The sequence below is a fragment of the Streptomyces sp. NPDC033177 genome (assembly GCF_055577715.1).
The window spans coordinates 86,514-174,790 of the sequence record NZ_JBVIPS010000008.1 but is presented as its reverse complement, the minus strand read 5'-3'; the positions used below and the strand labels follow the sequence as shown (position 1 = coordinate 174,790).

Annotated in this window: 83 protein-coding genes and 4 tRNA genes (1 of these 87 only partly in view); 37 read left to right on the top strand and 50 right to left on the bottom strand. The window is 70.5% G+C overall.

Annotated features, from left to right (window positions below):
- Window positions 1-117: 117 nt before the first annotated feature.
- The 9 genes from ACZ5U5_RS27110 to ACZ5U5_RS27070 all read right to left on the bottom strand — a co-directional run bounded on the left by ACZ5U5_RS27110 (window position 118) and on the right by ACZ5U5_RS27070 (window position 10,095).
- Entirely contained in the window at window positions 118-945 is an 828-nt protein-coding gene (locus ACZ5U5_RS27110) for an HAD family hydrolase (protein ID WP_469026448.1), read from the bottom strand.
- Complete coding sequence (gene serS / locus ACZ5U5_RS27105) at window positions 942-2,231, bottom strand: serine--tRNA ligase (protein ID WP_469026445.1); 1,290 nt, start codon at window positions 2,229-2,231, stop codon at window positions 942-944. Before serS ends, ACZ5U5_RS27110 begins: the two co-directional genes overlap by 4 nt.
- 582 nt (window positions 2,232-2,813) lie before the next feature.
- Window positions 2,814-3,749 carry a prephenate dehydratase gene (pheA, locus tag ACZ5U5_RS27100; protein ID WP_453449170.1) on the bottom strand — a complete coding sequence of 312 codons (936 nt, stop codon included), beginning with the start codon at window positions 3,747-3,749 and terminating at the stop codon, window positions 2,814-2,816.
- Between the two features lie 113 nt (window positions 3,750-3,862).
- On the bottom strand, window positions 3,863-5,095 hold the full coding sequence (gene efeB / locus ACZ5U5_RS27095) for an iron uptake transporter deferrochelatase/peroxidase subunit (RefSeq protein ID WP_469026443.1): 1,233 nt from the start codon (window positions 5,093-5,095) through the stop codon (window positions 3,863-3,865).
- 11 nt (window positions 5,096-5,106) lie between these two features.
- A complete protein-coding gene (locus ACZ5U5_RS27090; protein ID WP_469026440.1) occupies window positions 5,107-7,119 on the bottom strand; it encodes a copper resistance CopC/CopD family protein in 2,013 nt (670 codons plus the stop codon).
- A 14-nt stretch (window positions 7,120-7,133) separates the two neighbouring features.
- Window positions 7,134-7,622: a copper chaperone PCu(A)C gene (locus ACZ5U5_RS27085; RefSeq protein WP_469026438.1), complete on the bottom strand. Its 489-nt coding sequence runs from the start codon at window positions 7,620-7,622 to the stop codon at window positions 7,134-7,136.
- Entirely contained in the window at window positions 7,619-8,269 is a 651-nt protein-coding gene (locus ACZ5U5_RS27080) for an SCO family protein (protein WP_469026435.1), read from the bottom strand. Before ACZ5U5_RS27080 ends, ACZ5U5_RS27085 begins: the two co-directional genes overlap by 4 nt.
- An 80-nt stretch (window positions 8,270-8,349) precedes the next feature.
- On the bottom strand, window positions 8,350-9,108 hold the full coding sequence (locus ACZ5U5_RS27075; RefSeq protein WP_469026432.1) for a YcnI family copper-binding membrane protein: 759 nt from the start codon (window positions 9,106-9,108) through the stop codon (window positions 8,350-8,352).
- Window positions 9,109-9,273: 165 nt separating this feature from the next.
- On the bottom strand, window positions 9,274-10,095 hold the full coding sequence (locus ACZ5U5_RS27070) for a hypothetical protein (RefSeq protein ID WP_469026430.1): 822 nt from the start codon (window positions 10,093-10,095) through the stop codon (window positions 9,274-9,276).
- A gap of 269 nt (window positions 10,096-10,364) precedes the next feature.
- Here ACZ5U5_RS27070 and ACZ5U5_RS27065 point away from each other — a divergent pair, with 269 nt between their 5' ends.
- Complete coding sequence (locus tag ACZ5U5_RS27065) at window positions 10,365-10,811, top strand: ATP-binding protein (protein WP_363210263.1); 447 nt, start codon at window positions 10,365-10,367, stop codon at window positions 10,809-10,811.
- A gap of 37 nt (window positions 10,812-10,848) precedes the next feature.
- On the opposite strand, the gene pdxR is transcribed toward ACZ5U5_RS27065, so the two are convergent.
- Entirely contained in the window at window positions 10,849-12,324 is a 1,476-nt protein-coding gene (pdxR, locus tag ACZ5U5_RS27060; RefSeq protein WP_469026428.1) for a MocR-like pyridoxine biosynthesis transcription factor PdxR, read from the bottom strand.
- Between the two features lie 47 nt (window positions 12,325-12,371).
- Between pdxR and ACZ5U5_RS27055 the strand changes: the two genes are divergently transcribed.
- Window positions 12,372-12,893, top strand: a complete 522-nt coding sequence (locus tag ACZ5U5_RS27055; protein WP_469026425.1) for a carboxymuconolactone decarboxylase family protein — start codon at window positions 12,372-12,374, stop codon at window positions 12,891-12,893.
- 74 nt (window positions 12,894-12,967) lie between these two features.
- Here ACZ5U5_RS27055 and ACZ5U5_RS27050 read toward each other — a convergent pair whose 3' ends face one another.
- Together ACZ5U5_RS27050 and ACZ5U5_RS27045 are read right to left on the bottom strand one after the other, a co-directional pair.
- Entirely contained in the window at window positions 12,968-14,473 is a 1,506-nt protein-coding gene (locus ACZ5U5_RS27050) for an aminopeptidase P family protein (RefSeq protein ID WP_469026423.1), read from the bottom strand.
- Between the two features lie 99 nt (window positions 14,474-14,572).
- Window positions 14,573-16,006 (bottom strand): PP2C family protein-serine/threonine phosphatase, encoded by a 1,434-nt coding sequence (locus tag ACZ5U5_RS27045; RefSeq protein WP_469026420.1) that lies wholly within the window; start codon window positions 16,004-16,006, stop codon window positions 14,573-14,575.
- Between the two features lie 538 nt (window positions 16,007-16,544).
- Between ACZ5U5_RS27045 and ACZ5U5_RS27040 the strand changes: the two genes are divergently transcribed.
- Both ACZ5U5_RS27040 and ACZ5U5_RS27035 read left to right on the top strand, forming a co-directional pair.
- The gene (locus ACZ5U5_RS27040; protein ID WP_469026418.1) at window positions 16,545-17,222 is read left to right on the top strand and encodes a bifunctional DNA primase/polymerase; all 678 of its coding nucleotides are present in this window, start codon (window positions 16,545-16,547) and stop codon (window positions 17,220-17,222) included.
- 57 nt (window positions 17,223-17,279) lie between these two features.
- On the top strand, window positions 17,280-17,894 hold the full coding sequence (locus ACZ5U5_RS27035) for a hypothetical protein (protein ID WP_469026416.1): 615 nt from the start codon (window positions 17,280-17,282) through the stop codon (window positions 17,892-17,894).
- A gap of 205 nt (window positions 17,895-18,099) precedes the next feature.
- On the opposite strand, the gene ACZ5U5_RS27030 is transcribed toward ACZ5U5_RS27035, so the two are convergent.
- From ACZ5U5_RS27030 to ACZ5U5_RS27020, 3 genes are all read right to left on the bottom strand, one after another.
- Window positions 18,100-19,065: a DUF5926 family protein gene (locus tag ACZ5U5_RS27030; protein WP_469026414.1), complete on the bottom strand. Its 966-nt coding sequence runs from the start codon at window positions 19,063-19,065 to the stop codon at window positions 18,100-18,102.
- A 180-nt stretch (window positions 19,066-19,245) separates the two neighbouring features.
- On the bottom strand, window positions 19,246-19,866 hold the full coding sequence (locus ACZ5U5_RS27025) for an ATP-binding protein (RefSeq protein WP_469026412.1): 621 nt from the start codon (window positions 19,864-19,866) through the stop codon (window positions 19,246-19,248).
- Between the two features lie 62 nt (window positions 19,867-19,928).
- A complete protein-coding gene (locus tag ACZ5U5_RS27020) occupies window positions 19,929-20,741 on the bottom strand; it encodes a glycerophosphodiester phosphodiesterase (RefSeq protein ID WP_469026410.1) in 813 nt (270 codons plus the stop codon).
- 184 nt (window positions 20,742-20,925) lie between these two features.
- On the opposite strand from ACZ5U5_RS27020, the gene ACZ5U5_RS27015 reads away from it, so the two are divergent.
- The 4 genes from ACZ5U5_RS27015 (at window position 20,926) to ACZ5U5_RS27000 (ending at window position 23,895) form a co-directional block, all read left to right on the top strand.
- A complete protein-coding gene (locus tag ACZ5U5_RS27015) occupies window positions 20,926-22,383 on the top strand; it encodes a S1C family serine protease (RefSeq protein ID WP_469026407.1) in 1,458 nt (485 codons plus the stop codon).
- Between the two features lie 42 nt (window positions 22,384-22,425).
- A tRNA-Ser gene (locus ACZ5U5_RS27010) sits at window positions 22,426-22,510 on the top strand.
- Window positions 22,511-22,718: 208 nt separating this feature from the next.
- Window positions 22,719-22,952: a hypothetical protein gene (locus tag ACZ5U5_RS27005; RefSeq protein WP_469026405.1), complete on the top strand. Its 234-nt coding sequence runs from the start codon at window positions 22,719-22,721 to the stop codon at window positions 22,950-22,952.
- Window positions 22,953-23,166: 214 nt separating this feature from the next.
- Entirely contained in the window at window positions 23,167-23,895 is a 729-nt protein-coding gene (locus ACZ5U5_RS27000) for a sensor domain-containing protein (RefSeq protein ID WP_469026403.1), read from the top strand.
- Window positions 23,896-24,003: 108 nt separating this feature from the next.
- Here the strand turns inward: ACZ5U5_RS27000 and ACZ5U5_RS26995 are convergent, their stop codons facing one another.
- Window positions 24,004-24,876, bottom strand: a complete 873-nt coding sequence (locus ACZ5U5_RS26995) for a bifunctional DNA primase/polymerase (RefSeq protein WP_469026401.1) — start codon at window positions 24,874-24,876, stop codon at window positions 24,004-24,006.
- Between the two features lie 372 nt (window positions 24,877-25,248).
- Between ACZ5U5_RS26995 and ACZ5U5_RS26990 the strand changes: the two genes are divergently transcribed.
- The 9 genes from ACZ5U5_RS26990 to ACZ5U5_RS26950 all read left to right on the top strand — a co-directional run bounded on the left by ACZ5U5_RS26990 (window position 25,249) and on the right by ACZ5U5_RS26950 (window position 34,284).
- Window positions 25,249-25,560 carry a hypothetical protein gene (locus ACZ5U5_RS26990; RefSeq protein WP_363210232.1) on the top strand — a complete coding sequence of 104 codons (312 nt, stop codon included), beginning with the start codon at window positions 25,249-25,251 and terminating at the stop codon, window positions 25,558-25,560.
- A gap of 252 nt (window positions 25,561-25,812) precedes the next feature.
- Complete coding sequence (locus tag ACZ5U5_RS26985) at window positions 25,813-27,015, top strand: acyl-CoA dehydrogenase family protein (RefSeq protein WP_469026399.1); 1,203 nt, start codon at window positions 25,813-25,815, stop codon at window positions 27,013-27,015.
- On the top strand, window positions 27,012-27,920 hold the full coding sequence (locus ACZ5U5_RS26980) for a bifunctional MaoC family dehydratase N-terminal/OB-fold nucleic acid binding domain-containing protein (RefSeq protein ID WP_469026397.1): 909 nt from the start codon (window positions 27,012-27,014) through the stop codon (window positions 27,918-27,920). The genes ACZ5U5_RS26985 and ACZ5U5_RS26980 overlap by 4 nt, the downstream gene beginning before the upstream one ends.
- Before the next feature lies 1 nt (window position 27,921).
- Window positions 27,922-29,061, top strand: coding sequence for an acyl-CoA dehydrogenase family protein (locus ACZ5U5_RS26975; protein ID WP_469026395.1), 1,140 nt, complete (start codon window positions 27,922-27,924; stop codon window positions 29,059-29,061).
- Window positions 29,062-29,174: 113 nt separating this feature from the next.
- Entirely contained in the window at window positions 29,175-29,588 is a 414-nt protein-coding gene (locus ACZ5U5_RS26970) for a MaoC/PaaZ C-terminal domain-containing protein (RefSeq protein ID WP_469027095.1), read from the top strand.
- The gene (locus ACZ5U5_RS26965; RefSeq protein ID WP_469026393.1) at window positions 29,585-30,751 is read left to right on the top strand and encodes a lipid-transfer protein; all 1,167 of its coding nucleotides are present in this window, start codon (window positions 29,585-29,587) and stop codon (window positions 30,749-30,751) included. Before ACZ5U5_RS26970 ends, ACZ5U5_RS26965 begins: the two co-directional genes overlap by 4 nt.
- A 52-nt stretch (window positions 30,752-30,803) precedes the next feature.
- Complete coding sequence (locus ACZ5U5_RS26960) at window positions 30,804-31,709, top strand: DUF1906 domain-containing protein (protein WP_469026391.1); 906 nt, start codon at window positions 30,804-30,806, stop codon at window positions 31,707-31,709.
- Between the two features lie 182 nt (window positions 31,710-31,891).
- Window positions 31,892-32,455 (top strand): SigE family RNA polymerase sigma factor, encoded by a 564-nt coding sequence (locus tag ACZ5U5_RS26955; protein ID WP_469026388.1) that lies wholly within the window; start codon window positions 31,892-31,894, stop codon window positions 32,453-32,455.
- A gap of 179 nt (window positions 32,456-32,634) precedes the next feature.
- A complete protein-coding gene (locus ACZ5U5_RS26950; protein ID WP_469026386.1) occupies window positions 32,635-34,284 on the top strand; it encodes a long-chain fatty acid--CoA ligase in 1,650 nt (549 codons plus the stop codon).
- 61 nt (window positions 34,285-34,345) lie between these two features.
- Here the strand turns inward: ACZ5U5_RS26950 and ACZ5U5_RS26945 are convergent, their stop codons facing one another.
- Entirely contained in the window at window positions 34,346-38,752 is a 4,407-nt protein-coding gene (locus ACZ5U5_RS26945) for a hybrid sensor histidine kinase/response regulator (protein WP_469026384.1), read from the bottom strand.
- 246 nt (window positions 38,753-38,998) lie between these two features.
- A complete protein-coding gene (locus ACZ5U5_RS26940) occupies window positions 38,999-39,484 on the bottom strand; it encodes an SSI family serine proteinase inhibitor (RefSeq protein WP_469026383.1) in 486 nt (161 codons plus the stop codon).
- 215 nt (window positions 39,485-39,699) lie between these two features.
- Between ACZ5U5_RS26940 and ACZ5U5_RS26935 the strand changes: the two genes are divergently transcribed.
- A tRNA-Ser gene (locus ACZ5U5_RS26935) sits at window positions 39,700-39,790 on the top strand.
- Between the two features lie 191 nt (window positions 39,791-39,981).
- Window positions 39,982-40,054: transfer RNA gene (locus ACZ5U5_RS26930), tRNA-Arg, on the top strand.
- A gap of 53 nt (window positions 40,055-40,107) precedes the next feature.
- On the opposite strand, the gene ACZ5U5_RS26925 is transcribed toward ACZ5U5_RS26930, so the two are convergent.
- Complete coding sequence (locus ACZ5U5_RS26925; protein ID WP_469026381.1) at window positions 40,108-41,322, bottom strand: NAD(P)/FAD-dependent oxidoreductase; 1,215 nt, start codon at window positions 41,320-41,322, stop codon at window positions 40,108-40,110.
- Window positions 41,323-41,441: 119 nt separating this feature from the next.
- The gene (gene sigJ / locus ACZ5U5_RS26920; RefSeq protein ID WP_469026378.1) at window positions 41,442-42,386 is read right to left on the bottom strand and encodes an RNA polymerase sigma factor SigJ; all 945 of its coding nucleotides are present in this window, start codon (window positions 42,384-42,386) and stop codon (window positions 41,442-41,444) included.
- A gap of 129 nt (window positions 42,387-42,515) precedes the next feature.
- Between sigJ and ACZ5U5_RS26915 the strand changes: the two genes are divergently transcribed.
- Window positions 42,516-43,373: a DUF2797 domain-containing protein gene (locus tag ACZ5U5_RS26915; protein ID WP_469026376.1), complete on the top strand. Its 858-nt coding sequence runs from the start codon at window positions 42,516-42,518 to the stop codon at window positions 43,371-43,373.
- Window positions 43,374-43,490: 117 nt separating this feature from the next.
- Entirely contained in the window at window positions 43,491-43,835 is a 345-nt protein-coding gene (locus ACZ5U5_RS26910) for an antibiotic biosynthesis monooxygenase family protein (RefSeq protein WP_469026374.1), read from the top strand.
- Between the two features lie 95 nt (window positions 43,836-43,930).
- Here ACZ5U5_RS26910 and ACZ5U5_RS26905 read toward each other — a convergent pair whose 3' ends face one another.
- Both ACZ5U5_RS26905 and ACZ5U5_RS26900 read right to left on the bottom strand, forming a co-directional pair.
- Window positions 43,931-44,215 carry a hypothetical protein gene (locus tag ACZ5U5_RS26905; RefSeq protein WP_469026372.1) on the bottom strand — a complete coding sequence of 95 codons (285 nt, stop codon included), beginning with the start codon at window positions 44,213-44,215 and terminating at the stop codon, window positions 43,931-43,933.
- Window positions 44,215-44,520: a hypothetical protein gene (locus ACZ5U5_RS26900; protein WP_469026370.1), complete on the bottom strand. Its 306-nt coding sequence runs from the start codon at window positions 44,518-44,520 to the stop codon at window positions 44,215-44,217. Before ACZ5U5_RS26900 ends, ACZ5U5_RS26905 begins: the two co-directional genes overlap by 1 nt.
- 152 nt (window positions 44,521-44,672) lie before the next feature.
- On the opposite strand from ACZ5U5_RS26900, the gene ACZ5U5_RS26895 reads away from it, so the two are divergent.
- The 8 genes from ACZ5U5_RS26895 (at window position 44,673) to ACZ5U5_RS26860 (ending at window position 54,552) form a co-directional block, all read left to right on the top strand.
- The gene (locus ACZ5U5_RS26895) at window positions 44,673-44,924 is read left to right on the top strand and encodes a GntR family transcriptional regulator (RefSeq protein WP_469026365.1); all 252 of its coding nucleotides are present in this window, start codon (window positions 44,673-44,675) and stop codon (window positions 44,922-44,924) included.
- Window positions 44,925-45,006: 82 nt separating this feature from the next.
- Window positions 45,007-45,609: a GntR family transcriptional regulator gene (locus ACZ5U5_RS26890; protein ID WP_469026362.1), complete on the top strand. Its 603-nt coding sequence runs from the start codon at window positions 45,007-45,009 to the stop codon at window positions 45,607-45,609.
- 479 nt (window positions 45,610-46,088) lie between these two features.
- Window positions 46,089-46,850 (top strand): response regulator transcription factor, encoded by a 762-nt coding sequence (locus ACZ5U5_RS26885; protein WP_469026359.1) that lies wholly within the window; start codon window positions 46,089-46,091, stop codon window positions 46,848-46,850.
- Between the two features lie 29 nt (window positions 46,851-46,879).
- Window positions 46,880-48,466 carry a sensor histidine kinase gene (locus ACZ5U5_RS26880; protein WP_469027092.1) on the top strand — a complete coding sequence of 529 codons (1,587 nt, stop codon included), beginning with the start codon at window positions 46,880-46,882 and terminating at the stop codon, window positions 48,464-48,466.
- A 26-nt stretch (window positions 48,467-48,492) separates the two neighbouring features.
- The gene (locus ACZ5U5_RS26875; protein ID WP_469026357.1) at window positions 48,493-49,827 is read left to right on the top strand and encodes a bifunctional glycosyltransferase family 2/GtrA family protein; all 1,335 of its coding nucleotides are present in this window, start codon (window positions 48,493-48,495) and stop codon (window positions 49,825-49,827) included.
- Window positions 49,824-51,989, top strand: a complete 2,166-nt coding sequence (locus tag ACZ5U5_RS26870; RefSeq protein ID WP_469026355.1) for an ArnT family glycosyltransferase — start codon at window positions 49,824-49,826, stop codon at window positions 51,987-51,989. The genes ACZ5U5_RS26875 and ACZ5U5_RS26870 overlap by 4 nt, the downstream gene beginning before the upstream one ends.
- A gap of 166 nt (window positions 51,990-52,155) precedes the next feature.
- On the top strand, window positions 52,156-53,673 hold the full coding sequence (locus ACZ5U5_RS26865; RefSeq protein WP_469026352.1) for an MFS transporter: 1,518 nt from the start codon (window positions 52,156-52,158) through the stop codon (window positions 53,671-53,673).
- Between the two features lie 96 nt (window positions 53,674-53,769).
- Window positions 53,770-54,552, top strand: a complete 783-nt coding sequence (locus tag ACZ5U5_RS26860; RefSeq protein WP_469026350.1) for a TetR/AcrR family transcriptional regulator — start codon at window positions 53,770-53,772, stop codon at window positions 54,550-54,552.
- On the opposite strand, the gene ACZ5U5_RS26855 is transcribed toward ACZ5U5_RS26860, so the two are convergent.
- From ACZ5U5_RS26855 to ACZ5U5_RS26840, 4 genes are all read right to left on the bottom strand, one after another.
- Window positions 54,549-55,010, bottom strand: coding sequence for a PPOX class F420-dependent oxidoreductase (locus ACZ5U5_RS26855; RefSeq protein ID WP_469026348.1), 462 nt, complete (start codon window positions 55,008-55,010; stop codon window positions 54,549-54,551). The two genes, ACZ5U5_RS26860 and ACZ5U5_RS26855, sit on opposite strands and share 4 nt — an antisense overlap.
- 35 nt (window positions 55,011-55,045) lie before the next feature.
- Window positions 55,046-55,864, bottom strand: coding sequence for a YceI family protein (locus tag ACZ5U5_RS26850; RefSeq protein WP_469026345.1), 819 nt, complete (start codon window positions 55,862-55,864; stop codon window positions 55,046-55,048).
- 176 nt (window positions 55,865-56,040) lie between these two features.
- A complete protein-coding gene (locus ACZ5U5_RS26845) occupies window positions 56,041-58,488 on the bottom strand; it encodes an MFS transporter (RefSeq protein ID WP_469027090.1) in 2,448 nt (815 codons plus the stop codon).
- Between the two features lie 92 nt (window positions 58,489-58,580).
- Entirely contained in the window at window positions 58,581-59,060 is a 480-nt protein-coding gene (locus ACZ5U5_RS26840) for a MarR family winged helix-turn-helix transcriptional regulator (RefSeq protein ID WP_469026342.1), read from the bottom strand.
- A 172-nt stretch (window positions 59,061-59,232) separates the two neighbouring features.
- On the opposite strand from ACZ5U5_RS26840, the gene ACZ5U5_RS26835 reads away from it, so the two are divergent.
- Window positions 59,233-59,436, top strand: a complete 204-nt coding sequence (locus tag ACZ5U5_RS26835; protein ID WP_363210201.1) for a hypothetical protein — start codon at window positions 59,233-59,235, stop codon at window positions 59,434-59,436.
- Between the two features lie 80 nt (window positions 59,437-59,516).
- On the opposite strand, the gene ACZ5U5_RS26830 is transcribed toward ACZ5U5_RS26835, so the two are convergent.
- From ACZ5U5_RS26830 to ACZ5U5_RS26790, 9 genes are all read right to left on the bottom strand, one after another.
- Entirely contained in the window at window positions 59,517-60,302 is a 786-nt protein-coding gene (locus ACZ5U5_RS26830) for a hypothetical protein (protein ID WP_469026340.1), read from the bottom strand.
- A 90-nt stretch (window positions 60,303-60,392) separates the two neighbouring features.
- Window positions 60,393-61,268, bottom strand: a complete 876-nt coding sequence (locus ACZ5U5_RS26825) for an RNA polymerase sigma factor SigF (RefSeq protein ID WP_469026337.1) — start codon at window positions 61,266-61,268, stop codon at window positions 60,393-60,395.
- 244 nt (window positions 61,269-61,512) lie between these two features.
- Complete coding sequence (locus tag ACZ5U5_RS26820) at window positions 61,513-62,436, bottom strand: RNA polymerase sigma factor SigF (RefSeq protein ID WP_469026335.1); 924 nt, start codon at window positions 62,434-62,436, stop codon at window positions 61,513-61,515.
- Between the two features lie 236 nt (window positions 62,437-62,672).
- Window positions 62,673-62,966, bottom strand: a complete 294-nt coding sequence (locus tag ACZ5U5_RS26815; RefSeq protein ID WP_469026333.1) for a Dabb family protein — start codon at window positions 62,964-62,966, stop codon at window positions 62,673-62,675.
- Between the two features lie 52 nt (window positions 62,967-63,018).
- On the bottom strand, window positions 63,019-63,198 hold the full coding sequence (locus ACZ5U5_RS26810) for a hypothetical protein (RefSeq protein ID WP_351167438.1): 180 nt from the start codon (window positions 63,196-63,198) through the stop codon (window positions 63,019-63,021).
- A gap of 405 nt (window positions 63,199-63,603) precedes the next feature.
- Window positions 63,604-63,688 (bottom strand) — tRNA-Ser (locus ACZ5U5_RS26805).
- 57 nt (window positions 63,689-63,745) lie between these two features.
- Window positions 63,746-64,177: a tRNA adenosine(34) deaminase TadA gene (gene tadA / locus ACZ5U5_RS26800; RefSeq protein ID WP_469027087.1), complete on the bottom strand. Its 432-nt coding sequence runs from the start codon at window positions 64,175-64,177 to the stop codon at window positions 63,746-63,748.
- Window positions 64,178-64,287: 110 nt separating this feature from the next.
- Window positions 64,288-64,857: a tRNA adenosine deaminase-associated protein gene (locus ACZ5U5_RS26795; protein ID WP_469026330.1), complete on the bottom strand. Its 570-nt coding sequence runs from the start codon at window positions 64,855-64,857 to the stop codon at window positions 64,288-64,290.
- A gap of 205 nt (window positions 64,858-65,062) precedes the next feature.
- Entirely contained in the window at window positions 65,063-65,248 is a 186-nt protein-coding gene (locus ACZ5U5_RS26790) for a hypothetical protein (protein WP_363210195.1), read from the bottom strand.
- 141 nt (window positions 65,249-65,389) lie between these two features.
- Here ACZ5U5_RS26790 and upp point away from each other — a divergent pair, with 141 nt between their 5' ends.
- Window positions 65,390-66,025: a uracil phosphoribosyltransferase gene (gene upp, locus ACZ5U5_RS26785; protein ID WP_363210194.1), complete on the top strand. Its 636-nt coding sequence runs from the start codon at window positions 65,390-65,392 to the stop codon at window positions 66,023-66,025.
- Window positions 66,026-66,053: 28 nt separating this feature from the next.
- Here upp and ACZ5U5_RS26780 read toward each other — a convergent pair whose 3' ends face one another.
- Together ACZ5U5_RS26780 and ACZ5U5_RS26775 are read right to left on the bottom strand one after the other, a co-directional pair.
- A complete protein-coding gene (locus ACZ5U5_RS26780; protein ID WP_469026327.1) occupies window positions 66,054-66,701 on the bottom strand; it encodes a LytR C-terminal domain-containing protein in 648 nt (215 codons plus the stop codon).
- A 182-nt stretch (window positions 66,702-66,883) separates the two neighbouring features.
- Window positions 66,884-67,180: a type II toxin-antitoxin system VapB family antitoxin gene (locus tag ACZ5U5_RS26775; protein WP_003955420.1), complete on the bottom strand. Its 297-nt coding sequence runs from the start codon at window positions 67,178-67,180 to the stop codon at window positions 66,884-66,886.
- 279 nt (window positions 67,181-67,459) lie between these two features.
- On the opposite strand from ACZ5U5_RS26775, the gene ACZ5U5_RS26770 reads away from it, so the two are divergent.
- Window positions 67,460-69,007 carry a helicase HerA-like domain-containing protein gene (locus ACZ5U5_RS26770; protein WP_469027085.1) on the top strand — a complete coding sequence of 516 codons (1,548 nt, stop codon included), beginning with the start codon at window positions 67,460-67,462 and terminating at the stop codon, window positions 69,005-69,007.
- 53 nt (window positions 69,008-69,060) lie between these two features.
- On the opposite strand, the gene ACZ5U5_RS26765 is transcribed toward ACZ5U5_RS26770, so the two are convergent.
- Together ACZ5U5_RS26765 and ACZ5U5_RS26760 are read right to left on the bottom strand one after the other, a co-directional pair.
- On the bottom strand, window positions 69,061-69,240 hold the full coding sequence (locus ACZ5U5_RS26765) for a hypothetical protein (protein WP_469026325.1): 180 nt from the start codon (window positions 69,238-69,240) through the stop codon (window positions 69,061-69,063).
- Window positions 69,241-69,918: 678 nt separating this feature from the next.
- The gene (locus ACZ5U5_RS26760) at window positions 69,919-70,500 is read right to left on the bottom strand and encodes an HhH-GPD-type base excision DNA repair protein (RefSeq protein WP_469026322.1); all 582 of its coding nucleotides are present in this window, start codon (window positions 70,498-70,500) and stop codon (window positions 69,919-69,921) included.
- A gap of 191 nt (window positions 70,501-70,691) precedes the next feature.
- On the opposite strand from ACZ5U5_RS26760, the gene ACZ5U5_RS26755 reads away from it, so the two are divergent.
- The gene (locus tag ACZ5U5_RS26755) at window positions 70,692-72,293 is read left to right on the top strand and encodes an ABC-F family ATP-binding cassette domain-containing protein (protein WP_469026320.1); all 1,602 of its coding nucleotides are present in this window, start codon (window positions 70,692-70,694) and stop codon (window positions 72,291-72,293) included.
- A gap of 138 nt (window positions 72,294-72,431) precedes the next feature.
- Here the strand turns inward: ACZ5U5_RS26755 and ACZ5U5_RS26750 are convergent, their stop codons facing one another.
- Window positions 72,432-73,361: a LysR family transcriptional regulator gene (locus tag ACZ5U5_RS26750; RefSeq protein ID WP_469026318.1), complete on the bottom strand. Its 930-nt coding sequence runs from the start codon at window positions 73,359-73,361 to the stop codon at window positions 72,432-72,434.
- 154 nt (window positions 73,362-73,515) lie between these two features.
- Here ACZ5U5_RS26750 and ACZ5U5_RS26745 point away from each other — a divergent pair, with 154 nt between their 5' ends.
- Both ACZ5U5_RS26745 and ACZ5U5_RS26740 read left to right on the top strand, forming a co-directional pair.
- Window positions 73,516-74,001, top strand: coding sequence for a cupin domain-containing protein (locus ACZ5U5_RS26745; RefSeq protein ID WP_469026315.1), 486 nt, complete (start codon window positions 73,516-73,518; stop codon window positions 73,999-74,001).
- An 8-nt stretch (window positions 74,002-74,009) separates the two neighbouring features.
- Entirely contained in the window at window positions 74,010-77,270 is a 3,261-nt protein-coding gene (locus tag ACZ5U5_RS26740; protein WP_469026314.1) for an AfsR/SARP family transcriptional regulator, read from the top strand.
- Window positions 77,271-77,321: 51 nt separating this feature from the next.
- Here ACZ5U5_RS26740 and ACZ5U5_RS26735 read toward each other — a convergent pair whose 3' ends face one another.
- Complete coding sequence (locus tag ACZ5U5_RS26735) at window positions 77,322-78,146, bottom strand: ABC transporter permease (RefSeq protein WP_469026312.1); 825 nt, start codon at window positions 78,144-78,146, stop codon at window positions 77,322-77,324.
- Window positions 78,147-78,234: 88 nt separating this feature from the next.
- On the bottom strand, window positions 78,235-79,191 hold the full coding sequence (locus ACZ5U5_RS26730) for an ATP-binding cassette domain-containing protein (protein WP_469026309.1): 957 nt from the start codon (window positions 79,189-79,191) through the stop codon (window positions 78,235-78,237).
- Between the two features lie 355 nt (window positions 79,192-79,546).
- On the opposite strand from ACZ5U5_RS26730, the gene ACZ5U5_RS26725 reads away from it, so the two are divergent.
- Together ACZ5U5_RS26725 and ACZ5U5_RS26720 are read left to right on the top strand one after the other, a co-directional pair.
- Window positions 79,547-80,926, top strand: coding sequence for an FAD-binding oxidoreductase (locus ACZ5U5_RS26725; protein WP_469026307.1), 1,380 nt, complete (start codon window positions 79,547-79,549; stop codon window positions 80,924-80,926).
- 53 nt (window positions 80,927-80,979) lie between these two features.
- Window positions 80,980-81,270 (top strand): hypothetical protein, encoded by a 291-nt coding sequence (locus tag ACZ5U5_RS26720; RefSeq protein ID WP_469026304.1) that lies wholly within the window; start codon window positions 80,980-80,982, stop codon window positions 81,268-81,270.
- A 336-nt stretch (window positions 81,271-81,606) separates the two neighbouring features.
- Here the strand turns inward: ACZ5U5_RS26720 and ACZ5U5_RS26715 are convergent, their stop codons facing one another.
- From ACZ5U5_RS26715 to ACZ5U5_RS26680, 8 genes are all read right to left on the bottom strand, one after another.
- A complete protein-coding gene (locus tag ACZ5U5_RS26715) occupies window positions 81,607-82,656 on the bottom strand; it encodes an ATP-dependent nuclease (RefSeq protein ID WP_469026302.1) in 1,050 nt (349 codons plus the stop codon).
- A complete protein-coding gene (locus ACZ5U5_RS26710; protein WP_469026299.1) occupies window positions 82,572-82,892 on the bottom strand; it encodes a hypothetical protein in 321 nt (106 codons plus the stop codon). Before ACZ5U5_RS26710 ends, ACZ5U5_RS26715 begins: the two co-directional genes overlap by 85 nt.
- A 210-nt stretch (window positions 82,893-83,102) precedes the next feature.
- Window positions 83,103-83,948, bottom strand: a complete 846-nt coding sequence (locus ACZ5U5_RS26705; protein ID WP_469026297.1) for a helix-turn-helix domain-containing protein — start codon at window positions 83,946-83,948, stop codon at window positions 83,103-83,105.
- Between the two features lie 27 nt (window positions 83,949-83,975).
- On the bottom strand, window positions 83,976-84,488 hold the full coding sequence (locus ACZ5U5_RS26700; protein ID WP_469026295.1) for a DUF6879 family protein: 513 nt from the start codon (window positions 84,486-84,488) through the stop codon (window positions 83,976-83,978).
- A complete protein-coding gene (locus ACZ5U5_RS26695; RefSeq protein ID WP_067022411.1) occupies window positions 84,466-84,696 on the bottom strand; it encodes a hypothetical protein in 231 nt (76 codons plus the stop codon). Before ACZ5U5_RS26695 ends, ACZ5U5_RS26700 begins: the two co-directional genes overlap by 23 nt.
- 411 nt (window positions 84,697-85,107) lie before the next feature.
- Window positions 85,108-86,211 (bottom strand): hypothetical protein, encoded by a 1,104-nt coding sequence (locus tag ACZ5U5_RS26690; RefSeq protein ID WP_469026292.1) that lies wholly within the window; start codon window positions 86,209-86,211, stop codon window positions 85,108-85,110.
- 81 nt (window positions 86,212-86,292) lie between these two features.
- Window positions 86,293-87,012: a hypothetical protein gene (locus ACZ5U5_RS26685; RefSeq protein ID WP_469026290.1), complete on the bottom strand. Its 720-nt coding sequence runs from the start codon at window positions 87,010-87,012 to the stop codon at window positions 86,293-86,295.
- Between the two features lie 463 nt (window positions 87,013-87,475).
- A protein-coding gene (locus ACZ5U5_RS26680; RefSeq protein WP_469026287.1) for a helix-turn-helix domain-containing protein crosses the window boundary here: on the bottom strand, window positions 87,476-88,277 show its 3' end. 1,907 nt of this gene lie beyond the right edge of the window; the window shows 802 of its 2,709 coding nt (coding positions 1,908-2,709); the start codon falls outside the window, past its right edge; its stop codon occupies window positions 87,476-87,478.

Below are 88,277 nucleotides of genomic sequence, written 5' to 3'. Positions count from 1 at the left end.
CCGCTGCGCTCCACCCTTGACACCCTCCCCTCCCCCCCCCCCCCGCCCCCCCCCCCCCCCCCCACCTCCCCCCCCCCCCCCCCCCCCCCCCCCCCCCCCACTGCGTGGTGCTCAGAACTACTGGCCGAGAAGCTTCTCCAGGACCACCGCGATGCCGTCGTCCTCGTTCGACGTCGTCACCTCGTCGGCAACCGTCTTGAGCTCCTCATGGGCGTTGGCCATCGCCACGCCATGGGCGGCCCAGCCGAACATCGGTATGTCGTTGGGCATGTCCCCGAAAGCGATCGTGTCCGCGGCCTTCGCGCCGAGGCGGCGTGCCGCGAGGGACAGGCCCGTCGCCTTGGAGAGGCCGAGGGGAAGCAGCTCGACGATGCCCTCGCCGGCCATCGTCACGCCGACCAGGCCACCCGCCACCTGACGCGCCATCGAGGCCAGCTCGTCGTCGCTCAGGCCCGGGTGCTGGACGTACACCTTGTTCAGCGGAGCGGCCCACAGCTCGGCGACATCCGTGAACGGCACGGCGGGCAGCGGGCCGTCCTGCACCGCGTACCCAGGGCCGACGATCACTTCGCCGTCGAGGCCGTCACGGCTGGCGGCAAGCGCCAGCGGACCGATCTCCGCCTCTATCTTGGCGAGGGCGATACCGGCGAGCTGCCGGTCGAGCGTGACGGACGTGAGCAGCCGGTGCTCGCCCGCGTGGTAGACCTGCGCCCCCTGCCCGCACACCGCCAGGCCGTCATAGCCCAAGTCGTCGAGGATGTGCCGGGTCCAGGGCACGGCACGGCCGGTGACGATGATGTGCGCGGCGCCCGCCGCGGTGGCCGCGGTGAGCGCGTCGCGCGTACGCGCCGAGACCGTGTCGTCGGAGCGCAGGAGCGTTCCGTCGAGGTCGGTCGCGACGAGCTTGTACGGGAAGGACGGCGTGGCGGGAGCAGGGTGGCTCACTTGTTGATGGGCTCCAAGATCTCTCGTCCCCCCAGGTACGGACGCAGTACCTCGGGCACCCACACGGAGCCGTCGGCCTGCTGGTGGTTCTCCAGAAGGGCGACGATCGTGCGCGGAACGGCGCAGAGCGTGCCGTTCAGCGTCGCGAGCGGCTGCATGACCTTCTTGCCGTCGCTGTTGTCCCGCATACGGATCGACAGGCGGCGGGCCTGGAATCCGTCGCAGTTCGACGCGGAGGTCAGCTCGCGGTACTTGCCCTGCGTCGGGATCCACGCCTCGCAGTCGAACTTGCGCGAGGCCGAGGCGCCCAGGTCACCCGTGGCCACGTCGATCACCTGGAAGGGCAGGCCGAGGCCCGTCAGCCAGTGCTTCTCCCACTCCAGGAGCCGCTGGTGCTCGTTCTCCGCGTCCGCCGGGTCGACGTACGAGAACATCTCGACCTTGTCGAACTGGTGCACGCGGAAGATGCCGCGGGTGTCCTTGCCGTACGTACCGGCCTCACGGCGGAAGCAGGGCGAGAAGCCCGCGTACCGCAGGGGCAGCTTGTCGGCGTCGATGATCTCGTCCATGTGGTAACCGGCGAGCGCGACCTCGGAGGTGCCGACCAGGTAGTAGTCGTCCTTCTCCAGGTGGTAGACGTTCTCGGCGGCCTGGCCGAGGAAGCCCGTGCCCTCCATGGCGCGCGGGCGGACCAGCGCGGGCGTCAGCATCGGGATGAACCCGGCTTCCGTCGCCTGCGCGATCGCCGCGTTCACCAGGGCCAGTTCGAGCAGGGCGCCGACACCGGTCAGGTAGTAGAAGCGCGAGCCGGAGACCTTCGCGCCGCGCTCGACGTCGATGGCGCCGAGCGCCTCGCCGAGTTCCAGGTGGTCCTTGGGCGTGAAGCCCTCGGCCGCGAAGTCGCGCGGGGTGCCGATCGTGTCGAGGACGACGAAGTCCTCCTCGCCGCCGACCGGGACGTCCGGGTGGACCAGGTTGCCCAGCTGGCCAAGGAGGCGCTTGGTCTCCTCGTCGGCCTCGTCCTGTGCGGCGTTGGCCGTCTTGACGGCGGCGGAGAGTTCGCCGGCCTTCCTCAGGAGGTCGGCCTTCTCGTCACCCGAGGCCTTGGGGATGAGCTTGCCGAGCGCCTTCTGCTCGGAACGGAGCTCGTCGAAGCGGAGCCCGGACGACCTGCGCCGCTCGTCGGCGGAGAGCAGGGCATCGACAAGTGCGACGTCCTCTCCACGGGCGCGCTGGGAGGCGCGAACACGGTCGGGGTCCTCACGGAGCAGGCGAAGGTCAATCACCCCACCAGGCTACCGTCGAGCGGTTCCGGCTCTCGACTCGATATTCCCCTGCGATGCGTTATGACCGATTTGCCGGAATGGGAATTCCCGACGCGGTCCACCTCGCGATCTACCCCGTGAGCATCGGGCTCAGGGTCAATGAAATGGGCCCCATTCCCCGAAATGGGGCAGAGGGGACTCGCTGCCTTGACCCGATCTCCTTGCGGGAGACGGGACTTGGGGCCTCGTTGTCCACAGGAATATCCCCTGCCGAAAAGTTATCCACAGGCTGTGCGAAAGATCTGTGGATGCCGGAAGAGATCGTTCCGAAAGCCGCATGCGCGACGAAGGATTCCCGTCCCAAACCACCCTCACACCCACTTTCGAGTGGAAATGGTTCGCTCCAAAGAGTTGATCAATGGAAAAGAGTGGACGAGGGGTGACGTGCGCGACTGTGGACGGACTTGTGGGTTGTAGGCCGATTTGTCGACCATGTCACGCTTCGTTGTCGACTTGTCCCCAGGTCGAGAACGGGCCCTGTGGATAACTTTGTGGACAACGTAAATCAGCAGGTAAGACCGCCCGCCCGACCCGACGGTCGGCTCAGAACCGGCCGTCCTGGCACTGGGTCAGCCAGTCCGACGCCGCGAGGAACTCGCCGTCGGTGGTCCCCGGCCGCGGCGGCCGCAGATCGGCGGGCGACACTCCCGCACGCGGGTACGAACCGAGGAAGCGCACCTGGGGGCAGATCCGCTTGAGGCCCATCAGGGCCTCGCCCACGCGGCGGTCCGTGATGTGGCCCTCGGCGTCCACGGAGAAGCAGTAGTTGCCGATGCGCTGGCCGGTGGGCCGCGACTCGATCCGCATCAGGTTGACGCCGCGTACGGCGAACTCCTGGAGCAGTTCGAGCAGGGCGCCGGGATGGTCGTCGCCGAGCCAGATGACCACCGAGGTTTTGTCCGCGCCGGTCGGCGCCGCGGGGCGGGCCGGACGGCCCACCAGGACGAAGCGGGTCTCGGCGGTCGCCGCGTCGTGGATCTCGCTGACCAGCGGCTCAAGGCCGTACGTCGCCGCCGCGAACTCGCCCGCGAAGGCCGCGTCGAAGCGTCCCTCCTGGACCAGGCGCGCGCCGTCCGCGTTCGAGGCCGCCGACTCCCACAGGGCGTCCGGCAGGTTCGCGGCCAGCCAGTTGCGGACCTGCGGCTGGGCCACCGGGTGGCCGGTCACCGTCTTGATGTCCTTGAGCTGCGTGCCCGGCCGGACGAGCAGCGCGAAGGCGATCGGCAGGACGACCTCGCGGTAGATCATCAGGGGCGCGCCTTTGGCGAGCTCGTCGACGGTGGTCGTGACCCCGCCCTCGACGGAGTTCTCGATCGGCACCAGCGCGGCTGCCGCGTCGCCGCTCCGGACCGCGTCCAGCGCGGCCGGCACGGACACCATCGGGACGAGCTCCCTGGTGGCCGCTTCCGGGAGCGTACGGAGGGCGGCCTCGGTGAAGGTGCCCTCGGGACCGAGATAGGTGTAGCGCATCGCCGACATACCGTCACCCTAATGGCCTGCCCGTGGCACGGCTCACGCGTCTCACCAAGCGGCGCCCGCCTCACACACGCGCCTCACACACGTCCCGCCTCACACACGTACGCCACCCGGGGCTACCCCTCCAGCAGCCGCTGCCCCACGTACTCGCCCTTCGCTGCCCCGCCCGGCACGGCGAACAGCCCGCTCGCCTCGTGCCGGATGAACTCCGACAGCGCGTCCCCGCGGTCGAGCTTGCGCTGCACCGGCACGAAGCCGCGGAGCGGGTCGGCCTGCCAGCAGACGAAGAGCAGGCCCGCGTCCGGCTCCGCGTCCTTGTCGAAGCCATCGTGGTACGAGAACGGGCGGCGCAGCATCGCGGAGCCGCCGTTCTGGTCGGGCCGGGTGATGCGGGCGTGGGCGTTGAGGGCGATGACGTACTCGCCGTCCGCGCCCGCCTTCTCCAGCTTCGGCTCGGTGGTCTCCGTGCCGCCGGTCAGCGGTGAGCCGTCCGACTTGTGACGCCCGATGACCGCCTCCTGGTCCTTGACGCCGAGCTTCTCCCAGTCGTCGAGGAGCATCCGGATGCGGCGTACGACGACGTACGAGCCGCCGGCCATCCAGGACGGGTCCCCCGTGGCGGGCACGTAGATCCGCCGGTCGAAGTCGTCCTCGGACGGCTTCGGGTTGTTCGTGCCGTCGATCTGGCCCATCAGGTTGCGGGTGGTCATCGGCTGCGCGGTCGCGCCGGGCGAGCGGTTGAAGCCGTTCATCTGCCAGCGCACTCGCGCCGCGTCGCCCGCTTCCTTCTGGAGTGCGCGCAGCGCGTGAAAGGCGACGAGCGGGTCGTTCGCGCCGATCTGCACCCACAGGTCGCCGTCGCTGCGCGCCTTGTCGAGATGGTCGGAGGAGAAGTCCGGCAGCGGGTCGAGCGCAGACGGGCGCTGCTTCTCCAGGCCGGTGCGTCCGAAGAAGCTGTGCCCGAAGCCGAAGGTGACGGTCAGCGACGACGGGCCGGCGTCCCGGGCGACATCCGTGTCCTCGCCCGCGGGAGCCTTGCCCGCCATCAACCGCTCGGCCGTTGCCGACCAGCGGCGCAGCAGCGCGGCCGCTTCCTTGCGGCCCGCTCCCGCCTTCAGGTCGAAGGCGATCAGGTGCCCACGGGACTGGACGGGCGTGGTGATGCCGGGCTGATGTTTCCCGTGAAACATGACCGTGTCCGCGCCAAGGGACGCCAGCGACGCCGCCTTGCCGGGGGTGTCCGAGGGAGCCGCGGCATACCCGGCCGCACCGCCCGCCGCGCCGAGCGCGAGACCGGTGGCGCCGGCGGTGCCGAGCAGCCGCCGCCTCGAAATCCCGTTGTCCGCCATGGTGGTTCCGTTCAGCCGATCTGCGCGTTCTTGTTCACGGTCACTTGGTCGATGTCGGAGGTGCGCACCGTCACCGCGACCTTCCAGTTGCCCGCCATCGGGATCTGGACCCCGCTGGAGCTCCAGTGTCCGGTGGCGATGTGGTCCGGGACGACGGGCAGCGGCCCGACATCCTTCGACTTGAGAGTGAACGACACCTTCACCTCGGGGATGTCGAAGGCGCTGCCGTTCGGCCGCTTCACGAAGATGTGCATCTCGTTGCTGCCGGTGCGGCCGGGGTCCAGGTCGAGCTGCAAGGTGCCCTTGCCGTCCTCGGAGCCCGTGTCGAAGGGGATCTTGAGGGTGAGCGGGCCCGACCGCTGGGCGGCCGCGGCCGTTTTCGAAGCCGCCGCTTCCTCCTCCGTGCGCGCCGGCTCGGTCGAGGTGAGGACCGTGGTGACGGCGAGCAGGACGACGGCGACGCCCGCCTCGGCGAGCACGGAGCGCCGCAGTCCTGACCGGTTCGGGTCGGCGTCGCGGATCCGCTTCTCGCGGGCGGTGGTCATGGCGGCCTGCTGGCGGGCGAGCTGGGCGGAACGCTTGGAGTCCTTGCCGTCCTTGGACCCCATGGGCCCCTTGGAGTCCTTGGAGTCCGTGCCGGTGCTTCCGGCAGGCACCGTCACCGGCTTCTTCTCCACACGCTTGGCCGCTGTGCGCTTCTCGGCGTGCTTCTCGACGACGGTCGTCGCGGCGGCCTCCGGAGCCATGTCGCCCGCCTGGCCGGCGATGCGCGCCGTCCAGCGCCGGGAGATCCAGGCGATGCCGACGAGGACGACCACCAGGCCGACCTTGATGAGGAGCAGCTGTCCGTACCACGTACCGGTGAGCGCCGACCATGAGCCGACCTGACGCCAGGACTGGTAGAGCCCGGTCGCGGCCAGGGCGACGACGCTGCAGAACGCCACGCGCGAGAAGCGCCGCACCGCCCCGGCCTCGACCGACGGCGCGAAGTAGAGGGCGACGACGAGCGCCGCGAGCCCGCCGAGCCAGGCGGCGACGGCGAGCAGGTGCACGACGTCCACGGGCATCGCGACACCGGCCTGGATGCCGGTCGAGGCGTGCTCGGCCATGGCCCAGGTCGCGCCGAGCCCCACGGCGACGACGCCTCCGCCGATCGCGAGCCCGAAGGTGAGGTCCTTGCGCTCCTTGGGGTCGGTCCGCTTCTCGTACGCGCCGAAGAGCACCGCGATGAACAGCGCGGCGGCGGCGAGCAGCAGCAGCCGTGAGACCAGCGCGGCGCCCGTCTTCGTCTGCAGAACGTCGCCGAGCTTGGCCATGTCGAAGGCGTCGGCGATCTTCCCGGACCCGGTGTAGGGAGCGCGGAGCAGCAGCATCACGAGGGTGGACGCGGTGAGCGTGACCCAGCCGGACACCACGAGGCGCTGCACGGGGCGTACGCCGGCGCCGCGCGGCCAGCAGCCGAGCACGAAGGCGGCCCCGCCGACGACGAGGATGAAACCGGCGTACGAGAGGTAGCGCGTGAAGTCGTAGAGCCCGCCCACGAACCCGCCGCCCGCCTCCTGGTCCGGCAGCGCGACCTTCGTGTCGGAGGGCGCGCCCACGGAGAAGGTGTACGCCCCGGAGATGGGGTGGCTGTCGGCGGAGACGACTTGGTAGGCCACGGTGAAGGTGCCGTCGGGCAACCCCTTGTGCAGCTTCACGCCGTACGTGTTCGAGCCGAGGTCACTGGTCTTGCCGGTGTCGACGCGCTTGCCGGCCGGGTCGAGCACCCTTACGGAGCCGTCGGACATGGCGACCTTCTCCGAGAAGGTCAGCGACACGCTGGTTGGCGCTTGGTCGACCACCGCCCCCTGCTTGGGGTCGCTGCCCGTCAGCGCGGCATGGGCGGACGCGGGCGCCGCCGTGGCCAGCAGGGCGCCGAGGAAGACGGCGACGACGAGCAGGAGCCGTCCGACGCCGGGGGGTATCCCGAGGCGGGCGGTTGCCCCGTGGCGAGCTCCACGGCGGAGAGCGATGGTCTGCATCAGCGATCAGTCCCTCAGTGCGACGTGTGCTTGCCGGGCTTGGGGTTGTACGTGGCGGCCTTCACCGGAACCTCAACGTCGATGGGGTCCGACTTCGCGAAGTGCAGCGTCACGGCGACCTTGTCGCCCTCCTTCGGCTTCTGCTTGAGCTCCTCGAACATGAGGTGGTTGCCGCCCCGCGTGAAGTCGAGCTCGCCGTTCGCGGGCACGTCGAACGACTTCTGCTCCTTCATCGCGTTGCCCTTGGTGCTGTGCAGCGTGACCTTCTTCGCGATCCCGCTGGTGACCGAGGTGAGCTTGTCGGCGCCGCCCTTGTTCGTGACGGTGAAGAACCCGGAGGCCATGGTGTCCATGGCGGGCTCGGGCATGAAGGCACCGGCGACCTTGAGCTCGGGCTTTTCGGCGGTCTTGTCGGCCTTGCCCGCGGACGCCTCCGAGCAGCCCGCGAGGGCGAGCCCCGCGGTCAGGGCCAGGGCGCCGCCGGTGAGGATGCGGCGGTTCACGGGGTCGCTCCCTGGACGATCTTGGGGAGGTCCTTCGTGTAGTCGTCCACGGTGGTGTCCTCGCCGTACAGCACGTACCCGGCGTCGGTCTTCGGCGAGAACGCGATGACCTGCGTGCCGTGCATCGAGACGACCTTGCCCTTCTCCTTCTTGGAGGGCTCGATGCTGATTCCGAGGGTGCGGGCGCTGCCCTGGATGGTGTCGAAGTCACCGGTCAGACCGATGAAGTCGGTGTCCTGGGCCTTGAGCCACTTGCCGAGGGCCGCGGGGGTGTCGCGCTCGGGGTCGGTGGTGACGAAGACGACCTGGAGCTTGTCCTGTTCGGCCTTGGGCAGCGCCTTCTTGGCGACGGCGATGTTGCTCATCGTCAGGGGGCAGACGTCCGGGCAGTTGGTGTAACCGAAGTAGATGAGCGTCGGCTTGCCCTTGGTCTGCGCGCGCAGGTCGTACTTCTTGCCGTGCGTGTCCGTGAGGACGAGGTCCGGCTTCTCGAAGGGCTTGTCGAGGATGGTCGCGGCCTTGTCGCCGTTGGACTCGACGGAGACGTCCGCGACGGGCTTCTTGCCGTCGTCACCGCCACCGCAGGCGGACAGGGTGAGGGTGGCCGCGGCCAGCATGGCGGCGGCGAGCAGCTTCTTCTTGCGCATACGAAAATGTCCCAGATGTGAGGGGGGCCCGGGCGCACCGGGGGCAGGCGAAACGCCCCCGGTGCGGCCCGAAGGGTGGCTCAGCTGTTGGTGCGTCGACGTCCGGCGAGCACGCCGAACGCCACGCCGGCGGCGCCGACGACGATGCCGACGATGCCGAGGACCCGGGCGGTGGAATCGCTGCTGTCGGCCGAGGCGGTCTCGCTCTCGTCGCCGGACTTCGCGTCTTCCTCGGCGTCATCGTCGTGCGAGGCGGCGGCGCCGTGGCCGTCCTCGGACGCGGCGGTCAGCGCGAGGGCCGGCGCCGGGTGCTCCGGCTCCTCCTGGCCCTTCTGCTGCGGCTCGATCCAGCGGACGACTTCCTTGTTGTCGTACGTCTGGACGGCCTTGAAGACGAGCTCGTCGGCGTCCTCGGGGAGCGCGCCGAGGGACAGCGGGAACTTCTGGAAGGAGCCGGGCTGGACGCCCTTGCCGTCGGCGGTCCAAGTGACCTTGGAGACGGCCTCGTCGATCTTCTCGCCGTGCATCTCGAGCGGCTTGTCGAGCTTTGCCTTGGTGACCTTCGCGGTCCAGCCGGGGACGGGCTGAGTCATGACGGAGGCGAGCGGGTGGTCCTTGGGGAAGGACACCTCGAGCTTGGTGGTCGAGGCGTCGTCCATCTCGTTCGGCACCTTGAAGTTGACCGTGGCGTAGCCGCCCTTGGCGGCCTCGCCCTCGGCCGAGACGCTGACGTGCGCGAGGGCGGGGACGGAGAGCAGCAGGACGGCGGAGGCGGCGACGCCACCGACGACGGAGACGCGGGAGGCCTTGACGGTGGACAGCGCAGACAGAACAGACATGGCAGAAACACTCCACTTTCAGCGGTGATGACCAGCACCGCCGATCAGGTCGGCAGCGGTGATCAGGGGAGAGTGCGCGCGGCGGCGAACCGAGCGGGCACGCGCGCGTGGACGCCGCCGGCCGTGAGGCACCTCTCCGTAGTGCTGCGGTAGGAGTGCGTCGCGTCAGGCAGCGAGTGCGAGTGCGGCGGTGGCCGGCGGCCCTCGCCTGATCACCGTGTGCTGGAGCGCGGTGGTGTGCGGCTTCGACGGTCCCAGGAAAGCCGTGCGGGGCGCGCGGAGACCGGCGCCGGGAGCCCCGGGCAGCCCGGCGCGGAGGGCGCGTACGAGACCGAGTGCCGCGCGCAGAGAACGGACGAGCGCCCCCTCGGCGACTCCATACGCCCCGTATGCCGAGAGCCGCACAAGGCGGAGCAGCGCGATGTCGCCGCGGCGCAGCAGCCAGCCGGCGGCGACGGCGGCGAGTACGTGTCCCAGGAGCATCGGAAGCGACGGGAGCAGCGACATGGAGCCCATCGCGGTGTCCGCCGTGGAGGCCGGAGCGCTGTGGTGCGGGGGATGGCCCGCGGCCCCGGCGCCCGGTTCCATGCCGGCCGTCGTCAGGATCCGGTGGGCCTGGGCGGGGCTGAGGGTGGCTGCTCCGGCCCCGCACACCAGACGCGCGGCCCGCTCCACCATGGAGGGCTCGGCGGACGCCACCGCCGTACCGCCGTGCTGGCCGACACCGAAGAGCGCATGCAGTCCCACCTGCCCGGCAGCGAGTACGGCGGCGATGCCCGGCAGTGAGCGCTCACGTCCGGCGAGCAGTGCCGCCACGGCGAAAACGGCGACGAATCCGACGCCCAGCGTCCACAGCGGGACGGCGGCGCAGGAAGCGAGCACATGGCCCCCGGCGGACAGCACGACGCAGAGCACGGCGAACACCGCGGCTCTCAGCAGCCGGAGGTCGACTCCGGCGCGCGCTTCGCGCTGGTGGGGGGCAGTCATGGCCGGAACATCATTGCACTGGGCCCAACCGCCGCATACGGCAGGTCCGCAAGCTCCCAAGGATGCCGATGAGTGGCGATCGATGCCCATCGGCACCGAATGGGTGGCTTTGGAGGGGCGCGAAAGAGGCTTGTGAGAGGCGTGTCTACACCGTCCGCGGCCATCCGCGCGTCGGCCGTATGGGCGGCATCACGTTAACTGCGCGCTTATACACGGGCGCTTGCGGCAATACGTATCGGTATGTCGAGCCGCGGCCAGGAGGCTGGAGCATGAGCATGTGGTGGTCTCTCCATTTGCGGCGCGAAGCTGCGAGCGTCCCGCTGGCCCGCCGGTTGCTGATGGGCACGATGGAGACCGCGGGGGTGGATCCTGACGTCTCGTACGACCTGTCGGTGGCTCTCAGCGAGGCCTGTGCCAACGCGGTGGAGCACGGCGGCGACGCGGTGCCCCCCGAGGGGGCGGCCGGTGCCTATCGGGTGACGGCGTACCTGGACGGCGAGAAGTGCCACATCGAAGTGGCCGACTCGGGCCCGGGATTCGTCCCCGTCGCGCAGCCCGCATCGGACACCGCCGAGCACGGGCGCGGTCTGTACCTCATCCAGGAGCTCGCCGACCACGTGCACTTCGGCAACAAGCCGGGCGGCAGGGGCGGCACGGTGATCAGTTTCGACAAGATCCTCAAGTGGCGCGAGGACACGCCGCTCGTCACGGCCTGAGGAGCGGCCCCGGTCGAACCGGGGGCCACCCGACGGCTCAGCCGGGCGGCAGTGCCCTGCACAGGGCCTCCAGGGCTGCTCCGTAGGCATGCTCCGGCGGAGTGGAATAGCCGACGACCAGGCCGTCGGGCGCGGGCATCGTGGCCTCCGGGTGACGGAAGTCGGCGAGGCCCTCCAGGGCCAGGCCCTGCCAGGAGGCCGCCTTCGCCGTGGACTGTTCGGTGCCGGGCGGCAGCCGCAGGACGGCGTGCAGGCCCGCGGCGACTCCGGTCGGGCTGATGTGCGGGGCGTGCGTGGCCAGGGCGGCGACGAGCTGGTCGCGGCGCCGGCGGTAGCGCTGGCGCATCCGGCGGACGTGCCGGTCGTAGTGACCCGACTCGATCAGCTCGGCCAGCGTGAGCTGGTCGATCACACTCGCCCACGCCTCTCGTTCGCCCTTCGCCGCGAGCACTCCGTCGATGAGGTGTTCGGGCAGAACAAGCCACCCGATGCGCACCCCCGGAGAGAGGCTCTTGCTGACCGAGCCCATGTAGACGACGCGTTCGGGGTCCAGGCCCTGCACGGCACCCACCGGCTCCCGGTCGTAGCGGAACTCGCCGTCGTAGTCGTCCTCCAGGACGAGGCCGTCGCGGGTGCGCGCCCAGTCGATCACCGCCGCGCGGCGGGTCGGATGCAGGGGGCCGCCGGTCGGGAACTGGTGTGCGGGCGTGAGCAGTACGCCCCGGACTCGCTGACCATCCGTCAACTCCTCGACCCGGGCGCCCTTTTCGTCCAGGCCCAGCGGAACCGTGCGTACGCCCGCGGTGGCGAGGATCGACTGATGGAAGCCGAGGCCGTACGACTCGACGGCGATGGGGTATCCCCTGCTCGGGCGAAGCCGAGAGCTTGGGGAAGGCCCCTGCAGCATCCCGCCTCCCCCGCTCCCGAACAGCAGCCGCAGGGCGTGCGCGAACCCGGAGCACACCACGATTCGCTCCGGGTCGGTACGCACCCCGCGGGCGCGCCCCAGATAACCGGCGAGCGCCCGGCGCAGCTCGACGCGCCCCTGTGGGTCACCCGGCCCGAAGGCCTCGTTCGGCGCGGAGTTGAGGGCGCGCCGGGCCGCGGCGAGCCAGGCGGCGCGCGGGAAGGAGGCGGCGTCGGGCTGGCCCTGGCGCAGGTCGTACGTGGGTGGGGCGGGCGTCGCGGGCCGGGTGGGCGCCCGCTTGGGGACGCGGGTGCGGGTGGGCGGCGCCGCCCGCTCGGCCACCCGGGTGCCGGATCCCTGCCGTGCGGTCAGCCAGCCCTCGGCGACCAGCTCGGCGTAGGCGTCGGCGACGGTGTTGCGGGCGATGCCCAGATCGGCGGCGAGGGAGCGGTATGGCGGAAGCGGCGTCCCCGGAGCGAGCCGCCCCTCGCGCACGGCGTCCCGCAGCGCGCGGATGAGGACGGCCCGGCGGCCACCCGCCCCGGAGAGCTCCAGGTGCAGGTCACTCCCGATGCGCTCCGCCAGATTGACCCACGATTCCGCCATGAAAATGCACCCTATCCGAGGTCTATCCCACCCGTAGATTCATGGTCATGACGAACACGCAGATCGCCCCGCACACCGCCACGCAGACCGCCGCCGGGACCACCGTGCAGACCTCGGCCGCCGTTCCCCGCCTCAACTTCGCCAAGGTCGCCCCCAAGGCATTCAAGGCCGTGATCGGACTCGACGCCGCCGCCCGCGAGGGCCTCGACCCGGCCCTGGTCGAGCTGATCCAGATCCGCGCCTCGCTGCTCAACGGCTGCGCGTACTGCCTTCACATGCACACCTCCGACGCGCGCAAGGCGGGCGAGGACGAGGCACGGCTGCACATGGTGAGCGTGTGGCGCGAAGCCAGGAACTTCTTCACGGAGAAGGAGCAGGCGGCCCTCGACCTGACCGACGCCGTCACGCTCGTCCACCAGGGCGGTGTCCCGGACGACGTCTACGCCCGCGCGGCGGCGCATTTCGACGAGTCGGAGCTCGGCCACGTCCTGGCCCTGATCTTCACCATCAACACCTGGAACCGCATCGCCCTGAGCACCGCCAAGGTGGCGGGCGAGGACGAGCGCTAGACCCTGCCCCGAGACACGAAACCGGGCCCCTTCTTAAAGAAGAGGCCCGGTTCCGAAGGGGACGGAGGAGGCTGTCAGCCCTTGAGCTCGGCCATCCACGCCTCGACGTCATCGGCACGCCGCGGCAGCGCGGCCGACAGGTTCTTGTTGCCGTCGGCCGTCACGAGGATGTCGTCCTCGATCCGCACGCCGATGCCGCGGTACTCCTCGGGCACCGTCAGGTCGTCCGCCTGGAAGTACAGACCGGGCTCGACGGTCAGGCACATGCCGGGCTCCAGGACACCGTCGGCGTACGTCTCCCGGCGCGCGGCCGCGCAGTCGTGGACGTCCATGCCGAGCATGTGACCGGTGCCGTGCAGGGTCCAGCGGCGCTGGAGACCCAGCTCCAGGACGCGCTCGACCGGGCCCTCGACCAGGCCCCACTCCACGAGCTTCTCGGCGAGCACACGCTGCGCCGCATCGTGGAAGTCACGGAACTTGCCGCCCGGCTGCACCGCCGCGATACCGGCCTCCTGGGCCTCGTACACGGCGTCGTAGATCTTCCGCTGCAGCGCGTCGAAGCGGCCGTTGATCGGCAGCGTCCGCGTCACGTCGGCGGTGTAGTACGTGTGCGTCTCCACACCGGCGTCGAGCAGCAGCAGCTCCCCGGAGCGCACGGCGCCGTCGTTGCGCACCCAGTGGAGCGTCGTGGCGTGCGGGCCCGCCGCGCAGATCGAGCCGTAGCCGATGTCGTTGCCGTCGACGCGGGCGCGCAGGAAGAACGTGCCCTCGATGTAGCGCTCGCTGGTCGCCTCGGCCTTGTCCAGGACGCGCACGACGTCCTCGAAGCCGCGGGCGGTCGAATCGCACGCCTTCTGCAGCTCGCCGACTTCAAACTCGTCCTTGACCAGACGGGCCTCGGAGAGGAAGACGCGCAGCTCCTCGTCGCGCTCTGCGGTGACCTTGTCGGTCAGCGCGGCCTCGATGCCCGCGTCGTGTCCACGGACGACGCGGACGGGGCCGGTCGCCTCACGCAGCTGCCCGGGGAGCTCGCGCACGTCCGACGCCGGGATGCCGTACAGCGTCTCGGCCTCGGTGAGGGAGTGCCTGCGGCCGACCCACAGCTCGCCCTGGCCGTCCAGCCAGAACTCGCCGTTCTCGCGGTTGGAGCGCGGCAGCAGGTAGATCGTCGCCTCGTGGCCGCTCGTGCCGTCCGCGAAGTCCGTCGGCTCCAGGACGAGGACGCCGTCCTCCGTCTGGTTGCCGGTCAGGTAGGCGTACTCGACGGAGGCGCGGAAGGCGTACTCCGTGTCGTTCGAGCGGGTCTTGAGGTTGCCCGCGGGGATCACGAGGCGCTCGCCCGGGAAACGCGCGGAGAGCGCGGCACGGCGGGCGGCGGTGTGCGCGGCCTGGGCGATCGGCTGCAGGTCGTGCAGCTCCGTGTCGGCCCATCCGGACTTCATGTTCTCGGCGAGCTCGTCGGAGACGCCCGGGTACAGGCCGTTCTTGCGCTGCTTGATCGGCTCTTCCTCGGACTCGATCTCCAGGTCTTCCGGGTTCTCCGGGTTCTCCGGGTTCTCCGGAATGAGCTCCTCCGACACGATCTGCCTCCTATGTACGACACTGGGCCCCCTCCATCGTACGGGCGTACGGAAGGGGGCCCAGAGCCGGAAGGCCCATTACATGCCGTATCGCGGGGGTCACTCGAAACGGGCCGCGAGGAGAACAACGTCCTCGTCGCTCTCGGCCCTGTCGAGCCCGTCGGGCAGCACCGTCCGCAGGATGTGATCCACGAGCGCGTCCGGGTCGTCACGCACCTGCTTGGGCACGCTCGCCGCCGCCGCGTGCAGCCGCGCGAAGGCCCGGTCCATCGGGTCGCCGGTGCGGTGCAGGAGGCCGTCCGTGTAGAGCAGCACCGTTTCTCCCGGTGTCGTCTGGAACTCCACGCTCGGCGCCTCCCAGCAGGCGAGCATCCCCAGGGGCGCCGAGAGCGAGGTCTCCACGAACTCCGTGCGCCGCTCGCCGATCACCAGGGGCGGGCTGTGGCCGGCTCCCGCGAGGACGATCTTGCGCAGCGCCGGTTCGCAGTAGGCGAAGAGGGCCGTCGCGGACCGCGCGGGCTCGGTGAGCCGCAGCAGCAGCTCCAGATCGGAGAGTACGGCGACGGGGTCCTCGCCCTCCATCACGGCGTACGCCCGCAAGGAGGCCCGCAGGCGCCCCATCGCGGCCACGGCGCTCGGCCCGGACCCGGTGACGGACCCGACCGCGAGGCCGAGCGCGGCGTCGGGCAGCGGCAGCGCGTCGAACCAGTCGCCGCCGCCGGGCGCGGAGGTGCGGTGCCGGGCGGCGAGCCGCACCCCGGCGACCCGCGGCAGGCGCGAGGGCAGCAGTTCCTCGCGCAAGGTGGCCTCCGTGGTGCGGGCGCGGTCCAGTTCGATCAGCCGCGCCACGTGCTCGGCGGCCTGGCGTGCGTAGAGCCCGACGAGGTGGCGTTGGCGCTCGCCCGGCTCGGCGGGCTCGTCGTACAGCCAGACGGCGGCGCCGATCCGGCCCGCCGTCCCGGTGGACAGGGGAAGCGCGTAGCTCGCGCCGTAGCCGAGCCGGACGGCGACCTCGCGGTGACGGGGGTCCAGGCTGCCGTCGGCGAGCAGATCGGCGTCGACGATCTCGGTCTCGGCGGCCGGGGGCGCGGGCGGCGCGTCGAGAAGCCGTCCGAAGGCTGTGGCGGCGCGGGGAACCGTCTCGATGTGGCCGAGGTCGGCACGGGCGAGGCCGAGGCCGACGGTGGTGTCGGGGCCGAGTCCGTCGGCCGGCTCGAGGACGAGCAGACCGCGGCGCGCGCCGACGAGGGCGGCTCCGGCGCGCAGCAATTCGTGCAGGGCTTCGTCGAGGGTGGCCGTGCGGGCCAGGCGCTCGGTGAGCTCCTGCAGGGTGGTCAGATCCGAGATCCAGCCCGCGAGCCGGTCCTGGATCAGGAGCGTCGGTGCGGCTTGGGCCTGTGGGGCGGGCGCGACAGTGTGGGCTGGTGGCGGAACAGTGGAATCGATTCCGGCCACTTTCGGGAGGTGCGGAGCGTTCATGGCTGACGGCTTTCCGGCCGGTGCGTATTGCTCAATAGCATCGCAAACCCCCATGTCATTCTGCGCCGCTAGCAATGTTCTCCACATCTACACGCACTGGTTAGGGGATGTCCAGCATTGTCCAGCTGGGATTCCTGGTGTCCATGGGAATTCTGTGACGTTTCGCGATCTTGAGAACTTGGCTCAAAAGTGCCTGAGGCGACGGCATATTGCGATCGACTGGGATTGTTCAACAAGGGGTACTCCCAAGCCCTCAGGCATGGGAGGCGCGTCACAGCGGCCGTGATGGGTACGTACTCGGTGATGACCAGGGGCAGTTGAGATCAGCCCGGAACCTGGCGACGGACCCGGGCGTCTTAACTCACGACGACCGCGCCCCATCCTCCCGTGGGGGAGGCGGCGAAGAAGTACGCGGGACAGCAATCGCCAGGCACCGCCACCCCACGCCACGCTAACGCTCGGCCCTAACGGGTTCCCCATGCCGCAGGCTGGGGTGTGATGCGCCAGTTCTACGCACAGCGAAGTGATCCACACATGGTGTGATGTGGCCCGCCGTGTTCCTCGGCGTGTAAACGGAAAGGAACGAGCGCTCATGCGCGAGATCCTCGGAAGGCGAAGCAGGCTCCTGGCCAGGCTCACCGGCAGGAAGTCCGACCAGAGTCCCGGTTTGATCGGTGCGGCCCTGACCACTGCCACGGCATGGAAGTGGCCCGTGGTCCCCGGCGTCGGACTCGACCGGCGAGACGGCACCCGCTGCGCCTGCCCCGACCCCGACTGCACGGTGCCGGGAGCCCATCCCCTCGACCCCGGCCTGCTGGCCGCGACGACCGACGAGCGCATGGTGCGCTGGTGGTGGACGAACCGCCCGGACGCGCCCATCGTGCTCGCCACCGGGGTGGGCGCCCCCTGCGCCGTCAGCCTGCCGGCCGTCGCGGGAGCGCGGGCCCTGACCGCGCTCGACGAGATGGGCATCAGGCTCGGCCCGGTCGTCGCGACCCCCGCCCGCCTCTTCGTCCTCGTCGCGCCTTACTCCATGGAGCAGTTGGGCGACCTCCTGTACGCGAAGGACTACGTACCGGGCTCGCTGCGCTTCCACGGAGAGGGCGGATATCTCGCGCTGCCGCCCTCCGAGACGGGGCAGGGGGCGGTGCGCTGGGAGCGGGCTCCGCTGCCCGGCTCGGCGGCGCCGTGGGTGCCCGATGTCGAGGCCGTGGTGGACGCGGTGGTCGACGCGCTCACTCGTACGGGTGTGAGCGCGCCCGAGTTGTAGGGGAAATGGGCGCGCGGGGAGCCGGACGCCCGCCAAACGTCGTTACTGTCAGGCCTCATGAACCCCCGCCTGATCGCGCTCATGGGCGTCGTGGCCATTACGGTTCTCCTGCCGCTCGCCGGTGCGTCCGCGGGGCCCTTGGGCGACGGAGACGCCGAAGCCAGGCCGACGGAGCGGCCGGCGGACGCGGCACCGGGGGCGGCGCCGGATCCCGACGCGAAACAGCCCTCTACGGAGAAGCCGACTTCGCAACGCTCCACTACGGAGGGCGTGACTTCGGGCAACCGCTCCGCGGACGACTCCTCGCTTCTCACAGGGCTCGGCCTCGACAGCGCCGCGCAGTGCGGCCCCGAAGTCACCTCTCCCAAGGGCATCGAAGCCCAGACGTGCGTCCTGACCCAGGGGCGCGACACCTGGGGCCGCACGTACTACCGCAACACGACCGGTGATGAGCTGAGCGCCGTACTGAGCGTTATGGCGCCGGGTGGGCGCACCGTGCAGATGCATTGCGCGGTCGGCGCGGCGGACGAGCCGGGGGCGTGCGAGACACCGCGGGAGCGTACGACGGGGAATTCAGCGGCGTATTCGGCGGTGGTGGAGTTCGCTGACGGGAGTGGCGGACCCTTGCTCCTGCGCTCCGGAAGCAACTCCGCGCGGCCGAAGGCCAGTTGAGTCAGCAGGTCAGACCGGGCAGTGGGCCGGACATGAAAGCGCCCGGTTGCTGGCGACGGGGGATGCACCAGCAACCGGGCTACCTGAACGGTAACAAGAGATCTGCTCTGGGCAAATTCGATCTCGGATATCCGGACAGGGATTTACCTGCGACGACAGGGAGTTGTGACAGGAGTCACCCCTGCCCTTCCGACTGACTGGTGGGTCAGCTCAGCGTCACCTGGCGGTTGGTGAGACCGCCGCGCGCCCGGCGCTCCTCCGGCGTGAGCGGGGCCTCGCTGTCCAGCGCGGTCGCGAGCCGCTCGGCGAACTCCGCCGCGGGCTTCTCGATGTCCTCGGCGCCCATTCCGGTCGGCAGGTCCCACACCGGGACCGTCAGACCGTGCGCCCGGAAGGATCCGACCAGACGGGTGCCCTCGCCGAGACTCGACGTGCCCGCCGCGTGCAGCCGGGCGAGCGCGTCGAGCAGCTTCTCCTCGGGGTGCGGCATGACCCAGCGCAGGTGGTTCTTCTCCGGGGTCTCGCACCAGTACGCGCAGTCCACGCCGGAGAGACGCACGGTCGGGATGGCGGCGGCGTTCGCCCGCTCCAGGGACGCGGACACCTCGGTGGAGGCGTTCTCCGAGTCCGGGACCCAGAACTCGAAGCCCGTGTGCACGATCGGCTCGAATGTGCCGTCGGGGTCGAGAAGGTCCTGCAGGCGCGGCCCGTCGGCGGGGGCGCGGCGGGCCTGGACCGGCGAGCCGGGCTCGGCGGTCAGGGCGCGCTGAAGGGTGTCGGCGAGGTCGCGGCTGATGTCACCGGACGCGGTGTCGTTCTGCAGGCCGAGCAGGACCGAGCCGTCATCGCGGCGCAGCGCGGGCCAGGCCATCGGCAGGACGGTCGCCAGGGAGACGGAGGGCACGCCGTCCGGCAGCCCGTCCTTGAGGGGCAGTTCGACGGTCGCCGCCGGGACGAGCTCGCGCAGCGCCACCCAGTCGCCCTCGCCGGGCAGGCCTTCGAAGGGGCGGTGCACCAGCTCGGTCACCGCGTGCGCGGCGGCCCGGCCGTGACAGGCCTTGTAACGGCGGCCCGAACCGCAGGGGCAGGGTTCGCGGGCACCGACGACAGGGACCTGCCCGTCCGTCAGCTGCGGCTGCTTGCCCTTGGTCTGAGGGCGCTTCTTGGCCATCTTGGGTGTCTCCCGGATGCGGCTTTCCAGCGTGGCTCTTCGTACGTCTTGGGCGTACGGGCGCGAGCCTAGCCGCTCACCGTCGAGGCATCGGGTTTCAGCCTCGGTCGGAGGGAGCCGTCATCGGGTGCCGTCCCTCGGGAGCCTTCAGTCGAAGCCGGCTGACGCCGGCGCTCGAAGTCACCGCTCGCGGTCGTCGAAGGGGTCCGCGAACGCGAGGTCGGGTATCGCCGAACCCGCGGGGGCCGCGACGCGCGTAGCGAAGTCCTCGTGGCAGTGCCCGGCTTGTACGACGACCCACACCGTGACCTCGCCGTGGATGTCGTCACGCACGCCCCACGTCTCGGCGAGGGCCGTGATGATGTTGAGCCCGCGCCCGCCGTGCGCGGTGACCGAAGGTGTGGCCGGAACGGGGCGGGTCGGGCCACCGCCGTCCGTCACCTCGACCGTCAGCCTGCCTGTCGCGTCCACGCTCCAGGCGGCCCGGACATCACCGTCGCCCACCATTCCCTCGCCCAGCGGCCTGCCGTGCCGGCAGGCGTTGCTGAGCAATTCCGAAAGGATCAGTACGGCATCGTCGACGACCGATTCCGGCACCCCGTTCCCGCGCAGTTGATCGCGCATCCGGTGCCTTGCTTCTCCCACGCCCGCCGGGCCATGGGGTACGGCCATGCTCGACGACGCGGGCACCTCCCGTGCCACCACCAACGCCACCCCCGAGACCTCCTTCGCCCCACGCCACGGTGTGAATGCCCCAATGGACTGGACCGGAAACCGGCCAATCCTTGTGCGGTGACGCACTCGTAACGATCGAATACGGACCGAACGCGCCGGTGCACACCCCGTGACCGACGGGATCGGGGTTAGCGGCGGCCCAACTGGGACAGCACCTGCTTGGGGCGATTGGTGATGATGGCGTCGACGCCGAGTTCGACGCAGAGCTCCACGTCCTCGGGTTCGTTCACGGTCCACACGTGCACCTGGTGCCCCGCACGCTTGAGTTTGGCGACGTAGGCCGGGTGATTGCGGACGATCCGCATGCCGGGACCGGCGATCCGGACGCCCGCGGGAAGGCGGCCGTCGCGGTGGCGCGGCGACACGAACTGCATCAGGTAGACCGTCGGCAGGGTGGGGGACGCGGCCCGCACGCGCTGCAGGGAGCGCGCGGAGAAGCTCATGACGCGTACGGGAGAGGGGCCGTCGGCGGGTGGGGAATCCAAACCGAAGCGCTTCAGTAGAAGAAGCAGCTTTTCCTCGACCTGACCCCGCCAGCGGGTGGGGTGCTTGGTCTCGATGGCCAGCTGGACATCGCGCCCCGACGCGTTGCTTTCGGCCACGAGCTCGAGGAGCCGCTCCAGGGTGAGGACGGCGGTGTCCTCCCAGTCGGGGAGTTCGTCGGCCTCACTGTGGTTGTTCTTCCAGGAGCCGAAGTCGAGGGTGGCGAGATCGGCGAGCTCCAGGGCCGAGACGGCTCCCCGGCCGTTCGAGGTCCGGTTCACGCGGCGGTCGTGGACGCAGACGAGGTGCCCGTCCGCAGTGAGGCGTACATCGCATTCGAGAGCGTCGGCCCCGTCGTCGACCGCCTTCTTGTAGGCGGCCAGCGTGTGCTCGGGGGCGTCTTCGGATGCTCCGCGGTGGGCGACGACCTGGATCTGTTGCTGTCGTGCGAGGGTCACCGCGTCATGGTGCCATCACGGGGTACTCGAAGGCTTGCCCAAGGTGTCGCACACAGAGCCGGATCCACAGGATCGGCTTATGGTGCCCTGACAGCCCATGGGAAAAGCTGACTGCAGACAGATGCACAGTTGGGCACAGCCAGGCCGTGACCGTGAACGACAGCGTGGACCGAGGAGAAGAGCTGTGAGCACCGAGAACGAGGGCAACGAGGTACCCCCGGCCCCGTCAGCGCCCCCCGCGCCGGTGGCGTCTCCCGCTGCTTCCGCCGACCCCATGACGCACGCTGCCGGAGCACCCGACCCCGTGGCGCCGCCCGCCGCCCCCGGCCAGGAACCGTCGGCGCATCACGCTTCCGCGCACGCCGGTACCACCGGAGGCGCGCCCTCGCACGCCTCCGGTGCCGGAGCGTGGCCGCCTCCGCCGCCGCCCGCCGTTCCCTCGTACGCCCAGGGTGGAGGGTCCGGCTCCGGATGGGGCGCGTCGTACGCGGCGCAGCACCCGGACGAGCCCAAGCCCGCGGGCCGGCGCGGTGGCCTGATCGCCGCGGTGCTCGTGGCCGCACTCGTAGCGGGCGGCGTCGGCGGCGGCATCGGCTTCTGGGCGGCCGACCGGAACGACAACAGCACGGGCTCGACCACGGTGTCCGCGTCGAACACGCCGGCCGACCTCAAGCGTGACCCCGGCACAGTCGCCGACATCGCGGGCAAGGCGCTGCCCAGCGTCGTCACCATCGATGCCCAGGGTGGCAACGGCGAGGGCGGCACGGGCACCGGCTTCGTCTACGACAAGCAGGGCCACATCCTGACGAACAACCACGTCGTGGCCTCCGCGGCCGACGGCGGAAAGGTCGCGGCCACGTTCTCGGACGGCAAGAAGTACGACGCCGAGGTGGTCGGCCGCGCCGAGGGCTATGACGTGGCGGTCCTCAAGCTCAAGAGCCCGCCGTCGAACCTGAAGCCGCTCCCCCTCGGCAACTCCGACAAGGTGGCGGTCGGCGACTCGACGATCGCCATCGGCGCCCCCTTCGGCCTCTCGAACACGGTCACGACCGGCATCGTCAGCGCCAAGGACCGCCCGGTGACCTCCAGCGACGGCGCGAGCAGCAAGAGCTCGTACATGAGCGCCCTGCAGACCGACGCGTCCATCAACCCCGGCAACTCCGGCGGTCCGCTGCTCGACGCGGGCGGCGCGGTCATCGGCATCAACTCCGCGATCAAGCCCGCGGAGAGCGGCGGCGGCCTCGGCGGAGGCGGCCAGTCCGGCTCCATCGGCCTGGGCTTCGCGATCCCGGTCAACCAGGCCAAGTACGTCGCACAGCAGCTGATCAAGAACGGCCAGGCCGTCTACCCCGTGATCGGCGCCTCGGTCGCCCTGCAGGAGAACACGGGCGGCGCCACGATCTCCCGGGAGGGCGCGAGCGGTACGCAGGCGGTCACCCCGAACGGCCCCGCGGACAAGGCGGGCCTCAAGCCCGGTGACGTCATCACGAAGCTGGACGGCTCGGTGATCGACAGCGGCCCGACCCTGATCGGCCAGATCTGGACCCACAAGCCGGGCGACACCGTCGAGATCACGTACAAGCGCGACGGCAAGGAGCACAAGGTCGACGTGATCCTGGGCGAGCGCAAGGGCGAGAGCTGACCCGCTACTCTTGTCCCCGCACCGCCCTGAACGGCGGTGCGGGGTGGGTTGCCCGAGCGGCCTAAGGGAACGGTCTTGAAAACCGTCGTGGCGAGAGTCACCGTGGGTTCAAATCCCACACCCACCGCACTTCTTGAGAGCCCCTGACCAGCGGAAACGGTCGGGGGCTCTTGCCTTTCCGGGTGGGGTGCGGCCGCTTGTGGGTGCGTAGGTCACCTTGGATGAACCTGGTACTCCACGTGGCCGCTGTGCGGCGAGCCTGGGAGAAGGCGCGGGTCGATTGATGTGTCGTTTCGCTGCAGAGGATCACTGGATCACCCCAAAAGGAGATAACCGTGTTGCAGCGCATCGCATCCGCCCTCGCCGTGGCCACCGTCGCCGGATTCCTGGCCGCCGGCACCGCCGTCGCCGCGGACGGTCCGACCGGCACCCTCGACGAGGGCCGCTACGCAGGGCAGTCGTTCACCAACATGGGCGGCCCCTACGGCATCACCACCGCCGGTCAGACGGAGGGCGGGCACCGCGACGGGACCGCCCTCAACGGCGTCTTCGACGGGTTCAACGACTGACGGATTCTCCGTCCGGTCAGGGGGTGCCTCTCTCGCTGAGAGGCGCCCCCTCCTTGTGCTCCGGACGCTGCGGCTTCGTCCGGGGCACAAGGAGGGGGTGGTGCCAGCGACACCCCGGAGAGGCCAGGTCACCGTATGTCCCGGGCCGCTCGGATCCGCGAACGTGGACGACGTCAGCACGGCACGTCCCCACCGCGAAGATTCGAGGCCCGTCATGAGCACCAGCGCACTGCCGTACCCAGCCGCTCCCGCCGCTTCTGGTGCCCCTTCCGCTGAGCGCGCCCCGAAGGCCCCGGGCTTCTGGCGGGCGCCGTTCGCCGCCTCGACGTACCGGGAGATCGGCTACACGGTGGCGTCGCTGCCCATCGCCATCGTGGGCTTCACCTTCGCCGTGACGATGTTCTCGCTCGGCGTGGGCCTGTTCGTCACCGTGCTCGGGCTGCCGGTCCTCGCGGCCGCGCTGGCCGGGGCGCGGGGGCTCGGGGCGGCCGAACGGGGGCGGGCCCGGGGGCTGCTGGGGCTCGATGTCGCCGGGCCGGTTGCCGTGCAGACGCCGCGGGGCGCGGGTGCGTGGGCCGGGATGCGGGCGCGGCTCATGGACGGTGCGGGCTGGCGGGCGCTGCTCTTCCAGGTCGTGATGTTCCCCTCGCGCGTGGTGTCCTTCGTCCTCAGCGTGACGTTCCTGGTCACCGGCTGGGTGGTCGCGCTCCTTCCGGCGTACTCCTGGGTGTTCCCGCGGTACGTCGACTGGCCCGGCTACCGGGTGTTCGACTACACCTCCGGTGGTGAGCACCACGCGTACTACCTGGAGTCGCCGGTGCAGATCGCCGGGGCGTCCCTGGTGGGCCTCGTCATCGTCTTCCTCACCCCGAAGCTCGTCCGCGCCCTGACGAACATCGACCGCGCAGCGGTGCGTTCGATGCTCGGGCAGCGTCAGCGGTAGGGGAGCCGGGGAACGGGGTAAGGGGCGCCCGCTATTGCGGGCGTCCCTTACCGCTTCTCTTATCGCGTCTCTGATCGCGCCCCTTGCCGCGTCACGCTTGGCCCGCCGTCACGCGTGCCCCGTCAGCCGTTCGGCCGACGCGATCGTCGAGCGGGCCTCGCGCTCCGTGAGACCCACCTGGAGCGCGGCGGCGATGAGTTCGCCGGCCAGGGGTTCTCCGATGCCGTTCTCGTAGGCGCGGCAGGCGGCCCAGAACAGGCGGGTGTTGCGCTGGCCCTCGTGCGCGGCGAGGACGAACTGGACCAAGCCCTGACCCTGTTGGGCGGGGGCCGGCACCTGCGGGAGCGTGGGGTGGTAGGCGCGGGCCGGGGGTGTGAGCAGGCGGAGCAGCGCGGGAGGGCAGCTCGCCGGAGGGAGGTGGGCGGTGCCGGCCACGGTGCTGTAGACGCCGTGTTCGGTGCGCGAGCCGGGGCCGACGAGATAACCCCCTGCGCCCCTGATGTCGATGCCGGGGGCCAGGCGCCCCGCGGAGTTGGGGACGACGGCCTCGGGCGGCCCCGCCAGCCAGATGTGACGGCCTCCGCTGGGGGTCGCCACGACCACCGTGGCCGGGATCGTGAAGAGGTGGCGCAGCGTCAGTTCCCGCAGGGCCGCGGGAGCGTCCGTACCGGACTTGGTGTCCAGGTCGATGCCGATCAGATGGTGCGGGGGCAGCCCGCACGCGATGCCGTAGCCGGTGGCCCAGGGGGCGGCGGCGAAGAGTTCGCGGATGCGCAGGGGGTCGGTCGACGCGTCGTACACGCCGTGTCCGGGGCGGCCGCATTCGCCGTGACAGGGGGTCGTCTCGGGTTGCTCGTGATGGGGGGAGCGGAGCGCCGGCAGTTTGGTGCGGGAGAGCGGGATGACGGCGAGGCCGCGCTCGGCGGCGGACAGTGCGTGGGCGAGTACGAGTGCTGTGGCATGGCGGTCGATGGTGGCCATGACTTCATTTTCGTACAAGCGTTCGAAGAAAGGAAGAGGGGTGGGCGCGGCGCGCGGACGAAACGCGGGTGTGCCCGTCGATCTTCTGACTGTGGCGGAACGCTTCACCCCGTGCGGTGCCTGGGTTTGAGTCCGCCTATCGGGGCTGAACAGGGGCTTTGGGAGAACCAAGCATGTTTATCGACTTGTACTCACGCTTGCGGGGGAATTGGGGCTTCCGGGGTGGTTCGCCGGGGATTCGGTGGGCAACTCTGGACTCGCGACGTCGTGCAGAACCCCCAGAGCGGTCGGCCAACTGCTTTGGAACAAGACGCACTTCAGGTGCTCCCCGGCACATCGCCGGTGGGTGCCCCCGTAACGGAGGAAACTGACATGGCAAGCATCCGTACCGCCCGCGTCATCGCTGCAGCCGCGGCCCTGCCCCTGGCTGCCGCACTCTTCACGGGTGTCGCGACGGCCGACAACGGCTCCTTCGCGAACGACGGATCGAATGCGGGCGTGGCGACTGTCAACGGCAGCGGCGTCGGCGGCAACAACAGCGGCAACTCGTCCACGTCGCAGCAGCAGGCCGTCGGCTCAGGCGCCTCGAACCAGAACAACACCGCCCAGGTGAACGGCTCGGCGTTCACGGCGATCGACCAGTCGAACGAGAACATCGCCGTCAACTTCACCCACCTCTGGTGAGGTGACGGCGCCCCGGGGTAGCGCCCCGGGGTCTGCTGGATGGGGTGTGTGGCGTTCTGCGCGGCGGTGCATCTGCACCGCCGCGCAGTCGTGTCCGGGGGCGCCCGTGACGCGGGGTCTCCCGCGCCCCGGGTCTACCGCGCCCCGGGGCTCCCGTATCCGGGGTGATCTCTTGACAGTACGACGGCATCTGACGGACAGTCAGAAACCCTTGTCGGTGTGACGCCCTTACGCGAAGGAGAGGCCGCCGCCGTGCACCTCACCCCCACCGAACGCCAACAGCGGTTGCGCGCCGAACTGCGCTCCTACTTCCGCGACCTGATGCCGGGAGGGCCGCCCGAAGGGGGTGATGTGGAGGGGCAGCGCCGACTGCTGCGGCGCATCGGGGCCGACGGCATGCTCGGCCTCGGCTGGCCGGTGGAGTACGGCGGGCAGGGGCGCGGGCCCGACGAACAGTTCGTCTTCTTCGACGAGGCCTACCGTGCGGGCGCGCCTGTCTCGATGGTCACCCTGAACACCGTCGGGCCGACCCTCATGAAGTACGGCACCGACGAGCAGAAGGCCGCGTTCCTGCCGCGCATCCTCAGCGGTGACCTCGTCTTCGCGATCGGGTACAGCGAGCCGTCGGCGGGTACGGACCTGGCCTCGCTGCGGACACGGGCGGTGCGCGAGGCCGAGGGGCCCACTGGCACGCCCGGGGGCACATGGGTCGTCGACGGGCAGAAGATCTTCACGTCGAACGCCCAGAACGCCGACTGGATCTGGCTCGCCTGCCGCACCGACCCGGAAGCCCCCAAGCACCAGGGCATCTCGATCATCCTCGTCCCGACCGACGCGCCCGGGTTCTCGTGGACGCCGATCGAGACGGTGGGCGGCCTGACGACCACGGCGACGTATTACGACGGAATCCGCGTGCCCGCCACCAACCTCGTCGGCGAGGAGAACGGCGGCTGGGGGCTCATCACCAACCAGCTCAACCACGAGCGGGTGGCGCTCGCGGCGATCGGCATGCAGGCCGAGGATTTCTACGCCGCGGCCCTCGCCTTCGCCCGCACACCCGATCCGGTGACGGGTGAGCGCCGGATTGACGCCCCGTGGGTCCGGTCCAGGCTGGCCGAAGCGCAGGCCCGACTGTCGGCAACGCGCCTGCTCAACTGGCGTTTGGTGGGCGATGTCGGGGCGGGCGCGCTGGCGCCGGGAGACGCGAGCGGCGTGAAATTCGTGGGAACCGAATCGGCGGTGGAGGTGTACCGAATATGCCAGGAAGTCACGGGCGAGGCGGGTCTGGTCCGGCGCGGTTCACCCGGCTGCCTGACGCTCGGGGCGTCGGCCGAGGGGGAGTTGGAACGGATGAACAGGGCGGCACAGATCAATACGTTCGGGGGCGGGGTGAGCGAGGTGCAGCGGGAGATCGTGGCGACGATGCGCCTCGGGATGCGGAGGGGGCGGCGGTGACCGATCTTTCGTACGAGACGCTGAAGGTCTTCGAGGGGCGGGCGGCCGCCACGTCGGGCGAGGGCAAGGACCCGGTCAACGAACCGATGATCCGCCACTGGTGCGAGGCCATGGGCGACACGAACCCGGCGTACGTGGGGACGGATCCGATCGCGCCGCCGACGATGCTCCAGGCCTGGACGATGGGCGGACTCTCCGGGCACCAAGGGCGTTCGGCCGCGTACGACGAGTTGTTCGCGCTCCTGGACGGCGCGGGGTACTCCTCCGTCGTCGCGACGGACTGCGAGCAGGAGTATCTGCGGCCGCTGCGGCCGGGGGACGAGATCACCTTCGACGCGGTCATCGAGTCGGTGTCGGAACGCAAGACGACCAAGCTGGGCACGGGCCATTTCGTCACGACCCGGATGGACGTCAGAGCGGGCGGTGAGCCGGCGGGAATCCACCGTTTCCGGATCCTCAAGTACGCACCCGCGCGGCAGAAACCCCGGGGCAAGCGCCCCCGCCCGGTGATCAACCGGGACAACACGGGGTTCTGGGAAGGCGTGGCCCGGCATCAGCTCCTGATCCAGCGCTGCGGCGGCTGCCGGGCACTGCGCTTCCCCTGGCTGCCGGGCTGCAACGCCTGTGGGTCTCTCGTATGGGACACGGTCGAGGCGAGCGGCGAGGGCACGGTCTACTCGTACGTCGTCATGCACCACCCGCCCTTCCCCGCCTTCGATCCCCCGTACGCCGTCGGGCTCATCGACCTGGCGGAGGGCGTGCGCATGGTCAGCAATGTGGTGGGGGTGCCCAGCGACAAGGTGCGGATCGGGCAGCCGGTCCGGCTCGAATTCCGGCGGGTGGACGCGGAATTGGAGCTCCCGGTGTTCCGGGCCGTCGAGAGCATGGCGGGGGGCGAGGTCTGAAATGGACTTCACACCCACGGAGGAGCAGGCCGCGGCACGGGACCTCGCCGCAGAGGTCTTCGGCGACCTGGCCACGCCCGAGCGGCTCACGGCGGCGGGGCCGGAGTCGGACGCCGAGCTGTGGAAGGCACTGTGCGCGGCAGGGCTGCCGGGTGCGGTGGAGGACGTCGGGCTGCTCGGACTCGTGCTGCTGCTCGAGGAGCAGGGGAGGACGACGGCCCAGGCCCCCTTCGCGGCGAGCTGTGTCTATGGGCTGCTCGCGGTGGCCGCGCACGGCACGGAGGAGCAGCGGGGGCGACTGCTGCCGGGACTGCGGGACGGTACGGCGGTGGCGACGGGGGCATTCCCGGCGCGGGGCGGCGTGGTGGCCGTCGCGGAGGGGGCGCCGCCCGGCGGGTCGTCCGGAGCTACCGAAGGGCCGGCTGAGGCGCCCGCCGGAACGCTGACCGGCGTGGTGCCCTGGGTGCCGTGGCTGCGGGATGCCACGGAGGTCCTGGTGGCGGTGCGTGAACCGGAGGAGCGAGGCGGCCACAGCCTGTGGAGGGTGCGGGTGGCCGACGCGGAGACCGAGCCCGTGGAACTGACCGCGCCGTGGGCGGCGGGGCGGTTGACCCTGGACGGGGCACCCGGGGAGCGGATCGGAGGGGTCGGGGCGTACGAGGACGTCCTGGCGAGCGCGCGGACCGCCTTCGCGGGACTGCAGGCCGGTGTGTGCGCGGGGTCGCTGGCTCGCGCGGTCGCGCACACGAACGAACGGGAGCAGTTCGGGCGGCCACTCGCGGCCAAGCAGGGGGTCCAACTCCGGGCGGCCGACGCCCATATGGACACCGAGGCGATACGGGTCACGGCGTACGAGGCCGCGTGGCGGCGCGACGCGGGCCTGGCGTACGGCACCCATGCGCTGACCGCCGCGTGGTGGGCGTCGGAGGGCGGAAAGCGGGTCGTGCACGCGGGTCAGCATCTGCACGGCGGCACGGGCGCCGACCTCGACCATCCCGTACACCGGCACTTCCTGTGGGGGCGGCAGCTGGACGCGTACCTGGGGTGCGGCAGCGAACTCCTGTCAGAGATGGGCGATTTGATCGCACAGGACGCTCGGGACGGCCAGGGCCCTCAGGCCCCGCGCGAGGGGGCGGCGTGACGGTGACGACAGGCAGGCAGGAAGAGGTGCGACATGACGGGGGCCGGGACGACATGACGGGGCGGGACGACTTGACCGGGAGACAGCAAGCCGCAGCGGGCGGAGGGGACGTCGTGCGGGTCGGGGACGAGCTGCCGGAGCTCACCATCCCGGTCACCCGGACGTTGATCGTGTCCGGTGCGATCGCCTCGCGGGACTACCAGGACGTTCACCACGACGCCGTGGCGGCACAGGAGAGGGGCTCCCCCGACATCTTCATGAACATCCTGACCACGAACGGCCTGGTGGGCCGGTACATCACCGACCACTTTTCCGGGGCGATCCTCCGCAGGGTGGCGATACGGCTTGGAGCGCCCAACTACCCCGGGGACACCATGGTGCTGACCGGCTCCGTGGAGCAGGTCGACGGCGACACGGCCACGGTGAGGGTGGTCGGCGCCAACGGCGTGGGCAAGCACGTCTCCGGCACGGTCACCGTCACCGTGCCGGACGGGGTGCGACGCGGGGCGGCAGGGGGCGCGGCATGAGCGTACGTACGCGCGACCTCCTCGGGGGGAAGGCCGCGGTGGTCGGGATAGGGGCCACCGAGTTCTCCAAGGACTCGGGGCGCAGTGAGCTCAGGCTCGCCGTGGAGGCGGTGGGCCTGGCGCTCGCCGACGCCGGGCTGAGCCCCGCCGACGTGGACGGCATGGTCACGTTCACCATGGACACGAACCCGGAGATCACCGTCGCGCAGGCGGCCGGGATCGGGGAGCTGTCGTTCTTCTCGCGCGTCCACTACGGCGGCGGTGCAGCCTGCGCGACCGTGCAGCAGGCGGCGCTGGCGGTGGCGACCGGGGTGGCCGAAGTCGTCGTCTGCTACCGCGCGTTCAACGAGCGCTCGGGCCGCCGCTTCGGTTCGGGCGTGCAGCACCGGGAGCCGTCGGCGGAGGGCGCGGCGCTCGGCTGGTCCCTGCCGTTCGGGTTGCTGACCCCCGCCTCCTGGGTGGCGATGGCGGCCCAGCGCTATCTGCACACCTACGGCCTCACCCCCGACGCGTTCGGCCATGTGGCGGTCACCGACCGGAAGTACGCGGCGACCAACCCGGCGGCCTATTTCCACGGGAAGCCGATCACGCTCGCCGAGCACGCCGCATCGCGCTGGATCGTCGAGCCGCTGAGGCTCCTGGACTGCTGCCAGGAGACCGACGGCGGGCAGGCCATCGTCGTGACGAGCGTGGAGCGGGCCCGCGATCTGCCGAAGCCACCGGCGGTGATCACGGCGGCGGCCCAGGGGGCGGGCCGGGCGCAGGAGCAGATGACGAGTTTCTACCGCGACGACCTGAGCGGACTGCCGGAAATGAGCGTGGTGGCACGGCAGTTGTGGCGCAGCTCGGGGCTCGCGCCCGGGGACATCGACGTGGGCATTCTCTACGACCACTTCACTCCGTTCGTGCTGATGCAGCTGGAGGAGTTCGGTTTCTGCGGGCCGGGCGAGGCGGCGGACTTCGTGGCCGAGGGGACCCTGCCGATCAACACGCACGGAGGGCAGCTGGGGGAGGCGTATCTGCACGGGATGAACGGCATTGCGGAGGCGGTCCGGCAGGTGCGCGGCACGTCCGTGAACCAGATACCGGGCGCGGCGCGCACGCTGGTCACCGCGGGCACCGGTGTCCCCACATCAGGGTTGATTCTGGCGGCGGACGGCTGAACGCGGCGCGTGTCCCGGCCACGGCGGAGGCTCTGGGCCCTTCACTCGGCGTATGAGCTGCAGAAAGCTGATGATGGGACTTGTCCTCTCCGCGACCCTCACCGCGACCCTCGCCGCCGCCCTCCCGGCTCCGGCTGCCCCAGCCGCACCGGGTGCACCAGCCGCGCCACCAGCACCACCAGCCCTCTCCGCACCACCAGCCCCGGCTGCACCGGGTGCCTCGGCGGGGTGGCCGGCCGCGGTGGCGACCTTCCGTGGCCGGGCCTTCGACACCTGCCTCGCTCCCTCCGCCGACACGATGCGCCGCTGGAAGACCTCCAACTACGGAGCGGTCGGCATCTACTACGCGGGCCGAGGCCGGGCCTGCAAGCGCCAGCCGAACCTGACCCGCGGCTGGATGCGCACGGTGCGGGCGCAGGGGTGGAAGGTGCTGCCGGTGTACGTCGGTTCGCAGTCGCCCTGCGTCACGGCGAAGCACAAGAAGAACGTACGCATGGGGAGGTACCCCGTGCGGCAGGGGACACAGGAGGGACGTGACGCGGTACGAAAGGCGAAGGCACTCGGGATGCGGCGGCTGAGCCCGCTCTACCTGGACATGGAGTCGTACACCTACCGGCAGAAGGCGTGCGCGCACGGCACCCTGGCGTTCGTGCGGGCCTGGAACCGGGAGGTGCGCAGGTTCGGGTACGTTCCCGGCTTCTACAGCAGTGCGGGTTCCGGCGTACGGCACATGGAGATGGCGCGGCGGGCAGGGGTGCGGGATCTGCCGTCGGTGATGTGGTTCGCGCGCTGGCACAAGCGGCCGCACCTGTACCGCGAGCCGGCCCTGCGGCGCACCGCGTGGCACCCTGAGCGGCGCATCCACCAGTACGCGGGCAACGTGAAGGAACGGCACGGCGGGCGCACGCTCAAGATCGACCGGAATCTCGTGCACGCGCCGGTGGCCCGCGTCGGCTAGTCCCTGGGCGGGCGCGAGCGGGCCTTGAGCGCGGCCCTCTCAGGGATGAACCCTCAGGGGTGTGCCCCACCTCCTCCACCTTCAGGAGGTGGGGTTACCACCCCGCGTACAACCTGAGGCGGACATGGCTTAGGGACCTGCGGCCGATCCGCTGAAGTAGGGGGCGCTTCTAGCGTGGAGCCATGACCGTATCCATGGTGCCCATGTGCACCAGCGCATCGAAGGCCGCGACGCGGACAGCGAGTCCTTCGGCGTATCCGTCGTTCGCGTCGTACGTCCGGGCACGTCAGACCGTGTTGCTGCGCACCGCGCGCTCGCTGACCGCTAATCCCAGCGATGCCGAGGATCTGCTGCAGACCGCCCTCACCAAGACCTATGTCGCGTGGGACCGGATCGAGGACCACCGGGCGCTCGACGGGTATGTGCGCCGGGCCCTTCTGAACACCCGGACCTCGCAGTGGCGCAAGCGCAAGGTCGACGAGTTCGCGTGTGACGAGCTGCCCGAGCCCGAGGTGACGCCGGTCGCGGACCCGGCCGAGCAGCAGGTGCTCAGGGACGCGATGTGGCGCGCGATCATGAAGTTGCCCGCGCGGCAGCGGGCGATGGTCGTCCTGCGGTACTACGAGGATCTCAGCGAGGCCCAGACCGCCGAGGTGCTCGGGGTGTCCATCGGCACCGTCAAGAGCGCGGTGTCGCGTGCGCTCGGCAAGCTGCGCGAGGACCCGGAGCTCACGCCGGTCCGGTGATCGCCCGGTGACCAGCGCAGCTCTGCTCGACCTGCTGCCCGACCGGCTGCCGGACCTTTCTTCTCCCGACCTAGTGACATACCGTGCGGTATGCGGCAAGAATCTGGCGAGCCCTACTGCCAGGTAGGTCATCCGGGAGCCGCCCCGGATGAATGCCGCGCGCCCATCGGGAGGACGCCGTGCTGAGCACGATGCAGGACGTACCACTGACCGTCACCCGCATCCTCCGGCACGGGACGACCGTGCACGGGTCGTCGCAGGTCACCACGTGGACCGGTGAGTCCACCCCGCAGCGCCGCAGCTTCCGCGAGATCGGTGAACGATCGGCCCAGCTGGCGCATGCGCTGCGCGAGGACCTCGGGGTCGACGGCGACGAGCGTGTCGCCACCTTCATGTGGAACAACGCGGAGCACGTCGAGGCCTACTTCGCGGTCCCCTGTATGGGCGCCGTACTGCACACCCTCAATCTCCGGCTGCCCGCCGACCAGCTGACCTGGATCGTGAATCACGCGGCCGACCGCGTCATCATCGTCAACGGCTCCCTCATCCCGCTGCTCGCGCCCCTCCTCCCGCAGCTGCCGACCGTCGAGCACCTGGTGGTCTCGGGCCCCGGTGACCGCTCGCCGCTGGCCGGAATCCAGGCGCAGGTGCACGAGTACGAGGACCTGATCGCCGCCAAGCCCACGACATACGACTGGCCCGAGCTGGACGAACGTACGGCCGCAGCCATGTGCTACACCTCCGGCACCACCGGAGACCCCAAGGGCGTCGTCTACTCCCACCGTTCCATCTACCTGCACTCCATGCAGGTCAACATGAGCGAGTCCATGGGCCTGACGGATGCGGACACGTCCCTCGTCGTCGTCCCGCAGTTCCACGTCAACGCCTGGGGCCTGCCGCACGCGACCCTGATGACCGGCGTCAACATGCTGATGCCGGACCGTTTTCTGCAGCCCGCCCCGCTCGCCGAGATGATCGAGACCGAGCGGCCCACACACGCGGCCGCCGTCCCCACCATCTGGCAGGGCCTGCTCGCCGAACTCTCCGCGAAGCCGCGTGACGTCAGCTCGCTGGGCCAGGTCACCATCGGCGGCTCGGCCTGCCCGCCCTCGCTGATGGAGGCCTTCGACAAGCTGGGCATGCGGGTCTGCCACGCCTGGGGCATGACGGAGACCTCCCCGCTCGGCACGGTCGCCCGCCCGCCGGCCAAGGCCCTCGGCACCGACGACGAGTTCGCCTACCGCCTCACCCAGGGCCGTTTCCCCACCGGCGTCGAGGCCCGCCTGGTCGGCCCCGGCGGCGAGCACCTGCCGTGGGACGGCGAGTCCGCGGGCGAGCTCGAGGTGCGCGGGCCGTGGATCGCGGGCGCGTACTACGGCGGCGCGGGCGGCGAGGAGCTCAAGCCCGAGGACAAGTTCAGCGCGGACGGCTGGCTCAAGACCGGCGACGTCGGCGTGATCAGCGCGGACGGCTTCCTGACGCTCACCGACCGCGCGAAGGACGTCATCAAGTCGGGCGGCGAATGGATCTCCAGCGTCGAACTGGAGAACGCGATCATGGCCCACCCGGACGTCGCGGAGGCGGCGGTCGTCGCCGTCCCCGACGACAAGTGGGGCGAACGCCCGCTCGCCACGGTCGTGTTGAAGGAGGGCGCGAACCTCGAGTACGCCGCCCTGCGCGACTTCCTCGCGGGCACCATCGCCAAGTGGCAGCTGCCCGAGCGCTGGGCGATCGTGCCGGCCGTGCCCAAGACGAGCGTCGGCAAGTTCGACAAGAAGGTGCTGCGCAAGCAGTACGCGGCCGGGGAACTGGACGTCACGAAGCTCTGACGGCAGACGGGTTGCGCCGCTCCCCTGCGGAGGGAGCGGCGCAACGCGCATGTCCGGAGGGCTAGTTCGTGCCGATCTTCGCAAGCAGGTCCACGATGCGGCCCTGCACCTCGGTGCTCGTCGACCGCTCAGCCAGGAACAGCACCGTCTCCCCCGCCGCGAGCCGCGGCAGCTCCGTCGCGTCGACGGCGGCGGTGTAGACGACGAGCGGAGTGCGGTTCAACTGGCCGTTCGCCCGCAGCCAGTCGATGATCCCGGCCCTGCGGCGACGCACCTGCATCAGGTCCATCACCACCAGGTTCGGCCGCATCTGCGCCGCGAGCGTCACCGCGTCCGCGTCGCTCTCGGCCCGCGCGACCTGCATGCCACGCCGTTCGAGCGTCGCGGTCAGGGCGAGCGCGATCTCCTCGTGCTCCTCGATCAGCAGCACGCGCGGCGGGTGCTGCTCGCTGTCGCGGGGCGCGAGGGCCTTCAGGAGTACGGCGGGGTCGGCGCCGTACGCCGCCTCGCGCGTCGCCTGGCCGAGGCCCGCCGTGACGAGCACGGGAACCTCGGCGGCCACGGCGGCGGTGCGCAGCGACTGCAGGGCCGTACGCGTGATCGGTCCGGTCAGCGGGTCCACGAACAGGGCCGCGGGGAACGCGGCGATCTGGGCGTCGACCTCCTCGCGGGAGTTCACGATGACGGGACGGTAGCCGCGGTCGCTCAGCGCCTGCTGGGTGGTGACGTCGGGCGCGGGCCAGACGAGCAGGCGGCGCGGATTGTCCAGCGGCTCGGGCGGCAGTTCGTCGTCCATGGGCTGCGGCTGGGGCCGGTTGGCGACCTCGACCGCGCCGCCGGGACCGTCCAACGGCTCGGGGCCCTCGTCGGCGTCCTCGTCCGGAGCGCCGATCGCGTACGCCCGTCCTGTGCCCTCGCTGGAAGAGGCGATACGGGACTGGGGGTGAGCCTGCGCCTGGGGGTGCGGGCGCGCCGCGGCCTCGGGGCGGTCATCGCCCGCGGGGGCGGGGGGAGTGGACAGCCTGCGCCGCCGCCCCGAACCTCCTACGGAGCCGCCGAGGGATCCGCCCTGAGAGCCGCCCTGGGTTCCGCCGAGGGATCCGCCTTGGGTCCCGCCGAGGGTGTGGGACTGGCCCGGGGCGGCGGGGGCCGCGGGCTGCGCGGGCGCCTGCTCCGGGAGCGGCCCGGCGGTGGGCGGCTGCGGGGCCGACGAAGCGGGTTGCGGGGCTTGAGGGGCCTGCGGGGGCTGCTGGGCCGGGGGAGCCTGCGGGGGCTGCGGTGCCGGGGGAGCCTGCGGGGGCTGCGGGGCTGTCACCGGAGCACTCGGCGCACCCTGAGTACCCGGAGCACCCGAAGCTGCCGGAGCACCCCCGGCACCCTGAGCACCCGGAGCTGCCGGAGCCTGCCCCCGCCCCTGCAACCCGAGACGGCGCTGCTGCTGCTCCGCGATCTGCTGGCCGAAGGGCACGCCCTGCCCGAGCGTGCGCACGCTGATCGCGCGCCCCTGCGTCGAGTTGGGGTCGCCGGGCGCGGACTCGGCAGGCAGCGGCTGCGCGGCCCGCCCGCCCTGGGTCCCGCGCTCGGGCGGGAGTGCGACGCCCCTGCCGGGCGTGTGGACGCCCCGCGCCGGAGTGCCTTCGGCGTACGTCGTGGGCTGCGAGGGAACACCGGCGGGCGGCGTACCCTGCGCGCTCCCCGCAGGCCCGGAGGCCGCGGGTGCGGCGGGAGCAACAGGCGCCCCCTGCGCGGCGGAACCGGCGGCGGCCGACGCCGCCCCCTGCTCCAGCTCCTGACTCTGCCCCTGCGCCGGACGCGACCGGCGGCGGCCCGTCGGGGCGTCCGCGGGGTGCGGCTGCGGCGGGGTGTGGTCGTCGGCCGGGTGGTGCAGGGCCGCTTCGTGCTGCCCCGTGTCGTCCTGGTCCGCGGAGGCCGGCGGCAACGCGAAGACGCGCCCGCTGGGAGCCTCTTCGGCGGCGGCCCGCTCCTTGGCGGCGGCCAGCGCACGGCGACGCCGGCCCGTCGGACGGGGCGAACCCTCACCCGAGTCACCGGCGACCGCCACAGCCGTCCCGGCCCCGGAAACACCGCTCCCCGAAGCACCGCTCCCGGAAGCATCGCCCGAAGGCAGAGCGGGCGGCAACGCCAGCTGGTCGTCGTTCCGTCGAGCCCGCTGCCCGGAAGCGGCAGGAGCCACCCCGCCCGCGGGAACCGGCACGCCCTGCGGCGGCACCGTCTGCCCCAGAGCCGCGGACCCGGCAGCATGCTCGGCGGCAGTCACCACGGAGCCCACGGAACCCACGGAGCCCCCGGCCTCCGTGGCGCTGGGCCGCCCACGCCGCCGCCCGGTACCACCGGAAGCCTGTACCTGCCCAGAAGCCTGTGACTGTGAAGAATCCTCGACCCGCGCGGCCGCCTCCGGAGCAACCGACGCCGCGGCCTCGGCGACCTGAGCCGCCGCGGCCTGCGCCGCATCGGCCTCCGCCGCGCGCCGCCCACGCCGTCGCCCCGTACCGCTGGGTGAGGTCCCGACGGGAGCGTCCTCGGTACCGGCAGCACCCCCCGAAGTCCCGCCGTCGGAAGCCGAACTCTCCAGGAACGAGTCGACCGAGGGACCGGCAGCACGCCGGGCCCGTCGCCGCCCGCCACCCGTGGCGGGCGAAGCCTGCGCGGGCACCACGACCGAAGAGCCGACAGGACCGTCCGCGCCACCCGCACCCGCAACCGCAACCGCAGGTGCAGGCGCAACCGCCCCGCCCCCCGCACCGATCGGCACTTCAAGTACGTACGCGTTGCCGCTCATCCCCGGCACCTCGTGCGTCTGCAGCACGCCGCCGTGCGCCCGCACGATGCCCCGGACGATCGGTTCGTGCACCGGGTCTCCCCCGGCGTACGGCCCCCGCACCTCGATGCGGACGACCTCGCCGCGCTGGGCCGCGGCCACGACCACCGTCGAGTCCACGTACCCGCCGGGGGCCACGGCCGAAGGGGCCGCACCGGCCCGCGCGTTGCCCGTGGCGTCGATGCCCGCCACGTCGGCGACCAGGTGGGCGAGCGCCGTGGCGAGCCGCCCCGGGTCCACCTCGACCTCGATCGGCGGCGCGTGCACCGCGAACTGCGCGCGTCCGGGCCCGATCAGCTCGACCGCGCCCTCCACGCCGCTCGCGACGACGGCGTCGAGCATGACCTTCGCGCGCGACAGCTCGTCCGCGCCCGAGTCGAGCAACTGGAAGCCGAGGACATTGTCGACAAGGGTGGTGATGCGCGCGTATCCGGCCGAGAGGTGATGAAGCACCTGATTCGCCTCGGGCCACAACTGCCCTGCGTCGTCCGCTGCGAGAGCCGACAGCTCGCGCCGCAGCTCGTCGAGCGGGCCACGCAACGACGAACCGAGCACGGCGAGCAACTGCTCGTGCCGCGCGGCCAGGGCGTCGTACCGCGTCTTCTCGCGCTCGGCGAGTTCCTCGAACCGGTCCTTCTCGCGCTCGGCGAGCGCCGCGTACCGCTCCTGCTCGGCGGCGATCTCCTCGGCGCGCTGCTCGGCGGCGGCTGCCAGCTCGGCGGCGTGCCGCTCGGTCGCCGCCCGCAGTTCCTCGGTGCGCCGCTCGGTCGCGGCCTGCATCTCCTGCGCGTGCGCCGCGAGGGCGGCCTCGTGCTCCTCGGCCAGCGCGTCGTAGGGCCGCCGGTCGGTGAACGTCATGACCGCGCCGACGAGCTGATCGCCGTCCCGCACGGGGGCTGTCGTCAGGTCGACGGCGACCCGGTCGCCGCTCTTGGACCACAACACCTGCCCGCGCACCCGGTGCTTGCGCCCGGAACGGAGCGTGTCGGCGAGAGGGGACTCCTCGTACGGGAAAGGCTCGCCGTCGGCGCGTGAGTGGAGCACCAGGTGGTGCAGTTCCTGCCCGCCGAGGTCGCTGGCCCTGAAGCCCAGTATCTGCGCGGCGGCCGGATTGACGAGGACGACCCGTCCGTCGGTGTCCGTGCCGACGACGCCTTCGGCCGCGGCGCGCAGGATCATCTCGGTCTGCCGCTGGGAACGCGCGAGTTCGGCCTCGGTGTCCACGGCGCCCGAAAGGTCCCGTACGACGAGCATGAGCAACTCATCACCGGTGTAGCCGTAATTGTCGTACGCGTCCCGGATGTCCTCGAGGTTCGAGCTGGTGACCTCGACGGGGAACTCGCTGCCGTCCGTGCGGCGCGCGACCATCCGCGTGGGCTTGGTGCGCCCGCGCTCGTCGATGGATTCGGGCCTGCGCATCGATCCTGGAATGAGCCGGGAGTCGAACTCCGGCAACAGATCGAGGAGCCCACGTCCCACGAGGGCGGTGCCCGGTGCCTCGAACGCCTCCAGCGCGATCGCGTTCGCGTTCACGACGGTCCCGTTCGCGTTCACGAGGACCAGCGCGTCCGGGAGCGCGTCGAGTATGGCTGCGAGGCGAGCAGCGCCTCGGGATGGCCTGCTGCTCACGACGACGCTTCCTCCCTGGTTACTGCTGCTTGCCGACTCGCCCAGGCCATCTTGCCCCGTGGCCCGTGGCGTGTCACGGGAGGGAGTCTACGGGGAGTGGTTGTGCGCGCGACGCCGGATGAGAGGGAGGTCGCACGCAGAAGATGTGTGGCTTCCGTACCGCCTGGTCACGACGAGGTCCCGACGGGGCGGATTTCGCGGTGGCCGGGAACCGATTCAGAAGTGGCCGGAACGGATCGGCCGGACTCAGGCTCCGGTCTCGGGCAGCACCGGGACGAGCCGGTTCCACCGGGAGATCTCGCATCCGTTGCTGCGGTTGTACGTCGCGTCGACGGGCCGCCCGTTCCACGTTCCGGTGATGTGCGCGGTGGCGGGACCGCCGTACTGCATGGTGCAGTTCGAGTCGGCCGGCGTGGGCGCGAAGGTGTCGGTGCCCCAGGTGCCCTCGTCGAGCTTCGCGCACGCGTCCTGCGCCTGCGGGTGCGTGCCGCCCGCCGGGTGGCACTCCAGCTCGAACTTCCCGTCCCGGCCGTTCCCGGTGTCGGTGACCTCCACCGTGAGCCGGTTGGGGGTCGACTCCGTCACCGGCGTCGGCAGGGGCAGCGGTCCCATGTCGGCGTGGGCGACGACGGGCGTGACGGACAGCGCGGCGACGGAAGCGGCGGCGGTGAGGACGAGACGGCGCAGCATGACGGGGCTCCACTGGGTGCGGGGTACCGGGTACGCGGACACGTACGGGCTCTACCGCGTCTAACGCCGTTGACGCCGTGACGTTGCGGGCACGGAGTCGTCGGCGCGGAGTCGTGGGCACGGAGTCGTGGGCACGGAAAAGACGCTTTGCCCTGCGGGCCGCCCGACTAGTACCTTGGAAGCCGCGATTGGTGACACGCCGCCCGGCTGTGTCATCATCTGCAACGCACCCCCGCGCTCGCGCCGGAGTGCAAGCTGGAGGCGTCGCCTAGTCCGGTCTATGGCGCCGCACTGCTAATGCGGTTTGGGACTTACATCCCATCGAGGGTTCAAATCCCTCCGCCTCCGCTGCGAGATCCGAAGCCCCGGTCCTGATGGACCGGGGCTTCGGCGCTTCCTGCCCATGAGGAACGTTTCCGCAGGTCGCAAGCGGTGCGGCTAACGGATTTCACATGGCGGCGGCGGTCATGTAATGTTCTTCCTGTCGCCGCGAACGGGCCGAAAGGCCGGGAAGCGAAGACAGAAAAAAGAAAAAACAGGCACTCGTAGCTTAACGGATAGAGCATCTGACTACGGATCAGAAGGTTGCAGGTTCGAATCCTGCCGAGTGCACACAGTTGAAAGGCCCCCGGTTCGCCGGGGGCCTTTCGCGTCGCGTTGTCCGGTCAGGCTGCCGTGGCTTCGGCGGGGGTCTCGGCGGGGGTGGTCGGGCGGGTCTCGTGCTGGGTCACGGGGCGGCGGCGGGCCGGCATGCCGAGCAGCGGGTTGGCGACGCCCCAGGCCGCGCCCTTGCAGACCAGTTCCTTGTAGAGGGCGGCGAAGCGTCCCGTGAGGGCCGCGTTGACCGAGCGGTCGTCGGCGGTGACGTACTGGATCAGGCCCTCCTTGCGGCCCAGCGAGATGCACTGGTTGAAGTAGCGCATCGGCGTCTTCGGGACCTTTCCGCCGGTCAGGCGGGCCGCGATGGCGTCGGCGGCCTGCCACGCCATGGGAGTGCCGGTGGCGCACGACATCCGCAGCGGCTTGTCGCCGGGGCCCATCGCCATGGCCGCGTCGCCGACGGCGTACACGTCCGGGTGCGAGACCGAGCGCATGCTCCGGTCCACCACGATCTGGCCGGTGTCGTTGACCTCCAGGGCCGTGGCCTCCGCGATCGGGTGCACCGCGAAGCCGGTGGTCCACACGGTGACCGCGGCCGGGATGACCTCTCCGCCGGCCGTGGTGACCCGGTCGGCCTCCACGCCGGTGACGGCGGCCTGCTCGTACGCGGTGATGCCGAGCCCGGCGAAGACCTTGCGCACATGTGCGCGGCCCTTGGGCGAGAGCCAGTCGCCGAGCCCGCCGCGGGCGGCGAGGGCGACGTCGAGGTCCGGGCGGGCCTCGGCGATCTCGGTTGCCGCCTCCAGACCGGTGAGGCCGCCGCCCACCACGAGCACGCTCTCTCCGGCGCCGAGACCGGCCAGGCGTTCGCGCAGCCGGAGTGCTCCGGAGCGGCTCGCGATCTCGTGGGCGTGCTCGGCGGTGCCGGGGACGCCCTGGGCATTCCAGCCGCTGCCGATGGCGTACACGAGGGTGTCGTACGTGAGTTCAGCGGTGCCCTGTGCGTCGCTGACGGAGACGGCCTTGCGGTCGACGTCGACGGCGGTGACCTTCGCGAGCCTCAGTTCGACGCCGGTGTCCGCGAACATCTCGCTGAAGGGGCGGGGCCTGAGGTCCTGGCCGACCGTCAGCTGGTGCATCCGGACGCGCTCGACGAAGTCGGGCTCCGGGTTCACGAGGGTGATGGCGACGTCCTCGCGGCGCAGCCGCCTGGCGATGCGTCCGGCGGCGATGGCTCCGGTGTATCCGGCTCCGATGACGACGATGCGGTGCTGCTGCATTTTCCTGCTCCTGTCATCAGCTCTTCAGCTCTTCAGCGGGTTCGGCTCTTGAACCGGGCAGCCCCGCGATTCCTGACAGGTGTGTGTTGTGAAGCAGGTCACATGGTGTGGTCAGTGGATCAGAACGCCTTGAGCAACGGCTCCCCGTGGTCCGTCGCCGCCCACTGCTGGGTCGCGCGTTCGAGCTTGTCGGGGTTGACCTGGTTGCGGAACGCGACGATGCCGTCCGCGGTGATCTCCAGGCACATGACGCCGATGACCCGGCCCTCGACGGCCACCACCAGGGCGGGGCCGCCGTTCGCCGTCGCGGCCCAGACGTCGGGCGAGCCACCGACGATGGTGCGCTTGGCCTCGCTGGGCTTGAACAGGCCCCGCATGAACTTCGCGACCGCGATGGCGCCCTCGAACGCCTTGGCCCGCGCGGGGACCTTGCCGCCGCCGTCGCCGATGGAGATGGCGTCCTGCGTGAGCAGCCGTACGAGCGGCTCGGTCCGGCCGCTGGTGGCCGCCGCGAGGAACTCCTCGACGATGCGCTGCGCGGTGGCCTCGTCGATCTCGGTGCGGGCCTTGCCGGCCGCGACGTGCTTCTTGGCGCGGTGGAAGATCTGCTGGCCGGCGGACTCGGTGATGTCGAGGATCTCCGCGATCTCCCGGTGCGAGTAGCCGAAGGCCTCGCGCAGCACGTACACCACGCGCTCGTTGGGCGAGAGGCGCTCCATGAGGGCGAGGACCGCGTACGAGACGGACTCGCGCTGCTCGGCGGTGTCGGCGGGGCCGAGCATGGGGTCGCCGGCGAGCAGGGGCTCGGGCAGCCACTGGCCCACGTAGGTCTCGCGGCGGGCGCGGGCCGAGGTGAGCTGGTTGAGGCACAGGTTGGTGAGGACCTTCGTCAGCCAGGCCTCGGGGACCTCGACGTGGTCGACGTCGGCGGCCTGCCAGCGCAGGAAGGTGTCCTGCACGGCGTCCTCGGCGTCGCTCGCCGATCCGAGGAGGCGGTAGGCGATGGCCTCGAGGCGGGGCCTCGCTGCCTCGAACCGGTCGACGTCGTTCATGGTCAGGGCCATGTCCCGGATCCTAGCCCGCACGCTGCTTTCGGGGTGATCGTTGCCGCGGGGTCGTTCCGGCGGCTCTGTGGCGCCGGTCGGCTCGGGTGGCTCGGGTGCCTCGGGTCCGGGCTGCGCGAGACTGGCCGTATGGAGTGGCGTATCGCGGGGTTGAGCTGGGCGGATGGGGAGCGGCCCGCCCTCGTGTGGGACCGGGGGGACGTCAGCCCGCTGGTCGTGGGGCGGCGGGTCGGGTTCCGGGCCGTCGGGCGGCGGGAGTGCGTGGGAGCGCGGGGCAATCCCTGTCCGGTGGCCGCAGCCGTGCAGGTACGGGCCACGCAGGCCCGGTGCGCCGACTGCGCGCGGCTGGACCGCGCGCACTCGGTGGCCGCCGACACCATCGCCGACGATCCGCGGACCTACCGCGTCTACCTCGCGTGGTTCGGTTCGGGGCTGGTCAAGGTGGGGATCACCCGCGAGGAACGAGGGCCCGCCCGGCTTCTCGAACAGGGCGCCGTGGCCTTCGCCTGGCTGGGCCGCGGCCCCCTGATGGCCGCGCGCCGGGCCGAGGAGCTGTTGCGGGTGGCACTCGGAGTGCCGGACCGGATCTCGTACGCCAGGAAGCGGGCCGTGAGGGCGGGCCTGCCGGGGGCGGAGGAGCGGCGCCGCGAACTGGAGGCGCTGCACGGCTACGCCCTCGCGCTCGAAGGCTGGCCGGAGTCGCTGGAGCGGGTGCGGGCGTCCGTCGTGGACCACGGCGAGGCGTTCGGGGTGGAGCGTCTCGCGGGCGACGCGGGCTCCGCCGTGACGGAACTCGGCGACGGCGGGGTGGTACTTGGGAACCTCGTCGCGGTGGCGGGTCCCGATGTCTACCTCGACGACGGCGGCCGGCTGATCGTCCTGGACAGCCGACTCCTGCGGGGCTGGCGACTGGAGGGGGCGGGGGAGGCGGCACGTACGAGTGTGCCGGTGCGGGAGATCCCGGTGGTCCAGGGAGGACTTTTCTGACCCTCCTCGGGACCGCAGACCTTCTCGGCTGACCGAATGGTCAAGTCTCTCTGCCCGTACGGCAATGACGGCGAGGGAGGGGTGGACAGGCTGGTGGGGGCGGTTGAGGGTGTGGGCATGAGTGAGCAACCCCTCAGACCTGTCCAGAACTTTGAACCCCCTTACTACGCCGTCGTGTTCACCTCCCTCAGGACCGACGTCGACGACGGTTACGACGAGACCGGCGACCGCTTGGACGAGCTCGTCGCCTCCGTGCCCGGTTTCCTGGGGATGGACGTCGCGCGGACGCCCGGCGGGCTCGGTATCACCGTCGGGTACTTCCGGGATGTGGACGCGATCAAGCAGTGGCGCGGCGACGCCGAGCACCGTACGGCCCAGAAGCGGGGGCGCGCCGAGTGGTACGAGCGGTACGTCGTGCATGTTGCCAAGGTTGAGCGGAGCTACGGGTTCGAGCGGGGGTAGGGGGCGCGCTTCCTGTCGTCCGGTGCAGGAAAATCCCGCTTGCGGGCTGCGCAGCGCCCCCGTACGCGGGATTTTCCTGCAACTCCCCCCCCCGCTCAGCGCAGCCTGTGACCCCGGCTCTCCGCCACCCGCAACGCGTCCTGCAACGCCTCCGTCAACCGTTGCGCGAGATAGCGGAGTTCGCCCTCCGGAGCGTCCACGAGCATGCCTCGCGCGTAGGTCAGCAACTCGCCTCCCATGCCGAGCTGTACGGACTCCATGGCGTCGGCGACTCGCGAAACGGGGCCCGTTGCGTCGCCGATCAGGTAGCAGGGCTTTCCCTCGGGGCCGGACCAGGGCAGCAGGCGGGCGGGGGTGATGAGGTCGTCGTCGTCCGTCATCAGGCCACCTCCACGCCGTGGATCCAGTACGGGCCGGGCGTGTCCAACCCCAGCGTGGCCAGGACCAGTTCACGGCGCCAGCTGTGCTGTTCGTGGGCGGTCAGGTACGGGCGTACGAGGCGGGTCGACTCCCCGGTCAAGGGGAGCAGGGCGTCCAGGCCGTAGCGGCTGCGGGGTGTGGAGAGTTCGGGCCCCAGGTGCGTCGGTCGTGCGGGGGCGGGTGCCGTGGGCTCGGGGTGGGGGATCAGGAGGAGTCTCACCCAAGCGGTGAGGTGGCGGATGAAGTGGCGGATAAGGTCGGGCATGTCGTCAGCTCCGATGTAGCTGGTGGCCGTGCCCCCGGGCGGTTGCCTCCGTCGTGGGGGTCTTTCTGCACTCGGATCTACTGCGGTCTACCGAGGTCTACGGGACTCTACTCCGGTCGCACGGTCTACCGCAGTGTTTTAGCGTCCACTGCATGAGTTCGGAACTCGATCGAACACGTCCCGTCTGGCGCCAGGTGGCTGCATCTATCGCGTCCCGCATTGCCGACGGCACCTACCCGGTAGGCGCCAGGGTGCCGTCCGTTGTGGAGCTGTCCGCCGAGTTCGGTATCGCGGCTTCGACGGCGCAGAAGGCTTTGGCGCACCTCAAGGCGGAAGGGCTCGTCCGAGCTGAGGTCGGCCTCGGCTCGTTCGTGGCCGAGCGGCCCGAAGAGCCTGGGCCGTAGCCCGGAACCCCCGGCGATTGCCGGGGGCGCGGGGAGGGGGGTTCAGGAGGAGCCTCACTCAGGCGGTGAGGTGGCGGATGAAGTGGCGGACAAGGTCCGGCATGTCATCAGCTCCTTGCTATGGCTGATGGCCACGCCCCTGGACGGTTGCGCCCGTCGGCATGCCCATCATGGTGTGGTGATGGAATTCGCCCCAGACAAGGCTCGCTGGCCTCAAGTGGCCGAGGTGATCCAACGCCGGATTGAGGACGGCACGTATCCCCCTCGCAGCCGTGTGCCGTCCGTCGTCCAACTCATCGCCGAGTTCGGCATCGCCCATGCGACCGCGCACACAGTGCTCACGGGCCTACGCGCTAAAGGGCTGACCTACACCGAGCCGGGTCTCGGCTCTTTCGTCTCCCCTGCTTCTCGGTCAGAAGGACTCGCTGAGAGCGAGGACACCCAGCCTGCCTGGCGCCAGGTCGCCGCAGCCATCACCGCGCGTATTACCGACGGCAGCTATCCCGTGGCGACGCGAGTGCCGTCCACATTGGAACTGGCCGCCGAGTTCGAGATCGCGACATCCACGGCTCAGAAGTTGCTTGCCCACCTCAAGAACGAGGGGCTCGTGCGCGCGGAGGTCGGTCTCGGTTCGTTCGTGGCCGAGCGTCCCGAGCGCCCCGAGAGCCTGGGCAGTAGCCAGTAGCCAGGGCGCCTTAGCCCAGAGCATGGGCCGGTAGCCGGTAGCCGGTAGCCGGTAGCCGGTAGCCGGTAGCCGGTAGCCCGTAGCCGGTGCAGGTGGCTCGGGGCCTGGGAGCCCGGGGCCTGGGAGCCCGGGACCTGGCCGGTAGCTCTGGGCCGTAGCCGTAGCCGTAGCCGTAGCCGTAGCCGTAGCCGTAGCCCGAGCCCGAGCCCGAGCCCGAGCCCGAGCCCGAGCCCGAGCCCGAGCCCGAGCCCGAGCCTGGGCCGTAGCCCGGGCTGTACCCCCAGAGCATGGGCCGGTAGCGGGTAGCGGGTAGCGGGTAGCGGGTGGCGGTGGCGGTGGCCCGGGATCCGGTGGCCCCGGACCTGACCCGTAGCCGGGCAGTAACCCGCAGCCGGGCAAGTAACCCGTAGCCCCCTTTCTCAGGGAATTCACAGCTTCCCGCAAGACCCCTCTCAGGGCCGCCCCGCAGGCTCTGTGCCATGACTACGACCTCGCCCCAGGGGCGTACCGAACTGCTCAGGGCGGACGGGAGCCCCGTCCGCGTGCTCGTCGTCGATGACGAGGTGTCGTTGACCGAGCTGCTCTCCATGGCCCTGCGCTACGAGGGCTGGCAGATCCGCAGCGCGGGGGACGGCGCCGGTGCGGTACGCGCCGCGCGGTCCTTCCGGCCCGATGCCGTCGTGCTCGACATGATGCTGCCCGACATGGACGGCCTCGCCGTCCTCGGGCGGCTGCGGCGTGAACTGCCCGACGTGCCCGTGCTGTTCCTGACCGCCAAGGACGCCGTCGAGGACCGCATCGCCGGACTCACCGCCGGGGGCGACGACTACGTCACCAAGCCGTTCAGCCTGGAGGAGGTTGTGGCCCGGCTGCGCGGGCTCATTCGCCGCGCCGGGGCCGCCGATCGGCGCAGTGAGTCCGTCCTCGCCGTCGGAGATCTGACCCTCGACGAGGACAGTCACGAAGTGACGCGGGGCGGCGACTCCATCCACCTCACCGCCACCGAGTTCGAGCTGCTGCGGTTTCTCATGCGCAACCCCCGCCGCGTGCTCAGCAAGGCGCAGATCCTCGACCGCGTGTGGAACTACGACTTCGGGGGTCAGGCCAACGTCGTCGAGCTCTACATCTCGTATCTCAGGAGAAAGATCGACGCCGGGCGTGAGCCGATGATCCACACGCGGCGCGGTGCGGGGTACCTGATCAAGGCCGCGCCCGCGACCGAGGTGGCCGCCGCCTCATGAAGCGATGAAGCGATGAAGCGGTGAAAGCGATGAAGCGGCGGCCGCAGCCGCGGTCCCTGCGGACGCGGCTCGTCGTCTCGGCCGTCGCGCTGATCGCCGTCGTCTGCGCGGTGATCGGCACGGTGACCACCATCGCGCTGCACTCGCACCTGTACGAGCAACTGGACGGATCACTCGGCGCCGTGGCCATGCGCGCGTCGGGGCCGGTGCCCAAGCCGGGGGAGGACGGTCCCGGTGGCGGTCTGTCCGATGATTCGGGCGATCCGTTGCGGTTCGTGTCCAGGGGGCCGCAGGAGGTGGGCACGATTGGTGCCGTCGTCGAGGACGACGGAGCTGTCGGCCAGGCCCTGGTCAGCAAGGACAGCGACAGCGGCGACGTGGCCCCGCAGACCGAGCAGCTCGACGCGGGGCAGTCGGACGCGCTCGGCTCGGTCCCGCGTGACGAGCGCGCGCACAACGTCGACATCCCGGGTCTTGGCGAGTACCGCGTCGAGTACACGAGCGGTCCGCACGGCGACTTCCTCGTCGGCGTCCCCACCACCAAGGTGCAGAACACCCTCAATACGTTGATCATCGTCGAGGTCAGCGTCACCGCCGCGGGCCTGGTCGCCGCCTCGCTGGCCGGCGCAGCCATGGTCGGCGTCGCGCTCCGACCGTTGCGCAGGGTCGCCGCGACCGCGACCCGGGTTTCCGAACTCCCGCTGCACAGCGGCGAGGTGACGCTGTACGAGCGCGTCCCTGACGCGGCGCCGAACACGGAGGTCGGGCAGGTGGGCGCCGCGCTCAACCGCATGCTCGACCATGTGCACTCCGCGCTGCACGCACGCCAGGAGAGCGAGACGCGGGTACGTCAGTTCGTCGCGGACGCCAGCCATGAGCTGCGTACGCCGCTGGCGTCCATTCGTGGTTATGCCGAACTGACGCGCAGGGGGCGGGAGTCCACAGGGCCTGATACCCGGCACGCGCTCGGGCGGATCGAGTCCGAGGCCCAGCGGATGACGGGGCTCGTGGAGGATCTGCTGTTGCTCGCCCGTCTCGACGAGGGGCGGGACGGGATGCGTTCGGGGGACGGCGGCGGGCCCGGAGCGCGACTGCCGCTCTCGTATCAGAGCACTGATCTCTCGCCGCTGGTCGTGGACACCGTGAGTGACGCGCGCGCCGCAGGTCCCGAGCACCTCTGGGCCCTGGAGCTGCCGGACGAGCCCGCGCTCGTCCTCGCCGACCCGGCCCGCCTCCAGCAGGTCGTCGTCAACCTCCTCGCCAACGCGCGTACGCACACGCCACCGGGCACCAAGGTCACCGCACGCGTACGTCGGGCCGGCCCAGGCGTCTGCCTGGAGGTCGAGGACAACGGCCCCGGCATCGCCCCCGCCCTCCTCCCCCACGTCTTCGAACGCTTCGCCCGCGGCGACGCCTCGCGCTCGCGCAACGCCGGGTCCACCGGGCTCGGCCTCGCCCTCGTGCAGGCCATCGTCGCGGCGCACGGCGGCGGCGTGACGGTCGACAGCGTGCCGGGGCGGACGGTCTTCACGGTGGCGCTGCCCGCATTGTCCGAGCAGGTCAGTGGCCCCGAGTGGCACTCACAGGCGGGGCACAGGCTCACCACACAGACCTGACAGAGCAGTTGGCGAATGTCGGTGGCATGCAAACCGACTCTGCTTCGGGCGGTGCTTTCTCGGTCCCTCTGCCGGCCCGGGCCCACCTCCCCGCCGCCTGGCGCGATGTGCCCGTCCTGGACATCGTGATCCCCGTCTACAACGAGGAGAAGGATCTGGGGCCGTGCGTGCTGCGCCTGCACGATCACCTCGTACGCACCTTCCCCTACCCCTTCCGCATCACCATCGCGGACAACGCCTCGTCGGACCGCACCCCCGAGGTGGCGGCGCGGCTCGCCGCGTCGAGCGAAGAGGTCCGATACACGAGGCTTGAGCAGAAGGGGCGCGGGCGGGCCCTGCGCGCCGTGTGGTCCGCATCGGACGCCCCCGTCCTCGCGTACATGGACGTGGACCTTTCGACCGACCTGAACGCGCTGCTCCCGCTGGTGGCGCCGCTGATCTCCGGGCACTCCGACCTGGCGATCGGCTCCCGGCTCGCGCGCAGTTCGCGCGTGGTGCGCGGCCCGAAGCGGGAGTTCATCTCGCGCTCGTACAACCTCATCCTGCGCGGCTCCTTGCAGGCCCGGTTCTCCGACGCCCAGTGCGGGTTCAAGGCGATCAGGGGTGACGTGGCGGGGGTGCTGCTTCCGCTCGTCGAGGACACCGGGTGGTTCTTCGACACGGAGATGCTGGTGCTCGCCGAGCGCGCAGGCCTGCGCATCCACGAGGTGCCGGTCGACTGGGTCGACGACCCGAACTCCACGGTCCACCTGGTCAGGACGGCCACGGACGACCTCAAGGGGGTGTGGCGGGTCGGGCGCGCCCTCGCGGTCGGCGCGCTCCCGCTCGACCGCCTCGCGCGCCCCTTCGGGGACGACCCGCGCGACCGGCAGCTGGCCGGTGTGCCGGGCGGCCTGGCCCGTCAGCTGGTCGGTTTCTGTGTGGTCGGCGCGCTCTCCACACTCTTCTACCTGCTCCTGTACTCCGGCTTCCGTACGTTCTCGGGCTCGCAGGTGGCCAACGCGCTCGCCCTGCTCGTCTCGGCCGTCGCCAACACGGCTGCCAACCGGCGCCTGACCTTCGGGGTGCGCGGCCGTGACCGGGCGATGCGCCATCAGGCACAGGGGCTTGTGGTGTTCGGGATCGGCCTCGCCCTGACCAGCGGCTCGCTGGCCGCACTCGGCGCGGCCTCCGGCGACCCGTCCCACTCCACGGAACTGGCCGTGCTGATAGCCGCCAACCTCGCGGCGACGGTGCTGCGGTTCCTGCTCCTTCGGGCCTGGGTCTTCCCGGAGCGCCGCTTGGATCCGCCACTGCCCTCGCCCGACGCCTCGTCCTCGTACGAGCTCACCTCCGCACACGACCCGAGGAACCCACGATGACGACAACCTCCCAAGCGCCCGCGTCGCTGCATGCGGCGACGCATGGGCGAGCGCACCGGGGCCCTCGCACCCTGCCCACGCGGCTCTGGCACGGCCGCCCCGACGACCCCCGCTGGGCACGCCCCGCCTTCCTGGGCCTGCTGCTCGCGACCGCGGTCCTCTACTTCTGGAACCTCAGCGCGTCCGGCTACGCCAACTCCTTCTACTCCGCGGCCGTCCAGGCCGGCAGCCAGAGCTGGAAGGCGATGTTCTTCGGCTCGCTCGACGCGGGCAACGCGATCACCGTCGACAAGCCCCCGGCCGCGCTCTGGCCGATGGCCCTCTCCGTACGTCTCTTCGGCCTCAACTCGTGGGCGGTGCTCGCCCCGCAGGTGTTGATGGGTGTCGCCACGGTCGGTGTCCTGTACGCCGCCGTACGTCGCCGCTTCAGCCCGGTGGCCGGGCTGATCGCGGGCGCGGTGCTCGCGCTGACGCCCGTCGCCGCGCTGATGTTCCGGTTCAACAACCCGGACGCGCTGCTCGCGCTCCTGATGACCGTCACCGTGTACTGCGTGCTGCGCGCCCTGGAGCACGGCCGCACCAAGTGGCTGGTCTGGGCGGGCGTCGCGGTCGGTCTCGCCTTCCTGGCCAAGACGCTGCAGGCGTTCCTCATCCTGCCGCCGCTCGCCGTCCTGTACGCGGTGTGCGCCCCCGTGCGGCTGCGCAAGCGCTTCGGCCAGCTCGCCCTCTCCGGGCTCGCGATGATCGTCGCGGGCGGTTGGTGGGTCGCGATCGTGGAGCTTTGGCCCGCGTCGTCGCGCCCGTACATCGGCGGCTCGCAGAACAACTCCTTCCTTGAACTGACCTTCGGCTACAACGGCCTCGGCCGCATCAACGGAGAGGAGACCGGCAGCGTCGGTGGAGGCGGCAGACCGGGCGGCGGTGGAGGCGGCGGCCAGTGGGGCGAGACCGGGCTCGGGCGGATGTTCAACTCCGAGGTCGGCGCCCAGATCTCCTGGCTGCTCCCGGCCGCGCTGATCCTGCTCGTCGGCGGGATCGTCCTCACCTGGAAGGCCCGCAGGACCGACACCACGCGCTCGGCGTTCGTGGCGTGGGGCAGCGCGCTGCTGATGACGGCGGCCGTCTTCAGCTTCATGGCGGGGATCTTCCACCAGTACTACACGGTCGCCCTCGCCCCCTACATCGCCGCCCTGATCGGCATGGGCGCCACGGTCCTGTGGGAGGAGCGGGCCAAGTGGTGGGCGGGCGCGCTGCTCGGCGTGAGCGTCGCGGGCACGGCGTGGTGGGGGTACGTCCTGCTCGGCCGGACCCCGGATTACGTGCCGTGGCTCCGCTGGGCGGTGCTGATCGGCGGCCTCGTGGGCGCGCTCGGCCTGCTGCTCGCGGCCCGGCTCGGGCGGCACCTCGCGCTGGCGGCGGTGGGGCTGAGCTTCGCCGCCTCGGTGGCGGGCCCGGTCGCGTACACCCTCTCCACCGTGAACAGCGCGCACACCGGGTCGATCGTGACCGCGGGGCCGGCTTCGGCGGGGCGGATGGGTGGCGGCCCCGGCGGTGGGGGCGGTCCTGGTGGCGGCCGTGACGGTGGCGGCGGGATGCAGCCGCCGGGCCAGCAGGGGCAGAACGGTCAGGCTCCCGGGGGTCAGCAGGGCCAGAACGGTCAGGCTCCCGGAGGACAGCAGGGAGCGAACGGCCAGGCTCCCGGGGGTCAGCAGGGCAAGCAGCCGCAAGGCGGCTTCCCTGGTGGCGGCACCGCCGAGCGGGGCGGCATGCGCGGAGGCGGCGGCATGGGTGGCCTCCTCGACGGCGCCCAGGTCAGCGCCAAGGCGAAGAAGCTCCTGGAGGCGGACTCCGCCGACTACACCTGGGCGGCTGCGGCCATCGGCTCGCAGAACGCCGCGAGCTACCAACTCGCCACCGGCGACCCGGTGATGGCCATCGGCGGCTTCAACGGCAGCGACCCGTCCCCGACCCTCGCCCAGTTCAAGCAGTACGTCGAGGACGGGAAGATCCACTACTTCATCTCGGGCGGCATGGGAGGTGGAGGCGGCATGGGCGGCGACAGCGGCACCTCCTCCAAGATCACCTCCTGGGTGGAGGACACCTTCAAGAAGGTCACGGTCGGCAGCGCGACCTTCTACGACCTGACCCAGCCCAAGAGCTGACACCACCCGAACGACGAGGGGCCGGGCGCCACCCGCGGCCGGCCCCTCACGCATGCCCGACGGCCCTCACGCATCCCGCCGACAACCCTCTTGTACGCCGTACGGGAGATGCTCTACGGTGTACATCACACCCACACGTACACCGTATAAGCAGAAGGAGAGGGCCATGACGGCAGCGACGACCGCCGAGACCCCCACCACCTCTCAAGGGCACCCGCAGCGCTGGCTGATCCTCGGCGTCATCTGCCTCGCCCAGCTCACCGTCCTCCTGGACAACACCGTCCTGAACGTCGCCATCCCCTCCCTCACCGAGGAGCTGGACGCGTCCACGGCCGACATCCAGTGGATGATCAACGCCTACTCGCTCGTCCAGTCCGGCCTGCTGCTCACCGCGGGCAGCGCGGCCGACCGCTACGGCCGCAAGAAGATGCTCATCGCGGGCCTGGCCCTCTTCGGGATCGGCTCGCTGGTCGCGGGCCTCGCCCAGTCCTCGTCGCAGCTCATCGCCGCACGGGCCGGGATGGGCGTCGGCGGTGCCCTCCTGATGACCACCACGCTCGCGGTGGTCGTGCAGATCTTCGACGACACCGAGCGGATGAAGGCGATCGGCCTCTGGTCGACCGTCAACTCCCTCGGCTTCGCGCTCGGTCCGCTGATGGGCGGGGTCATGCTCAACCACTTCTGGTGGGGCGCGATCTTCCTGATCAACATCCCGGTCGCGCTCATCGGGCTCATCGCCACGGTCAAGCTGGTCCCCGAGTCCAAGAACCCCCTGGGCGACCGCCCCGACCTGCTCGGCGCGCTGTTGTCCACCATCGGCATGGCCTCGGTCGTGTACGCGATCATCTCCGGCCCCGAGCACGGCTGGGCGTCCACGCAGGTCCTGGTGGCGGCCGCGGTGGGCGTCGTGGTCCTCGGCGTCTTCGTCGTCTGGGAGCTGCGCATCCCGTACCCGATGCTGGACATGCACTTCTTCCGCAACCAGCGCTTCATCGGGGCCGTCGCGGGCGCCATCCTGGTCGCCTTCGGCTTGGGCGGCTCGCTGTTCCTGCTCACCCAGCACCTGCAATTCGTGCTCGGGTACGAGCCGTTGGAGGCGGGCCTGCGCACGGCGCCGCTCGCGGTGACCGTCGTGGCGCTCAACCTCACCGGTCTCGGCGCGCGGCTCCTGAAGAGGACCAGCACCCCCGCGACGATCGCGATCGGCATGAGCCTGCTCGCCGCGGGCCTCGCGGCGATCGCCGTGCTCGGCGGCGACAACTACACCGGGATGCTGGCCGGTCTGATCGTGATGGGCGCGGGCATCGCGCTCGCCATGCCCGCCATGGCCAACGCGATCATGAGTGCCATCCCGCCGGAGAAGGCGGGCGTGGGGGCGGGCGTCAACGGCACGCTCGCTGAGTTCGGCAACGGTCTCGGCGTGGCCGTGCTCGGCGCTGTCCTGAACTCTCGCTTCGCCTCGCTCGTCACCGTCTCCGCGGTCTCGCTGCCCGCGGCGCTTGCCGCAGCGGGGTCGGACGCCGAACGCACCAGGATCGCCGACGCGTTCTCCTCGGGCCTGGAGACCAGTCAGCTGGTGGGCGCGGTGGCCGTGTTCCTCGGGGGCATGCTGGCAGCGGCGTTGCTGAAGCGTGCGGAGAGGGCAGACTCTGCGAAGACGGACCCGGCAGCGGCGTCCGCATAGCATCGACGGACGGGCGACGGACTGGCTTGTTCCGGTCTGTCGCCCGCTTCGGACCACCGGTACCAGTACAAGAGCTCAGGACCAGGAAGGTGCGCCATGGCGAAGGCAGCCGACCGCGCGAAGCGCCCCGCGCGGACCAGCGTCTGGCTGGAGGGCAAGGCCCCCCGGAACGGCGCGGGCCGCAGGAGTGATCAGCCGTCGGGCCTGGACCGGGAGCGCATCACCGAGGCCACGGTCCGCCTCCTGGACGAGGAGGGCCTCGCCAAGTTCTCCATGCGCCGCTTGGCGGCGGACCTGAACGTCACGGCGATGTCCGTGTACTGGTACGTCGACACCAAGGACGACCTCCTCGAACTGGCCCTGGACGCCGCCGCCGGGGAGATGGTCCTGCCGGACCCGGAATCGGCCACACCCGAACGGTGGCGCGAGGCGCTGCGCGAACTGGCCGAGGAGTACCGGCGGTTGCTGGTCCGGCACGCCTGGGTGTCACCGCTGGTCGGCAACTTCCTGAACATCGGGCCGAACTGGATCAAGTTCGCCCTCGCCGTGCAGGAGGTGGTCCGCGGGACCGGCCTGCCCACGGAGAAGCAGGCAGGCGCGATCGCCGCGGTCTTCCAGTTCGTGTACGGATTCGGCACCGTGCAGGGCCACTACATCGCGCGGTGCGCGGCCGCCGGGCTCACGCCGGGGGAGTACTTCAAGGAGGCCATGGGCGCGGTCAGCGACCATCCGAGCCTGGAGAAGACCCTGGACGGCTCCACCGACATCATGGAGGCGCGGGGCGGGTCCACGGTCGAGGAGATGTGGGAGCTGGACTTCAAGGTCGCGCTGGACCTGCTGGTCGCGGGCATCGAGGCGACGCTTCAGCCTGGCCTCTAGGCCTTGGCCGCCGGGAAGCCCCCGGTGGCCACCGGCCCCCACCGCTCCGGGGTGATACGGATGATGGACTTGCCCTGCTTGACCATGGCCTCGCGGTACTCGTCCCAGTCCGGGTGCTCGCCGGAGATGTTCCGGAAGTACTCGACGAGGGGCTCGACCGACTCCGGGGAGTCGATGACCTCGGCCGGGCCGTCGATCTGGACCCACGGCCCGTTCCACTCGTCGCTCAGCACGATGATGCTGACCCGCGGATTCCGCTTGGCGTTCCGCGTCTTGGCCCGCTCCGGGTACGTCGACACCACGATCCGCCCGGAGTCGTCGACCCCGCAGGTCAGGGGGGATCCCTGCGGGGTGCCGTCGGTACGGGCGGTGAGCAGGATTGCCCGGTGCCGGGGCCGGACGAAGTCCAGCAACTCATCGAGGGAGACCGTGGTGTTGGTAGCGATGTTCGGTGCCATGACCGCACCCTAGGGCCCTTCCGGCCTCCGGACGGCTAGACCTGCGGAAGCGAATCCCCCTGCACCGCCTGGATGTCCAGCTCGACCCGCAGGGTGGTGCCGATCGCCGAGATGCCCGCCTGGACCACCTGGTTGTAGTTCATGGCGAAGTCCTCGCGGCGCAGCTCGGCCGTGGCCCGGAAGGCCGCGCGGGTCCCGCCCCAGGGGTCCGCCCCCGTACCGAGGTAGCTGAGGTCCAGGTCGACCGGACGTACGACACCGTGCATCTGCAGCTCGCCCTGTACCGTCCAGCGGTCCGCGCCGGCGGGCGTGAGGCCCGTCGACCGGTAGACGAGCTCCGGGTACTGCTCGACGTCCAGGAAGTCCGGCGACTTCAGGTGGCCGTCCCGCATGCCGTTGCCGGTGTCGATGGACGCCGACCTGATGACCGCCTCGACGCGCGACTTCTCGACGTCCTCGGCGATCTCCACGAGCCCACCGAACTCCGTGAACCGGCCGTGCACACTGGTGATCCCCAGGTGCTGGGCGACCGCGCCCACGGTCGAGTGCGCCGGGTCGATGGTCCACGGGCCGGGCGGCGGCAGCTCCGTGCCGCCCTGCCGGGCGAGGACGATGTTGCCGACCTCGGCACGGCCGCTCGCCGTGACGAGCGCGGTCGAGGCCACGGGTGCGTAGCCGACCGCGGTGACGATGACGGTGTACGGGCCGGGCGGCAGGTCCGTCGCGTCGCGCACGGCACCTTCCTGGTCCGCGGCCGCGCGCAGCACCTGCGCGCCGGTCATGTCCGTCAGGGTGACGACGGCGTGCGACACCGCCCACCCGTCACGCGTCCGGATCCGAGCGCTGAGTCCCATCCCGTTTTCTCCTTGCCAAAGCTCAAGAGCAAAAAAGTCTCGAAAAGAGTGCGGCCCCCGGCGGTGGTGACACGGCCGTCCCCTGCCGTGTACGTCACCACCAACCCGGGGGCCCTTTCCACAACCGGCCCGTGCGCGCCCATCCGCTCGAAAGCGCGCGCACGGGCCGGGGTCAATTACTCGCCCGGGTGGGCGAGTTCGATGTCGTGGTCGCCGACACCTTCACCGGAGACGGTCAGGCCCGTCGCCACCGGCGGGTAACCGGTCGCGATGACCGTGTACTCGCCGCTGTCCAGGTCGGTGAAGCCGTACGCACCGTCGGACCCGGTGGTCGCGGTGGCGACGACGTTGCCCGCCGCGTCCACCAGCGTGACCCGCGCGTCGTTCAGCGGCCCGCCCGCGGCACGCACGGTGCCGAGCACCTGCGCACCGGAGTTGAGCTCGACCTCGACCCGGGTGACACCCACCGCGCCGACCTCGACGGGCAGCGCCATCGGACGGTGCCCCGCGGCGTTCACCGCGATGGTGACCTGTCCGGGCACCAGCTCGGCGAAGGTGAACTCGCCCTGCTCACCGGTGAGCCCGGTGGCCAGCACGTCACCGCGCACGTCGGTCACGATGACCATCGCGCCCGCGACCGGCAGCTTGCCGTCGGAGGCCCGCACCACACCGCTGAGGCCGCTCGTGCCGCTCAGCAGGATGTCGTACGTCAGGGCCTCGTCGGCGACGACGATCGTGGAGGCCTGCGGCTGGAAGCCGTCGGCCGACGCGATCAGCACGTACGAGCCGGCGCCGGGGGCGTCGACCGCGTAGGACCCGTCGCCCTGTGCGACCGATCGGCCCAGCTGCCGTCCCCCGAGGGAGATCAGCGTGACCGCGGCCCGCGGGACCGGGGTGCTCTCCGCGCCACGGACGAAGCCGCGGACGGGAGTACCGCCGGTGGTCTGCACAGGGGCGTCACCGGTGGCCGAGGAGGCCAGGGCGGCGAGCTTCTGCGTGCCGTCGGGGCCCGTCTCGGTGTGGGCGCCCACGGAGGCGAGGACGGGCTGCTCGTCGGCGGCCGTGGCTGCCGTGGCGGGAGAGGCGGCCGGAGACTCGGACGCCTCGTTGGCCTGGGCCAGCGCACCCGACGTACGCAACGGAACCTCCTTGATGAAGATCGTGATGAGGAAGGCGAGGAACGCCAGCGGTGCGGCGATCAGGAAGACGTCGGCGATGCCGTGCCCGTAGGCGCTCTCCATGACCGTGCGGAACGGAGCCGGGAGCTTGTCCAGGTCCGGGATGGCGCCGCCACCCGTGCCGCCGTGACCCGCCTGCGCGGCCTTGGGGCCGAGGTCGGCGAGGCCGTCCTTCACGTAGTCGGTGATGCGCGTCGCCATCACGGCGCCGAGCGCCGAGACGCCGATGGCGCCACCGAGGGAACGGAAGAAGGTGACGACCGAGCTCGCGGAGCCGAGGTCCTCGGGAGCGACCTGGTTCTGCGTGGCGAGCACGAGGTTCTGCATCATCATGCCGATGCCGAGACCCATCAGGGCCATGAAGATCGCGATGTGCCAGTACTCGGTGTCGTACCGCATGGTGCCGAGCAGGCCGAGACCCGCGGTCAGGAGCGCACCGCCGGCGACCAGCCAGACCTTCCACTTGCCGGTCTTGGTGATGATCTGGCCCGACACCGTCGAGGAGATGAACAGGCCACCGATCATCGGGATCGTCATGACACCGGACATCGTCGGCGACTTGTCGCGCGCCAGCTGGAAGTACTGGCTGAAGAACACCGTGCCCGCGAACATGCCGACGCCCACGAAGAGCGAGGCGAGCGAGGCGAGGGTGATGGTGCGGTTGCGGAAGAGGCGCAGCGGGATGATCGGCTCGCTCGCCTTGGACTCGACGAGCAGGAAGAGCAGGCCGAGGACGATCGAGCCGCCGACCATGGCGCCGGTCTGCCAGGACATCCAGTCGTACTTGTCACCCGCGAAGGTCACCCAGACCAGGAGCAGGCAGACGGCCGCCGTGATGAAGAAGGCGCCGCCCCAGTCGACCTTGACGTCCCGCTTCACGACGGGGAGCTTCAGGGTCTTCTGCAGGACGATCAGGGCGATGATCGCGAAGGGCACGCCGACGTAGAAGCACCAGCGCCAGCCGAGCCACGAGGTGTCGGTGATGACACCGCCGAGCAGCGGGCCGCCGACGGTGGCGACGGCGAAGGTCGCGCCGAGGTAGCCGGAGTAACGGCCCCGCTCGCGCGGGGAGATCATCGCGGCCATCACGATCTGCGCGAGGGCGGAGAGACCGCCGACGCCGATGCCCTGCACGACACGGCAGGCGATCAGCATCTCGGGGCTCTGTGAGAGGCCCGCGACGATCGAACCGCCGACGTAGATGATCAGGGCTATCTGGACCAGGGCCTTCTTGCTGAAGAGGTCCGACAGCTTGCCCCACAGGGGCGTGGTCGCCGTCATCGCGAGGAGCGAGGCGGTGACGACCCAGGTGTAGGCGGACTGGCCGCCGCCCAGGTCGCCGATGATTTCAGGCAGGGCGTTGGAGACGATCGTCGACGACAGGATCGCGACGAACATGCCGAGCAGCAGGCCGGAAAGGGCCTCCATGATCTGGCGGTGCGTCATCGGAGCACCGGCGTCGTGGGACGCCGCTCCGTGCTTGGCGTGGCTGCCCCGCACACCGGATGGTGTGGTTGTTGCCATGGGCTTCCTCTTCGTTACGCGGGTGTACGGGTGGTCTCTTCCAAGGGGAACCGGGCCGAAGCCGCACGGCAGTCCCCGAAGCTGTCGCGCAGTCGCGCGAGCAGCGTGCTGAGCTGGACGACCTCGTCGTCTGACCAGTCATGCAAGTAGTGGGTGAGTGTCCTGATGGACAGGTCGGACAGCTCGTTGACCTTTGCCTTGCCCGTGGGCGTGAGGCGCAGGATCCGGGAGCGCTTGTCGGCGGGGTCGGGATCCCGCAGGATCCATTCCTTCTCGGCGACATGGGCCACGTGCCGACTGGTCACCGACATGTCGACGGCGAGCAGCTCGGCGAGCCTGCTCATCCGCATCTCTCCGTGCCGGTCGAGCAGGATGAGTACGGCGGCGGACCCGCCGGGGCAGTCGTGTGGCAAGCCTCTGCCGAGGCCACGCTTCACGGCACCGATGGCGCTGAGCTGTCGGGCCAGCTCCTCGTAATGACGCTGCGCGGCCACGGCACCTCCTATGTTGTTGCTTAGGGCAACCATAGAGACAGTTGGTTGCCGCAGGCAAACTAAAACTGGACCAACCGCCTAAAGAGTCGGCAAAGCTCTGGGGCCGCGCTCGTAAAGTCCGTGGTCAGCGGGGGTTGGGCGGACCCCCGCTGATTCGCTAGGGTCCTGCGCTATGGCACACAACCCCCAGGGCCCCCAGAACACCCCCGACCCCGCCGGCAGCACGCAGATGTTCCGCGCCTTCGTCGACGAGTCCCCGCAGGGCCGCACCCAGCAGCCGGCGACCGCGTCCGCCGGCCCGCGCGTCGGCCTGATCATCGGCGTCGTCCTCGCGATCGTGGTGATCGCGGGGGTGGCTTGGCTGGCGTTGAAGTAATCCGGTGGGGGGCGCCCCTTCAGGGGCGCGGGGAACTGCGCGACCAGCCACAGCGGACCCGCGGACGAAGAGGGAGCCCCCTACTTCCAGTCCACGGAGACGTCCCGCGTCTCCACATGCATACCCAGCGGCACCCGCCAGGCCTCCACGCACACCGTCCAGGTCTTCTTCACGGTCTTCCCCGCATCAATGGGTGCGGGGAGCTTCTCCGTGGATTCAAGCGTGGCCCAGTCGACGCCGAGCGCACCGATCACGTGCGTACCGAAGGTGACCGTTCCGGACCGGACCGGCGATCCGCCGGTGTTCTTGAAGGACACGGTCACTTTCTCGCACCAGCGGTCGGCCGCGGGCTTCCGCTGCGGTTCACCGACGCTGAGCTTCGCGGGGCCGCTGGGCCCGGTGGGTCCGCTGGGCGAGGAGGGAGAGGTGCTCGGACCCCCAGAGCCCCCAGAGCCCCCAGAACCCTCAGGGCGCCCCGCAGTGCCGCCGCCTCCCGAACTGCTCTCCGTACGGCCGGTCTTGGGGTCGTCAGCCGGAGAGCTGCTGCTGTCCGAGGAGTCCGGAGAGGCGGAACTGGGCTTGTCGGCAGGAGACTTGCCGGAGGACTCGTCGGCGCCGGACTTCGACGGCGCGGGGGAGTCACCGCTGCCGCTACCCTCGCCGGGAGACGACGTACCGTCCAGCGGCACCAACTCCACGTCCCCGGTGGGTGCAACACCCCGCCCCGGCGCCCGCTCAGGGACCGCCGCAGCCGGCCCCGTGGCCACATAGCCGTCGCCGTCCCCGCCGCCGCAGGCCGCGAGCAGCCCGCCCAGGCACAGGGCAGCCGTAGACGCACTCAGTACGTTCCGCATGCCACGTCGCATCGCGACAGTGTGGCTGACGGGTCGTCAATTAGGAACCCCGTCAGCAACTCCTGTCCCCCTGCGGCGCCTTGAGCCACAGGGGGCGTGACCTCAGTCCGCGATGAGGCCTTCGCGCAGCTGCGAGAGCGTCCGCGTGAGCAGGCGCGAGACGTGCATCTGAGAGATGCCGACCTCCTCGCCGATCTGCGACTGCGTCATGTTCGCGAAGAAGCGCAGCATGATGATGCGGCGCTCGCGCGGCGGGAGTTTGGCGAGCAGCGGCTTGAGCGACTCGCGGTACTCGACGCCTTCGAGGGCGCTGTCCTCGTACCCCAGGCGGTCCGCGAGGGAGCCCTCGCCGCCGTCGTCCTCGAGGGCCGGGGAGTCGAGCGAGGAGGCGGTGTACGCGTTCCCGACGGCCAGGCCGTCGACCACGTCCTCCTCGGACACCCCGAGCGCCTTGGCGAGTTCGGGCACGGTCGGCGAGCGGTCAAGGCGCTGCGCGAGCTCGTCGCTCGTCTTCGTCAGCGCGAGCCGCAGCTCCTGGAGGCGGCGCGGGACGCGCACCGACCAACTGGTGTCGCGGAAGAAGCGCTTGATCTCGCCGACGACGGTCGGCATCGCGAACGTGGGGAATTCCACGCCCCGTTCGCAGTCGAAGCGGTCGATCGCCTTGATCAGGCCGATCGTGCCGACCTGGACGATGTCCTCCATCGGTTCGTTCCGGCTGCGGAAGCGCGCGGCCGCGTACCGGACGAGGGGGAGGTTGAGCTCGATCAGCGTGTCTCTCACATAGACACGCTCCGGGCTGTCCTGGTCGAGCGCGGCGAGCCGCAGGAACAGGGAGCGGGACAGGGTGCGGGTGTCGATGGCTCCGGAAGCCCCGGAAACTACTGAACTCACAAGCGCGTCAGGCGCTGATTCGCTCGGCGCTGAGTCGCTCTTCGTGAGCGTGAGCACCTTCGAGCTGCCCTGGTCTGCGGACATGCCACCCCCTTGAGGTCGCGGACGGTCGCGGCGGACGTTCCCGTCGGAGGAACGCAGCCTCCACCTGAATACCGGACGTGGGGCTCCGGCAAACGCGGTTCCAGCAGAATGTCACATGTCGGCAACACGCTGTAGTTACATGTCGACAAAGAAGGGTGACATCGATGCAGGAAAGAGGGGGTCTGCGGCATTTCTGCGCGCGAGATCGTCGGGAACCGCCTTCGGGGCAGTCCACTCGATACGGTTACGCCTCGATACGGTTTGCGGATCGAAGTCGCGCGAAGCTTCTGGCCAGCAGTCTTGACACATGCATCTGAGAAACGCCCAATTCGGCGCTGATCTGTGATTGCGTCAGATTGCTGTAGTAGCGAAGCAGCAGGATGCGCTGTTCGCGCTCGGGCAGTTGGACGAGAAGATGGCGGACGAGATCGCGGTGCTCGACGCCGTCGAGTGCCGGGTCCTCATAGCCGAGCCGGTCGAGCAGACCCGGCAGGCCGTCGCCCTCCTGGGCCGCCTCCAACGACGTCGCGTGGTACGAACGCCCGGCCTCGATGCAGGCCAGGACCTCCTCCTCGGTGATCCGCAGCCGCTCGGCGATCTCGGCGGTCGTGGGCGAGCGCCCATGGGTCGTGGTGAGGTCCTCGGTCGCCCCGGTCACCTGCACCCACAGCTCGTGAAGACGGCGCGGCACATGGACCGTTCGTACGTTGTCGCGGAAGTACCGCTTGATCTCGCCGACCACGGTGGGCATCGCGAAGGTCGGGAACTGCACGCCGCGCTCGGGGTCGAAGCGGTCGATGGCGTTGATCAGACCGATCGTGCCGACCTGGACGACGTCCTCCATCGGCTCGTTGCGGCTGCGGAAACGGGCGGCGGCGTAACGCACCAGCGGCAGGTTGGCCTCGATGAGCGCACCGCGGACGCGGCCGTGCTCGGGGCTGCCCGGCTCCAGGCCCTTGAGCTGGCCGAAGAGCACCTGGGTCAGGGCCCGGGTGTCGGCGCCCCTGCTGCTCGGGGTGCTGGGGGCCGGCTGCGTGTCCTGGAGGGCCGGCGCGCTCTGTGGGCTCTGGGTGCCCTGGACGCTCGGGGCGCTCTGCCCGCTCGGTGGGGCGGGGCTGCTCGCCTGCGGGGTCACGGGTGGTGCCTCGGGCGCAGTACTGGCCGGCACGGTCAACGCCACCCCTTCTCGGTCAAGCCAAGTCAAGTCCTGTCGAGCTCAGTCAAGATCAGTCGACCTTCGTCAACTCATCCGTCAAAAGCGGTCATAGCATCACAAGACATGTGCACTGTGTGCAAGCACCCGATAACTACGTGTTGTGGGCCAAGTTGGGCCATAAGACGCAGAAAAGCCCCTCACCGTTCCGGTGAGGGGCCGCTTCGGGCGGGGGCGCTGAGCCGGGTGGCTCAGTACTCGTAGTCGGCGATCACCCACGTGGCGAACTCCCGCCACAGCGCGACGCCCGCCTGATGGGCCGGGTGCTCGATGTACCGCTTCAGCGCATCGGTGTCCTCGACCGCCGAGTTGATGGCGAAGTCGTACGCGATGGGCCGGTCGGTGATGTTCCAGTCGCACTCCCAGAACGCCAGCTCCGGGATCTGCTCGCCGAGCGCGCGGAAGGCCTTGACGCCCTCGACGACGCGCGGCTCGTCGCGCTCCACACCGTCGTTGAGCTTGAAGAGGACCAGATGGCGGATCATGCGCACTCCTGAGAAGCGGGGAGAGGAGGGTGAGGACGGCGGGCCGAGCCGCTCAGTCCTTGCCTCCGTTGGCGACCCACGTCATGAAGTCACCGATGCTCTGAGCGGCGTCCGAGACCGCCTCGAAGCCTATCTGGACATAGTCAGCGGCCTTGGCGGGATCAGTGATGATCACGTAGAGCATGAAGACGACGACCGCGAAGAGCCCGATCTTTTTCCACTGCACCGCCATGCTCTCGGCCTCCCCTTACCTGCTGCGCTCTGTGGCCCCTGTGACGGCGGTGAGTCTAACCCGGCCACTGCTCACAAGGTCTTTAAGGACCAACGGCCCGGCAGCAGAGGCCCTTTGCCGTGCCGCGCCCGGTGGCGCCGGGCGCAGGGTGGGTGCTGTGCCCAGCGGATCTGGCAGGAATCCGCGGGCAAGGGACTGGCCCCACTGCGGGGTCGCGCGCCGTCGGCTTCCCCCCGAAAGACGGCGCCGGCTGAGGGGTTCCAGTCCTCATCGGGGGGAGCGGCTTGTCCCCCCGATGCCGCTCCCCCCGTCCAGACATCGTCCGGACCTCGTCCTGGCACCTTCCTGATTCCGTCTTGAACGACGAAGGCCCCGTCCTCGCGGACGGGGCCTTCGTTTCAAGAGCGGTAGCGGTGGGATTTGAACCCACGGTGAGTTTCCCCACACTCGCTTTCGAGGCGAGCTCCTTCGGCCGCTCGGACACGCTACCGAGAGGAACTCTAGCCCAAAGAGGGCCGTGGTCAGAAATCCGTATCTCCGAAGGCCCTCAGCGTCCCCGGAAGAAGCGGGTGAGCACCCCCGCGGTCTCTTCCGCGAGCACGCCCTCGATCACCTCGGGACGGTGATTGAGCCTTCTGTCGCGTACGACGTCCCACACGGAACCCGCGGCGCCCGCCTTCTCGTCACGCGCTCCGTAGACGACCCGGTCGACCCGGGACTGGACGAGCGCGCCCGCGCACATCGTGCAGGGCTCCAGGGTCACCACCAGCGTGCAGCCGGTGAGCCGCCACTGTCCGAGCGCGGCCGCGGCCCGGCGGACGGCGAGCACCTCCGCGTGCGCCGTCGGGTCGCCGGTCGCCTCGCGTTCGTTGTGACCCGACGCGAGCACCGTCGTGCCGTCCGGGGACAGCACGACGGCGCCGACGGGCACATCGCCGCCCTGTGCGGCCAGTTCGGCCTCGGCCAGGGCGAGCCGCATGGCGGCCCGCCATCGGTCGCGTACGGGATCGGTTTCGCGGTCGGGTACGGGTGGGGTGATGTGGTCGTTCCGGTCGGTCACACCGGGAACCTATCGGTCACACCGGGAACCTAACGGACGGCCTCGAGCACCTCCGCCGCCCCGAGGATCTCGGCGATGTCGCTGAGCGCGTCACCGGGCTCCAGACCGAGCAGTTCCTTCTCGGGCACGCCGAGGTCGGCCATGAGCCCGGAGTCGCCGAGGGGCCCGGCGGGCACCGCGTCGCCCGATGCGTCCCCCGGCTCGTCGTCGGCGGAATCGGGGGCGGCGTCGGAGCCGACGGGTTCGCCGTCCTCCGTGCCGTCCAGGTCGAGGGCGTCCAGATCGACGCCCGGATCGTCGTTGCCCGGCTCACGGCCGAGCATCTCGTCGGTGAGCAGGATCTCGCCGTACGAACTCCGGGCGGCCGCGGCCGCGTCCGAGACGTAGATACGAGGGTCCTCCTCACCGTCCACGCGGACGACGCCGAACCAGGCGCCCTCCTGTTCGATGAAGACGAGGACGGTGTCGTCCTCAGCGCTCCCGGCCGTGGCCTCACGGGCCAGGTCGGCGAGATCCGACAGGGTCTCCACATCGTCGAGCTCCGTGTCGCTCGCTTCCCACCCGTCTTCGGTGCGCGCGAGCAGTGCGGCGAAGTACACCGTGACTCTCCCACTGGTCATAGACAGTGCCGGTTGACGGTTTGGGTGTCCCCCCGGCGAGTTCGGGGAGCGGGGGAGTTGCTGTTCCAAGCCCCGCCCACTCGGAATCGTGGCAGAAACCACGGCCTGAGGAGAGGTCTTCCGCCCGCTGTGTCCGCGTCGCGTCTCCCGGACAGCTCCCCGATGCCTGCGTGAGAGGTGGCCGCTACCAGCGGAACGTGCGCATACGCATCTGCTGACGCATCCGTGCCGCCCGGGCGCGGCGCGGCTTCACACGGTCGCGGAGCTCAAGGGCCTCGGCCCTTTCACGCAGGAACTGGGCACGGCGGCGTCCGCGCTCGGCTTCGGTCTCGCGGTCCGGCTCTCGGCCGCCGGGCTCTCTGTCCGGCATGGGCAACACCACCCCAGGTCGTACGTCCACTTTCCCCCGTCCGGCGGGTTTGATGCCAGCGCGGGCCGGCGTGGGGCGGCGGCGGAGGCGGCCGTGACGAGGGGAGACCAGGTGGTCCCGGGCGCGGTTACCGTTGACGGCATGCGTATCCACGTCGTCGACCACCCGCTGGTGGCGCACAAACTCACCACGCTGCGCGACAAGCGCACCGACTCCCCTACCTTCCGGCGCCTCGCCGACGAGCTGGTCACCCTGCTCGCGTACGAGGCCACCCGGGACGTGCGCACCGAGCAGGTCGACATCGAGACCCCGGTCACCCCGACGACCGGCGTCAAGCTGTCGCACCCGCGCCCCCTGGTCGTGCCGATCCTGCGCGCAGGGCTCGGCATGCTGGACGGCATGGTGCGCCTCCTGCCGACCGCCGAGGTGGGCTTCCTCGGGATGATCCGCGACGAGGAGACCCTGCAGGCGTCGACGTACGCGACGCGCATGCCGGAGGACCTCTCCGGGCGTCAGGTGTACGTCCTGGACCCGATGCTGGCCACCGGTGGCACGCTCGTCGCGGCCATCCAGGAACTGATCAAGCGCGGCGCCGACGACGTCACCGCCGTGGTGCTCCTCGCCGCTCCCGAGGGCGTCGAGATCATGGAGCGTGAGCTCGCCGGCACGCCGGTCACGGTCGTGACGGCGTCGGTGGACGAGCGGCTGAACGAGAACGGCTACATCGTCCCGGGCCTCGGCGACGCCGGGGACCGGATGTACGGGACCGCGGAGTAGCAACGCTCAGCGGTCCCACGCGGACCGCTCAGCAGTCCTTCTTGCCGTTGGACGTCGAGGGCGCCGGCTTGGGCTTGGCGAGTACCGCCAGAGCCTTGTCGGCGTCCTCTTTCTTTGCCAGGTCCTTGAACTTCGTGCCCAGGATGAGGTCCACCTCGCCGCCCTTGCGGGCGTCGGCCTTGCTCTCGGTGCCCGCGAGCTGCGTGCCGAGCACCGGCAGCGCGGTGTCCGTGGCGGTCCTGGCGCCGAGCAGCATCCCGGTGCCCTTGACCTTCTTGTCGTACTCCTTCGGCGCGTTGTCCACCTTGCCGATGGCGAAGCCGCGCTTCTTGAGCTCGGCCGCGACGTCCTTGGCGAGGCCGGAGCGGGGCGTGGCGTTGTAGACGTTGACCTTGACCTCGCCCGGCTTGGGCAGCGCCTTGGGGGCGGTCTGCTCGGCCGAGGGGGCGGGCTTGGCCGCGCAGCCGCTGCGTGAGCTCGCGGCGGTGGCCTTGCCGCCGCCCGTGAAGACGTCGATGAGCTGCAGTGTTCCCCAGCCGAGCAGGCCGACCGCCACGACGGACGCGACCACCGCGAGCACGAGCCTGCGGCGGCCACGGGGTCGGCGCATTCGCGGGTACTTGGCCCCCGTGATGCGGTATTTGCCGCCCATGCCGGGGGGAGTGAGCATGCTCATGGGCGCAGCGTAGTGCGACGACGCCGTGATGCCTACTAAATGATCATTGGCTTGGGCCCAGTCCAACCCGAAAGGGCCAATGAGGGTGTGGGCACGGGTATGCATACGGGCGCGGGCGTGAACGTGAGGTGGGCACGCGTGTGACACGCGTGCCCGTTGTCACGGCCGTGTGTGTGCCGCCGTCAGCCCAGTTCGAGTACGCGGGCGTGCAGCACCTGGCGCTGCTGGAGCGCCGCGCGGACCGCGCGGTGCAGTCCGTCTTCCAGGTAGAGGTCGCCCTGCCACTTCACCACGTGCGCGAACAGGTCGCCGTAGAACGTCGAGTCCTCCGCGAGGAGCGTCTCTAGGTCCAGCTGGCCCTTGGTCGTCACGAGCTGATCGAGGCGGACCGGGCGCGGCGCGACGTCCGCCCACTGCCGGGTGCTTTCCCGGCCGTGGTCGGGGTACGGCCGGCCGTTTCCGATGCGCTTGAAGATCACACGGAAAGCCTACCGGGCAAGGCTCTCCGGGCGCAGCCATGGAGACGCAGTGCGACTCTGGGAAATGATGCCGGATATCGGGGCAAACCGGGAACACTCAAGCCGGGAACAGGGGCAGAAGTGAGCGACAGCCAGCCGATCCCGTCCACGACGGAGCCCGCAAACCCCTCTAACGTGTCTTCGCCGGTCACGGGGGTGACGACCGGAGGGGAAGGTTCCGGTGAGCAGGGTTCCGGTGGGGGCGCCGCGCCCGGGGGCGGCGCGCTGCCCCAGGAGGCGATGGAGATCGTCTCCGGTTACGCCTTCGCCGGGCCCGCGCTGGACCTCGGCGCGCTCCTGTGGGACGGACAGTGCCTTCCCGACGCCCAGATCCGCATCCCGCTGGCCATGCTCAACCGGCACGGGCTCGTCGCGGGCGCGACCGGCACGGGCAAGACGAAGACCCTCCAGCTCATCGCCGAGCAACTGGCCGCGCAGGGCGTGCCGGTGTTCCTCGCCGACATCAAGGGGGACGTGTCCGGGATCTCGGTGCCGGGGGCGTACGGCGACAAGGTCGCAGGGCGGGCGCGGGAGGTCGGGCAGACATGGGAGGCGACCGGCGTCCCGAGCGAGTTCTACGCGCTTGGCGGGATCGGCACCGGGATTCCGGTGCGGGCCACGATCACGAGCTTCGGCCCCGTGCTGCTGTCGAAGGTGCTGCAACTGAACCAGACGCAGGAGCAGTCGCTCGGCCTGATCTTCTACTACGCCGATCAGAAAGGGCTCGAACTGGTCGACCTGAAGGACCTGCGGGCCGTGGTGACATTCCTGACGTCGGACGAGGGCAAGTCCGAGCTCAAGGGGATCGGCGGGCTCTCCACGGTCACCGCGGGCGTCATCCTGCGGGCGCTGACCGCCTTCGAGGCGCAGGGCATGGGGGACTTCTTCGGGGAGCCGGAGTTCGACACGAGCGAGTTCCTGCGGGCGGCGCCGGACGGGCGGGGCCTGGTGTCGGTCCTTGAACTGCCGGCCGTGCAGGACAGACCCCACCTCTTCTCGACGTTCCTTATGTGGCTTCTCGCGGATCTCTACAACGACCTGCCCGAGGTGGGCGACGTGGAGAAGCCGAAGCTCGTCTTCTTCTTCGACGAGGCGCACCTGCTCTTCAACGGGGCGTCGAAGGCGTTCCTGGAGGCGATCACGCAGACCGTGCGGCTGATCCGCTCGAAGGGGGTCGGCGTCTTCTTCGTGACGCAGACGCCGAAGGACGTGCCCTCCGACGTCCTCGCCCAGCTGGGCAACCGCGTCCAGCACGCGCTGCGGGCCTTCACGCCGGACGACCAGAAGGCGCTGAGGGCAACGGTCCGTACGTTCCCGGACTCGGCGTACGACCTGGAGGAGACGCTGACCGCGATCGGCACGGGCGAGGCGGTGGTCACCGTACTGAGCGAGAAGGGCGCGCCCACGCCGGTGGCCGTGACGCGGCTGCGGGCCCCGGAGTCGCTGATGGGGCCGGTGGAGGCCGGTGCGCTCGACGCGGCGGTGAAGGGTTCGCCGCTGTACGGGCGGTACGGGGAGGCGGTCGACCGGGAGTCGGCGTACGAGAAGCTGACCGCGCGTCAGGCGGAGGCGGAGGAGGCGGCCGCGGAGGTCGCGGCGGCCGCGGAGGCGGCGAAGGCGGGACCGAAAGCGGGGACGAAGGGCGGCAAGGCGTCGCAGGCTTCCGGGTCCGTGGTGGACCAGGTGGTGGGGAGCGGGATCTTCAAGTCGCTCGCGCGGTCCTTGGGGACGCAGATCGGGCGGGAGATCTCGCGGTCGGTGTTCGGGACGGCGCGGCGCAGACGCTGATCCTGGCGGGGCGCCTGGACCGGCGCCTGGACCGGCGTCTGCACCTGGTGGAGCTAGAGGTCGCGCATGGGCTGCACGCCCCGCTCGTGCTCCTTCGCCTTTTCCTGCTGCTGATCGGCCTCTTCCGTCTGCGTCTGCGTCTGCGCCGGTGGCGGGGTGACGGGGTCGGGTGCGTTGCGTACGGCTTCGGCGCGGAGGAGGGCGTGCAGGGCCGCGTACGGGTCGATGGGCATGGGTGTCTGTCCTCGCTGCTGTGGTGGTTGGGGCCGTGAGAGACGGGACCTGTCAGCAGCGGAGGACGACGGAGCGTGGTGCGGGTACGTGGCTACGACACCGGGCGGGGACGGGGAGGCTCCGGCGCGGGGCGCGGGGGCGGGCGGCCGGAACGGTGGCGGCGACGGGGCGTCTGCCGGACACCCGGACGGAACTGTCGGCGGTGTCCGGATGGGCTTCCCCGCTGGACTCGGTGGAGACGGCCGCGGGCGGGGCGGGGGCGGCTTCGGAGGGGGTGGCGGGGGCGAGAACGGCGCCGAGGAGGGCCAACAGAACAAGAGCAGCGCGAAACCACACGGGGCGGCGAAACGCGACACGACTCATAAGTTTCATGTCCCACGACCGCCCCCGATTCCTCTTCCCCAACCCCCAGATCCGCCCTCTTGGGCTACGGCCCCAAAAGAAGGGCGAGGCCCGCCGCACCCCAAGCCCCCCCAGGAGCGGACACACGAGCGCGCCCATGACGGGGGCAGGCGGGCGCGCTGAACCGCCCGCCCAGCCCCTCTATGAGCCGCGGGGCAATCGGGTGGGTGGGTGGGAGAGCTTGTTCGGTAAGGGGTGGATGCGGGGTGATCGGGCGGGTGGGGGGGGGAGAGGGGTGTTCGGTCAGAGGGAACCGCGGGGCAGTTGGACCCGCCTCACTGGCCGGAGGCCTTCGCCGCCTTGAGTTGTTGTTTGTGGGCGCGGACCCGCTGCAGGGATTCGGGGCCCGTGATGTCCGCGACAGAGCGATACGCCTCCGGCTCCCCGTAAGCCCCCGCAGCCTCCCGCCAGCCGTCAGGACGTACGCCCAGCTGCTTGCCGAGCAGGGCCAGGAAGATCTGGGACTTCTGCTTGCCGAAGCCGGGGAGGTCGTTCAGCCGCTGAAGGAGATCCTTGCCGGAGGCGGCCCCCTCCCACAGGGCGGTGGGGTCACCCTCGTAGTGCTCCACCAAGTACGCGCAGAGTCGTTGGATCCGCTTCGCCATCGACCCCGGATAGCGGTGCACCGCGGGCTTCGTGGAGAGCAGCGCGGCGAACTCCTCGGGGTCGTACGCCGCGATCTCGTGCGCGTCGAGATCGTCCGCGTTCAACCGCCGCGCGATCGTGTGCGGGCCCGCGAACGCCCACTCCATCGGAACCTGCTGGTCCAGCAGCATCCCGACGAGCGCGGCCAGCGGACTGCGGCCGAGGAGCTCATCGGCTTCCGGCTCCTGGGCCAGGTGCAGAGTGACGTCCATGGAGTCGATCATCCCGCGCCAAGAGGGGCTCCGCATGGGGAGGCCCTGAGCGAGGGGGAGGGGGAAATCCGCGTGCGGGCCGGGAACCCCGGCCGCTACCCTCGCCGTATGTCTACGCCCCGCATCTCCTAGCCAGGACACCGGTCTCCACGTCACCCGTGTGTCCATTCGCTACTGCGGAGCGTTACCCCATGATCACCGCCCGACGCATCGACGTCCGCGGCGGCGCCCGCCTTCTGCTGGCCGGCGCCTCCTTCCACATCGCCCCCGGCGACCGCATCGGCCTCGTGGGCCGTAACGGCGCCGGCAAGACCACCCTGCTCAAGGCCCTCGCGGGACAGCTCGCCCCGGCCGCCGGCACCCTCACCCGCACCGGCTCCCTCGGCTACCTCGCCCAGGACCCCGCCGCCGCCGACCCTCACGGCACCGTCACGGCCCGCATCCTCTCCGCCCGCGGCCTGGACCGGGCGGCGCAGGCCCTGCGTACCGCCGAGAGCGCGATGGCCTCAGCGACAAGCGTCGCCGAGCAGCGGCGGGCGATGGCCGCCTACGCCCGCGCGGACGACGCGTTCCAGGCCCGGGGCGGGTACGCCGCCGAGGCGGAGGCCGCCCGCGTGGCCGCCGGGCTCGGGCTCCCCGAGCGCACGATGGACGCACCGGTCGGCCACCTCTCCGGCGGCCAGCGGCGCCGCGTCGAGCTGGCCCGCATCCTCTTCGCGCGCCACGACACCCTGCTCCTCGACGAGCCGACCAACCACCTGGACGCCGATTCGGTGGGCTGGCTGCGGGGATATCTCGGGTCCTATCCCGGCGGGCTCGTTCTCATCAGCCACGACACCGGGCTTCTCGCGGACACCGTCAACCGCGTCTTCGCGCTCGACCCGGGCCGCGCCGCCCTCGACGTACACAACACCGGCTGGCGCACCTATCTCGGCCAGCGCGCGGCCGACGAACGGCGGCGCGGCCGTGAGCGGGCCAACGCCGAGCGCAAGGCCGCCTCGCTGCGCAGCCAGGCGGAGAAGATGCGCGCGCACGTCGCCACCGCCACCGCGGCGAAGAACATGGCCCGCCGTGCCGACCGGATGCTCGCCGCCACCGAGCCCATGCGGCGCAGCGAGCGGGTCGCGCGGATCCGGCTGCCGGAGCCCGCTCCCTGCGGACGTACGCCTCTCGGTGCGGTCAGCCTGGTGAAGGCGTACGGAGGTCATCGCGTGCTCGGCGGCGTCGACCTGGCCGTCGACCGGGGGAGCCGGCTCGTCGTCCTGGGGTTCAACGGCGCGGGCAAGACCACCCTCCTGCGTCTCCTCGCCGGGGCCGAACTCCCGGACAGCGGGCGTGTGGTGCACGGTCACGGCGCCCGGCTCGGTTACTTCGCGCAGGAGCACGACACCCTCGACACCGGGATGACCGTGCGGGAGAACCTCGCCGCCGCCGCTCCTGGCCTGACGGACGGTGAGGTGCGGGGCGTCCTGGGGTCCTTCCTGTTCCGCGGGGACGACGCCGACAAGCCCGCCGCGGTGCTCTCCGGCGGCGAGAAGACCCGGCTCGCGCTCGCGGGGCTCGTGCACTCGGGGGCGAACGTGCTGCTGCTCGACGAGCCGACCAACAACCTCGACCCGGCCTCACGCGACGAGGTGCTCGGCGCCGTGGGCACGTATCCCGGCGCGATCGTGATGGTGACGCACGACGAGGGGGCCGTCGACGCGCTGCGGCCCGATCGCGTCCTGCTCCTGCCGGACGGGACCGAGGATCTCTGGGGCCCGGACCACCGCGAACTCGTCACGCTCGCCTAGAGCCCGTAGGAAAAGCCCCTGGCCGGTGCCGAGAACGCTGAGGCTGCGCGGCGAACGTGCCCGCAGCCTCAGCGCCAGCAGCGGGAACACCAGCACGGACACCATCGCGGCCCCGACCGACGCCTCGGCCACCGCGCTCTACGAACGTGCGGGCCGGCCGTTCTCGTCGGAGGGCAGCTGAGCCGCCGTGGCCCGCAGCGCGTCCAGGAGGCCCCCGACCGCCGGGCGGTCCGGCGCCGGCCCCCGTACCGCCGCGTGGATCGACCGGAGCGGCACCGGATTGCGGACCTCGCGGACGACGACGCCGGAGTGGGGCGTGTCCAGGCCCAGTTCGGGCACGAGGCTGACGCCGAGCCCGGCGGCGACGAAGCCCTGCGCCGTGGCGTAGTCCCCGCTCTCCACCACGAAGTCCGGGCTGAAGCCGGCCGCCCCGCACGCGTCGAGGATGGGGTCGAGGCAGGGCCCCGGCGACTCGCTCGCCACCCACGGTTCGTCGGCCAGGTCCGTCATCTCCAGGAGCTGCTTCGCGGCCAGCGGATGACCCACGGGCAGCACCGCCTTGTACCGGTCGTCCAGGAGATGCTCGAACCGGACGCCCTCCACGCCCAGTTGGCCTCGCGGCCTGACCACGAGGGCGAGGTCGGCCTGCCGGTCCCGGACGGCGGGCAGCGGATCGTCGGGATCCGACAGCTTCAACTCCACCTGCACACCCGGCTGCGCGCGCCGGAGCGCGGCCAGGGCCGGGGCGACCAGCTTGGCGCCGGCCGTCGTGAAGTACCGCATCGCGACCCGGCCCGTCCGCCCCTCCCGCAGCCCGGCCAGTGCCGTCTCCGCCTCGGCGAGCTGTCTGCCGATCGCCACCGCGTACTCGGTGAGCAGCCGCCCGGCGTCCGTCGCCCGCACCCCGCGGCCGGTGCGCTCCAGGAGGGCGATGCCCGCCTCCTTCTCCAGGGCCGCCATCTGCTGGCTGACCGCGGAGGGCGTGTACCCGAGGTTGCGTGCCGCCGCGGTCACGGAGCCGCTGGTGACCACTGCCCGCAGGACCTGCATGCGCCGCGTATCAAGCATGCAGGCCAGCTTAATCCTGCCCGGCAACCCTTGCGCAGAACTAACAGGGAGAGTGGGTACCCGCTGGATAAGGTCAGCAACCAGTGAGCGACAACTGCCAGTGCGGCTGCTGCCAGTGCGACAACTGACCGTGTCACGACGCAAGGAGCGGACCATGTCCTACCCGGAGCCCCGCTATCTCGGCGAAGAGGGCGAGATCAACGCCGTGTTCAGGCCGGTCGACCAGGAGCCCGAGCTGGTACGCCCCGGCGGCAACCGCACGCACTACCTGGCTACGCACGCCTCGACCGGCGGCGAATTCGGCCTCTACAAGGTGGACTTGGGCCCGAAGTCCCCCGGGCCGAAAACCCACTTCCACAAGGCGATCTCGGAGTCCTTCTTCGTGCTGTCCGGCCAGGTCCAGCTCTACAACGGCGAGCGCTGGATCACCGGCGGCCCCGGCGACTTCCTGTACGTCCCGGTCGGCGGCCTGCACGCCTTCAAGAACGACGGCGACGACCCCGCCTCCATGCTCCTGCTGTTCGCGCCGGGCGCCCCGCGAGAGGAGTACTTCGAGCAGGTGGCGGAGATGGCCCAGAAGGGCGGCAAGGAATTCGGCGAGTTCCTCGTCAAGCACGACAGCTTCTTCGTCGAGCGCTGAGGACCCCGGTGAAGATCTGCTTGCTCGGACCGCTCGACGTCACCGCCGACGACGCGGCACCCCTCGCCCTGGGCGGCGTACGGCTGCGCATGCTGCTCGCGAGGCTCGCCCTGGAAGGCGGGCGCCCGGTCTCCGTCGACGCGCTGGTCGACGGTCTGTGGGGCGAGCAGCCGCCCGCGGACGCGGGCAACGCCCTCCAGGCCCTTGTGTCCCGGCTGCGCAAGGCCCTGCGCGGCGCCGGGACGGTGGACTCGGTCGCGGGCGGCTACCGCGTCACGGTGGACGCCGACGACGTGGACGCCCACCGCTTCGAGGCGCTGGCCGCGCAAGGCAGGCGTGAACTGGCCGCGGGCCGCCCGGCGCAGGCCGCGTCGACGCTCGCCGACGCCCTCGCCCTGTGGCGGGGCCCGGCCCTCACGGACGTCCTCGACGCCCCCTTCGCCCGCCCCACGGCCGCCCGCCTCGACGACCTGCGGACCGCCGCCGCCGAGGACCGCTTCGACGCGGAGCTGCGCCTGGGGCGGTACGCCGACATCCTCGCCGACCTCGAATCGGCGGGCGCGGAAAGGCCGTTGAGCGAGCGCACGGCCGCCCTGCGGATGCGCGCACTGTCCGCCGCGGGCCGCAACGCCGACGCGCTCGGCGTGTACGAGGAGATGCGGGGACGGCTCGACGACGAACTCGGCGTGGACCCGTCGGCCGAACTGAAGGCCGTCCATCTCGCGCTCCTGCGCGGCGAGTTGGAGCAGCCGCCCGCACGCCCCGAGGCCACTCCCGTCCCGAACCGCCTCCCCGCCCGGCTCACCAGCTTCGTCGGCCGTGACGCCGAACTCGACGAGGTCGCCGCGCTCCTCGCCGACTCCCGCCTCGTCACCCTCGTCGGCCCCGGCGGCGCGGGCAAGACCAGGCTGGCGCTCGAAGCCGTCACGCAGCATCGGGCCCACCGGCGCGGCCGGGTGTGGTTCGTGCCGCTGGCCGGTGTGGGCACCCCGGACCAGCTGGCGGATGCCGTGCACGCCGCGCTCAGCACGGGATCGGTGACCTCCGGCGGCGAAGGCCAAGCTGGTGGCGGAGCGGGGGTCGACCGCGTGACCGAAGTGCTCGACGTCGGCGAGACCGTCCTCGTCCTGGACAACTGCGAGCACCTGGTGGAGGCATCGGCGGACCTGGCGCACGAACTCCTCGAGCGCCTCCCGCACCTGAGGATCCTCGCCACCAGCAGGGAACCCCTCGCCATCACCGGCGAGGCGCTGTGCCACCTCGGCCCGCTCGGGGTGCCCACGGGGGCCCCGGAGCTCGCGGAGGCGGCCGACTCGGCTGCGGTACGCCTCTTCACCGACCGGGCGTCCGGAGTACGGCCCGGCTTCGCGCTCGACGCGTCCACCGTGGACCCGGTGGTGGAGATCTGCCGGCGTCTCGACGGCCTCCCGCTCGCCCTGGAGCTGGCCGCGGCCAAGCTGCGTTCGATGAGCGTCGGCCAGATCGCGCGCCGCCTCGACGACCGGTTCCGGCTGCTCACCTCGGGCAGCAGGACCGCGCTGCCGCGTCAGCGCACGCTGCTCGCGCTGGTCGAGTGGAGCTGGGACCTGCTCGACGAGCCCGAGCGGATCCTCGCCCGCAGGCTGTCGGTGTTCCCCGGCGGGGCGACCGTCGCGGCCCTGGAGGCGGTCTGTTCGGACGAGACGCTGCCGGCCGACGACGTGCTGTACGTCCTCGGCTCCCTCGTCGAGAAGTCCCTCCTGGAGACGTCACTCCTGGACACGTCCGGCGACGCCGACGGCGAGCAGCGCTACCGGATGTCGGAGACGGTGCGCGCCTTCGCGGCGGGCCGCCTGGCCGAGGCGGAAGCGGAGGCCGCACCCGTGCCCGGGGGCGACGCCGGCGCCCGTACCGCGGACCGTTTCGCCGCCTACTTCCTCGCACTCGCGGAGCATCACGAACCCGCCCTGCGCACCGGCGAGCAGCTCAGCTCGCTCGCGCTGTTCGATGCCGAGCACGACAACCTGGTGTCCGCCCTGCGCGGCGCCTTCGAGGCCCGGGACGCGGCCCTGGCCTCCCGGTTCGTGCGCGCGCTGTTCTGGTACTGGGGGATCAGGGGGATGAGCACCCAGTTCGAGACGTTTCTCGCCGAGGTGCTCACCTTCGACGAGGCGCTGCCCGGCCGGGCGCGGGCCGCGTTCCGCGTGGTGCGCCTGATGGCGGGCACCCCCGGGGCCGCGGACAGCGACGACATACCCGTACGGACCCTGATCGAGGACTGCGAGCGGGCCGGCGCCGAGGAGTTCCACCCGGCGCTGCTGCTGTGGATCCCGATGCTCGCGTTCCTCACCGGCAACGCCGACCTGGGCGAGAGCGGCCTGCGGCGCGCGGCGGAGCGGCCGGAGCCCTGGGTGCGGGCGACCGCGCACTGGGCGCGGGACTTCGTGCTCACCGGGCGGGGCGAGCAGCCCGCGGGAGCCGAGGCGCGCCGCGCGGCCCTGCGGGGATTCGAGGCGGTGGGCGACCGGTGGGGCCTCGGCCTCGCGCTGCTCGCCGTCGGCGGCGACCACTCCCTGCGCGGGGAGCATGCCGAGGCGATCGACGCGTACGCGCGAGCGGTGGCCGTCAGCGGTGAACTGGGCGCCGAGGACGACCTGTTCAACAGCCTGGCCCGGCTCGCGGCGGAGCGGCTGCGCGGCGGTGACCGGGAGGGCGCCCTGCGGGACATCCACGCGGCGCAGCGGCAGGCCAGGGAGCGGGGCTACCGGCGGATGGAGGCCGAGATGCTGTTCAGCCTGGCCGAACTGCACCGCAGGTCGGGCGATTTGGAGCAGGCCGATCTGATCCTCGACCGCCTGGACACCGTCGCCGACCGGCTCACGCTCCCCGACGACATGGCCCGCGACCTGATCGCGGGCGCCCGCATGGCGAACCGGCTCGCGCAGGGCGACGCCGTGCGGGCGCGCGAGCTGCTGCCGAGGGCGGTGAGCGGCGCCTTCGCCCGGGGCGAGGTCGCGGACATCGCGCGGGCCGCCGAACTCCTGGCCCGGCTGCTCCTGTTGGAGGGCGACGCGGCGGGGGCGGCCACCGCGCTCGGCATGAGCCAGGTCGTCCGGGGGGTGTTCGACGAGGGGGATCCGCAGCTGCGGGAGCTGGTGGGCGAGGTGGCGGGGCGGCTCGGTGCCGCCGCTTACGAGGAGGCGTACGGCCTGGGCGCGGGGCTTCCGAGGGCGGACGCACTGAACCGGCTGACCGGAGAGGCCGGTCAGCCGGTGACGTCGTACTGGTGAGGCGTGCTGGTGCTGCGTGCGGGGCTCTTGGGCCGGGAAGGGGGCGGCGGCTCAGGCGGCGCGCTTGCGGTAGGCCCGCATCGCGAGGGGGGCGAAGACCGCGATCACGCCGACCATCCAGGCCAGGCTGCCGAGGAGCGGGCCCGCGACCTCGCCGCCGTTGAGCAGGCCGCGCATGGTGTCGGACATCAGGCTGACGGGGTTCACGTCCGACCAGACCTGCAGCCAGCCCGGCATGGTGGCGTCCGGCACGAAGACGTTGCTGGCGAAGGTGAGCGGCAGGACCAGGACGGTCATCAGGCCCTGCACCGAGCCCGGGGTCTTGACCAGCATGCCGACGTACACCGACATCCAGGAGAAGCTGACGGCGAAGGCGATGAGCACCGCGAGCGCGGCCAGTGCCGCCACCGGGCCGGTGTCGGGCCGGTAGCCCATGACCAGGGCGAGGGCGATCAGCGTGACGAGGCAGACCACGTACCGCACGACATCGGCGAGGACCGCGCCGATCAGTGGCGCCGAGCGGGCGATCGGCATGCTGCGGAAGCGGTCGAAGATGCCGGTGCTGGAGTCGGCGTTGAGGGAGACGCCGATGCCGATGCTGGCCTGGAAGACGGTCATCACCATGATGCCGGGCGTGATCATCTGCAGGTAGGCGTCGGTGTCGCCGCCCGCGATGGCGCCGCCGAAGAGGTAGACGAACATCAGCAGGAAGACGATCGGCGTGAGGACGACGTCGACGAGCCGTGCGGGCGACTTGACGAACTTGGTGATGCCGCGCCCGGCGAGCGCGAGGCTGTGGCGGGTGGCCTTGGCGGGGCTGATGCGGAGCGCGGGGGCGGCCGACTGCGGGGCGTGCGGGAGGGTGACGGTGCTCATGGCGGGTCCTTTTCGGCGTGAGGTCTTCATCGGTGTGAGGTGTTGTTCGGCGTGAGGCCGGGGAGGCGGGTCGCGGCGCGGTGACCGCTCACCCCGCGACGGCGGTCTTCTTCGCCGCCCCGCCCGTGAGCGCCAGGAACACCTCGTCCAGGCTGGGCAGACGCAGCCCCAGCTCGTCGGCCGTGATGCCGGCCCCGTCGAGGCGTCGTACGAGGGCGGAGACCAGCATCGGATCGTCGACCGGCACGGTGAGCAGGCCGTTGTCGGTGTCACGCTGGGGCGCGGTGCCGGTCAGCTCGGCGAGGATGCCGCTCACGACGTCCAGGTCACCGGCGACCGTCGGCCGCACCTGCAGCGTCTGACCGCCGACCCGCCGCTTGAGCTCGTCGGGGCGCCCTTCCGCGACGACCCGGCCGCGGTCGAACACGGTGATGGAATCGGCCAGTTGATCGGCCTCCTCCAGATACTGCGTGGTGAGCAGCACGGTGGCGCCGTCGGCGACGAGCCGCCGCACGACCGACCAGACCTCCTTGCGGGCATGCGGGTCCAGACCGGTGGTCGGCTCGTCCAGGTACAGCACCTCCGGCCGTCCGACCAGGCTCGCCGCGAGGTCGAGGCGGCGTCGCATCCCGCCGGAGAAGGTGCTGATGGGCCGCTGGGCGGCCTCCGTCAGCTCGAACTGCTCAAGCAGCTCGACGGCCCGCGCCTTGGCATCGCGCCGCGACAGATCGAGCAGCCGCCCGAGGAGTACGAGGTTCTCGGCGCCGGACAGTTCCTCGTCCACGGAGGCGTACTGGCCCGTGAGGCCGATCAGGCCGCGGACCCGCACCTGGTCCCTGACCACGTCGTGGCCCCCGACGGTGGCGTGCCCCGCGTCGGGCCGCAGCAGCGTCGACAGGATGCGCACGGTGGTGGTCTTCCCGGCGCCGTTCGGTCCGAGCACCCCGATCACCTTTCCGGCCGGGACCTCCAGGTCGACGCCGTCCAGCGCGACGAAGTCCCCGTACTTCTTGACCAGACCCTCGGCCTTGATGGCGTACGACATCGTGGTTCTCCTCCGCGGCCCTGTCCGGGCCTCTCGTCTCCGTGTTTCTCGACGAGGAGGACGATGCCGGGGGCCGCTGACAGCGGGCGGCCGGCACGCTGACAAGGGCTGTCAGCGCCTGTCGGCCGCTGTCGGTCGCTGTCAGTCGGAAGTGGCGGCGCCGGTGAATTGCGGGCCCGGCCGAACGGCGGGACGCTGGAGAAGTCAGCTCCGGGACGCCGGAGAGGTCGGCTCCGCGGCTGACGGGGGGCGCCAGGACGCCGGCGCACGAACCGCTCACCGACGGCCCGACAGGGGGAGGCCGGTCGCGAGGCCGGTTGCGAGAAGCGGTGCGCGCCTCGGCAAGGAGTCCGTCATGGACGGCAGCACCCTCGAAGACATGAGAGCCGCACTGCGCGGCCCGGTCATCGGCCCGACGGACCCCGAGTACGACCGGGCCCGCACGATCTACAACGCGATGATCGACCGGCGCCCGGCCGCCCTCGTGCGGTGCGCCGACGCGGCGGACGTCATGGCCGCCGTCGACTTCGTCCGCGAACGGGGCCTGGAACTCGCCGTCCGGGGCGGCGGCCACAGCGGCGCCGGACTCTGCGAGATCGACGACGCCGTCACCATCGACCTCTCCCCGATGCGCTGGGCGCGCGTCGACCCCGTGGCGAAGACGGCCCGGGTCGGCGGCGGCAGCCAGCTCGGCGACCTGGACCACGCCGCCCACGCCTTCGGCCTCGCCACTCCCGCCGGGATCATGTCGACGACGGGCGTCGCCGGCCTGACCCTGGGCGGCGGACATGGCCACCTGACCCGCAAGTACGGCCTGACGATCGACAATCTCGTCGCCGCGGACGTCGTCCTCGCCGACGGCAGCTTTGTCACCGCGAGCGAGTCCCAGCACCCGGACCTGTTCTGGGCGCTGCGCGGCGGGGGCGGCAACTTCGGCGTCGTCACGTCGTTCCGCTTCCGGCTGCACCCGGTGGGTGACGTGGTCGCCGGGGCCACCGTGTGGCCGGTCGACCTGACCGGTGACGTACTGCGCTGGTACCGCGACTTCCTGCCGCAGGCCCCCGACGACCTGAACGGCTTCTTCGCCGCGCTCACCGTTCCGCCGGGCCCGCCGTTCCCGGAGGAGATCCACGGCCAGAAGATGTGCGGCGTCGTGTGGTGCTGGACCGGCGCCCCGGACGACGCCGAGGACGCCCTGGCCGCCGTACGCGAACCGGGCACGCCCGCCTTCCACTTCACCGCGCCGATGCCGTACCCGGCGCTGCAGACCATGTTCGACGAACTGATCCCCACCGGCCTCCAGTGGTACTGGCGCGGCGACTTCTTCGACCAGATCACCGACGACGCGATCGACGTACACAGGAAGTACGCCGAGAACCTCCCCACCGACCTGTCGATGATGCACCTCTATCCCGTCGACGGGGCCGCGGCCCGAGTCGACCAGGAGGACACCGCGTGGGGTTACCGCGACGCGGTCTGGTCCGGGGTGATCGGCGGCATCGACCCGGACCCGGCCAACGCCGGCGCGATCAGGCAGTGGTGCGTCGACTACTGGGAGGAGCTGCACCCGCACTCCATGGGCGGCGCCTACGTGAACTTCATCGGCGAGGACGAGGGCCAAAGCCGCGTGAAGGCCACCTACCGGGACCACTACACGCGCCTCACCCGCATCAAGAACGCCTACGACCCGGCCAACCTCTTCCACGCGAACCAGAACATCGCCCCGGCGCCATGACCCCCCGTCGCGAAGCCACCAACCGATTCATCACTCGACAAGGAGCAGTCGTCATGCCGATCTTCATGCACGCCGCCGTACCGGGCATCACCACGGACCAGTACGACGCCCTCAACACGAAGCTCCAGGAGACACCCGAGATCTTCGACGGCTGTATCGCCCACGTCTGCGTCCCGAGCGAGAACGGCATCGACATCTACGACGTCTGGGAGTCCCAGGGGCACATGGACGCGTTCGGCGAAAAGATGATGCCGATGGCAGCCGAACTCGGCTGGCCGGTCAGCGAAGGAAAGTCCGAGACCTCCACCATCTACAACCACTGGATCCCGGCGGCCTCGAACTGAGACGGCAACGGAGAAGGGCCCCACCGCGAACGGTGGGGCCCTTCAACATCGTGCCCGGTGAGGCACTGGCGGAGGATACGAGATTCGAACTCGTGAGGGGTTGCCCCCAACACGCTTTCCAAGTCTTCGTCTGGGGGTTCGGGGTAGATCGGGAACGTTCCGACCTGCGGCGGAGCGGTTGGTCGGCGAGCTTCCGAACGGTCCCGGACGTCGGCGAATGAGACCAGAACTGAGACCGCAGCGCGGTCAGGGACTTCCTGGTTAAGAGGCAGACGTGACCACATCCGGGAGCCGACCTGCAAGGTCAGCTCCCGGAATGAGTGCAAGAGCTGACAGCTACTTCGCCAGATGCTGGACGTTGTCGAGCATGGCTACTAGCTCGACGGGCGGCTCTGAAGAGGCAGTCAGAGTTGCTTCCCGGTAGGTGACTGCGTCTTTCCCGGCGAATCCGTCACCAGAGTCGATCAGATCCCGTCGGCGTGCCCACCACGCTGGCCAGTCTGTCTCCAGGTAGGTCTCAAGGTTGTCGTGGAACACCGCGTAGGTGGCCTCCGCAGCAGTCGTGGGCCACGGGGCCACTGAAGCCCCGAGATATCGCAGGAGATCGGCGTTCTTCCCAGCGTTCTTCCGGGCCTGCCTCTCGAACTCCAGCTCCTTCTCTCGTCGCTTCTCCTGGGCCAAGTCCCGTACCGACTCACGCTTGCGCTGCTCCATGCCCGCGTCCCCGTCGAAGACGACGTAACAAGGGACTCCGAGGGTGGTAAGGATGGCGTGGCACAGAAGCAGGTTGTCCTTGCCCTGGGCGTTGATCACGGTGATACCCAGGGCACCGAGATTGCGGCGGTGCCGCTCCGCGCAGGCAAGGAGCACGGCCTCCTCAGTGAATCCCTCGACCAGCATCACGGCATGGGCGAAGAAGCCTTCGGCCAGCGTGTTGGAACACCGGGCCCCCGCATACCGCTTGATGGACTCCTCTTTGACCAGGCCCGCAAGGGTCTGGCAGAGGTCGGCCTCGGTCACTTGCCAGACTTGGGTGACGGGGTGCTCCGCAGCGCCCTCCCGGCTCAGGCGGCGGATCTGGTGGTAGTCGCGCGGATCGATGAAGATCGGACTGTGCGTTGCGTACATCACCTGGGTTCGTCCCTCGGGGGATGACGTGACCAGCTCACGCAGCACGCTCGCGAACGTCTTTGCCTGCGGGGGATGTTGGAAGAGCTCAGGCTCCTCAATGGCGAGGCAGAAGGTTCGGGTTCCGTCTTGCGGGTTCATACGCTCGGCAAGGAGCTTCAGGGCGGCGATGATCAGGGCACGCTGGAAGCCGTGACCCTGCCGGTAGACCGAGGTCTTGGCGGCGCACCGAGCCCGTGGCGCTGTGTGTAGATCCACAGGAGCCTTCGCGTGATGTCGGCGACATCCCGGAGGTAGATGAAGACGCCGAACGACGGAGTCTCCGCGGTCGGACGGTTCTGCAGGTCGATGAGCCGGTACCCCTTGCGGAACAGCTCCCGCACGTCCTCGTCCTCGTCGGCCCCCAGATCCTCGCCGAGTAGAAGGTTGAGGTGCCCGACGATCTCCGGCAGAGACGCGTCCATGTCCTTGCGGGTGGAGGTGTCCATCTGCATGGAGAGGGCTGACTCGGTGCTCTCTGAAATCGTCTCGACGGCGACTGGGAGAACTTCGGTTCCCGCGCTGTCGGTTGCTCTCGATGCCTTGCCACTACTTGCCACAGTGATCACCGTCTCGCCCCTTCAGTACGCGTTTCCGGCCGTGCCAGTAACGCTAAGAAGGGCGACAGGAGGGGCTCTACGAGTGTGCCGGAACTTGCCCGGCATTCACCCCAGGGATTCGATGGCTGCCGTGATGAGTTCGCGCGCCGCCGGGCCGTAGACGGCAAGTTCGGCCAGATCCGTGAACGTCTGGGCATACATGGCAAGTTCGTGTTTCTGCGTGACGGCGAGGTGGGCTGAGACGAGTTCGACGTGGACGGTGTGGTCGTCGTACAGGAAGAAGCCCTCGACGGGCCAGAGGCTGGAACGGTCGGCGTCTTCAGGAATGATGCCGATACTCACCGAAGGCAGCGCCATAACGCTGAGCAGATAGCCGAGTTGGCCGGCCATTACATCCGTCCCGCCTATGCGCTTTCGGAGTGCTCCCTCTTCCAGGAGGATCGCGAACGTGTGGTTGGCATACACGATCTTCTGCTTCTCCACACGCACCTTGACGGCCGCCGGCACGTCATCAATGAGGCCGCGGCGGTCGCGAATGGAGGTGAGCAGTGCGGTGATGTACGAGGCCGTCTGCACGGGGCCGGGAATGAGCCACGGCGAGTAAATTCGGAACCGCTGAGTGCGCTCCCACAGAGGGAGGACGGACTCCTGGGCCTGCTTCAGGCCCGTGCGCTCCATCCGGCGCCACTCGACGTACATGCCCTCGATGCCGCGGGCTGTCGAGACGAGATCCTCGGCCGCGTTCTCCGCACCGCAAGCAGCGGCCCACGCACGAAGGTCGCGCTCCGAGGGCGGACGCCTGCCGCTCTCGAAGCGCGAACACTTCGACTCATGCCAGCCGAGTCTGTTGGCCAACGCTCGCTTGGTGAGCCCGGCTTCGAGCCGGATTTCGCTCAGGCGTTTACCCAGAGCCCTGCGGGCTTCCTGAACGCTCGAAGATGGCGATGTCATGTCGCTGCGATGATGCTGTTCGAGCTATCAGGCCGACTGGAACTCTGCGTGCGGTGTTGCCCGCGCCCACACGGCCTCGAAGGCCGACTCGCAGAGCTTTGCCACCTCGGGGTCCTCCGTGAGTTCCACCTCCATGTTCTCGCCTTCGCCATCGAAATGATTGACGAGAACGAGGCTGGAGTCGAAGAGCCAGAAGTCGTTGCCCGGAAGGGCGAGGCCCGTGGCGTTTCGCCGGGAGAGCCAGCGCACGTCTTCGCCGGCGGCGATGTTCAGTCCATCCGTCACGTCGTACTCGAAGCGGATATACTCGCTGACGGGAGTCGAGACGACTCGGGCCCGGCGGACCTCGATGCCTCGCGAGGTGGCCTCCGTGACGATGCTGTGCCAGTCGCCCCAGCGCTCGGCCGGGTCGAGTGTCAGGCCGGCTTTCCAGTCGATGAAGGCCGGGTCCGACTTCATGTAGGCGTCGCGCATCTCCAGATGGACGGCCGTCCTCTGGCAGTCGCGGAACAGCTCCTCAAACGTCGGGGTCCTCGTCAACCTTCTTCACCTCCAGGAAGAACTGCACCATGCGCCGAGGGATCTCCACCACCGACTCGTGGCCGGGGATGTCCATCTGCCCGAGGCGCTCGATGTCCTCCACCTTCAGCCCCTGTACGAGGTAGCTGTCCTTCTCCTCGTCGAGGTAGATGGTGGGGGAGCCGCCACTGGGACTCTCCGGGTCCTTACCGAGCTTACGCAGGGCCATGATGTCCTCCTCGGATGCCGGTAACGATCTCTGTGCCAGAGCTTGCCCGCGGCTGGGCCTTGGAGCGAGGAACTTGCCGAAACTTGCCGGGAGCCCGGAAGTTGACCTTACGCGGCCGGGGCCAGAGCGTCGAAGAGCGGACCGGCCGCAGCATCCCCAGGGCTGGCCGGATTCGATTGCTGTCCGCTCTTCCTTGAGTCCGGGAGAAGAGGGGCCGTCCCAGGCTGGGAACGGCTGAAATCGCCCGTTGAGTGAGGACTCTCTGGTCGACACACACGGACGCATGCATGCGGATCACTCCGGCGATTCACCAGTTGTTCTTGGACAGCGAAGTTAGTCGGCTCGTTCGGCCATACCGACGGCAACCTTGACGGCTCGTATGCCGCATCCGGCGAACCCTGTGGGCGGACCTCAGAGGTCGCGCGGGTGCCCTTCGTGGTGCCGTTGCCTCCGGTACCAAAACGGGTCCTCAAGCGTGAGCTGCCACCACGTCAGCCACGTCTCGGGGAGCGGATGCCGGTGCGGTTGGGGGAAGGGGTAGTCCTCAAGCGGAGAACAGTCCGCAGACAGGCGGCCGTCTGTGTCGGCGGTGACTACGTGGTGCGCACCGTCGGCGGCCACAGCAACATACGAGTACCCGGCTTGGACGTCGCGCACGATCTGGGGTGCGGCCTCGGTGAACGCCGAGCGTAGGCCGAAGGGTTCGACGGTGTGCCCGCAGTACACGACCGTGCCGTCGCTGGTGAGTCGATACGAGATCTCCCGGCCGCTGCCCGAGGGCGGAGCATTCTCGGTGAGTCGGCGGACTTCCGCGCCGACGTCGGCCCGGTTGGGCTGGTCGGGGTGGCGGCGCTCGTAGTCGTGGACGGTGTACGGGGGCAGCGGGAAGTACGCCAGTTCGTCCGTGCCCGCCTTGCGCCGGGCCAGGGTGGGGTCGCAGCGCAGGAAGAACGCGAACGCATCGAGGAGGGTTTCGATGACAAGGTGGCCGCCGACTGTGTTCTGGTAGGCGGTGTGGGAGTGCTCGTTCGTGCCGTTCCTGTTGCTCTGGGTCCTCTTGCTGGCGCGTACGACCGATGGCAGGTTGTCGTACAACTGCCAGGAGGGCATCACCCGGTAGCCGTCACCTTCACCGACGACGCGGTTAACCTCCACGTCGAGGACGGCCGGGAGGTGAATGTCGGCGTTGCGCACCAGCACCAGGCCGAGAACGACCTGTCCCTGGGGGTCGGTCTTCTGCAGGTCCAGGTAGCGCTGGGCGTCGGCTCCGGGCAGGCCGTTCCGGATCACCTCAAGGTCGAGGGTGCGGACGGCCGCGAGCGCGGGAGCGATTTCCGGGGCGATGTCGTCGGAGTCGACCACCAGACCGTGGCCGCGGCAAAGCGTGGTGCCGGTGGAGGCCGCCGCCTCCCAGATACGGGTGATGGACCGGGCCAGGCCGTACATCTTCTGCCGGCCCTTGGCGTGGCGGTCAGGGTCCGTGACCGGGAACAACGCGGTCGGCGTCTGCGCCATGAAATCCCCCGCAGGATGACTCCGCCGTACAAGAGCGAAGAGAGCACGGTATCGCCGCGCACCGTGCCGCCGCCCCGGGATTTACACGTCTGTTCCTCGCCACCGGTCGATGGCACCGGGAGAGAAGGGGTCGGTTGGCAGCGGCCGGAACGGGGAGCGCTTGAGCACCTTCGTGGCGTACTGCCGGAGGTGGTCTTCCTCCGAGCCGGTGAAGCCGTGACCCAGCGCCCAGCCGCACAGCTGGTCGACGTCCCACCGGTAACCCGCCTCGTGCAACTTCAGCAGTGTGTGCACGGCGAACGCCTTGTCGATCCCGCCGGCGATCCCGTTGGCGTGGTTGACGTGCCCGTCTAGCTCCTCCATCGCCGTCTCAACCACCGGGTCCAACAGGGCGACGTCTGCCTCCGGGTGAACGCAGCCGTCGATGATGCTCACCGCGCGCCGGGTGCGCAGCCACGCGTTGGCGAGAGGATCGTCGCCCCACGGCAGTACGCAGATGGCGGTCGCCCGCCCCCAGAGGCCACTTGCGAGGTCACCCACGATCTTCCGGGTGGGCCAGGGTGCGAGCACCGGGCCGCCGTACCAGCCCGCCAGGCTGCCCGGCTTGGCGACGATGGCGTCCTGGACGCGCTTGGCCATCGGCTGCTGCCGGTAGTCCTGCACCCCGGGAACCAAGACCAACCTCTGGTCGGGCTGCTCGTTGAGCCAGTCAGCGCCATGTAGGCCAACCGCGTTAATCGACCAGCCGTCCTCTTCTGGGCTCCAGGGGACGTAGTACAAGGGCACGTTGCTGGTGGTCACGGTCCCGCTCCCGTCCTCGGCTTGTCCGTCTGGGTATGAGCTTGGCACTGATCACCCCGGCTCGGCAGGAAGTGTCCGCTGACAGTGGAGGAGGGTCCAGCCGCGCTGACCTGCGGGGACCAATTTGATTGGTGTCGGCGGACCCGTTGACCTACTGCACGCCCAGCCTCCATGACCTGCGGCGACTGGATCGAATGGCAAGGAACCCGTGGCCTGGGTTCGATGTGTGGGGTCTCGCAGCTCGCGTCCGTGGACGTGTCCGTGACCTACTGCTTCAAGTCGTGTCTCACGCCGTGGCCAGCCCACTCGTCTCACGGCTGTGTCCAATTCCCCGGGCCCTGAGCCACGAGGAGACAGCGTCTACGGCAGGGCCACCCATGTGTAGAGGGAGCCCGCAAGCGCCATAACGATTCTGACGAGTTAATCTATCTCGCTTGGCGCGAGGGCAGACACCGAAGCTCCATCATGCCCAGGGAGGTGTGGGGGAGCCGTCGGGGTCCAACCCGTACGGCCACCGCATCGCGGGGTTGACTAGCCAGGCCAGGCCAGCATCGGCCGCCTGGCGGTAGAGGGCTGCTGCGCCGCTCCAATCTCCTGCTTCGTCCCGCATCCGGGCAAGAGCGGCCAAGGCGAAGGCGTTGCCTGCATCGGCCGCCTGGCGGTAGAGGGCTTCGGCCTCTTCCCTGTTTCCTTCCTTTTCTCGCATGCGAGCCGGGCCGATGAGATGCAAGGCGTCACCTGTGTCCGCGGCGCGGGCAAGCTGCTCAGCTCCGTCTGTGTCCCCGGCTTCCTCCCGCATCTCCACGAGGCGGAGCAGAGAACGGGTATCGCCAAGGTCTGCAGCCTGGCGGTAGAGACCTTCAGCACTGGTGCGCTCTCCCATTGTCTCGCGCATGCGGGCCAGTTCACGCAAGGCGAAGATGTCACCGACGGCAGCCGCGTCCTGGGCGAGCCCTTCGGCGCTGATGGGATCTCCTTCGTCCTCCCGCGTCCAGGCGAGTTCGGCCAGTGCGAGGCCGTCGCCGTAATGTGCAGCCTGCCGTGCGAGAGCTTGGGCGCTTTCGAAGTCTCCTGCCTTCTCCCGCATCCGGACCAGTTCACGCAGGGCGGACGTGTAGCCGGCGGCGGCGGCAGTGTGGGCGAGGTGCTCGGCTTCCTTGCGGTCTCCGGCCTCCTCCCTCAACCGGGTGAGGCGGATCAGCCCTTGATCGTCGCTGACTTCGGCTGCTCGGCGGCGCAGATGGTGGGCCCACTCCAAGCGATAC

Excerpts from the sequence above, each read along its gene's own strand:
- ACZ5U5_RS26955 (WP_469026388.1), top strand. The coding sequence starts at position 31,892 with ATGACCGTATCCATGGTGCCCATGTGCACCAGCGCATCGAAGGCCGCG.
- tadA (WP_469027087.1), bottom strand. The coding sequence starts at position 64,177 with ATGCGGCTCGCCCTGGCCGAGGCCGAACTGGCCGCACAGGGCGGCGAT.
- ACZ5U5_RS26905 (WP_469026372.1), bottom strand. The coding sequence starts at position 44,215 with ATGACGGACGACGACGACCTCATCACCCCCGCCCGCCTGCTGCCCTGG.
- ACZ5U5_RS26770 (WP_469027085.1), top strand. The coding sequence starts at position 67,460 with ATGGAGATCGTCTCCGGTTACGCCTTCGCCGGGCCCGCGCTGGACCTC.
- ACZ5U5_RS27080 (WP_469026435.1), bottom strand. The coding sequence starts at position 8,269 with ATGCGCAAGAAGAAGCTGCTCGCCGCCGCCATGCTGGCCGCGGCCACC.
- ACZ5U5_RS26730 (WP_469026309.1), bottom strand. The coding sequence starts at position 79,191 with ATGTCGTACGCCATCAAGGCCGAGGGTCTGGTCAAGAAGTACGGGGAC.
- ACZ5U5_RS26735 (WP_469026312.1), bottom strand. The coding sequence starts at position 78,146 with ATGAGCACCGTCACCCTCCCGCACGCCCCGCAGTCGGCCGCCCCCGCG.
- ACZ5U5_RS26860 (WP_469026350.1), top strand. The coding sequence starts at position 53,770 with ATGGCGAAGGCAGCCGACCGCGCGAAGCGCCCCGCGCGGACCAGCGTC.
- ACZ5U5_RS26745 (WP_469026315.1), top strand. The coding sequence starts at position 73,516 with ATGTCCTACCCGGAGCCCCGCTATCTCGGCGAAGAGGGCGAGATCAAC.
- upp (WP_363210194.1), top strand. The coding sequence starts at position 65,390 with ATGCGTATCCACGTCGTCGACCACCCGCTGGTGGCGCACAAACTCACC.
- ACZ5U5_RS26695 (WP_067022411.1), bottom strand. The coding sequence starts at position 84,696 with ATGGCCCTGCGTAAGCTCGGTAAGGACCCGGAGAGTCCCAGTGGCGGC.
- ACZ5U5_RS26960 (WP_469026391.1), top strand. The coding sequence starts at position 30,804 with ATGAGCTGCAGAAAGCTGATGATGGGACTTGTCCTCTCCGCGACCCTC.
- efeB (WP_469026443.1), bottom strand. The coding sequence starts at position 5,095 with ATGGCGGACAACGGGATTTCGAGGCGGCGGCTGCTCGGCACCGCCGGC.
- ACZ5U5_RS26790 (WP_363210195.1), bottom strand. The coding sequence starts at position 65,248 with ATGCCGGACAGAGAGCCCGGCGGCCGAGAGCCGGACCGCGAGACCGAA.
- ACZ5U5_RS26990 (WP_363210232.1), top strand. The coding sequence starts at position 25,249 with ATGGCAAGCATCCGTACCGCCCGCGTCATCGCTGCAGCCGCGGCCCTG.
- ACZ5U5_RS26865 (WP_469026352.1), top strand. The coding sequence starts at position 52,156 with ATGACGGCAGCGACGACCGCCGAGACCCCCACCACCTCTCAAGGGCAC.
- pheA (WP_453449170.1), bottom strand. The coding sequence starts at position 3,749 with ATGTCGGCGATGCGCTACACCTATCTCGGTCCCGAGGGCACCTTCACC.
- pdxR (WP_469026428.1), bottom strand. The coding sequence starts at position 12,324 with ATGGCGGAATCGTGGGTCAATCTGGCGGAGCGCATCGGGAGTGACCTG.
- ACZ5U5_RS26825 (WP_469026337.1), bottom strand. The coding sequence starts at position 61,268 with ATGTCCGCAGACCAGGGCAGCTCGAAGGTGCTCACGCTCACGAAGAGC.
- ACZ5U5_RS26780 (WP_469026327.1), bottom strand. The coding sequence starts at position 66,701 with ATGAGCATGCTCACTCCCCCCGGCATGGGCGGCAAATACCGCATCACG.
- ACZ5U5_RS27040 (WP_469026418.1), top strand. The coding sequence starts at position 16,545 with ATGCGCGAGATCCTCGGAAGGCGAAGCAGGCTCCTGGCCAGGCTCACC.
- ACZ5U5_RS26895 (WP_469026365.1), top strand. The coding sequence starts at position 44,673 with ATGAGTTCGGAACTCGATCGAACACGTCCCGTCTGGCGCCAGGTGGCT.
- ACZ5U5_RS26965 (WP_469026393.1), top strand. The coding sequence starts at position 29,585 with ATGAGCGTACGTACGCGCGACCTCCTCGGGGGGAAGGCCGCGGTGGTC.
- ACZ5U5_RS27000 (WP_469026403.1), top strand. The coding sequence starts at position 23,167 with ATGAGCACCAGCGCACTGCCGTACCCAGCCGCTCCCGCCGCTTCTGGT.
- ACZ5U5_RS26845 (WP_469027090.1), bottom strand. The coding sequence starts at position 58,488 with ATGACGCACCGCCAGATCATGGAGGCCCTTTCCGGCCTGCTGCTCGGC.
- ACZ5U5_RS26810 (WP_351167438.1), bottom strand. The coding sequence starts at position 63,198 with ATGGCGGTGCAGTGGAAAAAGATCGGGCTCTTCGCGGTCGTCGTCTTC.
- ACZ5U5_RS26850 (WP_469026345.1), bottom strand. The coding sequence starts at position 55,864 with ATGGGACTCAGCGCTCGGATCCGGACGCGTGACGGGTGGGCGGTGTCG.
- ACZ5U5_RS26900 (WP_469026370.1), bottom strand. The coding sequence starts at position 44,520 with ATGCCCGACCTTATCCGCCACTTCATCCGCCACCTCACCGCTTGGGTG.
- ACZ5U5_RS27090 (WP_469026440.1), bottom strand. The coding sequence starts at position 7,119 with ATGCAGACCATCGCTCTCCGCCGTGGAGCTCGCCACGGGGCAACCGCC.
- ACZ5U5_RS26760 (WP_469026322.1), bottom strand. The coding sequence starts at position 70,500 with ATGGACGTCACTCTGCACCTGGCCCAGGAGCCGGAAGCCGATGAGCTC.
- ACZ5U5_RS27065 (WP_363210263.1), top strand. The coding sequence starts at position 10,365 with ATGAGCATGTGGTGGTCTCTCCATTTGCGGCGCGAAGCTGCGAGCGTC.
- ACZ5U5_RS26750 (WP_469026318.1), bottom strand. The coding sequence starts at position 73,361 with ATGCTTGATACGCGGCGCATGCAGGTCCTGCGGGCAGTGGTCACCAGC.
- ACZ5U5_RS26815 (WP_469026333.1), bottom strand. The coding sequence starts at position 62,966 with ATGATCCGCCATCTGGTCCTCTTCAAGCTCAACGACGGTGTGGAGCGC.
- ACZ5U5_RS26720 (WP_469026304.1), top strand. The coding sequence starts at position 80,980 with ATGCCGATCTTCATGCACGCCGCCGTACCGGGCATCACCACGGACCAG.
- ACZ5U5_RS26880 (WP_469027092.1), top strand. The coding sequence starts at position 46,880 with ATGAAGCGGCGGCCGCAGCCGCGGTCCCTGCGGACGCGGCTCGTCGTC.
- ACZ5U5_RS26705 (WP_469026297.1), bottom strand. The coding sequence starts at position 83,948 with ATGACATCGCCATCTTCGAGCGTTCAGGAAGCCCGCAGGGCTCTGGGT.
- ACZ5U5_RS26995 (WP_469026401.1), bottom strand. The coding sequence starts at position 24,876 with ATGGCCACCATCGACCGCCATGCCACAGCACTCGTACTCGCCCACGCA.
- ACZ5U5_RS26915 (WP_469026376.1), top strand. The coding sequence starts at position 42,516 with ATGGAGTGGCGTATCGCGGGGTTGAGCTGGGCGGATGGGGAGCGGCCC.
- ACZ5U5_RS26975 (WP_469026395.1), top strand. The coding sequence starts at position 27,922 with ATGGACTTCACACCCACGGAGGAGCAGGCCGCGGCACGGGACCTCGCC.
- ACZ5U5_RS27030 (WP_469026414.1), bottom strand. The coding sequence starts at position 19,065 with ATGGCCAAGAAGCGCCCTCAGACCAAGGGCAAGCAGCCGCAGCTGACG.
- ACZ5U5_RS27045 (WP_469026420.1), bottom strand. The coding sequence starts at position 16,006 with ATGGGGGTTTGCGATGCTATTGAGCAATACGCACCGGCCGGAAAGCCG.
- ACZ5U5_RS26835 (WP_363210201.1), top strand. The coding sequence starts at position 59,233 with ATGGCACACAACCCCCAGGGCCCCCAGAACACCCCCGACCCCGCCGGC.
- ACZ5U5_RS26910 (WP_469026374.1), top strand. The coding sequence starts at position 43,491 with ATGAGTGAGCAACCCCTCAGACCTGTCCAGAACTTTGAACCCCCTTAC.
- ACZ5U5_RS26870 (WP_469026355.1), top strand. The coding sequence starts at position 49,824 with ATGACGACAACCTCCCAAGCGCCCGCGTCGCTGCATGCGGCGACGCAT.
- ACZ5U5_RS26765 (WP_469026325.1), bottom strand. The coding sequence starts at position 69,240 with ATGCCCATCGACCCGTACGCGGCCCTGCACGCCCTCCTCCGCGCCGAA.
- ACZ5U5_RS26690 (WP_469026292.1), bottom strand. The coding sequence starts at position 86,211 with ATGGCGCAGACGCCGACCGCGTTGTTCCCGGTCACGGACCCTGACCGC.
- ACZ5U5_RS27035 (WP_469026416.1), top strand. The coding sequence starts at position 17,280 with ATGAACCCCCGCCTGATCGCGCTCATGGGCGTCGTGGCCATTACGGTT.
- ACZ5U5_RS27055 (WP_469026425.1), top strand. The coding sequence starts at position 12,372 with ATGACGAACACGCAGATCGCCCCGCACACCGCCACGCAGACCGCCGCC.
- ACZ5U5_RS26885 (WP_469026359.1), top strand. The coding sequence starts at position 46,089 with ATGACTACGACCTCGCCCCAGGGGCGTACCGAACTGCTCAGGGCGGAC.
- ACZ5U5_RS26725 (WP_469026307.1), top strand. The coding sequence starts at position 79,547 with ATGGACGGCAGCACCCTCGAAGACATGAGAGCCGCACTGCGCGGCCCG.
- ACZ5U5_RS26710 (WP_469026299.1), bottom strand. The coding sequence starts at position 82,892 with ATGCAGATGGACACCTCCACCCGCAAGGACATGGACGCGTCTCTGCCG.
- ACZ5U5_RS26830 (WP_469026340.1), bottom strand. The coding sequence starts at position 60,302 with ATGCGACGTGGCATGCGGAACGTACTGAGTGCGTCTACGGCTGCCCTG.
- sigJ (WP_469026378.1), bottom strand. The coding sequence starts at position 42,386 with ATGGCCCTGACCATGAACGACGTCGACCGGTTCGAGGCAGCGAGGCCC.
- ACZ5U5_RS27070 (WP_469026430.1), bottom strand. The coding sequence starts at position 10,095 with ATGACTGCCCCCCACCAGCGCGAAGCGCGCGCCGGAGTCGACCTCCGG.
- ACZ5U5_RS26855 (WP_469026348.1), bottom strand. The coding sequence starts at position 55,010 with ATGGCACCGAACATCGCTACCAACACCACGGTCTCCCTCGATGAGTTG.
- ACZ5U5_RS26875 (WP_469026357.1), top strand. The coding sequence starts at position 48,493 with ATGCAAACCGACTCTGCTTCGGGCGGTGCTTTCTCGGTCCCTCTGCCG.
- ACZ5U5_RS27075 (WP_469026432.1), bottom strand. The coding sequence starts at position 9,108 with ATGTCTGTTCTGTCTGCGCTGTCCACCGTCAAGGCCTCCCGCGTCTCC.
- ACZ5U5_RS26925 (WP_469026381.1), bottom strand. The coding sequence starts at position 41,322 with ATGCAGCAGCACCGCATCGTCGTCATCGGAGCCGGATACACCGGAGCC.
- ACZ5U5_RS26755 (WP_469026320.1), top strand. The coding sequence starts at position 70,692 with ATGATCACCGCCCGACGCATCGACGTCCGCGGCGGCGCCCGCCTTCTG.